This is a genomic window from Streptomyces nogalater (assembly GCF_039532885.1).
GTDB lineage: Bacteria > Actinomycetota > Actinomycetes > Streptomycetales > Streptomycetaceae > Streptomyces > Streptomyces nogalater.
In genome coordinates this window covers 290629-405971 of sequence record NZ_BAAASM010000014.1, presented here as the reverse complement: position 1 = coordinate 405971, position 115343 = coordinate 290629, and the positions used below count along the sequence as shown (strand labels likewise).

Sequence of the window (115343 nt, the reverse complement as noted above, 5' to 3'; positions counted from 1 at the left end):
CGGCGAGCGCTCGCTCCTGCTGCCGGACGTGCCCGACGGCCGCACCGGACCGGACGTGGAGCGGTGGCACGCGGCACGCGCGGGTGCTGACGACCGGCCTGTCGCCGGCCTGCGGGACCGGCCCACCGCCCCGGCGCCCACGCCCGAGGACTGGTGGGCCCTGGAGGCGTCGCACGGCGTCCGGGTGGCGGTCCAGCCGGCCCGCTCCGGCCGGCTCGGTCACTGCGACGTCCTCGTGACGGACGGCACCGTGAACGCCGACTGGCGCCCCGACACCCCGGCGACCCGCCCGGAAGAGCTGCACAACGAGCCGTTCCGGCGCAAGCTCAACCGCGAACTCGCCCAGGAACTGCGCCGTTTCCTCGCCGACCGGCTGCCCGAGTACGCCGTCCCCGCCCACATCGTGGTGATGCGGGGGCTGCCGCTCATGCCCAACGGCAAGCTGGACACCGCCCGGCTGCCGGTACCCCGCACCACCGCCCGCACCGCGCACGTGGCGCCCCGAACCCCCCTGGAGGAGGCCGTCGCCGGCCTGTGGCAGGACGTCCTGGGGGTGCAGCGCATCGGGGTGCTGGACGACTTCTTCGTACTCGGCGGCCACTCGCTGCTGGCCGTGCAGACGGTCTACCGGATCGGCGAGGACCTGGGAGTCACCGTGTCGCTCAAGGAGTTCTTCGATCACCCGACCGTGGCCGAGCTGACCGTCCTGGTGGCCGAGCGCATGCTCGCCGGCCTCGAACCGGCCGACGCGGAGGGAACCGACCTGTGACGACGACCGAACGCGAGGACCGGCCGCTGTCCTGGTCCCAGCGGGCCATGTGGCATGTGTGCCAACTCGCCCCCGACAGCTCCCTGTACCACATCTCCCTGCGCGCCGAGGTCCTCGGAGGACTCCGGGTGCCGGCGCTGCGTCAGGCACTCCAGCAGCTCGTGGACCGGCATCCGGCCATCCGTACCACCGTCTCGCTGCGCGGCGAGGACCGCACGCCCGTGCAGACCGTCCACGAGACGTTCCCGGTCGACTTCGCGGACGCCGGGGCGGCGCCGGGCGACGCGGAACTGGACGCGGCCGTCCTGGCCGAGGCACACCGCCCCTTCGACCTGACCCGTCAGTCCCCCCTGCGGGTGCGGAGGTTCTCGGCGGGCGGACGCCAGGTGCTGCTGTTCGTCTTCCACCACATCGCGTGGGACTTCGAATCGGTCCTGATCGCCTTCGAGGAACTGGCCGAGCTGTACCGGGCGGCCGTGGCGGGCACCGAGGCCGCGCTGCCCCCGCCCGGAGCACCCTTCGCCGAACACGGGCGGTGGGAAGCGGGCTTCCTCGGCAGCCCGGCAGGACTGCGCGGCCTGGAGTTCTGGGAGGCGGAGCTGGCACAGCTGCCGTCCCCCGGCGACCTGCCCGCGCTTCGGACCCGGCCGCCCGCACGTTCCTACCGTGGCGGCGTCCAGCACGTGACGCTGCCCTCCGCGCTCGCCGAGGCCGTCGATCGGGCGGCCCGGGACGCGGGTGTCACCCGGTACGTCGTCCTGCTGGCCGCCTTCGAGGTGTTCCTCGCCCGGATGACCGGCCGCAGCTCGGTCGTGCTCGGTACGGCGGCCACGCAGCGGATGCGCCCCCAGGTGCGCCGCACCGTCGGGAACTTCGTGAACCCGGTGGTCCTGCGCACCGAGCTGACGTGGGAGCGGGGTTTCACACCGCTGCTGAAGCGGGTGAGCAGCACGGTGCTCCGGGCCATGCGCCACGGCAGCGTGCCCTTCCCCGCCCTGGTGGAGCGCCTGCGCCCCGAGTACGACCCGAGCCGCTCCCCGCTCTTCGACACACTCTTCGTGTACGACCGCCCGCAACAGCGCCGGCACGACGGCATCGCCCGGTTCGTCTCCGGCGACGGCACCGTCGACCTGGGCGGACTGGTCCTGCGCGGCACGCCGCTGGAGAGCACGAGCACCGTCTACGACCTGACGCTGTACGCCTTCGACACGACGGACGCGCTCACCCTGCGCTGGGAGTACGACCGGGACCTGTTCGACGCTCGGACGGCGGCCCGGTTCGCCTCGTACTACACCGCCGTGCTGGAGCAGTGCCTCAGCGGTGCCGACCGGCCCCTCGCCGAACTCGACGGCCTCCCGGCCGCCGACCGCCGCACCCTGCTCACGGAGTGGAACGGCCCGACGGACCGGTGGCCGGGCCCCCACCTGCTGCACCAACTGGTCGAGGAGCAGGTGGACCGCACCCCGCAGGCGCTCGCCGTCGTCTTCGAGGACCGCTCGCTGACGTACCGGGAACTGGACCGGCGTGCGGGGCAGCTGGCCGCCCGGCTGCGTCGCGAGGGCGTGGGACCGGAATCCCTCGTCGGAGTATGCCTGCCCCGGTCCCCGGAACTCGTCGTGGCACTGCTGGGGGTCCTCAAGGCCGGCGCCGCCTACGTCCCCATGGACCCGGAGTATCCGCACGAGCGGCTGCGGCACCTCATGACGGACTCCTCGGCCCAGGTCCTGATCACCTCGGCCGAGGGGCCGCCGTCGGTCACCGGCACGGCTTCGGTCCTCCCTCTCGACGAGGGCCTGAGCGTTCTCGACGGCGAGGGCGCCGTACGCGTGGACACCGGGGCGCGGCCCCGGAACCTGGCGTACGTCATCCACACCTCCGGCTCCACGGGGCTGCCCAAGGGGGCCATGAACGAGCACGAGGCCGTGGTCAACCGGCTGCGGTGGATGCAGCAGCGGTACCGGCTCGACGCCTCCGACCGCGTGCTGCAGAAGACCCCGCTGGGATTCGACGTCTCCGTGTGGGAGTTCTTCTGGCCGCTGACCACCGGGGCCCGGCTCGTGCTGGCCCGCCCGGGCGGCCACCGGGACGTGCGGTACCTCGTCGAGCTGTGCCGCCGTGAGGGCGTGACGACCGCCCACTTCGTGCCGTCGATGCTGCAGGCTTTCCTCGACAGCCCCGACCTCGCGCCGCTGCCCGCGCTGCGCCGGGTGCTGTGCAGCGGGGAGGCGCTGACGCCGCGCCTGGCCGCGGCCTTCCACCGCGCTTTCGACTGCGAACTGCACAACCTGTACGGGCCCACGGAGGCGGCCATCGACGTGACCGCACGGCAGTGCCCCGCGGGGGAGGAGACGCGCTCGGTGCCGATCGGGCGGCCGGTGTCCAACACGGCCATCCGTATCCTCGACCCCGAGTTCCGGCCGGTGCCGCCGGGTGTGCCGGGCGAGCTGTACATCTCGGGCGTGCAGGTCGGCCGCGGCTACCTCGGGCGTCCGGACCTGACCGCGGAGCGGTTCCTGCCCGACCCGTTCACCGGCGGCAGGATGTACCGGACCGGCGACACCGCGCGGTGGAACCCGTGCGGGGAGATCGAGTACCTGGGTCGCGAGGACGGGCAGGTGAAGATCCGCGGCTACCGGGTGGAGCCCGAGGAGGTGCGGCACGGTCTGGAGGCCCTGCCGGGCATCGCCGAGGCGGTGGTCTCGGTGGACCGCACCGAGGGAGAGCCCCGGCTGCTCGCCCACGTCGTGCCGGCGGCCTCCGGCACGACGGCGACCACGGCGATCCGGGAGGGGCTGCGCGCCCGGTTCCCCGAGTACATGATCCCGGCGGGCATCGTCGTCGTGGACGCTCTCCCGGTCGGCCCGCACGGCAAGATCGACCGTGCCCGGCTGCCGGCACCGACCCCGCGGGCCTGGGTCCACCGGGCCGAGCACGTACCGCCGCGCACCCCGCTGGAAGAGGAGCTGGCCGCCGTCTGGGCGGAGGTGCTGGGGGTCGAACAGATCGGTGTGTACGACAACTTCTTCGACGTCGGGGGTCACTCGCTGCTGGCCACCCGACTGGTGACAGCCGTCGCCGACGGCTTCGGGGTGCGGATGCCGGTCTCGGACGTCTTCGCCCATCCGACACTCGACGCCTTCACCGAGTGCCTGCTGGCCAGGGTGCTGCAGGACGAGGACGGCACGCGGGGCGGCACGCGGTGACGAACACGAGGAGAGCGCTTATGGACACCACCGACTGGTGGGGTGCCGACCTGCTGAACGGGGGCCGCGCCGACGCCCCCTGGGCGCGGGTCGGCGCCCCGGTGACACGGGGGCGCCTGCGGGAGCAGGTGACCGAGCTGGGCGCCCAACTCGCCGCCGAGGGGGTGCGCCGCGGGGCCTCGGTGGCCCTGCAACTGCCGCCCGGCCTGACCGTACTGCGGGTGATGCTGGCGGTCTGGGCCCACGGGGCACAGGTGATGCTTCTCGACCCGCGGCTGAAGAAGGCGGAGACGGACGCCCTGCTGGCCCGGTGTGCACCGCAGTTCCTCATCACCTCTCCGCAGGCCCGGCAGGTCGCCGCGGGCGTCCTGGAGGAGTGCGAGATCACGGTCACGGCCCGTGCTTCGGGCCGTCCGGCCGACGCCGAGGTGTGCCTGGTCCAGTTCAGCTCGGGCTCCACCGGCGTGCCCAAGGTCATCGGCCGCACCCCGCGGTCGCTGCTCGCCGAACTCGACAGCTACGCGGCCCTCGCCGGAATGCCGGGAGCCGGGGAGCGGATCGTGCTGCTCAACTCGGTGCTGCACACCATGGGCCTGATCGGCGGATTCCTGCACGGGCTGAACTCCGGCGCGGAGATCGTCCTGCCCGGGCGCGCCCAGCCGAACGACATCCTCCGGGCGGCGGCCGACACCCGCGCCGAAGCGGTCTTCGGAGTCCCGGTCCACTTCGACCTGCTCTCCCGCGTGGCACCCCCGCCCCTGCCCGCCCTGCGTCTCGCGGTCTCGGCCGGCGAGGTACTGCCGACCGAGGTGTACGAGCGATTCGCTGCGACGTACGGCATCCCGGTCAGCCCGGTGTACGGATCGACCGAGACCGGCATCATCGCCGCCGACCTGGTCTCGGGGGCCCGGCCGCCGAGCGTGGGGACGCCCGTGTCCGGAGTCCGGGTCCGGCAGGCCGGCGGCGAGCTCCAGGTGGCGCTCGACCGGTCGCCCTACCTGCTGGATGACGGCGTGGACCGGTACGCCGACGGCTGGCTGCGGACCTTCGACCGGTGCGGCCGGGACCCGGTCTCCGGCGCACTGTCGATCCTGGGCCGGGCGGACTCCGTCGCCGTGGTGGGCGGTCTCAAGGTCGACCTCGTCGAGGTGGAGGCCGTACTGCGCGCACACCCGTCCGTCCACGAGGCCGTGGTCCTGGCCGGAGAGGTCATCGAGGCGCACGTGGGCTGCGAACCGCCCGTGGACACCGGCGAACTCCTTCGCTGGTGCCGCGAGCGGCTGAGCGACCACAAGCTGCCCCGGCGCTTCTACACGGGCCCGGCCGTGCCCAGGAACAGCAACGGAAAGATCATCCGCAGCAGGGAGCTCCTCCACGCTGCGTACGCCACCAGCGGGAGCTGACACATGCACGACGAGATCCGCGCCTTCGTGAGCACGGCTCTGGAGGCCATGACGGGAGAGCCCGTCACCATCGAACTGACGGACGACATGCCACTGGGCGCCGGCGGCCTGGAACTGGAGTCGCTGTTCCTGCTCCAGCTCGCCACCCAGCTGGAGCAGGAGTACGGCATCGCGTTCCCGGACGACCTCGGGCCGCTGCCCCGGTACACCATCGGCGAACTCGCCACGCACGTCACCGCGCACATCACCGAGCCCATGGAGGCGAACCACTCGTGATCACCACCTCCGACATCCGCGCGATCCTCGTCGAGAACACCACCATCGGCCTGCCCGCGGATCTGCGGGACGACACCGAAGTGGTCATCGACTCCTTCGCCCTCACCTGGCTCAAGCACGCCCTGGAGACCCAGCACGGACTGGTCATCGACCCGACCGGCGAGGACCTGGCCGGATTCACCTCCGTGCGGGCCATCCACGACTACCTGCGGCACACCCACCCCGAGTCGACGGCGGCGCCGCAGGGCGGCGGCGATGGCCGCTGAGCCCGTCGTCATCACCGGGGCAGGCGTCCACTCCGCGTTCGGCCCCGGTGAACGGCCCTTGCTGGAGGGGGTGTTCACGGGACAGCACGCCTTCGCGCCGGTGACCCGCTTCGACACCTCCCGGACCCGCACCGCCGTGGCCGCCGTCCATGAGGACGGCCGGGGCCAGCCCGGGCAGGCGCGGGTGCTCACGGAGTGCGCCCGCACCGCGCTGCGCACGGCGGGCATCGAGGACGCCTCCGCGCTGCCGGTTCTCCTCGGCACCAAGGGCGACTACCACGCCGTGCACACCTTCTGGCGCGACACCGTGGCCGGCCGGCGGCCGGATGCCGCGGCCACCGCCCAGAGTCTGCCGGGCCAGGTCGTCGAGACGGTCGCCGACGCCCTGGGGCTCGGGCGGCCGCGCACCGCGTTCACCAACGCCTGCGTGGCCGCGGCCGACGCGCTCGTCCACGCCTGCCGGCTGGTTGGGACCGGCCGCGCCGAAACGGTCCTGTGCGGGGGCGCGTACCTCGTCGACCCCGAGGTGTTCGGCAAGTTCGACCAGGCCCGAGCCCTGGCGTCCGACGGTCGGGTGCGTCCCTTCGCCAAGGGGCGCACCGGGCTGCTCCTCGGCGATGGCGCCGCCGTCTTCGTGGTGGAGTCGGCGGCACGCGCGCGCTCCCGCGGCGCCGAACCCCTCGCCGCGGTCTCCGGCTGGGCGCTCAGCGGCGACGCGCACCATGTGGTCCATCCCCATCCCGAGGGAGCGGGCCTGGCCGCCGCGGCGGAGGCGGCGCTGCGCATGGCCGGCGCCGAACCCGGCACTGTCGACTACGTCAACGCCCACGGCACCGGCACCCCGCTGAACGACCGCGCGGAGACCAAGGCACTGCGTCGCGTGTTCGGCGATCACGCCCGCCGTCTCCCGGTCAGCTCGACCAAGAGCATGACGGGGCACGCCCTGGAGGCCGCCGGAGCGCTGGAGGCGATGATCTGCCTCCTCGCCCTGCGCGAAGGCATCGTCCCGCCGACCGCCGGCTTCACCGAGCCCGACCCGGACTGCGATCTGGACGTCGTCTGCGACGGGCCCCGGCGGCTGCCCCTACGACGCGTCCTGTCGCTCAACTCCGCCTTCGGCGGGGTCAACTCGGCACTCGTACTGGAGCTTCCGTGACATCGCACAGCCCCACCGCCCCCGTGCGGGCCTGGGCCGGCCCGGACGCGCCGACCGTCGTCCGCGCCGGCGTGAGCACCTCGGGCCCGCAGGGCGAGGTACCCCCGCTGCCCGGCTTCGTGCGGTCTCCCTTCGCACCCCTCGTCCACGACGCGGTGCGGCGGTGCGTCGGCCCGCCGGACAGCGCGGACAGCCCGGTCGCCGGCCGGGGCGCCCGTACCGCCATCGTGCTGGGGAGCATGGCCTGCGACGCGGTCACCGCCGACATAGCCGGGGAGAAGGTCGCCCGCGGCGGAGTGGCCGAGCCGGTGCTCTTCCACCAGACCGTCACCACCGCCGTCCTCGGTGTGATCGCCCGCGACTACCGCATCACCGGCCCGGTGACCTGCGTCAGCTCCATGACCGACCCGGGGGCCGCGCTGCTCGGGTCGGCGGAGCTGCTGCTCGCCGCGGCGGAGGCGGACCAGGTCCTGGCGATCCTCGTCGAACTCGCTCCCGGCCCGCGCACGTCGGCCGCGCTCACCGCGGCGGCCGAAGAACGCGTGACCGCGCCCGTCCCCGACCGGGACACCGCGGTCGCAGTGCTGCTGCGGCCCTCGGAAGGGGGACCCGGCAGCCCCCTCACCGACTCACCACCGCCCCCCGCGACCGCCACCGCGCGTCTCCTCGCGTACGCGGCCCCCACCGCCTGCAGAGGTGTCCGTTGAGAACCCTGATCATCGACAACTACGACTCCTTCACGCACAACCTCTACCACTACGTGGGCCAGAGCACCGGTACCGAGCCCGTCGTCATCCGCAACGACGACCCCGGCTTCGACCTCGGCACGCTCCGCGAGTTCGACAACGTGGTGATCTCGCCCGGCCCCGGCAGCCCGGACCGTGCGCCGGACTTCGGCTTCTGCGCCTCCGTCATACGCGCGGCCCGCATCCCGGTGCTCGGGGTCTGCCTCGGCCACCAGGGCATCTGCCACGTCTTCGGCGGCCGGGTCGGCGCCGCCCCCGAGGTACGACACGGCCGTACCTCCCGGGTCGAGCACCACGGCGAGGACCTCTTCGAGGGCATCCCCTCCCCGTTCCGGGCCGTGCGGTACCACTCGCTGGCCGCCTCGTCGCTGCCCGACGAGATCGAACCGGTCGCCTTCGCCGACGACGGCGTGCTGATGGCGCTCCGGCACCGCTCGCTGCCCGTCTGGGGCGTGCAGTTCCACCCCGAGTCCATCCGCACCGAGTACGGGCTCCGGCTGATGCGGAACTTCGCCACGGTCACCCGTCGCTGGCAGGAGGCCACGGGCACCCCCTCGGCGGCGCGTCCCGCCGCCCGCCGGGCGGTGGTCGCCGCGCCCGTTCGCCCCTACACCCACCGCGTGCTCTGCCGGACGCTGGACGGCCTCCCGGCGCTCGACCCGGAGGCCGTGTTCGAGGAGCTGTACGGCGACACGGACCACGCCTTCTGGCTCGACAGCAGCCTGACGACGACCGCGCGGGGCGGACGCTTCTCCTTCATGGGAGACGCCCGCGGACCACTGGCCCGGATCGCCACGGCCGACGTCTGGAACCGCACGGTCACCGTCACGGGACCCTCGGGCGTGGAGACCGTCGACAGCCCGTTCCTCGACTGGATCCGCGCCGACCTGGCCGCCCGCCGGGTGGAGGTCCCCGCGCTGCCCTTCGGATTCGCGCTGGGCTGGGTGGGGTACCTCGGCTACGAGCTCAAGGCGGAGACCGGCGGCGACCGCGTCCACCGCGCACCGCACCCCGACGCCGGCGTGATCTTCGCCGACCGGGCCGTCGCGTTCGACCACGCCACCGGCGAGGTCCGGCTGCTCGCCCTGGCCGAGGCCGGCGACCCCGGGCCGGCCGAGCGGTGGCTGCGCCTGACCGAGGAACGGCTGCGCCCGCTGGCCGGCCGCACCCTGCCCCAGGCACCGCCCGTCGCGGGGAACTTCGGCGGCCCGCGGCTGCGCCACAGCAGGGACCGCTACCTGGACCTGATCGCGGCCTGCCAGAAGGAGATCGAGGCCGGAGAGACGTACGAGGTCTGCCTGACCAACATGGCCACCGTCGACGGGACGGTCGACCCGTGGGCGGCCTACCGGGCACTGCGCCACGCCAACCCCGTCCCGTTCGCCGCGCTGCTGCGCCTGGGCGGCCTGTCCGTGCTCAGCTGCTCGCCCGAGCGGTTCCTCAAGGTCACCGAGGAAGGCATCGCCGAATCCAAGCCCATCAAGGGCACCCGGCCCCGGGCCACCGCACCCGACGAGGACGAACTGCTCCGCGAGGACCTGCTCACCAGTGTCAAGGACCGGGCCGAGAACCTGATGATCGTGGACCTGGTCCGCAACGACCTGGGGAGCTGCGCCGAACTGGGCTCGGTGACCGTCGACCCGCTCTTCGCCGTCGAGAGCTTCACCACCGTCCACCAGCTCGTCAGTACGGTCCGCGCCCGCCTGCGGCCGGACCGCACCGCGGTCGACTGCGTACGCGCGGCCTTCCCCGGCGGCTCCATGACCGGCGCTCCCAAGATCCGCACGATGCAGATCATCGACCGGCTGGAGGAGGGCCCGCGCGGCGTCTACTCGGGCGCCATCGGCTACTTCTCCCTCTCCGGGGCCTGCGACCTCAGCATCGTCATCCGCACCCTCGTGTGCCACGACGACCGGATGGAGTTCGGTGTCGGCGGGGCCGTGATCGCGCTGTCCGACGCCGAGGAGGAGTTCGAGGAGACCGCCGTCAAGGCGACCGCCATGCTGAACCTGCTCGGCCTGTCCTTCCCCGGCCAAGACCCCGCGCGGGCCTCCGGTACCAGCCGCGTGGAGGCGGTGCGATGAGCTTCGAACGCGGTGACGCACTGCTCCGCCTCAACCAGACGACGGCGGACCGTCCCTCCTCCTTCCGTCTCCTCGGGCGCGAATGGGATCTGCTGGAAGGCGTGTTCGCCCCCGTCTACTGCTTCTCCACCCGATTGTTCGCCTCCTGGATCGCCTATCCCGAGGGAGGCGGCTTCCTGGAGGTCGGCTCGGGCACCGGTGTCGTGGCCGTCACGGCGGCGCTCGGCGGCTGCGCCCGGGTGACCGCGCTGGACATCAGTCCGGAGGCGGTGGAGAACACCCGCCGCAACGCGGCGCGCCACGGGGTCGCGGACCGGGTGCGCACGCTGCGCAGCGACCTGTTCTCCGCACTGGACGCCGACGACCGCTACGACACCGTCTTCTGGAACTCCAGCTTCATCGACCCGCCCGAGGGCCACGTCCAGGAGACGGATCTGCACCGGGCGATCTTCGATCCGGGATACGAGGCCCACCGGACGTATCTGACCCAGGCCCGCCGGCACCTCAGGCCTGGCGGGCGGCTGCTGCTCGGTTTCAGCAACCTGGGCAACGACGAGCGGCTGCGGTCCCTCGCCGACGAGGCCGGTCTGACCATCCGGCTGCTGAACACCTCGGGCACCAGCCTCGTCCCCGGTGTCGAGTACCGGCTCCTGGAACTTCTGCCCCGCTGAGGAAAGCGAGTCGCCACGTGACCAGCACGTCCCCTCTCATGCCGCCGCACCTGCGGAAACGTATCGCGGCCGACCCGTCGGCCGGCCTGGGCGACGCCCTGCGCACCGCCCTGGAGCACAGCCCCGCCCCCGACGTCCCCTTCCTGACGACGGAACGCCCCGTCACCGACGTCGACGGCACCGAACGGTCCGTGTTCAGCCTCCGCGGCATCGACGCGCTGGTCGACACCTGGTCCTGTCACTACGCCGACCGCGGTGTCGCCCCCCGCGACCGGGTCGCCGTCTGGGTCGACGACTCCTTCGAAGACCAGTTGCACTACTTCGCGCTGGCCCGCATCGGCGCCATCGCGGTGCTGGTCAACGGCGGCCTGGACGCACAGGTCGCCGCCGGTCTGATCGCCGGGACCGGTGCCGTGGGCGTCCACACCGACGAACGCCGTCGGCCCCTGCTCGAACGCGCGCTGGCCGACACGGCGACACGCCCGCGCTGGATCCGTACGGGAGACCTGCCCGCCGGAGCGGGGGCGCGGAACCTCCCGGACTCCCTCCGGCACCGCCACACCGCCACCGACCCGGTGCTGATCTGCCACTCCTCGGGCACGACCGGCGTACCGAAGGCCGTCATCTGGACCCACGGCCAGGCCATGGCCGGCATCCGGCACCATCTGCCCGGCTTCCTGGAGCAGAAGGACGGCCGGCTGCTCTCCGCACTGCCGCAGTCCCACGCCTCCGCGGTCGGCTACACCTGCATCGCCCTGCTGGCCGGCATCCCGATCACCCTGCTGTCGGACCGCGGCGGCGCCCAGGTCGCCCGCGCCGTCGACACGTACCGGCCGACCGCGGTCGTCGCCTTCGCGCACAGTTACGCCGAACTCGCCACCCTCCCCGAGGACCCCGGGCCGCTGGCCTCCGTGCGGACCTGGATCAGCATCGGTGACGCCTCCCACCGGTCCCACATCGCCAGGCTCACCGAGCGGGGCAGCCACGAGCGCGGTGGCGCCCCGCGCCCCGGTTCTATCTTCGTGGACGGCTTCGGCGCCTCCGAACTGGGCTGGGGCGGTGTCCTGTGCCAGGTCAGCGTTCCCGGCATGACCGGGTACAGCCGGTGCGTCGGCACCCCGGAGCCGTACGCCGACGTCGCCGTGCTGCGGGCCGACGGAAGCCGGGCCGCCGACCACGAGATCGGCCTGCTCGGCGTGAAGGGCCCGACGGTCACCCCGGGCTACTGGGGTGACTCCGACACCACCTACCGCTCGCAGCTCGCCGGTTACTGGCTCTCCGGGGACCTGGTCCGCCGGGACGGGCAGGGCCGCTTCCACCACGTGGACCGGGCGGTCGACGCCATCCCCACCCCGCGCGGCACCGGGTACTCGGTCCTCATGGAGGAAGCGCTGCTCGCGGCCCTGCCCGACATCGACGACTGCGCCGTGGCGGCGGCAACCGTGGACGGCCGCCCGGCCGCCGTCGCGCTGGTCCGTCCGCGGGGCGAGCTGCTGCCGGAGGCCCTGGAGCGGGCGAACAAGGCGCTCGTCGCCGTCGGCCAGCCCGAGCTGGCCTGGCTGGCCCCGGCCGAGGAGGCGGGGGGCATTCCGCTCGGGGCGACGGGCAAGGTGCTCAAGCGGCGGCTGAGAGAGCGGTTCGCCGACACCCGTGCCACGCCCGCGGGCTGACCGGCGTGGGACCCGCCGGCCGGACGGGGCACACCGGTGCCCGGCGTCGGACCGGCCGCCGGCATGGACAGCCGGTCGAGGACGGACAACTGGTCGAGGACGGACAGCCGGTCGAGGACGGACAGCCGGTCGAGAGGAGCGAGTGCGAGCGCATGACCGAACTGGATGGAAACCCGGTGGATCCGGCGAGCCTGGAGCGGCTCGCCCTGGTCGGATACGGTCACTTCACGTCGATGCGCGTCGACGACGGCCGGGTCCGGGGCCTGGCGCTCCACCTCCGGCGCCTGGTCCGGGACTGCAGGACCGTCTTCACCGCCGAGCTGGACCCCGAGCTGGTGCGCGAGCGGGTCCGCCGGGCCGTGCGGGGCCGGGCCGGGAGCTTCGTCGTCCGGGTCACAGTCTTCGACCCCGGGCTCGACCTCGCACGCCCCGCCGACAACGGGCGGCCCGGCATCCTCGTCACCACCCGTGGCGTGGGCAGCGCGCCGCCGCCTCCGCTGCGCGTGCGACCGGTGCGGTACGAGCGGGACCTGCCGCTCGTCAAGCACGTCGGCCTGTTCGGCGCGCTCCATGCCCGGCGCCGGGCCCAGCTCGCCGGGGCCGACGACGCGCTCTTCCACGACGCCGCCGGTCTCGTCTCCGAGGGCCCGACCTGGAACGTGGGCTTCATCCTCGACGGCCAGGTCGTCTGGCCCGACGCGGCAGTCCTGCCCGGCGTCACCATGGCCCTGCTGCGCGACAGCGGCCACGACCACGTCACCGCCCCGGTGACGGTCGAGCAGGCCCTCGCGGCCGAGGCCGCCTTCGCCGCCAACACCGCCGTCGGCGCCCGCGCCATCAGCGGCATCGCGGACACCGGCCTGGCCACGGACCACCCGCTGCTCCGGGAACTCCAGCGGAGTTACCTGTCCATCGAAGGGGACGTTCTGTAGTGCCGGGGCGATCCGGCGGATCACGCGCTCCCTTGCGCGGCGGTAGTTTCCAGGAGCTCGACGACGTCGGCCTCGTACGGGTCGGCGAACAGGTGGCGGTCGCTGACGGGGTCCATGCCGATGTCGTCTGCCAGCGTAGCCAGCCACGGCTCGTGTAGCCGAGCTGGCGACTGTGGAGGTAGGCGGCGGGGCCGGGGGTGCCCGGGGTGGACCAGGGCGAGGGAAATCATGTCGGGGACGTGGTCGTCGCCGGGCCGGGGTGTGCGCGCTCGATGAACGGGCCGACGCGTACGGCGATGTCCTGTGCGTGGCCGGGTCGTGCGGACGGTGTCGAGGGCGGCCTGGTCCTCGGGGGTGGGGGCGCCGGGGCGGTGGCCGCAGCGGCGGAAGAAGGAGGGGCGCTTCATCGGGTGGGCTCCTGTTCGCGGGTGGGGCAGGTCCAGAGCGGGGCGAGGTTGTCGTCGGCGCGGCGCGGGCATAGGCAGTGCCGTACCTGCGGGGGGTGCCCCTATGTCTTTGGTCAAGGGAAACGGGGGTGCGTCGGGTTGGTGAGCCGGGGCAGCATGGCGGGGTGGCTGATCTGCTGTGGGATGACGTGAAGTGCTTCTTCGACCCGGACTTGATGGGGTCGTTGCCGGACGTGCGTGTCCCGGACGCCTCGGTGGAGGACTGGCAGGCGGTCCTCGATCTTGTCGTGGAGAAGGGCTGGAAGTGCCGGTACTCCGTAGGGGAGAGGGCGCTTCCGGTGCCTCGGGCGGAGGCCGTGCTGTCCCGTCCGGCGAATGCCGAGTGCCCGGACCTGCGGGTCTGGCCGGCTGCGGATGTGTTGGCGATCTTCCGTTTCCATGCCGATGATGAAGTCGACTTTGATATCGACCTGCGTGAGTTGCAGGGCCAGGAGCGACTTGATGTGTTCTGCGACTTCTTGCGGGAGATCGGGCGGCGGCTGGGCAAGCCGGTGCTGATGGAGCCGGAAGGTGACTGCGGCCATCCGGTGCTCGGCTTCGACGTCGATGCCGATCGAGTTGTTCTCCTCGCAGACCCGCAGGTCAGGTGACTGCGGCCGACGGCTGCGCGCTGGTCCGCGACGAGGACCCACCGAGCTGGGACAGGTCGGTGTCAGCCGCACCCGACTGGGTGAATCGTGCCGGACGCAGGTGAGGGAGCCAGGGCTTGTTGTGGTCGATGTCGCGGCCGCCGACGACGCAACCGCCCTTGCCTTCCAGCAGATGCTCGTCGGCTGGTGGGCGACAGCGACAGCGGAGCGTACGACGCGGGACCCGGCAGAGCCCGGCGTCCGGCTACGCCGCTACCTCGACCTGCGCCAGGGATTCACCGCCCGTAGCTGAGACGGCCACGATCCGAGGCGGTTCATACGGGGTACCGTCCTCGCCGAACAGTGCGCCTGCGCCACGTCGTCGCCACCCTCAAGTCCTGGCGGCTCCTCCGTCAATTCGGCCTCCGTCGTCCCGGCCCGCGGACGAACGTCGAAGGTGTAGCCCTCATCACAGAACACTCCACGACCTGTTTCCAGGCCTGCGGCGGCAGAAGCGGAAACGCCGCTCCTGCGGTGAGGGGCCCGCCTACCAGTAGACGATCCGCTGTACGCCGAGGTGGCCCGGCCGGCCGCACGGCTGCGGTGGTCCGACCGGGCGGACGCCGCGGCCGCTGGCCGGTGGCGCCGTGCCACCCCGTGTCCGGGGTGCGGGAGAACCCCGCCGCCCGTGCCGGGCGTGGCCCCGGTGCCGCTCCGACCTCGCCGGGAACGGTCCGCTTCCCCCGGATCGTCGTCGCTCCGGCCCGGCGATTGACCGGAAACCACCGACGTTGCGCACGTCATGCTGGGGTTTTATGAACGGAGTGTGTCGTAGTGGCCGGAAAGTTGGCCGGAATGACGTGACGGGGGGCGTCCGCGCGCGGGCCGACGGGAACCGCCGGCCGGCCGTACAACGCGTGAAGCGTCCCTTGTAGGGACGGCCGATGCCAGGTCAGGCCCGGTCGGCGGGCGCGATGGTCACGGTGCGTGATCCTGTTGACATCCTCCGAGCGCGCTTGCGATTGTCTTGCTCGCCGCGTCGGCCGAACGAGCGATCGGCGCGGGACGGGGAGGGAAAGTGGACGCAGTGAACGCGGGGGGTCCGGACGAGGACTGTCCGGGGAACACGGACGACGTCTCCACTCTGGTGATCGTCGGCGCCAACCCGACCGTGGCGAGGGCGGCGGCGTCCCTGCCCGGCGAATCGGTCCACGTACAGCTGCCCGGCGCACCTGCCCTCGACCCGGGCACCCGGGTGCTGACGACCGACTTCCGGGACCTGCCCGCCTTCCTGACCTTCACCGACGAGGTGCTGCGTCCCCTGCGGCCCGCCGCCGTCGTCTCGCTCACCGAGTTCGGCCTGGAGCCGGCCGCGCTGGCCGCCCGCCTGCTCGGTGTCACCGGAGTCGACCCGGCCGTGGTGCACGCCACCCGCGACAAACTCGCCATGCGGCGGATCCTGGAGCGCGAGGCACCGCATCTGAACCCGGCCTTCGCCGCCGGCGACGACACGGCGGCGGTGGACCGGCTGTTCGCCGTCCACGGCCGGGTCGTGGCCAAGCCGGTCGACGGGGTCGGCAGTGCCTCCATCGCCCTGGTGGAGAGCGCCGACGCGCTCCCGGCGGACCGCCGTACGGCCGCCACCCTGTTCGAACAGTTCGCCGAGGGTCGGGAGTTCAGTGTCGAGGCCCTCTCCGCGGGCGGGCGGCACACCGTCATCGGCATCGCCGAGAAGGGCACCACGGACGGCTTCGTCGAGGTCAGCCATATGATGCCGCCGCCCTCCCTGGACCCGCGCCGCCAGGAGCTGGTCGCCCGGGCGGTCGGCGAACTGCTCGACGCCCTCGGGCTCACCGACGGTCCCAGCCACACCGAGGTCATGGTCGACGGCGACAAGATCGTCGTGATCGAGACCCACACCCGGCTCGGCGGCGACGGCATCGCGGACCTGGTCCAGCTCACCACCGGGGTCGAGTGGCGGCGCGCCGCCATCGGCTGGGCGATCGGCGACGGGATCCGGCGGGGCCCCGCCGCGGCCGCCGCGGCCGCCACTGTCTTCCTCACCGCCCCGCCCGGACGCGTGACGGCCGTCGCGCCGCCGCCCGCCCTCAGGCAGGGACGGGTGCACGCCTGGGACCTCACCGTCCGGCCAGGGGACGAGGTGCGCCCGCTGCGCTCTTCCGCCGACCGGCTGGGCATGGCCGTCCTGACCGCGGCCGGCACCGACGCCTGCACGGCGGCCGTCGCGGAACTCACCGCCCGCCCGGTGGTCACCACCGCGCCCGAGCCTCATCTATGACGGGGAGCCGCGCCGCGGCTCCCCGCCCCTCCCGGCAACGCCGGTTCCGCCCTTCCTTCCCGTCTCCTTGTCTCCTTCCAGACGACGAACACCGCATCGGGGGCCACATGTCCGTCCAGAACGCGCCGATTTCCTACGATTTCCACGGTGATATCCCGTTCTCCACGCCCTTCAAGGACATCAAGCCCGACGACATCCACATCTACCTCGACCTCGACACCAAGGTCGGCAAGAACACCTGCGGCCAGAAGTGCGCGCACTGCTGGTTCGTCAACTACGAGAAGGTCTACGACAAGTCCTTCGCCATGGAGGAGGGCCCCCGCATCCTGGAGGGCCTGCGGTCGCACGGGTACCACGTCTACCCGCGCTACGTGGACAGCTTCGCCTACGACGGCGAGTTCATGAACCTGTACGGCCCGGCCAACAACCGTGAGTTCCGGCAGGAGTTGGATCACACGCCGACCGCCACCATGGAGAAGGGCGACGCCTGGACCAGCGGCCGCCCGCTGCTCGCCGACAACTGGCGGGAACTCCTCGACCGGGCGGTGGAGAACGGCTACGGCACCATCTCCATCACCTACCACGGCGTGATCGACGACAACCTCCGCGTCAGGAACCACAGGACCTACCCCATCAAGGGCGTCTTCTCGGGCGCGGACACCGAGGAGGTGCTGCGCCGGATCGCCGAGTACAACGAGGGCATCGCCCCCGAGGACGCCTTCCGCGTCAACATCGGTGTCACCATCGGCCGCCACAACCACGGCCGCACCTCGCTGGAGCGCTACGCCCACTACTTCAACAAGCTGGGCGTGGCCACCGTCCGGTTCAACAACTTCACCGACCACGGCAACCGCCACCCCGAACTGCGTCTGAGCCGCGAGGAGGTCGAGCAGGCCTACCGCGACTTCAAGTGGCTGCACGAGACGGTCCCGCTGAACTTCCAGCTGGGCGTCAGCGAGGACTTCGGCACCTTCGGCATCAAGGCCATGGGCTTTCCCGGCCACGTCGGCTGGTGCCGGGCCGGCCGTCAGCTCTTCGCCGCCATTCCCGCCCAGGAGGAGGTGCTTTCGGAGGGGCCGGAGGGCCGCCGCGAGAAGATCGGAGACATCGTCGGCTGCGTCAACACCTTCGAGCCGCACCTCGGCATCCTGACCCGCACCGTCACGGGCGACGTCACCACGTACGACGTGGAGTTCGATCACGACGGGATCGAGGCGTTCACCGCCAAGCGGCTCGCCGGCACGTACAAGGACGGATGCTTCGCCACCGAGCTGTCCGAGGAACTCGGCCTGATCTCCCGGGTCCCGGAGCGGCGCCGGTTGCCGCTCCTCACCGACTCCGCGTCCTGAACCGAGAGAAAGACCCCGCCATGCGCCACATCCTCGTCTTCGCCAAGACGCCCTACGCCAAGACCCCGTACGACCAGTGGCTGGCCGGCTCGGGAATCGTCCCGGTCATCGTGACCGCGCGGGAGTACGCGGAGGACTACTCCCACCTCCCGCACGTGCACGCTTTCGACGCGTACGACACCAACCAGCTGGTCGAGAAGACCGCGCTGCGGCTGGGCCGCGAGTTCGCGGTCGAGGCGGTCTTCGCCCGTGCCGAGGCCGACGTCGTGCGCGCCGCCCAGCTGCGGGAGCTGCTCGGACTGCCGGGCCAGCACACCGCGAGCGCGCTGGCCTTCCGCGACAAGGTCGTGATGAAGGACCACCTCGCGGGCGGCCCCGTCGACGTGCCGGCCTACCGCCGGCTCGACTCGGCCTACACCGCCCTGGGCTTCATTGCCGAGCACGGCTACCCGGTCGTGATCAAGCCGGTGTCCGAGTCGGGCTCGCTGGGCGCGGCGATCATCCGCGACGAGGCGGAACTGGACGCCTACCTGGCCAGCCCGTGGCGGGGGAGCAGTGAGATCGAGGTGTTCGTACCCGGGCAGATGTACCACGTGGACGGGCTGGTGGCCGGCGGCGAGGTCGTCTTCGTCCACCCCTTCCGCTATCTCAACGACTGCCTGTCCTTCCGCAGCAACGACTGGGTGGCCAACCTGCCGCTCACCCGCGAGGACCCGCTGTACGACCGGCTGGTCAAGGCGACACGGGCGGTGCTGGCCGAGCTGCCGACGCCGCCCCGGACCGCCTTCCACGCCGAGTTCTGGATCACGCCGGACGACCGGCTGGTCTTCTGCGAGATCGCCAGCCGTACCGGTGGCGGCATGATCAGCGCGATGGTCCGGCACGCCTTCGGGATCGACCTGGACAAGGAGTGGCTGTACGCCGAGTGCGGTCTGCCCTCGTCGCTGGGCACCCCGGAGTACCGGCCCGCCGGCGCGCTGTGCATCCCGCCGCAGAACGGGGTGCTGGAGCAGCTGCCCACCGCGACGGCCGAGCAGCCCGGGTGTGTCCGCGAGGTGATGTTCACCGGGAGTGTCGGCCAGGAGTTCCACGGCGGGGTGAAGTCCGGCTTGTTCCTGGCCGGTTATGTGGTCGACGGGGACAGCGAGGAGGATGTGGCCGCCAATCTCGAACACGTGGCGGGCTGGTTCTCCGACAACTCCCGGTGGCGGCCCGCCCAGTCCTGCGGAGGTACCGCGTGAGCGCCACAACGCCCCCTGAGCACACCATCGTCGAGCCGGCCGGGCCGCTGGTGGACGCCGACTGGGTGGCCGGGCGGCTCGGGGAGGGCCTGGTCCTCTTCGACGCCTCCGTCGGCGCCCGCCGGGGCGCCGCCGCGCGCATCCCCGGGGCCCGTCCCTTCGACCTGGACGGGGACCTGTCCGACCACACCAGCGCGGTGCCGCACACCATGCCCGGCGCCGCGGAGTTCACCGAGGCGCTGCGCGCGCTCGGCCTGCACGACACCGACACGGTCGTCGTCTACGACGCCCAGGGCGTCTACTCCAGCGCCCGCGCCTGGTGGATGCTGCGCGCCATGGGCTTCGACCGGGTCGCCGTGCTGGACGGCGGACTGCCCGCCTGGACCGCGGCCGGCCACCCGGTCGAGGACGAGCCCGCCGCGTACGACGGCCCGCGCGGCACGTTCACGGCCCGGCCCCGGCCCGGGCTGATCGTGGACGCCGACACCGTCGCCGCCGCCCTCGCCGACCCGCGTGCCGCGGTGCTCGACGCACGCACCCGGGAACGCTACGCGGGCACCGCCCCCGAGCCCCGCCCGGGTCTGCGCGGCGGCCACATGCCCGGCTCCGTCAGCCTGCCCTTCGGTGAACTCCAGCGCGACGGCGGCGTGATGCGTCCGGCGGAGGAGCTGCGTACGGCGTTCAAGGCGGCGGCCGGGGACCGGGAGCAGCTGTACTTCAGCTGCGGCTCCGGAGTCACCGCCTGCGTCCTCGCGCTCGGCGCCACCCTGGCCGGCTACCGCGAACTCGCGGTGTACGACGGCTCGTGGAGCGAGTGGGGCCTGCCCTCGAAGCGTCCGGTGGCCACCGGCGGGAGCGATTCACCGTGAGCGGGGGGCGCGCCGGCGGCGGACTCGCCGCCAAGTACCGGACGTTCACCGCGCTGCCGGCCGCGCTGAAGGCCCTGATCGCCTTGTCGTTCGTCGTCGCGCTGGGCAGTTACATGGTCACCCCGTTCATCGGGGTGCTCATGGTCGAGGCCGTCCACCTGGACGTCCGGATGGCCGGGGTGCTGGTGGCGGTGGCCACGTTCATCCAGTTCGGCGGCAGCATCCTGGGCGGCGCGGTCGTGGACCGGCTCGGGCTCAAGCGGACCATGGTGTTCGCGCTGACCCTGCGCACGGCCGGTCTGGTGCTGCTCGGGGTGGCCGTCCAGGTGCCGTGGGTGGCGTATCCGGCCGTCGTCCTCGTGGCCGGCGGTCCGGCGCTGTACCTCCCGGCGAACAAGGCGTACATCGTCACCAGCGTCTCCAACGAACTGCGCCCGCTGTTCCTCGGGGTGAGCAGTGCCGCGCTCAACGCCGGTATGGGCCTGGGCCCGTTGCTGGCCGCGCTGCTGGTCGACGCAGACCCGATGGCACTGCTCATCGGGCTGGCCGGGCTCTTCGCACTGATCACCGTGGCCCACCAGACCACCCTGAAACCGGTCGAGCGCCGGCCGGCCGCGGCGCCGGGAACGGCCGAGGCGGAGGGGCTCGCCGGGAAGCGGGCGGCGCTGCGGGGGGCATTGCGCCCGGTGCTGTTCACCGCGCTCGCCTACTACCTGTACTTCTTCTTCCAGAGCTTCATCGGCCTGTACGCGGCCGGGGTGTCCGACATCCAGGCGCTGGGCTGGGTGATGCTGCTCAACTGCGCCATGGTGGTGGTGCTCCAGCCGGTGCTGGCCGACCGTATCGCGAGGGCCGACTACCGGCTGCTGATGGCCGGTTCGTTCGCGGTGATGGCGGCCAGCATGGCGGTCATGGCGGTTGGCGGCACCCCGGCCCTGCTGGCCGGCACCGCACTGTTCACCATGGGCGAGATCTTCCTCTTCCTGCGCTGCGACCTGGAACTGGTCGAACTCCTGCCCCGCAACGCGGCGTTCGCCTTCGGTGTGCAGCGGCTCACGGGCGGTGTCGGCGGGCTCCTGGCCGGTGTCGTCGGCGGTTTCGTCTTCGCCCACTACAAGTCAGGCGGCTGGCTGGGCGCGTTCTGGCTGGTGGTAGCGGCGCAGTGCGCGGTCGCGGCACTGCTCGCCCTGACGCTGGGCCACAACCGGCGGACGGCGGTCGCTGAACCGCCGCTGCCCGAACCGGCGGTGGGCCGGTGAACGAGCCCGTCGACGCGCCGGAGACACGATACGTGCACGCCGGCGCGGACCCGCGCCGGCAGGGCGGCTACGTCAACCCGCCCGTGCACCACGCCTCCACGGTCCTCTACCGGGACGTGGCCGAGATGGACGCCTCCCAGGCCGACCCGCTCAAACGGGGCGGCCCCGTCTACGGCCGGTTCGGCACGCCCACCAGCCGCGCCTTCGAGGAGGCGCTGACCGAGCTGGAGGGCGGCCACGCCGCGGTGGTGACCTGCTCCGGCCTCTCCGCGATCACCACGACGATCCTCGCGTACGTCCAGGCAGGCGACCACATCCTGGTCAGCGACTCCGTGTACCTGCCGACCCGGAGGTTCTGCGACTCGCTCGCCGCGCTGGGTGTGGAGACCGAGTACTACCGCCCGACCGCGGACGGTGCCGCCGTCGCCCGGCTGATCCGCCCGCGGACGAGGCTGCTGTACTTCGAGTCCCCGGGTTCCACCACCTTCGAGGTGCAGGACATCCCGGCGATCACCGCCGTCTGCCGGGCGCACGGGGTGGCCACCGTCGCCGACAACACCTGGGCCACACCGGCGTTCCACCGCCCGCTGGCCCTGGGCGCGGGCGTGGACGCGGTGGTGCACTCCGCGACCAAGTACCTGACGGGGCACGCGGACAGCATCCTCGGCGCGGTCGTCTGCACCGAGGAGAGTTACCCGCTCGTCCGGGGCGCGGCGATGCGCCTCGGCCAGTGTGCGGGGGCCGACGACGTCTATCTGGGCCTGCGCGGGCTGCGCACCCTCGACGTGCGTCTGGCCCGCCACCAGGAGCAAGGCCTGGAACTGGCCCGCTGGCTCGCCGGGCAGGAGGGCGTGGCGGCGGTCCTGCACCCGGGGCTGCCCGGGGATCCCGGCCACGATCTGTGGCGCCGGGACTTCACGGGCGCGGCCGGCCTGTTCGGGGTGGAGCTCGACCCGGGCTTCGGCAAACCGGATATCGACGCGATGCTGGACCGGCTGCGCCTGTTCGGTCTCGGCCACAGCTACGGCGGCTACGAGAGCCTGATCGTGCCCGCCGATCCCGTCTCCCACCGGCTGCCCGGCACATGGGCGGGGAGGGGGCCCCTGATCCGGGTGCACGTCGGTTTCGAGGCCCTGGCCGATCTGAAGCAGGACCTGCGGGCGGGCTTCGAGGTGCTGCTGCGGGGACGGGTCGGGCACCGCGTGGCCGCATCAGGCAACGTTCGCCCTGTCGACCACGGCTCGTAGCCGTTGCTCGGCGGCGTGACGGTTTCGCCAGATGATGTAGCGGCGGATCATGCTGCCCTGCTTTGTGTGGCCGGCATGGTCGGTGCCGTCCAGAGCGAAGTAGCGCAGGGCGGTGAACTGGGCTTCGACGCGGTTCAGCCACGAGCTGTTCGTCGGCGTGTAGGTGAGCTCGACGTTGTTGGCCGCGGCCCAGTCGCCGACCCGGGTGTCCTTTTTCGTGGTCAGGTGTGGGAAGTAGTCGTCGAGCACGATCGCGATGCGACCAGGTCTAGAACGGCAGACCGTGCTCGGTCGGCCCGGACTTGGCGATCTTCCTGATCTCGCGCCGCTCGGGCAGGGTGAACGTCCTGGGCCGACCGCCTTTGCACTTCGGGTAGAGGGAGTCGAAGCCGTCGGCGTCGAAGTTGTGGATCACATCCCGGACCCGGCCCGTGCTGGTGAACGTCACTTCGGCGATCTTCGCCACGGGCATGCACTGTGCGGACAGCAACACCACCTGCGCCCGTCGCCAGGTCACCACCGACCCGCCGCCCCGGCGGATGATCCTCGGCAGGCGCAGTCCCTCGCCGTCATCGATCTCGCGGACGCGTACTCGCTCAGCCACCAGCACAGCTTCCCTGCCACGTGCTGCCGACGACGGTCATTCCGTCGGCGTGCCGATCCGCAGCCGGTTGCCGTCAGGGTCGCGCAGCTCGATCTCACACGCCCACGGAGCATCCTTCGTCTGCACACCGAACTCGGAGGCGATGGCCTCGACATCACGAACGCGGAGGTAGACCAGAGTGTCGGGGCGGGCGTCCAACTTGTGTCCCGACAAGAACAACCGCACCCCGCCCCGGGCGACCTCGACGAACGCGGGAAGTCCCGGTTCAAAGCGGTGTTCCCACTGCTTGGCGAAGCCCAGTCGCTCGTACCAGGCGACCGCCGCCGCCGCGTCCTCGACGCGAAGAATGGGAATGACGTCTTCGTCCATGGCGTCATCGTCGCAGACGGCCCAGGGCGAACGTTGCCTCATGCGGGACTAGGACGGGCGTCCGCCGAACTGCCAGTTGTGCACCCCGATGTCGGCGTACCGGTCCGGGGTCAGGATGGTGCGTGCTGTGTCCGGGTCCGGCGCTCGGACCAGCGCCGCGGTGCCCAGCCAGGTGGCGCCGTTGTCGGACAGCAGCGGTCCGTAGGCGATCAGCTCGTTCCGGTCCGACGGCACCGCGAGGTCGGCGGCCTGTCCCGTGCCGAGGCCGAGCACCAGGTACCGGTTGCCGCCGGTCCGGCCGCCGGAGAAGTCCCACATGGTGCGCCCCAGCGTGTTGCTCCACCGTCGTAGCAACACGTCCCGGTAGACGCCGGCCTGGTAGTTGGGCTCGTCGAAGGCGAACCTGCGGGCGGCGGCAGGATCGGGCAGGTCGAGGATGTGCACGCTTCCGGTGGGTGTCTCGCCGTCGTCGGCGAGAGTTGGGCCCCGGGCGATCATCTCCTTCGCGTACTGGTCCATGTAGGACCAATGCTCTTCCTGTAGCTCGTAGCGCAGTGGCAGGGAGGCGGGCCGGTCACGGTGGTAGCAGAAGAACTCCATGCCTAAAGATCTCTCCAAGGAGGTGACCAAGTCGAGCGGGTTTCACGGCGATTGCTGCTCGGCGGCCTGCTTCAGCTCTTCTCGTCGAGGCCGGAGACCTCGGCAAGGTGGAGTGGGTCAGGGCCGTGGACCAGCCTCTTCAAGCTGCCGGTCGACGCGGAGCCGCTCCAGGGCGGCGTCCTGGCTGCGCATCGGCGCGCTGATCCGGTGGTTGCCGGCTCGGCTGGTGGTGTTGGCGGTCTGGTTGTTGATCAGCAGGTGGAGGTTCGCGGTGTCGGGCCACCGGCAGCGCCGGTGGCCCAGCCGGTCCGTCAGGAGTTTCAGGGTGAGGTCGTCAAGAGGCCGGGCGCGTCCGGCGATGGTCAGCCGGCGGTTGCCGAGGTCGACGTCGTCGAGCACGAGGTCGGCGATCTGGGCGACCTGGGCGGCGTGAACCGCCGCGAGCGCAAGGACGAGCCGTGCCGCCGGGGTGGTGGCCGCCGCGACGGAGCTCTCGGCCTGCTCCGGAAGGAACGGTCGGAGCGCGGTGTACTCGTTCTGTCCGACCTTGATGCGGCTGGTGGGTTTGCGGAAGGCCAGCCGGTGCCGTGGCCCAGATGAACAACGAGCGCAGCAGGACGAATTGGTCACGCCGCTGGTGACCGTGCAGTCTCTTGGCGTGGGTGAGGACGCCGTCGCGGGTTACTTCCCGCAGGTGGTGATAGCGGTTCGACCAGTCAGCCCGACGGCGAGGCAGGCGTCCCCAAGGAAGATCCCCTTGTGGCGGGTCCAGGGCGTGGTTGCGGGCAAGTGCAATCGCTGCCGACGAAGGACGCACTCCGCGCTCCAGTGAAGGCGAGAAGGTAGGTACTGGGGGCTTCTTGCATGCCCGTGTAAGGCCCCATACATCCAACGCGCGTCCTGAGTAGCAGGCATCGAGCACAACCAGCGAACGCTTGGCCCGGCTGGAGGCCGCCACCGCCGCGCCATCTTCCCTGGGCCGTCCGATGTATGCCGCCGGTCGTCCCTGAGCAGCCTGGCCTGCCCACCGCGCCCCTCCCCCTCCCACCCAACCCGCCGGAAACCGCCCCTTGACGAGGGACACGCCGGTAAGCTCGACGTTCCACATCTGCCGTGGCCTAGGGGGCGAGGCCTGTGCTGCTGAATAAACTGCACGCACTGACGGTCCGGGCGTGGGCGAAGCTGCGGGGCGAGCCGGTCACCATCAGACGACTGCGCGTGCTGGAGCCCGGCGAGTACGGCCACCCCGTTCGGGACAACTCGGGACCCGCTCACCCGCCGTCATCTGATGGGGCCGAGACGGCGACACATGACGGGGCTCGGCCTGGCGCGGCGGATACTGTTGCCTCCTCAGTTGACGAGCTGCGGCACCTGTCCATTCTGTCCAGGGCTCCGATCGCAGCGCGGTATGACTTCTATCGCCGGGTCTTGGCCGAACACGCCAGCATTCTGTCGAGCATGGGGTACTACACGAGCGAGGCACACTCTGCTTCTGCTCTCGTGGACCTGCTCACTGCGGCGGCCCGAGAGGCAACGAGAAGGCCAGCAGAACGGGACCCGGACGGCGACCGGTTCAACGACGCCGAGGCTTACTACGCAGACCTGCCACCAGAGCAGCGACGGCACCTTGCTGCGGAGACGGCTGAGACGATCAACAACACCCTGGCTCGGCTGTTCGTGCGACTCGGCCCCCCACCGGAGGGCCTCGAACACGACTCCAGCCCGGCGACAAGCGGTGACGGGGGAGCAAACCGGTGACGACGGACGAACTGCCCGCCGAACCCAGGCCGGAGAATGACCCGGTCATTTCCGCAGCGCTGCAAGTGGCCATGCAGTGGAAAGAATTGGACGCTGCCCACCTCGCGGCAGCCATGGCGGCGATGGAGCCGTCACTACGCCGCGAGCACCGTGAGCAGATGGTCCGTCTGGAGATGCAACGCGAGGCAGCGCAGCAGAAGCAGGTAGAACGGCAGCAGCAGCGCGCGCACCGTCGGCACGTGACAGAACTCGTCGTCGGTGCGGTGGTCGCTTTGGCGATGCTCGGGAGCGGCGTGTACGTGGCTCCGGAGTCCTGGTGGCTGTCCACCCTCCTCTGCGGCCCGAGCCTGCTCGCCCTGGTCAAAATCTTCGTTCTACGGCGTAGCGATCCTGGCGACATGGCGGCTGTCGCAGGAGCGACCCGGAGTTCGACGAACGCCGCAGGCCAGGCCCAGACACCGCTACCGCCCCCTGTGGTCTGACGGCGCAGGGCGTACACGCCCTGCGCAGCGACGCCCCACGTCTCCTCGCCGTAGCAATACGAGCGGCTGGTCAGGTGCCAGGTCCGGAAGCGGGTCAGGGTCTGGTGCCAGGGCACCTTCTTGCGGCGGTAGGCGTCGAAGGCGGTGCTGCGCAAGGAGTGCCGGAGCGACCACCGGCGAGGTGCCGAGGGAGGCGTTCGGGCTTCACATGTCGTCCTAGCGGGGTGGGTGCCTGGGGGAGAGGTGCCGGGGGCCGCGACCGTGCCGCGGGGACGGCCCCCGTGTGCGGTGGCCCCGGGAGCTACCCGGCGATGCCCTCCAGGTCGCCGACCGCCTGCTCGACGTCCGGCAGCGTCAGCATCGCCAGCTGGGCGGCCCGCATCCGCGCCCTGGGCGCCGGATCGGCGAGCAGCGTCCGGCACATGTCGGCGATGCCTCGCGCGCCCCGGTCGGTGATGTGACCGCCCAGGCCCAGCTCCGCCACCCGCTCGGCGTTGGTGTACTGGTCCCCGAAGTGCGGCAGCACCGCCAGCGGTGTGCCGGTGCGCAGGGCCTCGCGGACACTGTTGAAGCCGCCGTGGGTGACGAACAGGTCCACCGACTCCAGCAGCAGCGGCTGCGGCACCCGCTCGGCCACGTGGACGTGCCCGGGCAGCCCCTCGGTGTCCACCGGCACCCCCGAGGTCGACACGACCACCGTGCAGTCGTCCAGCTCGGCCGCCGCCTCCAGGATCGCGGCCAGGCTCTCGGCGACTTCGGGCAACTTCACCGGCAACGGGCCGGCCCCGCCCCCCATGTGCTCGCGCATCGTCGGCAGGGCGGTGCCGATCGCGGCGTACACCAGGGGCCGGTCGGTGGGCAGTTCGGCGGCCCACCCGGGCAGCACCTGGCGCCGCTCGACGTCCACCGTCTGCCGGTACGACAGCGTCGGCGGCAGGTGCCGGGAGAAGGACAAGGCGGGCGGTACGTAGTCGACGCGGCCGTGTGCTACGAAGGACAGCGGATCGTCCCGCTCGGGCAGCCCGAGCTCCCGGCGCCGGTCGTTGAGCCCGGGCAGCACCTCCGCGGGCTCGATGATGTTGGAGAACCCCGAGGGCGTCGGCAGCTGCGGCACGCCCAGCTGCTCGGCGGTGAGCACCGCGCCCATGTCCATGCCGTCCCGCAGGATCAGATCGGGGCGGAAGTCCCGGGCCAGCGGGGCGAGAACGTCCAGGTGCGGCTTGACGCCCGGCCCGGCCAGGGCCCGCATCAGCAGTCGCATCAGCACCGGCGAGGACAGGGACAGGTCGGCGCCGTCCTGGAGTTCGCCCAGGTGCGGGCCGAGCATGGCGACCGGGTCGAACTGCGTGAAGACGGCGCGGACTTCGACGTCGTCGTCGCGGAACACGGGGGCGAGGGCCTCGGTGGTGACCACCAGGACCTGATGTCCGGCTTTGGCGAGGGCGCGCAGCAGGGGCAGTTGAGCTCGCCCGTGCGAGGGACTGCCGAGCGTGGTGCACAGGACTCGCATGGGGTGTGGGCCTTTCTCTCGTGGAGTTTCGGCGGTGGCAGGCGAAGGGGGGGCAGGGTCGGCCGGAGCACGAAGGGGACCCGGCCCGGACGGACAGACCCGGCCCGGACCGGATGGGCAGGCGCGGGTACGCTGCCCCGCACCCGTCCGGGATACGCGGAGACGTGCCGCGTGTGAGTGCGACGTGAGCCGTGCGTCGTGGGGCGTGTGTCGTGGGGCGTGCGTCGCGGCGCGCTCGGCGCGGCGGCGACGGTGGTGGTCGGCGCGTCAGACGTCGACGGTCGCGGCGCCGGTCATCCGCTCCCGCCTCATGCCACCCGCGCCGGTGCGCTCGCGCGTCCGATGCCCTGCCAGCTCAGTCCGGCCCGGGCGAGCCGGTCGGGGTCCAGCAGGTTCCGGAAGTCGTGGACCTCGCGACCGGACATGCGCGCCGCGATCGCCGCCCAGTCGAGGTCGCGCAACTGAGGCCACTCGGTGAGGACGACACAGGCCGCGGCTCCCTCCGCCGCCCGCACCGGGTCGTCGGCGAGCTCGGCCAGATCGCTCAGGTCGGGCTGCTCTACGCACAACGCCGGGTCGTACGCCGTGAGTTCGGCACCCCGTTCGCGCAGCAGCCGGGCGACGGCGAGCGCGGGGGAGTCGCGTAGGTCGGAGGTGCCGGCCTTGAACGTCAGCCCGTACAGGGCGAGCCGTACGCCGTGCAGCGAGCCGTCCGGGCCGCGCCCGCAGGCGGAGGCGACACGTTCGACGAGCCCGCGCTGATGGGTGACGTTGGTGTCGATGGTGGCACGCAGCAGCGGGAAGTCGACCCCGGCCCGCTCGCACAGGGTGAGCAGGGCGTGGGTGTCCTTCGGCAGGCAGGAGCCGCCCCAGCCGGGGCCGGGCAGCAGGAAGGAGGAGCCGATGCGCGGATCGCGCCCGATGCCCTCGGTGACATCGCCGATGTCGGCGCCGAACCGCTCGCAGGCGGTGGCGAGGTTGTTGGCGAAGGACAGCTTCATCGCGAGGAAGAAGTTCGCCGCGTACTTGGTCAGTTCGGCGCTCGCCGGGTCGGTGAGCACCAACGGCGCGTCCAGCGCGGCGTACAGGTCGGCCACCCGCCGGGCGGCATCCCGTTCGGCGGCGCCGATCACGATCCGGTCGGGGTGCAGGAAGTCGTGGACGGCGCGGCCCTCGCGCAGGAACTCGGGGTTGCTCACGACGGCCACGTCCGCGCGCCCGAGCAGTGCGGCGACGCGCTCGCTGGTACCCACGGGCACGGTCGACTTGTTGACGACGACACAGCCGGCCGGCAGTACGTCGCGTATCTGCTCCGCGACGGCCTCCACGGCGGCTAGATCGGCCGCGCCGCCCGCGCCCATGGGCGTGGGCAGGCACAGGAAGACCACCTCGGCCGCCGCGACGGCCGCCGCGGTGTCGCCGGTGAACTCCAGCCGGCCCGCCTCCAGGGCGTCCCGGACGGTCTCGGGCAGGCCGGGTTCCAGGATGTCCACCCGGGCCTCGCGCAGCCGTTCCACCTTGCGAGGGTCGGCGTCCGCGCACACCACCGTGTGGCCGAGAGAGGCGAGACAGGCACCAGTGGTCAGTCCGACGTAACCGGTGCCGACCACGGCGACGCGTTGAGCAGGCACAGAAGATCACCATTTCCGGTCGATGGGGCCCGCGTGACGGCCTCGGAGGCGCGCGGGGAGGGCGCGCCGCCGATGCCGTGCGGGTGACCTGGAACGGGCCGACTCCGTCGTACGGCCCTGGGACAGAGAGAAGTGAAGTCATCAATCGTTGACCCGTTCCAGGTATGGCACGTGGAGTGAACGCAAGTCAACGATTGATGACAACGATCGGTGACTTTGAGCCAGCCGCCGCAGGCTGGAACATGGGCCGTTGGCGGGCGGGCCGCCTGATGAGGGAGGTTGGGTGACGTGACGGGAGTACAGAACGGCGAGGCGTCGAAAGCGGTGGCCGACGGGCCCGCCCGGAGGCGCTCGGCCACGGCCACGCGCGCGGCGCTCAGGACCGCCGCGGCCTTCCGGTTCGGCAAGTACGGGTACGAGGGCACCAGTGTGCGCGACATCGCGGGCGACGTGGGTGTGGACGCGGCTCTCGTCTACCGCTACTTCGGCTCGAAGGAGGCGCTGTTCAACGATGTGACGGGCGCCGGCAAGATATTCGAGCCGCTGCTTCAGGAGCCGGTGGAGGCGATACCCGACTGGCTCTGCGCCATGCTCCTGGGGGCGCCGAAGGACGGGGACTTCACGCACCCGGTGCTCTCGGTGCTGCGGTCCTCCGGGCGGGACGAGGCGGTCGCGCGGCTGCGGGCCGATTTCAGCGAGGTGTTCTCCACGCGCCTGGCGGCCCGTCTCGGTGGCCCCGACGCCGACCTGAGGGCGGAACTCCTGGCCGCCTGGATGCTCGGCACCAGCCTCGTCCTCACGGAGATCCGCCCCCCGGCGCTCCGGTCGGCACCGGACGACAAGCTGGAGAAGTACCTCCGCTCGGTCATCGAAACCCTCCTCGGGCCGACGGCGTGCGATGGAGTGACGCCCCAAGTGGGGGAAGTCGATTGAAGTAAGCGTACGATCGTACGCGAGCTGCAATGGGTCCTCGCCGGTTACCGGTTGAGCTGCGCGGTCGTCCTGATCACCGGAGGCCGGCTCGCCGATCTCTACGGGCGCAAGCGTGTCTTCGTCATCGGGACGGCGGTCTTCACGCTCTCCTCCCTCGCCTGTGCCGTGGCCGGCGAACCGGGCGTGCTCATCGGTGCCCGCATCGTCCAGGGCCTCGGCGCGGCCCTGATGGTGCCGCAGGTCTTCGCGGTCATCACGCTGACCGTCCCGGCCCGCGACCGGCACCGTGTCTACGGCGTCCTCGGGGTCGTCATGGGGATGGCCCCGGTCGGCGGCCAGCTGGTCGGCGGCCTCCTGATCGGCGCTGACCTGCTCGGCTCCGGCTGGCGGTCGGTGTTCTGGTGAACATCCCCATCGGCATCGCCACCATCGTGCTGGCCCTCGCACACGTACCGGAGTCGCGGGCGGAGCGCACCCGCAAGCTCGACGTGCCCGGTGTGCTGGTCCTCAGCGCGGCCCTGCTGCTGCTCACCTACCCGCTCATCCAGGGCCGGGAGGCGGGCCGGCCCTGGTGGACGTGGGCCTGTTTCGCGGCCGGCGCCGTGGCGTTCACGCTCTTCGTCGCACTGGAGCGAGCGGTCGACCGGCGCGGTGGTGAGCCGCTGGTGAAGCTGTCACTGTTCGCGCAGCGCTCGTTCTCGCTCGGCATCGTCCTGGTGATCGCCGTGTACGCGCTGCTGACCTCGTACTATCTGGCGCTGTCCGTCTCGATGCAGGACGGGCTGGGCATGTCGGCGCTCGGGGCGGGGCTGGTCTACGCGCCGGCGGCGGTGACCTTCTTCGTGTGCGGTCTGCTCGCCGGTCGGCTCGTGCCCAAGTACGGCCGCCGCGTACTGGAGATCGGCGCGGTCGTCCTCACGGCCGGCTATCTGACGACCGCCGTGGTCCTGCTGTCCGGGCCGCGTCTGACGCCCCTGCTGGTCATCCCGACCCTGATGCTGCAGAGCGTGGGGGGCGGACTGCTGATCACCCCGCTGCTCAACACGGTCCTGGCGCGGGTCGATCCGCGGTCCGCGGGGATGGCCTCCGGAGCGCTGTCCACCGCTCAGCAGGTCGGTGCCGCGCTGGGGGTGGCGGTCGTCGGAGCGGTGTTCTTCCACGCCTTTCGGACGGGTGCCGCCTCGGGGGACAAGGTGCACGCGGCGGGACACGCGTTCGCGCTGACATCCCTGACGGCCTGCGCCGTCGCCGCGCTCGCGGCCCTGCTGGTCTTCCTCCTGCCGAAGACACCGCCGACGAAGGAGTGAGGGCGCGGGGCGGCCGGGCCGGCGCCTTCGGGGAGCGAGTCACCGAAGGCGCCGGCCCCGTTGCCGCCTATGGTCCGGTGCGAGGAGGGCTCAGGCCGCCTTCAGGAGATCGTCCACGGTGCGGCGGACCTTGGCGACGACATCCTCATCCCCCAGCCGCAGCGCCGTGTTGGCCGCGCAGAGCACGGAATCGATCTGGAAGACCGCGAGGTCGATGTCGAGTTCCGCGATCTCGTGGGACCCGACGGCGCCGCGCAGTTCCTTCCCGATGGTGTCGAGCCATTCCCGCTGGTGGCGCAAGAGGGCGTCGCGGATGGGGCCCGGCCTGCTGTCGAAACGGGCCATGTTGGCGACGCGGAAGCAACCGCCCTCGAACAGCGGTGTGCTCGCGTACGCGATCCAGTGCTCGATCAGCGAGCGCAGCCGGGCGGCTCCGGGGGCGGCGTCCCGCGCCGGGCGGATGACCGCGTCGATGAACATCTCGCGCGCGTACTCGATGGTGGCGAGCTGGAGCACTTCCTTGGACCTGAAGAGGGTCTGGATGCCCGCCTTGCTCATGCCCGTATCGGTCGCGAGACGGCCGAAGCTCACGTCGTCCAGTCCGTCGAGAGAGGCGATGTCGACCGCGCGACGCAGCGCGGTCTCACGCGTTCGCGCTCCTTTGAGGAGGCGTTTGTCGGTGATCGACACCGTGTCGGCTCGCGTGACGAACGCACGTGCTCCAGTGTCCATACGGTCGATCGTACCCCTGGTGGGGCACGCGGCGTGGACGGGCCGGCGTTCAGGGGGTGCGGTGGGCCAGGGTGGCGGCCAGCGCCCGGACCATCTCGCTCGCCATGACGGCCTGGCCCGACGTGGAGAAGTGGACGCGGTCCGCGCTCAGCAGGTTCTCCCGGGAGTTGACGGGGTGATCCCACATGTCGACGACGACGGCGCCGTACTCGTCGGCAAGGGTGCGGGTGAGGTCGTTGAGGGTGCGCACGCGCTCGGTCCAGTCGGGGAAGACCGGTACGACGTAGGAGCGCCCCAGGGTGAAGGTCGTCAGCCGGGCGCCGGTGGCGGCCGCCAGGTCGTACATGGTGCGCAGGTTCCGCTCGATCTCCCCGAAATCCGGTGAGCGGCGCAGGAGATCGTTGGCGCCGCAGGGGAGGTGCAGCAGGTCCGGGGCGAACCGGCGCATCCTGTCGGCCTGGTGGGCGAGGGTGTCCACCGTCGTGGCGCCGTCCACCGCCGTGTTCAGGTAGGCCAGGCCGGGTCTCACCTGCCGCAGGATGTGCGCGACGCGATCGGACCAGCCCTGGTCGCCGTAGCCGGCGCTCTTGTCTCCCGTTCCCGCGGAAAGGCTGTCCCCGATCACGGCGTAGCGCCGCCAGGGAGCATCGAACAGCAGCGCCGCCGCGTCGAGCGCCGCGAGGCAGAACGGATCGGTCTCCTCGGTGAAGGTCGTAACCATACCTAAAGAGTGCGGTCGACCGTATGTATTGTCAACGCTCGTCGTTGGCTTGGCGGGCGCGGTCCGCCGCGGCGGTCAGGGACCGCACGGCGGCGCCGGCGTCGGCCAGGCCCGCGCCGCGGTCGGCGCCGCAGCCGGCGATCGGGCGGGCGGTCGCCTTGATGACGTGCTCCCGGCGGGGCTCAGTGGAACTGTGTCGTGTAGAGCCGGGCCTTGTAGATCTGGGCGCCGGGGCGGGTGCGGTCGCCGCCCGCGGAGAAGTGGACGGTGGGGCCGCCCCACACGGAGTCCTCCGCGTTGGGGTCGGTGGTCCACATGGCCTGACCGTTCGCGTGGCGTACGTAGGACTTGGGATGGGGCAGTGCGGCGACGGTGGTCAGGGCGCGGGTCGTCTTGTTGAGCGAGTAGACGTGGCGGCTGTCGGCGACCAGCAGGGTGCCGGGCCGGCTGTAGTCCGGCTGGAGGTCGTGGCCGTTGCCGGCGATCTTGATGTCCGGTCCGTGCTTGACCAGCCGGGAGTCCCGCATCGACCCGGCCACCCGGTAGCTGCGGACGACGGTGCCGCCGGTCACCCACAGCAGCTTGTTCTGGTCGTCCCACAGAACGGCGTGGGCCTTGGTGAACTCAAGGGTCTGCACCTCCTTCAGGGTCGCCGGGTCGCTGCTGGACGGCCCGAAGACGTGCAGCCGGTCCCGTGACCCCGCGACCACGACCGTGCCGGCATCGGGCACGCGCTCGATGCAGTGCGGGTAGCTGGTGATGCGCGCCGACCACAGCAGGTCGGCCCGGGTCAGATGCGCCTTCGAGGTGACGTTGACGATCGCGGCCCGGCCCTCGCCGGGGCGGCCGAACGTCATCAGCGCGATCATGCCGTAGCGCCGGGTGTCCCGGAACCGGATCTCGAAGGGATGATCCCAGCCGGGGGCGTTGCCCGTGCTGAAGCTCCAGCGGACGTTGGCGTCGGTCCACTGGGCGGTGCGGTCGAAGAGGAGGATCCGGCCGGTGCGCTGTTCGGTGATCGCCACCTTGTAGGTCGCCGCCGCGGCCGTACCGGAGGTGTCCTGGGGGGTGCTCATCTGCGGTTCTCCTGGTCCGTGAGGTCCGTGAGGGGAGAGGTGGGGCGGGGACGGACGGAAGGGGACGGGCCTGCGCCCGTCCCCACCGCGCGGACCGGAAAACCGCCCCCCGTGACGGTCACCCGGTCCACGTGCCGACCGGTCAGAACGAACCGGCGTTCAAAGCCTTCTGCAGGGCGCGGTTGGTCGCCGCGTCCCACTCGCCGTTGGCCGGCGTGGCCAGGTGGTTCTGCAGGGCGGCGACCGTCTTGGGCCCGACGATGCCGTCCGCGGTGACCTTCAGGTAGCGCTGGAGCGCGGTGATGGTGAGCGGACCGAACGCCCCGTCGACCTCCAGCCCGGCCTTGTCACGGCTGTTGAGGGCGCGCTGGAGCGCCGCGCAGGTCGCCGGACCGAAGATCCCGTCCACCTCCAGCACCGCGGGAGCGGCGACGAGGGCCTTCGGACGGATCGGCGCCTTCTTCCCGGCCAGCGCGGCCTTCATCATCGCCGCCGTCTGCGGGCCGTACTCGCCGTCCGCCTTCAGGCGGTGGTTGGTCTGGAAGGTCTTCACCGCCTTCTGGGTGGCCGGCCCGAACTCGCCGTCCACCTTGAGCCCGGCCTTCTGTACGGTGTTCAGGTTCTTCTGCAGGGTCTTGACGGCCTGGCCCTTCGAGCCCAGCCGCAGGATGCCGTCCCCGGACGGCAGCGGCGCGCTGCCCCCCTTGTAGGCGGGGCGGCCGTAGCCCACTATGCAGGCGGAGCTGCGCCGCCTGCGGCGGAAGGCGTTGGAGGTGTTGCCCTCCAAGGTGGTGATGGTGCGGTTGGAGTGCACCGCCTCGACGATGCCGACATGGTCGATGGCACCGATGGAGCGGGAGCCGGACCAGTCGAAGAACACGATGTCGCCCGGGCGGATCCCGCCGATGCCGTAGTGCCAGCGGCCCTTCTTCTGGAAGGCGCGGGCGTGGGCGGTGGTGAGGGCGAACTTGCCGCCGACCGCCTGGAGGTTGTCGGAGTGGGCGGCGGCGTAGCTGACGGCCATGTCGCACCACGGGCCGGTGAAGCCGTACCACTTGGTGATCAGGTTGCGATTGGAACCGGGCGGGTGCTCGGTGGTGCCCAGCAGCTTGCGGGCGGCGGCGAGCATGCCTTGAACGTTGCCCATGTCAGAACTCCACGTCTTCGGGAAGGGCCTGGATGTCTCCGGTCACCGCGTCGTCGGGGTTCTGGCTGACGCCGGCCTGGTCGGGGTCGACGTCGAAGATCCCCGCACCGCCCACCGGATAGGGCGGCGTCTCCACGGGCTCGGTCATGAGCGCTCCTTGATGTGCGAGGTATGCGGATGGATGGCAGCGCGGTCGGTCCGGGATCCGGCCGGCCGGCGCTGTGCGGCGTGCCGTGGCGGTGCCGCCGGAAACGAGTTCAACCGCCGCGGAGTTGGTTAGCAGCCCCTGTTCGTGCAGGTAATCAATGTGCGGCGCGCCGCCGCGCCGCCTGGCCGCCGCACGGGCCGGGTCCTACCGTGGGAACGCGGCGCAAGGGGACGGCGCCGATGCGGTCAAAGGGGGCAGGGGGATGGGGCGTCCGGAGAACCCGATCGATCCGGCGGCGGGTCCGGTCCAGCGGTTCGCGGTGGAGTTACGGGCCCTGCGGGCGCGGGCCGGCGGACCGACGTACCGCTCGATGGCACAGCGCACCCCGTATTCGGCGGCGGCGCTGTCCCAGGCGGCGGCGGGCGAGCGGCTGCCGTCGGCGGAGGTGACACGGGCGTACGTCACGGCGTGCGGCGGGGATCCGGACGAGTGGGAGAAACGCCGGCAGGCCCTCGCCGACGAGCTGGCCGCCCTACCCCACGAGGAACAGGACGCCCAGGACTCCCCGTACCGGGGACTGGCCCGGTTCGAGCCCGGCGACACGGCGGTCTTCTTCGGCCGCGACCAGCTGGTGGCGGACCTGACGGAGCTGGTGCGCGGGCACCGGTGCGCGGTGGTGCTCGGGCCGTCGGGCAGCGGCAAGTCCTCCTTGCTGCGCGCCGGGCTGATACCCCGGCTGCGCCGGACGGCCGACGCCGACGCGCCCCTCGCCGCCATCCGGATCCTCACCCCCGGACCGCACCCGGCGCGCTCGCACGCGGACAAGCTGCGGCCCGCCGGGAAAACCGGCGACACCCTCGTTTTGGTCGACCAGTTCGAAGAGGTCTTCACGCTGTGCCCGGACCCGCCGGAACGCGCCCGCTTCATCGAGGCGCTGCTCGCGGCCCGGGAGCCGGGCAGCCGGCTGCGGGTGGTACTGGGCGTACGTGCCGACTTCTACGGCCGCTGCCTCGAACACCCCGAACTGGCCCGCGTGTTGCGGGACGCGGCGGTGCCGGTGCCGGCCATGGGCCGCGAGGAGCTGCGCGAGGCCGTCGTCAAACCGGCCATGGCACGCGGCCTCACCGTCGAACGGGCGCTGACCGCGCAGCTGGTGGAGGAGGTGGCCGGCGAGCCGGGCGGCCTGCCCCTGCTGTCGCACGCGCTGCTGGAAACGTGGCGGCGCCGCTCCGGCCGCACCCTGACCCTGCGCGCCTACGAGGCGGCCGGCGGAGTGCGCGGCGCCATCGCCCAGACGGCGGAAGACCTGTACGCCGAACTCTCCGACAGCCAGGCCCACCTCGTACGACGGGTGCTGCTGCGCCTGATCGCGCCCGGCGAGGGCACCGCCGACACCTGCCGGCCGGTGCGGCGCGCCGAACTGCGCACCGCCGACCCGCACTCGGCCGGCACCGTCGACACGGTCCTGGAACGCCTGGCCCGCGCCCGGCTCATCACCCTGGACGGAGACACCGTCCACCTCGCCCACGAGGCCCTCATCACCGCCTGGCCGCGGCTGTGGGGCTGGATCGAGGACGACCGGCACCGGCTGCGGGTACTGCGCCGGCTCACCGAGGCCGCCGAATCATGGCGGGAACTGGGCCGGGACCCGGGCGCGTTGTACCGGGGCACCCGGCTGGCGGAGGCCGTCGAGGCCTTCGACCCGGCCGACCGGGACCGTGAACTGAGCGCCACCGAAAGGGACTTCCTCGCAGCCAGCTCGGCCACGCACTTTCGTGAACGCAGACGGCTGCGCGGGCTGACCGGGTCGGTGACCGTGCTGCTGGTGCTCGCCCTGGTGGCCGGCGCCGTGGCCTGGCAGCAGCACCGTACGAGCGAACGTCAGCACCTGGCCGCCACCGCCCGCCGTGCGGCCACCGCCGCCGCCGGTCTGCGCACCACCGACCCGGGGACGGCGCTGCGGCTCGGGGTCACGGCCTGGCGGCTCAGCCGGACCCCGGAGACCCGGTCCGCCCTCATCGGCGCGCTGGCCCAGCGCGACCTGCCCACGTTCACCCTGTCCAACCCCGCGGAAACCCAGATGCTCGGCCCGGACGGGCGGACCCTCTTCGGCCTGGGCGACGGCAGGTTCGTCCGCCGGGACCTGGTGACGCACCGGGTGATCGACAGCAGAAGGCTGCCCGCTGACATGGACGACCTCGTCATGGGCGACGTGAGCCCCGACGGGCGCTATGTGTCCATGCCGAGCGGGGGGATCGACCTGCGCATCCGGCTGTGGGACACCCGCACCGGCCGGTACCACGGACCGGTCCTGGGGTCTTCCGGCGACGGGTCCGGCACGCCCGGGCAGCCGCTGCCGGACGAGCCCGGGGGCGGCGAAGGGGGCGGGGGCACGCCGGCCACCGCCGCGGGCGGCGGGAGGTCGGTGTTCGGTTTCAGCTCCAGCGGGCACGCCTACCTCTTCCTCACCGGCAGTCGCCTTGAGGTGTGGGACACCGGCAGCGGGCGCCGCCTGTTCACCCACACCGCCAAGGCGCTGGAGACGTCCGACGGCGGCGACATCAGCCCGGACAACCGACTGGTCGCGGTGTGCGTACAGGGAGGCGTCAGTGTCTGGGACATCCCGGCCCGGCGCCGTATCGACACGGGCTGGCGCACACGGTTCGCCTGCGGGCCGGAAGCCCGTCTCCGGTTCTCGCCCGACAGCCGTACCCTGACGACGGCGGACACGACGGGGATACGACGGGTCACGGTCCGGACCGGAACCCAACCACCCCGGCTCGCCCAGGTGGCGCCCCGGAACTACGTGTTCAGCGCGGACGGCACACTGCTGGCCGGGGTGGGCGGCAACGACCTCCTGCTGTGGCGACTGGACAGCCCCGAAGCGCCCGTGGTCCGGCACCCGCTGACCGACATCCGGCCGGACGGCATCAGCATCGACACCACCGCCCGCGTCCTGCGCTACACCGCCGTCGGGTCGGACGGAGTGACCCTCGTCCACGGCCTCGACATCGCCGGCGCGCTGACACCGCACTGGAGCACGCGTGCCGCCGCGGCGGCGGCCCTCAGCGCCGACGGCTCGGTGCTGGCCGTCCTGGACAGCGGCGGAAAGGGCCCCGCCCGGCTGCGGATCCACGACGGGCGGACCGGTCGGCAAAGGTACACGATCACCGCCGCCGGGCTGCCCACGGACTTCGACGACATCAGCGCCAGCGGCCAGGCGGTGATGTCCCTCAGCGCCGACGGCCGGCGCCTCGCCTTCGGTTCGGGGCCGGCCGACCCGATGCTGCCGACACGCGTCACCGTGTGGGACACCGTGCGCAACCGGAAGGTCACCGAGCTGCAGCCCTACGGTGACGAGACGTTCCTGGCCGGCTGGGCGCTCGGCCCGGACGGCCGGGAACTGCTGACCACCAGCTCGGACGAGGCGCTGGTGACCGTGTGGAACGCCGGCAGCGGCCGGAAGATCAGGGAGATCCGCTTCCAGGACCCGGAGCAGGGGCGGGGCGGAGCCGGTGCGGACGGGGGCGCCGACGGCGGCCAGGGTGTGGAGGACGACGGGGGCGCCGGCGTCGGGGACTCCATCAACTCCCTCTCCGCGGACGGCAGTGTCCTTCTGACGAGCAGCGGAACCCTGCTGCCGGCCGACGGCCACGGCCGGCGGCAGGAGACGATGGACTGCGCGTGCGCGAGTGTCCTGAGCCCCGACGGCAAGCGCGTCGCCTTCGCGGACACCGACGGCGGCATCACGGTGTGGGACGTGGAGCGGGCCACCTCGCTGGGCACGCTGCCCGGCGGCTACTTCAGAGGTACGACAGGCGAACAGGAGGAGACGACCGCGCTGGCGTTCTCCCCGGACGGCGGCGTGCTGGCCGCGGCCGGAGCGCAGGGCACCGTACGGCTGTGGGACGTCGACTCCCGCCGGCAACTGGGCACCGACCTGCCCACGGCCGGCGATCACGTCCTCGCCCTGGCCTTCACCGGCGACGGTGGCAGCCTGTACGTGGCGGGCAGACACGTGCCGCTCCAGCGCGTCGTCCTGGAGCCGGAGCGCGTGGCCGAGACGGTGTGCCGCCGTGCCGGGGGCGGGCTGTCCCGCGCGGAATGGCGGGTGTACGTGGCGGACGTTCCTTACCGGAAGGTCTGTTGACGGACGCGAGGCAGGCGGGAGTTCGACGGCGGGGACTAGGTGTCGGCGGGGCGGGCGCCGCGGGTGGCGCCCGCCGACGCGGCCACCACGCACAGCACCGCGATCCACTGCGTCCAGTGCAGCGATTCCTGGAGGACGACCAGCCCGATGAGTGCCGCCATCGCCGGCTCCAGGCTCATCAGGATCCCGAACACGTGCGGGGGGATTTTGCGCAGTGCTTCCAGGTCGAGCGAGTACGGGATCACCGACGACAGCAGGGCCACACCGAGCCCCGCGACCAGGATCCAGGGCCGCGTCAGCGCCGCTCCGCTGTCGGCCACGCCGAACGGCACGGCCACCAGGGCCGCGACGGCCATCCCCAGCGCCAGCCCGTTGCCCTCCGTGGTGTGGCGGCCCAGCGCCGCGCCGACCAGGATGTACAGACCCCAGCACGCTCCCGCGGCGAGGGCGAACAGCAGACCGACGAGGTCGAGGTCGCCGCCTCCCTCCATCAGCAGGATCACACCGCCTGCCGCGAGCAGGGCCCACAGGGCGTCCAGCCAGCGCCTGGAGCCGGCCAGGGCCACCGTCAGCGGCCCGAGGAACTCGGTGGTGACCGCGATCCCCAGGGGAATCCGGGCCAGCGCCAGGTAGAAGCACAGGTTCATCAGGCCGAGCGTCACGCCGTAGCCGAGCACCACCGCCCAGGTGCGGCGCGGCAGGCGCAGCGACGGCCGCCACAGGAGCATCAGCACCGCCGCGGCGAAGAACAGGCGCAGCGCGACCGTCCCGAAGCTGCCCACCGCCTCGAACAGGTGCTTGGCCAGGGCCGAACCCACCTGGACGCTGACAATGCCCAGCAGTACCAGGGCCGTTGGCGGGATCGCGTCGAAGCCGCGTCCGGCCGACGCGGTCAGGGAGGACCGGAGGGACGGGCCGCGTTCGGTCCTGGCGACGTTCATGGTGGCCACGCGTGGATTATCGGCGACCGGGCTCCGCGCGGCACGTCATTTTTCCGGCACCAGGGTGCTCCTGGTCCCCGGGCTCCGCGAACGAGAGGAACTTCGCGGATTTCTCGGCGAGTACGGCGGTGAAGAACGCGGGAGCCTCCTCGCCGAGCATCCGGTACAGCGCCACCAAGCTGGTGATCGCGGTGTCGGCGACCTCCTCCTGTACGTGCCGCCATGTGTGGCTCCGGCCTTTTCTGGGGTTGGTGCCCCAGGCGCCGATCACCGCCTGCGCGGTCTCGCCGGCCTCCTCGGAGATCTTGAGCGTTTGCAGCGTCCACTGCTGCTCCGGGGACATGCCGCGTTCGGTGTCGAGCCGGGTGAAGAGCGCGGCGAGGCGGCCGATGTCGTCCCACGGCCGTGCGTCCGAGGGGATGGGTCCGTCGGGGATGTTCACAGGGGCCGTACTCCTTGGAGTCCTGGGAGTCCTGCCGGCTCGGGGCGGCCGGTCCGCGTTCATGATTGCGGGCGGCGTCACGCTCGGGCACCGGTTCGCCCGACTGTCCCCCGCACGGGGGCCCGGCGACGCTTGGTGATCAAGGTCGGTCAGCGGACGCGGCGCAGAGCCTCCGGGGTGAGGTCGGCGAGGGTGGGATAGCCGTCGACGGCCATGAGGAGGTCGGTCTCGGCGAGCAAGGCGCGCAGGACGTGGACGATGCCGTCGGTGCCGCCGAGGGCCGCGCCGTAGGCGCAGGGACGGCCGATGCCGACGGCCGTGGCGCCCAGGGCGACGGCCTTGACGACGTCGGCTCCGGTACGCACCCCGGAGTCGAACAGCACGGGCAGGCCGTCGGCGGCCTCGACCACGGCAGGCAGGGCGTCGAGCGCGGGCAGACCGCCGTTGGCCTGCCGGCCGCCGTGGTTGGAGCAGTAGACGCCGTCCACACCGCCGTCCTTGGCGCGGCGGACGTCGTCGGGATGGCAGATGCCCTTCAGGATCAGCGGCAGCTCGGTCATCGACCGCAGCCAAGGCAGGTCGTTCCAGGTGAGCGGAGCGCCGAAGATCTGCACCCAGTGCATCACGGCGGCTGCCGGATCGTCCTCGGGGAGCTTGGCGAGCCGGGAGCGGAACACCGGGTCGGAGAAGTAGTTGGCCAGGCAGTGACCGCGCAGCTGGGGGAAGTTGGCGGCCGTCAGATCGCGGGGTCGCCAGCCGGGGATCCAGGTGTCCAGGGTGACCACGATGCCCTTGAACCCGGCGGCCTCCGCCCGGTGCACCAGGCTCTCGGCCACCTCCCGGTCTGCGGGGGTGTAGAGCTGGAAGAAGCCTGGCGTGTCGCCGTAGGCGGGGACCACCTCCTCCATCGGATCGACGGTGAGGGTGGAGGCGACCATGGGCACGCCGGTGCGGGCGGCGGCCCGCGCGGCGGCCAGATCGCCGTGGCCGTCCTGGGCGCACAGCCCGATCACCCCGACCGGCGCCATGAACAGCGGCGTGGCCAACCGCATGCCGAACAGGTCCACCGACAGGTCGCGTCGGGTCGGGCTGACCATCATCCGCGGGATCAGTCCCCATCCCTCGAACGCGCTGACGTTCGCCCGCTGGGTGTACTCGTCGCCGGCACCGCCGGCCACATACGAGCGCACCGACGGCGACATCGCCGCCTGCGCCTGTGCTTCGAGGTCCGCGTAGGCCATCGGCAGGCTGGGCACCACTCCGCGCAGCCCGTCGAGGTAGATCTCGTACTGGTAGTCGGCGTAGGACATGGTCCGGCTCCCCGGTGCGTCGCTGTTTCCGGTACGGCCCGTCGGCTGACGGGCGCCGAGCACTACAGTGGAAGCAGCACCCCCCGCAGACCCACGGAACGCAGGATTCTCGCCACACACATGCCCCGGACGCAGGAATCGGCGAAGCCGCTGAGCGAGGACGACCTGGCGCTGATCCACGCGCTCCAGCTGCGGCCCAGGGCGTCCTGGACCGAGCTCGGCCGGGCCCTGGGGGTGGACCCGGTCACCGTCGCCCGCCGCTTCCGGCGTCTGGCCGAACACGGTGCGGCCTGGGTGGGGCTCTCGCCCGGGCCCCGCCTGCTCGACCGACTGTGCCTGGCCTACGTCGAAATCGACTGCGCCCCGGGAGCCACCGCCCGGACGGCCGCCACGCTCGGCCGGCACCCGCACATGCTCACCCTCGAACGTGCCGCCGCGGACCACGACATCCTCGCGACCGTCGCCACCGCGGACCTGCCCGCCCTGTCGCGCTACACCCTCGACCTGCTCCCGCGGATCCCCGGCGTCACCGCGGTGCGTGCCAGGATCGTCACCCATCTGTTCACCGAGGGCGGCCGCTGGCGTATCGCCGCCCTGGACCCGGGCCAACGCACCCGGCTGACCGCACCGCCCGCCGCCCGGCCGCCCCGCCGCGGACACCGCGAGATCACCGCGTTCGACCGGGCCGTGCTGAGCCGTCTGGCGCACGACGGCCGTGCCTCCTACCAGAGCCTGGCCACCGGCCTGGGCGTCAGCCTGTCCACCGTCAGGCGGCGCATCGAACAACTGGTCCGCCTCGATCTGCTGCGCTTCCGCTGCGACTTCGCCCGCCCCCTCGGCGGCTGGCCCGTCGCCGTCACCTTCCGGGCCGGCGTTCCGCCGACCGACCTCCCCGAGGTCGGCCACGCCCTCGTCCGCCGGCCCGAGACCCGCAACTGCGCCGCGATCACCGGGCCTTGCAACCTCGTCCTCCAGGCCGGCCTCCACTCCGTGGCCGACGTGCCGCGCCTGGAGACCCGACTGGCCGACGCCCACCCGAGCCTGGACATCGTCGACCGCGTCATCACCCTGCGCCACGACAAGCTCCTCGGCCACCTCCTCGACCCCTACGGCCGCTCCACCGGAGTCGTCCCGCCCGACGTCTGGGCCGAGCCGGGCGTCTGAAAGCGCGGCACGTCGAGGGGAGTTCGGCTTGGCACCTGATAGAGGGCTTCCATTGCGGCGCTCTCCAACCCGGGGATAGATTCCTTGCTCGCTAAGTTATTTCGGGTCGAGTGCCGGGTCCGGCCGTGGCGCGATCGGGCCGATTCCGGCGGTGGCGAGGAGGGGGCACGTGAGCGGACAGCACGATGAAGGCCACACGGTGGCGGGTTGGACCGGTTGCGCCGTGGCGACCATGGGCACCGCGGTGATCGGTGCCGGCATCTGCGGCTGGCGTCCGGGGATCTGGCTGGGGCCGGCCCTCACGGTGGCGGCGGTGGTCGTCACGTGGGTGCTCCACCTCGCCGGCTGGGGCAAGCCGCCCGGGGTGCGGCCGGCCGACCAGCACCCCCTGGGCGTGCGGGACCGGTCCGCCCGGCAGGGCCACGCGGGCTGTGTCGCCTGCCGGCTCGCCGGGCGACGGGCGGCCTGGGTCCCCGCGCAGGCGGCGCCCGCGCCCGCCCCCGAGACGGCGGCTGCTGAGACGGCGGGCGCGAGGACGGCCGGCGCCGGGGCGGATGTGCCGGCCTGACCCTCCGGTGAGCACCTCTGCCCGGCCCGGACCGCCGCCGCGGGAAGCGGCTGCCCCGGGCCCGGCGTCTTGTACGCACGCATCTTTCAGCGCGCGCACCCGGCCCGCGCCCGCACCTCGCTTGAGCGTGTACGCGGCCGGAACCGTGCCCCACTCACGTGCGCGCATCGCCTGAGCCCCCGCCCCGCCGGCACGCGTACGACGCCCGGCGCGCGGCCTGCCGCGGGGTACGGCTGTGCGGTACGGCTGGGGGGCCTACTCGCCCACCACGGCATCCAACGCGGGCGCGATGACCGCGAAGCACCCGTCGGTCAGTGCGGCGGGATCCTCGGTGCCGTCGCTCTCGCTCCACCGTTGCAGCACCGTGTGGAAGGCGGTCAGCGCCATCCCGGCGGCCAGCCGCGGGTACAGCTCCGTCGCCGGATCGAGGCCGAGGCGCCCGGCCACCTCGGCCGCCAGCTCCTCGCGCCACTGGGCCTGGCGTTCGAGGAAGCGGGCGAGCAGCGCGGGCGTTCCGAGGATCAACTGTACGACGCGCAAGGTCCGTTCGGTCTGACCCGCGCAGGCGTCGATGGAACGCCACACCGTGTGCCGCAGGGCGGTGGACGGCGGTTCCGGCGCCGGACGGCTCGTCAGTTCCTCCCGCATGGCCGTGCCCAGCCCGGTCAGGAACTGGACGACCACGTCCTCCTTCGAGGCGAAGTACCGGAAGAACGTCCGCTTGGACACCCCCGCGGCGGCGGCGATCTCGTCCACCGTGACCGCGTCGAACCCGCCGCGCGCCAGCAGGCCCAGTGCCGCCTGGGTCAACTCGTCCGCGACGAGCTGCCGCTTGCGCTGGGCCAGGGTTCCTGTGGGGCGGGAAGTCATCCATCCATCGTATCCGCCGTGCCTCGTCTGCCTCTAAGCGTCATCCTTGACACTTGGTGACACGTAGGGCACGGTGAGCCGTATGACGAGTCAGAAGCGCTGGACCGCCGATCGGATTCCGGACCAGGAGGGGCGGGTGTTCGTCGTCACGGGCGCCAACAGCGGCCTCGGTCTGGCGACCACCCGGGCACTCGCGCGCAAGGGCGCCCAGGTGATCCTCGCCGTCCGTGACGAGGACAAGGGGCAGCGAGTGGTCGCGCGGGCGACGGCCGACGGATTCGGAGCCCGGCTGGAAGTGCGGAGGCTGGACCTGTCCGACCCGGACTCGGTCCGCGCGTTCGCCGACCGGCTGCGTTCCGACGGCGTGCGCCCCGACGTACTCGTCAACAACGCCGGTGTGATGGCGCCGCCCAGGACGCTCACCGCGCGGGGGCAGGAAATCCAGTTCGCCGTCAACCACCTCGGTCACTTCGCCCTCACCGGCCTGCTGCTCGACCAGCTGGCCCAGGGCGACGACCCCCGCGTGGTCACGGTGACCTCCACCAACCACCGTCAGGGCAAGATCTTCTTCGACGATCCGACCGGTGAGCGCACGTACTCGCCCATGGCGTACTACAACCAGTCCAAGCTCGCCAACGCCGTGTTCGGCCAGGAGCTGCACCGGCGGCTGAGCGCGGCAGGCAGCCCGGTCCGCAGCGTGCTCGCCCACCCCGGCTATACGGCCACCAACCTGCAGACGGCCGCCCCCGCCGGCCTGGTGAAGTTCCTCTTCGGCCGCCTGCTGCTGCCGCTCGCCCAGAGCCCGGACCAGGGCGCCCTGCCCCAGCTGTACGCGGCCACCGCCGAGGACGCGGGCGGCGGCGAGCTGTTCGGACCGGACGGCATGGCTGAACTGCGGGGTGCGCCCCAGCGGGTCCGGCTGGCGGCGCGGGCCGCCGACCCGGCGACCGCCGGCCGGCTGTGGGAGCTGTCGGAGGAACTGACCGGCGTCCGCTACACCCTCCCGGCCGCGGCCTGATCCGGGCACACCGGTCTTCCTGGTCTGGGCGCTGATGGCGATCGCGACGCCGGCACTCGGCTTCGGGTTGCGGGCCACGGCCTGGGCCGCCGGGAACGGAGCGCTGGTGTCGGCAGTGGCGTTGGGCGTGCTGCTGGTGGCCTGCTGTGGGCGGCGGGCAGCCGGGCGGCCCTGTGTCTGGTCCACGGCGGGCTGCAGGTGACGGCGTCGGTACGGGCCGCCGACGCCTTCCCCGGTCATCACCTCCGGGGGCAGCCGAAAGCGGCCGTCACGCCTGCCCCGAACGGGCCGGACGGTACGGCGGACCGCCGCCAGGTGTCATCCGTGCCGTCGTCTCCAGCAAGGACACCGTGAACGGATGCTCCGGTGAGGTGAGGACCCGCTGCGCGGGGCCTTCCTCCACGATCTCGCCGCCGTCCAGTACGGCGATACGGGTCGCCAGGGCGGCGGCGGTGCCGAGGTCGTGGGTGATCAGGACCAGCGACAGATCCCGCCGGTCGCGCAGCAGGCCGGCGAGTGTGCCGAGGATGCCCCGGCGGGTCACCGCGTCGAGCCCGGAGGTGATCTCGTCGCAGATCAGCACCCGGGGCCGGGCGAGCAGGGCCCGGGCGAGAGCGGCCCGCTGGAGTTCGCCTCCGGACAGCCGCGCCGGCTCGCGCCGTACTTGCTCCTCGCTGAGGCCGAGGCCGGTGACGGTGGCCACCGCCTCGGCCAGGGCGTCCGCCTCCGTCGCCCCCCGCAGCCGTACCGCCGTGCGTGCCACCTGTGCCAGGACCGGGCGGTGCTCGTCGAAGGCGGCCCTGGCGTCCTGGAAGACGTACTGCACGGCACCCAGTTGGGCGCGCGTTCGGTCCCGCAGGCTGCGCGGGAGCGGTGCGCCGTCGAGGAGCAGTTCCCCGTCGTGGCCCCGGTGCAGGCCCGCCAGACAGCGCCCCAGGGTGGTCTTGCCGCTGCCCGAGCGGCCGACCACGGCCAGGCACTCGCCGGTGCGGAGGGAGAGCGCCGGGGTGCGCAGCACCGTGCTCCGGCCGTGCCGGGCGGTCAAGCGGCCCACCCGCAGCACCTCCTTTCCGGCGGCCGGGAGGCCGGCGCGGTCCGCCGGGCCGTCCGCCGCGAGCAGCTCGGCCGTCCAGGGGTGCCGCGGCGCCGCCCACAGGCGTTCCACCGGTCCGGACTCCACCACACGTCCCTCGCGCAGGACGAGGACCTCGTCGGCCAGTGCCCGTACCACGTCCAGGTCGTGGCTGAGCAGGACGACGGCGATGCCCTGGCGGGCGACGGCCGCGAGCCGGTCCACGATGCGCCGCTTCGTCAGCGCGTCCTGGCCGGTGGTCGGCTCGTCGGCCACCACCACCCTGGCACCGAGCAGCAGCGCCTGGGCCAGGACGACACGCTGCTGCTGGCCGCCCGACAGCTGATGCGGGTAGCGCCGCAGCACCGCCTCGGCGTCCGGGAGCTGGGCCGACGCCAGGGCCCGCAGGACACGCTGGTGGGCGGCGGCCCGGCGCTCCGGCCGGGGCAGCTCGCGCACCCGGGTACGGGCGATGTCCCGCAGCAGCGCGCCGACGCGGCGCGCCGGGTTGAGGACGGCGCCCGGATGCTGGGGCACATAACCGACCAGCCCCCCGGGGACCCGTACGTCACCGGTGACGCGGGCGCCGGCCGGGTACTCGCCCAGCAGCGCCAGGCCCGTGGTCGTCTTGCCGCTCCCGGAGGTACCCACCAGGGCGGTGACCTTTCCGGCCGCGACCCGCAGGCTCACCGCGTCGACGATCGCCCGGCCGTCGATCTCGACGCGCAGGTCCCTGATCTCGGCGACCGCGCTCATGTGCGTCTCCTCTTCTTCCCCAGCGCCGCGTCGGCGAGCAGGTTGCCGCCCATGGTGAGGGCGACGATCAGCAGGGCGGGCACCACCACGGCCCAGGGCTGGACGAACAGCCCGGTACGGTTGCGGTCCACCATCACCGCCCAGTCGGCGGCGTCCGGTTCGACGCCCACGCCGAGGAACGCGGCGGTGGCCACGAGATAGAGCACCCCGGTGAGCCGTACTCCGGCGTCGGCGGCGAGCGTCCGCCCGACCGACCTGCCGACGTAGCCGACGGCCGTACGCCACCAGCTCTCGCCCTGCATGCGCAGCGCTTCCACCGCGGGACGGGACGCCACCTCCGCCGCGGCGGCCCGCACGATCCGGGCGGCGTCCGGGATGTTGACCAGGGCCACCAGCAGCGCCAGACCCGTCGCCCCCGGGGTGAGGACGGCGGCGACGAGCAGGATCATCAGCAGCGACGGCACGGCGAGCAGCACGTCCAGGGGCCGCATCAGCAGCTCTTCCAGCCAGGAGCGGTGGGTGAGCGCGGCGATCAGCCCGAGGGGCAGGGCGGCCAGGTACGCCAGCGCGGTCGCCGAGAGCGAGACGAGCACCACGGACCGGCCGCCGAGCAGCACCTGCCGCCACACGTCCCGGCCGACGAAGTCGGTGCCCAGCCAGTGCCCGCCGCCTAGCGTGAAGGACGCGGCACGCGGCCCCGGATCCCCCGCGCACAGCGGCCCGAGCAGGGCCAGGAGCAGCGGTACGCCGACGACGAGCCCCCCGGCGACGAAACGCGACCTCATGCCGCCACCTCCGAACGCGGCGCGAAGCGGCGGGCGACCAGGTCGGCGCCCAGGTTCAGCACGACGGTCGTCACGCCGAAGACGACGGCGAGGCCCTGCACCACCGGGACGTCGCGTTCGGCCACGGCGTTCATCAGGACGGTGCCCAGCCCGGGGATCACATACAGCGCCTCCACGACGATGACCCCGCACAGCAGCCAGTCGATGGTCCGGGCGAGCTGCTGCGCGGCCGGTGTGACCGCGTTCGGCAGGGCGTGCCCGTACCGGATGCGGGCGCCCGGGATGCCGTGACGCCGGGCCTGCGCGACGTACGGCGAGGCGAGCGCGTCGATCATCCCGGCCCGTACCAGGCGGGCCAGGGAGCACACCGGCCGGGACAGCAGCACCAGCACGGGCAGGACCAGGGCGGCGGGGTGGGCCAGGAGGTCGGTGCCGTATCCGACGGCGGTCGGCGGCAGCCAGCCCAGGCGCAGGGCGAACACCGTGGTCAGCAGCACACCGAAGGCGAACTCCGGGACCGCGTAGGCGCCCAATGTCACCGAGCTGACGAACCGGTCCACGAACCGCCCCTCGTGGCGGGCCGCGAGCACGCCCAGACCCACGCCGGCCGGCACCAGCAGCACCACCGTGAGGGTGGCGAGCAGCAGTGTCGGACCGAAACCGTCGGTGATGTACGTACTGACGGGCCGCCCCGAGGCCAGCGACGTGCCGAAGTCGCCGCGCGGCAGCCCGCCCGCCCACTCCAGCAGCCGTTCGTGTGCGGGCCGGTCGAGGTCCAGGGCCTCCCGGATGGCCGCGATCCGCTCCGGGTCGGGCTGGTCGCCGGCGAGGGCCACGGCGGCGTCGCCCGGCAGTGCCTCGGTGAGCGCGAAGACCAGCAGCACGACGGCCGCCGTCTGCGCGGCGCCGAGCAGCAGCCGCCGGGCGATCCAGGACGGCAGTCCGGTCACGCGAGCCACACCTTGTCGAAGCGCGCCCAGTCCAGGGAGTTGGCGGGCGCCTTGGCCTCGACCCCCCGGACGGTGCGGGCCGTGCCGATGATCCAGTCGGCGAACCCCCACACCAGGAAGCCGCCCTCGGCGTACAGGCGGCGCTGCATGCGCTCGTAGACGGCGGCGCGCTCCTGCTTGTCCCTGGTGGACTGGGCCTGCTGGTACAGGGCGTCGAAGTCCTTGTGGTGCCACTTGGTGGCGTTCGTGGTGGAACCGGTCAGCAGACGCTGGGAGATGTGCGCCTCGATGGGCATGGCGCCGGAGCGGTAGGAGCAGAGGGTGCCGGAGTCGAGGATGTCCTTCCAGTAGCTGTCCTTGCTGCCGGTCCTGATCCCGACGGTGACGCCGGCCCTGGCGGCCTGGTCCCGGAAGATCGCGGCGGCCTCGGTGAACCCGGCGGCGACGGGCGAGGTGTCGAGGGTGACGTTCAGCTTCTCCGCGCCGGCCCGCTTCAGCAGCGCCTTGGCCCGGTCGAGGTCCTGCTCGCGCTGCGGAAGGTTCGCGGCGTAGTACTCGTAGCCCTTGCCGAACAGGTCGTTGCCGATCTCGCCCGTGCCGGACAGGGCACCGTCGACCAGTTCCCTGCGGTCGGCCATCAGGAAGAACGCCTCGCGCACCCGCTTGTCGTCGAACGGCGGGCGGTCGGTCTTCATCGCGAAGGACTGCATGACGCTGTTGCGCAGCCGCACGATCTCGATCCGGCCCTTGCCCTCGTGGGCGCGGGCGGTCGCGGGGTTCAGTTCGTGGGCGTACTCGACCTGGCCGCCGAGGAGGGCGTTGATCCGCGCCGACTCCTCGTTGGCGACGACGAACTCCACCTCGTCCAGGTACGGGGCGCCGTCCCAGTAGTCCTCGTTGCGTCGGAAGACGGCCGACTTGCCGGGGGCGAAGGAGACGAACCGGAACGGGCCGCTGCCGACCGGCTCCCTGTCGAAGTCCTGCTCGCCCCCCGGCACGATGTACGCGCCGAACGCGGCCAGCACGTTGGGGAATTCGGCGGTGGGCCGCTTGAGGACGAACTCGACGGTGCGCTGGTCCAGGGCCCGGCTCGCCTCCAGGTCGATGGGCTCCAGGGACGCCTTGGCGCGGAACGCCTTCTTCGGGTCGGCGATGCGGCGGTAGCTGTACAGGACGTCCTGGGCGGTGACGGGCTTGCCGTTGTGGAAGGCGGCCTCGCGCAGGGTGACTCTCCAGCGGTCCAGGCCCGCGTCGGGTTCCCACGCGGAGGCGAGGCGCGGCCGGGCGGACAGGTCGGCGCCGTAGTCCGCGAGCTTGTCGAAGAGGGCCTTGGCGCGGGCGACGTCGGCGAACAGGTTGGCCAGATGCGGGTCGAGGGTCTCGGACGCGCCGCCGCCGGCGAACGCGGCCCGCAGCCGTCCGCCGCGCCGGGGCCTGCCGTCGCCCTTGCCGGCCGTGTCGGCGGGGCCGGGACCGGCGCAACCGGTGGCGGTGAGCGCGCCGAGGCCGGCCATGCCCCCGGCCACGGCGAGGAAGCCCCGGCGGTGCAGGCCGGGGAAGCGGGGATCGTCGAGCGGTACCTGCTGGGTGTTCATGGCGGTGTCCTTGCTGTGCCGTGCGAGCGGATGTCGGCGTGGGGGGGGCGGGGCTTCAGGGGTGTGGTGCCAGGCGGGCGACGAGGTGCAGCCGGTCGGCGTCGGCCGTCTCGCCGGGCGGATCGCCCTCGCGCCACACGGGCTCGGTGCGCGGGCCCGGCCCGTCGTACAGGGCCAGCACCTCGAAACCGTGGGCGGCCAGGAGCCGGCGCAGCTCCTGCGGGAAGAGCAGCCGCCACGCGGAGCGCTGCTCGACGGGCGGGGAGCCGTCGTCGGCGATCCACACACGGGTGCGGCGCAACAGCTGCGCGGTGCGGTCGACGTACAGGCGGGTGGTGGAGCGGTAGGTGACCCCCTGCCACTCGAAGCCGTTGACCGCCGGGGCGTCCAGCAGCTCCGTACGGCCGAGGAAGAACGCGCCGTTGCGCATCTCCGCGACGAGCAGGCCGCCGGGCACCAGGGCGTGGCGGCACGAGGCCAGGAAGCCGTCGAGCTCGTCGTTGGTGTGGCAGTACAGCAGGGCGCTGTCCAGGCACACCACCGCGTCGAAGGCGTCCGCCCCGAGGTCGAAACCGCGCAGGTCGGCCCGGACGTAGGCGGGCCCGGGATGGTGCTCGCGGGCGTACTCCAGCATCGCCCGCGACAGATCGGCGCCCGTGACCGTACGGCCGGACGCGTGCAGGTGGGCGGCGTCCCGGCCGGTGCCGCAGCCCAGGTCCAGCACGCGCGGGCCGGGGGCCGCGTACCGCCGCAGGCAGTCCTCGGTCCAGCGCCCGGCGAGCCGCCCCGGATCGGGGAAACGCGCCTCGTACAGCGCCGGGTTGTCGGTGAGCAGGTTCCTCATGAGCAGGTCGTCCACGGATGTTCTCCTCAGGCCGGCGCCGGTACGGGCGCGGCGACGGCGGGCAGGACGCGGCGGCGGTGCAGCCAGGCGACGCCGGCGGCGGAGGCGAGCCCGAAGGCCAGGCAGCACGCCCAGGGAAGCCAGGGCGCGCCCGTGCGCCCGGCGGTGTCCATGGCCCAGCCGACCACGGTGTTGCCGACGGCGGCGGCGATGCCCGACACCACGTAGAACAGGCCGAAGTACGTGCCGGTCAGCTCCGCGCGGCCGAAGCCGGGGATCAGCTCCATCACGAACGGCTGGGCCGTCATCACGCCCAGGTACAGCAGCAGGGCGCCGGCCAGCACGGGCACGGAGCGCAGCACCGCGTCCGTGAGGCCGTCGGGAGCCGTCCCGTACCCCGTGACCAGCATCGGCGGTACGAAGGACAGCGCCATCAGCGCGAGCCCGGCGCCGATCCAGCGGCCCCTGCTGCCCCGCGCCTTCAGCGCGCGGGTGATGCGCAGCTGGAGCCCGAGGTTGGTGAGGGTGCCGACGAGGAACACCAGGCCCGCCGCGCCGTCCCAGCCGGTCGCCTTCCGCGCGCCGTCCGGCAGCAGCAGGTAGAGCTGGTTCTCCATGGTGAACATGCCGACCATCGCCAGGGCGAACAGGAGGAAGCGGCGGTTGCCGGCCACCTCGCGCCAGTCCCCGAGAAGGCTGCCGCGGGCCGGCGCCACCGCGCGGGCCGGCAGGACGAGTGCCTGCGCGACGGTGAGGACGGCGAAGATCCCGGCCGCGGTGAGCGCACTGACCCGGAAGTCGGCCAGCAGCAGCGCGCTGCCGAGCAGCGGCCCGATCAACGCGCCCGCGGTCGCGAACACGTTGAACAGGGCGAACGCCTCCGCCTTGCGGTCTCCGGCCGCCAGCGCGAGGTAGGCGCGCACCGCCGGGTTGAACAGTGCCCCGGCCAGCCCGCTGAGCACCGAGGCGGCGAGCAGCACCGCGAGCCCGTCGCCGAGCGCGAAGAGCCCGAAACCGACGGTACGCAGCGCGCACCCGGCGATGATGACCCCCCGTGCGCCCAGCCGGTCCGAGGCCGATCCGCCGATCAGGAACAGGCCCTGCTGGCTGAGGTTGCGCACGCCGAGCACGATGCCGACGACCGCCGCCGACATCCCCAGGTCCTCGCTCAGGTGGAGAGCGAGGTAGGGGACGAGCAGGTAGAAGCCGGTGTTGACGCCGAGCTGGTTGACCAGCAGCAGCCGGATCGCGAGCGGGAAGCGGCGGATCTCGTGCCACGTCCTCATGCCGCCGCCCCCTCGGTGCGACGGGTGCGGGGCCGCACTCCGAGGCCGGGGTTCCGGCTCGCCCGTACGGTGCCGTCGTGGCCGCCGATGCCGGTCCAGGGGTCGTCGGCGAGGAGCAGGTGTCCGTCGAGATCGATCCAGCGGGCGCGGTCGGCCAGGTGCACGGCGGGGGCGATGCCGAGGGTGCTGGCGGTCAGGCAGCCGAGCATCAGCTCGGTGCCGGTGCCCTCGATCAGCTCGGCGATCCGCAGGGCCGCGTGCACGCCGCCGCATTTGGCGAGCTTGACGTTGACGCCCGCCACCCGACCCGCGAGACGGCGGGCGTCCTCGACGCCGACCGCGTCCTCGTCGGCGATGACCGGCAGCGGCGACCGCTCGGCGAACCGCGCGAGCGCCTCGGGGTCACCCGGCGTCAGGGGCTGTTCGACGGCCTCGACGCCCAGGTCGGCGAAGAGCGGCAGCAGACGCCGCGCGGTGTCCGCGTCCCAGGCCCCGTTGGGGTCCAGCAGCAGCCGCGCGTGCGGAGCGGCGGTGCGTACGGCCCGTACCCGCTCCACGTCCTCGGCGGGGTCCCGGGCGCCGGCCTTGACCTTGAGGACGGAGAAGCCGTCCCGTACGAGACGGGCGGCCTGCGCTTCGGCCCGGCCGGCCGGGATGACGCCGATGGTGCGGGCGGTCGGGGCGGCCGGAGCCGTGGGGGCCCCGAGAAGTCCGTGCACCGGGACCCCGGCGCACTTGCCCACGAGGTCGAGCAGCGCGGACTCCACGGCCGCCAGCACGGCGGGCGGAGCGCCGTGGCGGTCGCCGCTTCGCAGTGCCTCCAGGGCGCTTGCGGGTTCGGCGAAGCGGGCGAGCCACCGCGTCTCCACGTGCAGCAGCCGGGTCAGGGTCGCGATGTCGAGGTCGTAGTAGACGCTGGTGACGGCTTCGCCGTGGCCGTGCAGTCCTTCGTGTTCCACGGTCAGCCAGACGGCCTCACGGGCCGCCATCGTGGAGCGTGAGATGCGCAGCGGCTCGGTGAGACGCAGGTGTGCGGTGCGCTGACTGGCCTTCACGGGTGTTCTCTTCCGTAGGGGTGTCGAGGGGGTCGCAGATGGTCCGGCACCGTGCCCAGCCGGTCGCCTCCACGGCCCTGGGGTGGGGGATCTCGACGGGGCGGGTGGCGGCGCCGGCCGGGTCGAGCCCGTGGGCGGCGGCGAAGTCGTCGTCGTACACGCTGCCGAGGTAGCGGTGCGGCCCGTCGGGGAAGACGGTGGCGACCACGGCGCCGGGGTGTACCCGGGCGGCCCAGGCGGCGACCAGGGCCACGGCTCCGGTACTCCAGCCCCCGCTGACGAAGTTCCCGGCGGCCAGCCGCCGGCAGGCGTCCGCGGCCTCGGCGGGGCCGACCCAGTGCACCTCGTCGAAGGCGTCGTAGGCGACGTTGCGCGGGTGGATGCTGCTGCCCAGGCCGCGCATGAGCCGGGGCCGGGCCGGCTGGCCGAAGATGGTGGAGCCGGTGGCGTCCACGCCGATCAGCCGCAGCTTTGGCCAGTGCCGACGCAGCGGGCCGACGATGCCGGCGCTGTGGCCGCCGGTTCCGACGCTGCACACGAGCACGTCCAGGTGGTCGAGCTGGGTGGCCAGCTCGGCCGCCAGGGTGGCGTAACCGGCGCTGTTGTCGGGGTTGTTGTACTGGTCGGGCCAGTAGGCGCCGGGCAGCCGCGCCAGCAGTTCGCGCAGCCGGGCGAGCCGGGCGGCCTGCCAGCCGCCCTCGGCGGCCGGGCGGTCCACCAGCTCCAGCCGGACGCCGTACGAACGCAGCAACTGCCGCATCGACGGCTCCAGTTCGATGTCGCCGACCAGCACGATGGGATGGCCGAGGGCCTGTCCGGCGAAGGCCAGGCCGACGCCGAGCGTTCCCGAGGTGGACTCCACCACCGGTGCGCCCGGCCGGAGTTCACCGCGCTCCCGGGCGCCGAGCAGCATGGAGACGGCCGCGCGGGCCTTCATGCCGCCGACGCCGAGCGCCTCCAGCTTCGCCCAGAAACCGGGCTGCGGACACGGCAGGTCGACGGTGATGCGGGCGAGCGGTGTACGGCCGAGCAGGCCGAGAAGCTCCCGGTTGCCCGCCGGGCTCAGGACGGCCGTGGTCACAGGGCTGCTCCGTAGCGGTGGATGGTCCCGGGGCCGCCGTCCAGCCAGAAGAAGGGGTAGGGCTCCGCGCACACCGCGCTGACCCCGGCGCCGATGAGATGCGGCAGGACGGCGCTGCCGGTCTGGGCGAACATCACCAGTTCCTTGCCGTGCCGCAGGGCGTGCTCCCGCAGCGGCTCGAAGCTGCCGTTGCCGAGCGTCATGCCGGAGGCGAGGACGGCGTCACAGCGCTCCAGCTCCGCCGCCGCGTCGGTCCGCACCGGCTCGCCCCACTCGGTCGTGCCGCCCTTGAGGTCGCACGGCACGTACGCCAGCCCGCGCCGCCGCAGCGCCTCCAGCAGCGAGTTGACGACGCCGACCACCAGCACCGTGCTCCCGGGCGGGGCGTCGAGCAGCTCCACGACCGCGCGGGATCGGGCCCGTGACTTCTGCAGCGACGTGCCCGCCGGCAACGGGAAGGGCCGTGCCCCGTGGGCGGGGAGGTGCGGCCGGACGTGCATCAGGTACGCGTCGAGGGCGGCCACGCGCACCGGCGCCAGCTCGTGCCCGAGGAGGCGCGCGATGTCGGCGCCGACACAGTCCTCCACGGCACCGTCCGGCAGCGCGCCGGGCTCGACCGCGCACGAGCCGACGGCTTCGGCCAGGCGCAGGCTCAGCACCTCGTTGCGGTAACCGCCGTTGCGCCCGTCGTGGCGGACCGCCTGCCGGGTGGTGAACGCCATGGCGACGCGCTGGGTGGACGGGTCCGGTCCGAGGCGGCCGTCGAGAACGCCCTGGACGAGGTCGTCGTACGAGGACGCCGTGGCCCGTATGCCGGTGGGGGAGGTCATCGGCCCACCACCCGGGGCTTGAGTCCGCCGAGCAGGGCCTCGACGCGCTCGCGTGCGCCGAGTCCGTCGGCGTCACCGGCCATGATGTGGCCGAGGTACTCGTTGTTGCTGGCCGCCGCCTTGACCGTGGTGCCGGGCTCGGGGAGCCGGACTTCCAGCAGGCCGGCCGCGGCACGCACCTCGTCGGCGCCGTCGACCGCCTCCAGTACGCCGTCCCCGTCCGGTACGAGGAACCCGATGGCGGCGCTCTTCAGGCCGGTGTCCGTGCGCCGCAGGTCCGGCGCGCGGCCGAGGGCCACCGCCACGCAGGCGGCGGCCAGGTCGATGCCGGTCACATGGCGTATCAGCTCGGTGATGCGGTTGCCGGCGGGACGCGGATTCACCTCCACCAGGCGGGGCCCGGCGGGCGTCAGCTTGATCTCGGTGTGGGCCACGCCCTGGTCGAGCCCGAGGGCCTTCAGCGCGTCCAGCGCCGTCCGCACGGCCGCCTCGGTGTCGGCGGGCGGGAGCGCGGCGGGGAACATGTGGCCGGTCTCGATGAAGGCGGGTGCGCCGCCGACACTCTTGTCGGTGACGCCCACCACGTGCGCGGTACCGCCGTGGGCCACGGTCTCGACGCTGACCTCGGGCCCTTCGAGGAGTTCTTCGAGGAGGACGACGGGGGAGCGGCGCTGGCCGCGGGCGTTGACGGGGAAGCCGGCCAGCGCCCGGTACGCGTGCGCCAGGGCGGGCTCGTCGTCCACGCGCCGTACGAACATCCCGGCGCACAGGTCCACCGGCTTGAGCACCAGCGGATAGCCGATGTCCCGTGCCGCGGCGGCCGTCTCGGCCCAGTCGCGACAGACCGCGAAGCGGGGGCCGGGCACACCGGCCTCGGCCAGGATCCGGCGGGTGGTGTCCTTGCGGCACGCGTTCTCCACCGCCTCGGGAGCGGGGCCGGGCAGCCCGAGCCGCCCGGCGATCCGCGCGGCGGCCGGGAGGTAGTAGTCGCAGGAGGTGATGACCCCGTCGAACCTCAGTGCCTCATGGGCCCGTTGGACGAAGGGCAGCAGCGCCTCGTCGTCGTTCGTGTCGGCGGTCAGCACATTGCGGGCGGCGAGCAGGGGGTGTGCGGTGCCCTCGGGGGCGGAGCGCAGGTAGTGGTGGAGGTCGCGGGTGAGGAAGGTGAACTCGTGCCCCTCCTCGCGGATCGCCCGTGGCAGCAGTCTGCTCATCGATCCGACCCAGCTCTCGACCATCAGCAGATGAGCCACGGCTTCCCCTTTTCACGGCGTGGTTGAAGGACTGCTGTCGCGCCGACGGCGTGTCGCACAGACGTCGGCTTGACCGAGGGGGACCTTATCGATATTCGTTTTCATTGTCATCTGATCCCACGTCGGTTCTCTGAATGCGAGACTCGTGCTCCCTGTCGCGCGCCTCCTGAGCGCTGTGTGCGCCCTCGTGGCCACCACCACCGCACTGCCCCCCACCGCCTCCGCCGCCACCGCTCCCGCCCATGACGCCGCCGCCCGGCTGCGATTCGGCGCCTGTCCGCGGTCCGTACCGTCCCCGCCGCCGCCCGACCGGGTGGAATGCGGATGGCTCGACGTCCCGCTGGACTGGGAGAACCCCGGCGGCCGGCGGATACGCGTCGCCGTCTCCCGGGTGCCCGCCGCCGGCACCCCCGGCGAGCGGCGCGGCGTCCTCCTGGTGAACCCCGGCGGGCCGGGCGGCCCGGGGCTGTCGTACGCCGTCACGAAGCGGGCGAAACTCCCCGGGAGCGTCCGCCGCGCCTACGACGTCATAGGCTTCGACCCGCGCGGCACCGGACAGAGCGCGCCGGCCGACTGCGGCCCGATGGGCGGCCTCTTCGACAGCCCGGCCCCCGACCCCGTCCCCGCCGGCCCCGCGGCGGAGCGGGCGTATCTCGACTCCTTGCGGCGCATGGCGGACGACTGCGCCGCCGGCGCCGGCGACGCGCTGCCCTGGCTGTCGACCGCCCAGACCGCCCGCGACATGGACGCACTCCGCGCGGCCCTCGGCGAGGAGCGGATCGCCTTCCTCGGCGTCTCCTACGGCAGCTACCTCGGCGCCGCCTACGCCGCCCTGTTCCCCCGGCGGGCCGGCCGCATGGTGCTCGACAGCGTGGTGGGCCCGTGGAGCTGGTACGACTTCGATGTGCGCCAGAGCCGGGCCCTCCTGCGCGGGCGCGAGGTGTTCTTCGCCTGGGCGGCCCGGCACCACGGCCGCTTCGGTCTCGGCGGTCGCGCCGACGAGGTGCGCCAGGCCTACGAGCGCGTACGCGACGGGCTCGCGGCCCACCCCGTGGACGGCTTCGGCCCCGCGGAGTTCGACCGTGCCGTCTACCGCGCCCTCGGCCGCACCGAACGCTGGACCGGCCTCGCGGACGGCATCCGCGGGTACGTCCGTGACGGCGGCGTCGGCGCGCTCCGCCCCGGGACGCCGTTCGGCGACGCCGCCTCCCGTACGTACGAGTCCGCCAACCGCGTCGTCAAGTGCGCCGACGGGCCCGGCCCTTCACCCGCCCGCGTCCTGGCCGACCTGCGGCGCATACGACGCATCGATCCGCGGCCCGTGCTCACCGGGATGGAGGCCTCCGTCTGCTCCTTCTGGCACCACCGGCCCGAACGGCGCACCCGGCTCGGGGGCCCCGACGTCCCGCCCGTGCTGCTGGTGGCCTCCGAGCACGACCCCGTCACCCCGGTCGAGGGAGCCCGGCAACTGGCCCACCGTCTCCCCGGCTCACGCCTCGTCACCCTGCACGACGACTACTCCCACGGGATGTTCGCCAGCCGGGGCAACCCGTGCGTGGACGGGACGGTCGCCGCCTACCTGGTAGACGGGACCGTACCTGCGGCACACGTGCACTGCGCCGGACCCGGCCTGCCGACCCCCTGACCCCTTTCCGCACCCCAGGAGACCGTGATGAGCCACCCCCCGCACCCGCCGTACACCGTCCGCCCCGCCACCACGGCCGACGTGGAAGGCGCGCGGCGACTGATGCTGGACACCTTCTACCGGGACTTCGGCTACGGCTACGTCCCCGAATGGCACCGCGACGTCATCGACATCGAGGCCACGTACCTGGACCATCCCCGCCACCTCCTGCTCGTCGCCCGCCACGGCGACGAGGTGGTGGCCACGACCGGTGTGCGGTCGGCGGGGCCGGCCCACCCGCCGCACCCCCGTTGGCTCGCCGAACGCTACCCGTCGGGCACCACCGCCCAGCTCGTCCGCGTCTACGTACGCCCTGGGCACCGCCGTCACGGACTGGCGCGGACGCTGGTGCGGCGGGCGTGCGACTTCGTCGCCGGGACCCCCGGTTACGACAGCATCTATCTCCACACCAACGTCAACGCCGAGGGGGCGGAGGCCTTCTGGCGCGGCATCGGCAAGGAGGTGTTCGACGCGCGCACCACGGGGGAGCACGGCCCGGGCGTCGGCACCGTGCACTTCGAGATTCCCCTGCCGTAGCGCTTGCGGGACCGCGGGGAGGGCGGGAGAGGCCGGGAGAGGGCGGGAGAGGATGGGAAAACGGGAATCGTTTTCATGTAGAGTGGTCGAGTCCCGTTCCCGAGCTGGAGTTCTCATGGCTGTCCCGAAGCGCAAGATGTCCCGCAGCAACACGCGTCACCGCCGTGCGCAGTGGAAGGCGAACACGCCCCGGCTGGTGCCCGTCACGGTCGACGGCAGGTCGTACCTGGTGCCGCAGAGGCTGGCCAAGGCCTATGAGCGCGGCCTGCTGCGCCCGGAGGGGTGACACATGAGCGAGGACCGCCTGCCGGTCACCGTCCTGTCGGGCTTTCTCGGTGCCGGCAAGACGACGCTGCTCAATCATGTGCTCGGCAACCGCGCCGGCCTCCGTGTCGCGGTGATCGTCAACGACATGAGCGAGATCAACATCGACGCCGCCCTGGTGCGCGGCGGTGAAGCCGCCCTGTCGCGCACCGAGGAACGCCTGGTCGAGATGACCAACGGGTGTATCTGCTGCACCCTGCGGGACGATCTGCTGGAAGAGGTCGGCCGACTGGCCCGGGAAGGGCGCTTCGACTACCTGCTGATCGAGTCCAGCGGCATCTCCGAGCCGATGCCGGTCGCCGCCACCTTCGCCTTCCCCCGCGAAGACGGCGCGACCCTCGGGGACCTGGCCCGGCTGGACACCATGGTCACCGTCGTGGACGCGGCCAACTTCCTCCCCGAGCTGGCCAGGGGCGACGAACTCGCCGAACGAGGGCTCGACCAGTACGAGGACGACGAACGCACCGTCAGCGACCTGCTGATGGACCAGATCGAGTTCGCCGACGTCATCGTCCTCAACAAGCTCGACCTCGTCGGGGAACAGGAGGCGGTCCGGCTCCGTGCCACGCTGACCCGGCTGAACCCGGCGGCACGGATCCTCACCGCGACCCACGGGCGCGTCGCCCCCGCGGACATCCTCGGCACGGGGCTGTTCGACCTGGAGCGTGCCCAGCAGGCACCGGGCTGGGTGAGGGAACTCAACGGCGACCACGTCCCGGAGACCGAGGAGTACGGCATCTCCTCCACGGTCTACCGCGCCGGCCGGCCGTTCCATCCGGGCAGGCTGTGGGAGTTCGTCACCGAAGGGATCGACAGCGGGGCCTTCGGACAGGTCCTGCGCTCCAAGGGGTTCTTCTGGCTGGCCAGCCGTCCCCGGGTGACCGGCCTGTGGTCCCAGGCCGGGTCGGTGGCCCGCTTCGAGCCCTCCGGTGCCCGTGACCCGGAACCGGGCCCGGGCCAGGAGCTGGTGTTCATCGGCACCCGGCTCGACGCCCCCGCGCTGCGCGCCGCCCTCGACGCATGCCTCATGGCCGATGGCGAAGCGGGCCCGCACGACGATCCCTTCCCCGCCTGGGAGACCTTCGGGACCGAGGACGCCTGCGCGCACGCGCACCCCGTGGCGGCGGGGGTGTGAGACCCCGGGGCAGGGCGGAGAGGCCGGCCTCGCGCAAGGCCGGTGTGATCTCCGGCAGCCCTGCCGGGGGGCGGTCCGGCGGTGGCCGGGTCCGCTCACTGGAGGTACAGATGGGCGGGTATGGTCTCGCCCTCCTGGTAGCCGTACGCGGCGTGGGCCGTCGTGAACAGCGCGTCGTGGACGGCCCTCGCGGTACCGACGAGTTCGTTGAACAAGTCCTTCATCTGGTTCTCGGTGGTCGTGTACCAGGTGTCGAACTCGGTCCGGTCACGGGAGTTGCCCAGGTCGGTGTTCCGCTTCACCTGCCGGGCCACCTGGTCGGTGATGGTCGCGACGAGGTTCTCCCGGAGGGCCACGAGAGCCGCTCCGTTGTTCCAGTCCGGCGTACCGCAGTCGCGCAGCGCCTGCCGCACCTGTGCGACGAAGGCGCCGTAGCGGACGGAATTGGGGTCGTCGCCCCGCGCGTCCGTCGGCTCACCGCTCGACGCGGACCGGAAGCGCTCGTGGTCCCGCAGTCTCGCCGCCAGCGCCGCCGCCGTATCCAGACTGTCCTTGTGTACCTGGTAATTCCAGGTAACGGTCGCCTTGCGCACGTTCTGCTCGTGGGAGAGCTCCTGACCGTTCAGCAGGTCGACGCGGGCCGTGATCCGGTCGCTCAGCGTCGTACCGGCTTCCTTGGCCAGCGCGTCGAGGGCGTTGAAGATGTGCTCGCCCTGCGCGTGACCGACTGAGGAGGGCTTGGCCCGCTGGACGGTCACGCCCGTGCCCCGGTCCGTGGCGGTGGCCGCGCGCTGCACGGGTGCCTCCCGGGCGGGGGCCGGTGCGGCGAGGACGCGCGTGGCGTTGGCCTCGGCCTCCCGCTCGAAGCGGTCCGACGGGTCGGAGACGCGCAGCCCCGCGCCGTTGTCGGTGGCGGAGACCGGGCCCTGGCGCTGCTGGATGACGTGGGTGAGTTCGTGGGCGAGGGTGTGCCGGTCCGCGCCGCCGTCGCCGATGACGACGTGGTTGCCGCTGGTGTAGGCGCGCGCGCCCACCTCGGCGGCGGAGGCGCGGGCGGCGCCGCCCGTGTGGATGCGGACGTCGGAGAAGTCCGCGCCGAGCCGCGCCTCCATGTCGGAGCGGACGGAGTCGTCCAGCGGCCGCCCGGCCGAGCGCAGCACCTCGTGCACGGTGGACCGCTGCACGGCCGGGACGTCATCGTGGCCGGTGCGGCGCTGCACGGCCGCCGCGTGCCCGTGGCCGGTGCCGCGCCGCTCCTCGATCATCCGTGCCACGGCCGCGTTGCCGGCGGCGCGTTGCAGGGACACCGCCGCCTCCGGGGACAGGGCCCCGGCCACGGGCCACGGCACCGCCGCCCGGTGTGTCGGGTTCACCGGACGCCGTTGACCCGCGTCCTTCTCCGGCTGTTCCTTGGCGTGCATGTCGGACGGCCCCTCTCGGATTCTGATCGTCCTCCACCCCTACACAGCCGGAAGCCTCCCGGGGAAGGTACGGACGGGCAGCACCGGGTGCACGAAGGGCCGTCCCGAAGTGCCGGTGACCGGCCGCACCGGCGGTTCGTCACCGTACGATGCGCCACCGGTTGTCGGCCGTGCCGTCGTCCGGGGCCTGCACCGCGAAGGCGCCCATCGCGGTGGAGTTGTTCTCGATGCCGAGCAGTTTCCCGCTGTGCACATTGCGGATCTTGACGGTTCCGTCGCCCTGGTCGATCAGGGTCCAACGGTGGTCGGCGGTGCCGTTGTCCGCCCACTGGAGCACGGCGGCACCGTCGGCCGTGGACATGTCCCGCACGCCGAGCACCTTGCCGCTGTGCACATTGCGGAAGCGGACGGCGGTGCCGTCGGGCACCATCTCCCAGTCGTGGTCGGCGGTGCCCGAGTCGCTCCACTGCAGGGCACGGCCGCCGTCGGCGGTGGACATGTCCTGGATGCCCAGTACCAGGCCGCCGGCCGCGTTGGCCAGACGGACGGACGCCGCACCCCCGGTGTTCCAGTAGACGGTGTAGTTGTGGCCGTGTGCGTCGTGGAACGGGCCCAGGCCGACGGGGGAGCCGTTCGCCGTGGCCGTGAAGGCGAGCGCGGTCGAGCTGGTCCGCCTGATCGAGGAGACGTCCAGGACGGGGAGGGAACCGAGCGCGGTGTTGCCGTAGTTGCCCGACAGGACGACCGGTCCGTAGGTGACCGCGGCGACGCCCGGGTTGTCGTTGGCCGGCCGCACGACCGTGCGCATGGGCAGGCGGACGGTGACGGTGTCGCCGGAGGTCCAGGCGCGGGTCAGGGCCGCGTAGCCGCCGGGGGTCGTGGCGATGTCCTGCGCGACGCCGTTGACGCTGACGGTGGCCCCGGAGGTCCAGCCGGGGATGCGGACGCGCATCGTCCAGGTTCCGCCGGCGTTGCCGGTGACACGCAGGGTCGTGGTGTCGCTCGCCGGGTACGACGTCGTCTGGGTGACGGTGATGCCCCGCTGGGTCCAGGTGAGTACCGAGGGGACGAAGAGGTTCACGGTCAGCGTGGTGCCGGCGTGGAAGTACACGGAGTCCATCAGCCGGGTGTGCATCTCCAGGCCCGTGCCCTGGCAGCACCAGAAGGTGGTGTAGTCGGTGCTCCAGGTGCCGCCGCCCCAGGCCGGGCCCACGCCCCGCCGGCCGCCGGGGTTGAGCGGGGTGAAGTAGGTGACGTGACCGTGCGGGTCGGCCGGGTTCTGCTGGCCGATCATCTGGTTCAGCCACGCCTGCTCGTAGAAGTCGAACAGCTCGGCCCGGTCCGGCGTCAGCGCGAACAACTCCCGGGTGAGCGTGAGCATGTTGACGGTGTTGCAGCTCTCGCAGGTGTCCTGCCGCAGGTAGGCGGCGATGGCGTCCGGGGCCCGGAAGTGCTCGGCCTGGCTGTTGCCGCCGATGGCGTAGGTGTGGGCGTGGACGCAGAAGTTCCAGGCGTTGGTGGCGATGTCGCGGTAACGGGTGGTGCCCGTGGCCTTGTACGCGCGGACGGCCCCGATCCACTTGGGCACCTGGGTGTTGGCGTGCAGCCCGGCCAGCCGGTCCTGGCCGGCCGCCAGCGGGTCGAACACCGCGGCGTGGTCGAACCGTTGGGCGACGGACAGCCACCGTGCGTCGCCGGTCTGCTGGTACAGGTCGGTCAGGACGGCGTTCATGCCGCCGAACTCCGTGCCCAGCATGGCCTGGAGCTGCGCGGTGCTCAGCCGGCCGGTGCGCCGGTCGACCCAGCCCGCCAGGGCCAGCAGCACGTCACGGGCCTGCGTGCTGCCGATGTACCGCCACACGTCCAGCAGCCCGGTCAGCGTCTTGTGGACGGTGTAGTACGGCACGTTCCCGTTGGACAGGGTGCGCGCCTCCAGGGCGGTGAAGTCGGACTCGGGATAACCGGAAAGGTATCCCGCGCCGAACCCGGCGGCGCCGTTGTTGGCCTGGCACTTGGCCAGCTCCGCGACCATGTACAGGGCCTTGTCCCGGCAGACGCCGTCCCCGGTCACCGCGTACGACTGCGCCCAGGCGGTGAGGAAATGACCCTGGACATGGCTGCGGAAGGGGAAGTCGGGGGCCTCCCAGCCGCCGGTCGCGGCCGCGCCGTTGGTGGACAGGCGGTGGTTGGCGCGGAAGTTGTACAGCAGCCGGTCGACGTCGACGAACCGCAGGTAGTTCAGGGTCCGGTTCTGGTTGTCCAGCCACCTGCTCGCGGTCAGCCGGACCTGGCCGAGCTCGAAGGGGAAGGCCTGGGCTCCGATGTCGGGCCGGGCGGGGGGTAGGGCCGCGTGGGCGGCGGAGCCGCCGAGGACGGGACCAGCGGCGGACGCCACGGCGGTGACCCCGGCGAGCTGGAGGAGACGTCGTCTGCTGACGGAGGAGGACATGGACACACCCTTTCGGTGAGAGCCCGTGCTGGTGGGGACGAGCGGTGCGCAGGCCTGCCGGAGTCCGGGTCGACCGAGGGGGTGGACGGTGTACGGGCGGGCATGCGCATCTCCTCGGTGCGGGGACCGGCACCTCCAATGTTCGACCTGCCGAACGACGTTCGTGAAATCGACGTGAACATAATTGGACGACCAACGGGCCGTCAATGACATCGACAGCGGCAATCGCCCCGGGCGCCATGGCAGTTGCCGTGCCGAAGCGGAGTGCGAGCCCCATGCCGAACCGAAGGGCGGCCCCCCAAGGCGTCGTCGACGCGGCGCGCCGCAGGGGGTCGTTCGCGAAGGGGCGCACGCCGCGCCGCCCGGGTCCGCTCCGGTGCGCCCCGTCCCTCCGCGCACCCGAAGGCGTGTTTCCCGCCGGACGGGCACCCCCTCGTGCCACTGTGGCCTCGCCGTAGGGCACCGGCGGTGTGCCGGGCAGGGCATGCCGCTTGGCGTGGAGGAGGCGTGGGAAGTGGAACTGCGGAAGGACGCGCAGGTGGGCATCACGGGGACGGACGACGACGCCTATCGAGTGGCTTTGGATACGTTCCTCGCCGGGAGTGACGAGAAGGGCATCACCCACGCGTACCTGCGCCAGGTGGTGGACCGACTGCCCGCTCGGCGCCTGCTCCTGGACGTCGGTGCCGCCCAGGGCACGACGACGCGGTATCTCGCCCCGTACTTCGAGCGCACCGTGTGCATCGAACCGAGCGAGCCCATGCGGCGCGAGCTGGCGCGGACCTGCCCGCAGGCGGAGGTGGTGGCCCAGCCGGTCGGCGAGGCCCGACTGGACGTGCAGGCCGATCTGGCCCTGCTGTCCCACGTGCTGTACTACATCCCCCGTACGCGGTGGGCGGAGACGACGGCCCGCATCATGGAGTGGGTGGCGCCGGGCGGTGTCCTGCTCGTGCTGCTGCAGAGCCCCGACAACGCCTGCATGCGCATGGTGCACCATTTCACCGGCCGCCATTTCGACGTGCGGGAACTCGTCGGCGAACTGGCCGCCCTCCGGCCCGGCCTGGTCGGCCACACCGAACTGGACGTCGTACCCGCCCGCTACCGCGGCCGGAACCTGGAGGAGACCGTCATGGTCGCCGACTTCCTCCTCAGCGTCCCCGACGCCCCTTCCGCGACCCGCGAGGCGGTCGAGGCATACGTACGGCGGCACTTCGACAACGATGACGGCACCTACACCTTCCGCCACGACCAGCACGTCCTGCGCATCGAGCGCCCGGCACCATAAGCGCACAGGCCGGCGAGTCGCTGCCGGTGGCGTCGGGTTGTCCCGTGCACTACGGTGTCGGGAATGACTACCGGGACGGCATCGCGCCACGCACGGACAGGTGACCCGGTGCTCTCCTGAGCGCCGTGCGGGCCGGTGAGGGCCCGCCGTTCGGACGAGGGACTCGCGCCGCCGCGCGTGCTCCGCCTCCGTCGTGTTGATCGCAGGTTCGACACATCAACCACGACAGGAGAGTCCATGCCCACCAAGACGCTGCAGATTCCCACCGCCGACGGGCAGGCCGACGCCTTCGCCGCCTTTCCCGACCACGGTGGGCGCCACCCGGCGGTGCTGATGTACCCGGACGGTTTCGGTATCCGGCCCGCGCTGCGGGAGATGGCCCGTGAACTGGCCGGGCACGGCTACTACGTGCTCGTCCCCAACCTCTTCTACCGGCACGGCCCGGCACCGGTGATCGAACTTCCCGCGCACATCGGGGAAGAGGCCCGGCCCCAGGTCTTCGCCCGGCTGATGCCTTTGATCGAGGCGCACACCGCCGAACGTGCCCTGCGCGACGCCGGATCCTACCTCGCGTTCCTCACCAGCCGGCCGGAGGTCCGCGGCGGGCCGGTCGCGGTGACCGGTTACTGCATCGGCGGCCTCCAGGCGGTGCGCACCGCCGCGGCCCACCCCGGCCAGGTGGCCGCCGTCGCCGCGTTCCACGGCCCCGTGGGCGCCGACGGTCCAGTCCTCCTCTCCAGGCTCACCGCCCAGGTCCACTTCGGCCACGCCGAAGGAGACATGACCCCCGAGGCCCTCGGCGAGCTCAACCAGGTCCTGGACGCCGCAGGGGCCGACCACACCTCCGAGATCTACCCCGGCACCGTCCACGGCTTCACCATGTCCGACACCGACGCGTTCAGCCCCTCCGGGCTACGGCGCCACTGGGACCGCCTGCTCCCCCTGCTGGACCGCGCACTGGCCGACCGCTGAGACTCCGGCCCACCGCATGCCGCGGCCGACGCTCTCCCTCAGCCGCAGAACCGAGCCGGAGCCGGGGGGGCACCGGCTACACCCCGACTCCCGCGTGGACGACCTCCGCGCTGCTCTTCCTCAGCGTGCTGATCGCACTCTGTAAGCCTCGCCTGCGTGGTGGTGGCGGCCTCCGCGGTCTCGCCGGCCCGCCGTGCACACACCGTCCCGCTCCGGCCGAGGGCCGTGTCAGCAGCCGACGTGGTGTGCATGCGAGTCGGCCGGGACCGGCGAGAGCCGGTAGGTGTTCTCCCGGGTGACGACGCGGCCGGCGGTGGGGGGCGCGAAGTGGGTGCCGAGGACGAGGGTGTCGGTGTCGGCGAGCGCACCGAGCACCGAGCGGCGCGTGGCTTCGGACAGTTCGGGGTCGATGTCGACGCAGGCGCCGATGGCGGGGTGGGCGAGCTGGACCGGGTGGTGGACGCAGTCGCCGGTGATCAGGGCCTTCCGGCCGCGGCTGGTGAGTTCGACGGCGAGATGACCGGGGGTGTGCCCGGGGGTGGACAACAGGCGCAGGCCAGGGACGACCCGGGCACCCTCGGCGGGCACGTCGACGAGGTCGAGCAGCCCCGCCGTCTCCACCGGGATCACGGAGTCGCGGAACATCTGCCTGCGCGGCTCCTCCATGTCGTACCCGGCCCAGAACTCCCGCTCGGTGCGGGAGGCGAGGTAGCGGGCGTTGGGGAACGTGGGAACCCACTCGCCGTTCACCTTGCGCGTGTTCCAGCCGACGTGGTCGGCGTGCAGATGGGTCAGGATCACCAGGTCGACCGAGTCCGGGGGGAATCCGGCGGCGGTGAGGCGTGCGAGGTAGTCGGTGTTCAGGTCGTGCCAGGCGGGATTGGCCCGCTCCTTGCCGTTGCCGATGCCGGTGTCCACCAGGACGCGCCGTCCGCCGGCGGTCAGCGCGAAGCTGTGGCTGTCGAGGCGCAGGGTCCCCTCGTCGTCCGCGAAGTGCGGACGCAGCCAGCCCTGCCCGGCGACGAGATCCGGGGTGGCACCGGGCAGCAGCCACCGTCCGGTCGCGGGCGGCAGGAGAACTTCGTCGACACGGTGGACGACGATGTCGCCCACGGTCCAGGAGGGGACGGCGGCCGGGGGAGTGCTCATGATCAGTCGTCTTCCTTCGGGGGGACGGCGTGCGGAGGAGCCGGGTCCGGTGCCTGGCTCCGGACTTCCTCCGCCTCTAAACGCAATCTGTTTGCGTTAAGTCACCGTAGGACCTAGAGTCCGACTAACGCAAACAGTTAGCTTTTGGGGGCGGGTCTGCTCCGCGCCCCTGCCGTTCGAGCCCACTCCGGACCACTTCAGCTCCGAGGGAGAACCTCCATGTCCGCCGCCGAACTCACCCCACCGGAGGCGGCCCGCTGGGCCGCCCGCGCCGGGCTCCCGCTGCCCGCGGACCGTCATGCCGTGGTGGCGGCCACCGCCAATCACATCCACTCCGTCGTCGCGGTCCTGCGGGAACTGGACTTCGGGGACACACCGCCCGCCCTCGCCTACCGCGCGGAACACGTGGAACACGGAGAACAGGCGGAACAGGAGACGCACGATGCAGCCGTATGAACTGTCGCTGACCGCCGCGGCCGAAGCCATCCGGGCTCGGCAGCTGTCCCCCGTCGAACTGGCGGACTCCGTCCTTACGCGCGTCGAGCAGGTGGAGCCGCACCTCCAGGCCTACGTCACCGTCGACGCCGAACACACCCGCCGGGCCGCGCGCGAAGCCGAGAGCGAGATCGCGGCCGGACGCCACCGTGGCCCGCTGCACGGCGTTCCGATGGCGCTCAAGGACCTGATCGACGTCGCCGGCGCGCCCACCTCGGCCAGTTCCCGGGTCAGGGACGGGCACAGGGCGCAGACCGACAGCACGGTCGCCGCCCGGCTGTCGGCGGCCGGCGCGCTCCTGGTCGGCAAGACCCACACCCACGAATTCGCCTACGGCCTGACCACCCCGCAGACCGGCAACGCGTGGAACACCGGCCGGGTCGCCGGCGGATCCAGCGGCGGATCCGCCGTGGCCGTCGCCGCGGGCACCGCCACCTTCAGCCTGGGCACCGACACCGGCGGGTCGATCCGGGTGCCCGCCGCGCTGAACGGAGTGGTCGGGCTGAAGCCGACGTACGGCCTCGTCCCCCGTCACGGCATCACCTCGCTGTCCTGGTCCCTGGACCACGTCGGCCCGATCACCCGCACCGTCGAGGACGCGGCGCTCGTCCTCACCGCCCTCGCCGGGCACGATCCCCGCGACCCCGGCTCCCTGGCCACCCCCGCCACGGACTACCGGCCGACCCCGGGCACGGACCTCACGGGGCTGCGCGTCGGCGTGCCCCGCAACCACTACTTCGAGCACGTGGACCCGGAGGTGGAAGCCGCCGTCCGGTACGCGATCGACCAGCTCGCGGCCCTCGGCGCCCGCCTCGTGGACGTCGAGATCCCCATGACCCGCTACCTCCACGCCACCCAGTGGGGCCTGATGGTGCCCGAAGCCACCGCCTACCACGCACGCACCCTGCGCACGGTTCCCGAGCTGTACCAGGCCGACGTCCGCGTCCTGCTCGAGGCAGGCGAACTGATGCCCGCGGGGGACTACCTGCGGGCCCAGCGTTCCCGCGCCCTCATGCGGCGGGAATGGGCGCGCATGCTGCGGGAGGTCGACCTGATCGCCGCCCCCGCCGTCCCGGCGACCGCCGTCGAAGCCGGCCAGGAGAAGATCACCTGGGCCGACGGCACCGTCGAGAACGTCTCCGACGCCTACGTACGCCTGTCCTCCCCGGCCAACATCACCGGAGTGCCCTCCCTGTCCGTACCGGTCGGCCTCGACGCGGCGGGACTGCCGGTCGGCATGCAACTGCTCGGGCGACCGCTCGGGGAACGCGTGCTCCTGAGGGCCGGCCACGCCTACCAGCAGACCCGGCCCGCCCCCGCCCTCGCACCGGCGGTCTGAACACCCCTTCGGCCGGCCGGGCTCCTCCGGCCGGGCCGAGGGCGCCGCTGGTCGCACCCGGGACGGCTGCCCACGGAGACGGGCCACCCCCGGCCCAGGCCAGAGGCAACGAATCAGCTTTAAGCTGGTTTCCATGAGCAGGCAGATGGTGCGCCCCGGCGGGCGCAGCGCCCGGGTCCAGGCGTCCGTGCACGCCGCCGTGCGCGAACTCGCGTCGGAACTGGGCCGGGACGCCCTGACGGTTCCGCTGGTCGCCCAGCGCGCAGGAGTGACGCCGTCGACCATCTACCGCCGCTGGGGGGACCTGCAGGAACTGCTGTCGGACGTCGCGGTGGAGCGGCTGCGGCCCGACACCGAGCCCGAGGACCACGGCACCCTGTCGTCCGACCTGACCGCCTGGGCCGAGCGGTTCCTCGACGACATGGCCGCCCCCGCCGGCCGCGCCTACATCCGTGACGCCCTGCTCGGCGACCCGGACGGCGGCAACGCCGGCCGGTGCTCCGACTACGCCGCCGCACAGATCGACGTCATCCTCACCAGGGCCGCCGAACGCGGCGAGCACACCCCCGGGACCGAGACGGTCATCGACCACGTCGTGGCCCCCCTGATGTACCGCATCCTCTTCCGGCCGGACGGACTCGACGCCTCGTACGCCCGGCGGCTCGTGGCGGGGGTGCTCGCCGCGGACCGCCGGTGATCCAGTGCGCCGCCCGATGTCAGTGGCGGATGGAAGACTGCCCGGCATGGTCGAATCGAATCCGAAAGCGGATCTCCTCCGATACCTGCGTGAGGCGCGGGACGCGCTGGTGTGGAAGCTCGACGGACTCTCGGAGTACGACATCCGCCGTCCGCTGACCCCCACCGGAACCAACCTGCTGGGGCTGGTCAAACATGTCGCCGGCGTGGAACTGGCGTACTTCGGCGACACCTTCGGGCGCCCGTTCTTCGAGGAGGAGCCGCCGTCCTGGTGGTACACGGAAGAGGCGGAACCCAACGCGGACATGTGGGCGACCGCGGAGGAGTCACGCGCGGAGATCGTGGGGCTGTACCGACAGGCGTGGGAGCACTCGGACAGCACGATCGCGACGCTGTCACTCGACGAGATCGGTCACGTCCCCTGGTGGCCGCGGGAGCGGCGGGAGGTGACCCTCCATCACGCCCTGGTGCGCGTCATCTGCGATACCCAGCGCCATGCCGGCCACGCCGACATCGTGCGCGAACTCATCGACGGGGCCGTGGGCTACGCGCGCGGCAACGACAGCCTGCCGACAGCGGATCAGGCACGGTGGGAGAGCCACCACCGCCGGCTGGAGCGCGTGGCCCGGGCCGCCGGCGAGAACTGACCGCGCCTGGTGGCGCCGCCCCGTGGACGACGAAGCCTCCGTGGAGTTCCGTCCAGGTCACGGGACGGCGGCCTCACGAACAGGGCGGGTCGTACGGTTCTCCGGGGACGTACACCTTCCACTCCTCCTCGGTGATGACATCGCCGATGCTCTCGCAGAGGATGTAGGCCAGGTCCGAGGCGGCGGTGGACCAGACGTTCACGGTGCGGCCGTCGGCGGCCAGCAGGGGCTTGCCCCGGGGGCTGTAGGAGAGGTTGTCGAAGGAAGCGAGGATGCCTTCGGTGTAGGCGAACGAAGCGTCGTAGCGCGGCGAGCGCCAGTCGCTCAGGTCCCACAGCTCGATGTGGCTGTCGACCCGTGCGCGGGGGTTGTGCAGATCGCCTCTGCTGCCCCACGCAAGGGTCCGGCCGTCAGGGCTGAAGGTGATCCCTGTTCCCGAGCCGACCGTGCGCATCACGACCGGGGCCTCGCCGCCCTGGATCCGGCCGTTCTCGACCGGCCACAGGCGGGTCGTGTCCTGGGTGTCGGTGACGGCGAGCAGTTTGCCGTCGGGGCGGAAGGCCGACCGGGACACCGTCGCGCCCGGGGTGAGCGAGTGCGTCGGCAGGGACACCGGACGGCGTGCGTCCGTCATGTCCCAGGAGAGCAGGTGGTCGTCCGCGTTGCCGACCAGGAGACGGCCCTTGGGCGCGAAGGCGAGAGAGAAGACCTTCGCTTCCAGGGACGCGGTCTGCCGGGGGCGCGAGACGTCGGTGACGTCGAAGACCCGGACCAGGGGCGGCCCGCCCAGCGCGGCGGTGTTGTCGTTGTAGTCGGCGACGGCCAGCAGGCGTCCGTCCGCGCTGAAGGAGAGGTCCTCGACGCCGTTGGCGATGCCGGTGATGGTGGCGCGGGCCGGAGCACCGGCCCGAGTGGTGTCCCGCAGGCGGACGACGTGTTCGGAGCCGTCCGCTTCGCTGAGCGCGAGGATCTTCCCGTCCGGACTGAAGGCGGCTCCCTCCGCACCGATGTCCTCGCTGCCCGGCAACCGGGCCAGGCTCTTGTGCAGCGTGGCGGAAGCGGACAGGTCCCACAGCGCGCCGCCGTTGGCGCCGTGGATGACGAGGAGCCGCCGGACGCCACCGCTGAACCGCGTGGTCGTCTGGAAGCCGGCCGGGGTCTGCCCGAAGCTGGCGGCGGCCGTGGGCTGCTGGGGGTTCTCCACGTACCACAGCAGGACGCCCCACTTGGAGGCGCGCAGCACCTTGCGGCCATGCGGCGTGAAGACGGCCGGGCCGGGCATCCCGGCGGCGTCTTCGGCACCCGGCAGCTCGCCGGTCTTACGCGGTTTGGACGGTGACCGGACGTCCCAGAGCACGGTGGCGGTGTCACAGGCACCGACGAGGCTCTTGCCATCCGGGTCGAACGCGAGGGAAGCCAGATTGTCCTGGCAGACGGTCGCCCATTCGTCCGTCACCCGACCGGCGGCCGCAAGCCGTCCCCCGTCCGGCACCCGCCACAGCCGGACCTGGGTGGTCTTTCCGTCTCCCGGCCCCGCCAGCAGCCGTCCGTCCGGGCTGAACGCCACCCGGTGCAGCGGCCTGTTCCCCCGGGAGTGCGAGTCCCTCGCGCGGTCTTCGAGCCGGAGGCCGGGCACGGTCGCCCGCGCCGCGGCGCCGCCCCGGCCGGAGGGGTCCCAGAGCCGTACCGTGCCGTCCGAGCCCGCGCTGGCCAGCAGCCGCCCGGAGGGGGCGAAGGCCAGCGAGTCGACACTGCCCGTGTGACCTGCCAGAGTCCGCGACGGGCGGGGGGCGGCGCGATCGGAGATGTCCCACAACTCGATGCGGCCGTCCACCCGGCCGAGAGCGAGCATGCGGCCGTCGCCGCTGACCGCCAGCGACAGCGTCCTGGCCTTCTGCGGGCCGGGGACGGTGACGGGGCGCGGCCTGCCCGGATCGGAGACGTCCCACAGCCCCACGGAACCGCTCGCCGTGGTTCCCGCCCTGACGGCCGCCAGCAACCGCCCGTCGGGGCTCAACGCCACGGCTCCGGTGTTCATCCGGCCCAAGTCCCCCAGTCGGCCCCGGCCTTGGGTCACGTCCCACAGGGTGACGCCGGTGCCGGTGGAGATGGCCAGTCGGGTGCCGTCGGCGTCGAGCGAGATGTCCCCGGCGGGGATACCCGCCTGCAGGACGCCCGGCAGTTCCATGGCGGCGATCATGGGCGCCGCACCGCCGTCCGGATTCAGCCGGTTCGCGACCATGCTGAGCTGCTTCGCCAGTCCGGGGCGGGTCCGCTGCAGCGTCTCCGCCTCCGCCGCGACCAACTGGGAGACCGCGGTCCGGCGCTGCTCGGCCTCCCGCCGGCTCGACATCCAGGCCAGCGCCCCGCCGGTCACGGCCAGCAGGGCCAGCACGCACACGCAGGCGACGACGGCCGTGCGGACGCGGCCGGCCCGGCGTTCCTGACGCCAGGACTGGTCCAGGAACTGCGCCAGCCGGGGCTCCAGTTCACCGGCGTACCCCTCGCCGTCCGAGCCGGCCAGGCCCGCGACCTCCAGGCGCTGCCGGGTGGCGATCAGCCGGGGACCGCGGTACAGCAGCGACGGATGTCTGCCCGCCTGCCACCAGGCGTCGGCGTCGACGGCCACCTGCTGACGGATGCGCAGCCAGTCACGGTCGGCGTCGATCCACTGCCGCAGCAACGGCCAGGCGTGCAGCAGGGCGTTGTGACTGATGCGCACCGTCCGCTCGTCCAGGACCAGCAGCCGGGCCGCGGCCAGCCGGTGCAGGGCGCGCTCGGCGGCCTCCGGATCGGGCAGGCCGTCCAGCAGCGCGGTGCGGTCCACGGGGCGGCTGGTGTCCAGGGTCTCGTCGTCGATGTGGACCAGGCGCGGCAGCATCCGGCGTACGGCGGCCCGGCCGTCGTCGTCCAGGCCGGCGTAGGTGTCGTCGGCGGTCTGTCTGATGGCGTCGTCGATGCCGCCGCTGCGGCGGTAGCCGGCGACGGTCAGCCGTCGGCCGCTGCGGTACCGCCAGGTGGCCCACAGCGCGTGGGAGAGCAGCGGCAGCGTGCCGGCCTGGGACCGGGCCAGCCGGGCGGCCCCCAGTTCATGGATGAGCAGGTCGGCCAGGCCCTCGTCGAGTTCCAGGCCGACGGCCCGCGCCGGGCGCTCGATCGCGGCCCGGAGTTCCTCGTTCCGCATGGGGCCGACGAGCACCTGGTTGTCCCGCAGCACCGAGGCCAGTGCGGGCATCCCCTGCGCGTTGCCGTAGAAGTCGGCCCGCAGGGCGGCGACCACGAGGGTTTCGGCCTCGGCCAGGGCGGTCAGCGCGGCGACGAACGCCGTCCGCTCCGACCCGCTGCGGCAGACGGTGAACAACTCCTCCAGCTGGTCGACCAGCAGCACCAGCCGCCGGGGTTCGGGAACGAGTTCGCGGGCCCAGGCGACGGCCCGTGCCGGGTCCTCCGCCAGTGCGGCCGCCTCGCCCGCGCCCTCGGGGTGGAGCGCGGCGGCCAGCGCGCGGGCGGGATGCTCCCCGGGGGTGAGGACGACGCACGGCCAGGCGGCCGAGCCCGGCAGCAGCGGGGTGCCGGCCCGCAGGGCGGCGAGGAGACCGGCGTGCAACAGGGAGGTCTTGCCCGCGCCGGACGGCCCGACGACGGCGAGCGGCCTGCTCCGCTCGGCGGCCCGGACACAACCCCGCAGCAACTCCTCGACGAGTTCCTCCCGGCCGTGGAAGAACCCGGCCTCGTCCACGGTGAACGGTTCCAGGCCCGGATAGGGGCAGGGAACCGGCGCCGGTTCCTCGGCAGCGGTGCCGTCCTGCTCCCCGGTCGCGGGCGCGGCCGGGTTGACGGCGAGGACGAGCCCGCCGGAGCGGTCGCCGGCCTGCCGGCGCGGCAGCGGCCCGCCGCGCGCCCGCAGCGCACGGAAGAGGTGGTCGTAGACGTCGTCCAGGGTGAGCAGTCGCGGCGCACGCGGATCGCCCTCCCGCAGCAGCCGGATCAACTCACCGGTGAGCGCGGTGTGTTCGGCGTCCTCCGGGGCCAGGGCCAGTTGCTCGGCGGAACCCATGAGGTACATGCCGTGCCCGGCGGGCAGGGTGAAGGCCGCCGGCCGGGGGGCGTCGCCGCCGAGCCGGGCCCGACCGGAGAAACAGCAGTCCAGTACGACGATCACGGATCCCGCGCCGCACATCGTCACCGCTTCCCGCAGCGCCGAGAACGGCAGCGCCTGGTGGGCGGCGAGCCCCGGCGTCAGCCGGTCGGTGGTGCGGGCGGCGAGGTACAGCTCGTCCCCGGGGCCGATGAGCCCGTGCCCGACGTAGTAGACGAGCAGGGTGCTCTCCGCCTGCTGTGCCGCCTCGGCGATCGCCAGCGCCATCACCCGGGCGTCGGCCGGGTCGACGAGGGTGCGCAGCCGGTCGGGGTCCACTCCACAGCGTTCGACCAGGGTGGCGGCCAGGGCCTCGACACCGCGGCGGGCCGCCGGTACGGAGGTGAGCGTGGGGCCGTCGTGGGTGGCGGTGCCGATGAGCAGCACCCGGACACCGTCGGACGCCAGCGCACCGCCGGGCACGGGGGTCGCGGCCGGTACGGCCGGTGGTTCGGCCGGCCGGGTCATAAGTCGCTGCCTCCGGGTGCCTGACCGCCGTCGAGGATCCGGGAGGTGTCGGCGACGAAGGTCTTCAGCTCCTGCGGGGACATGGGGCCGACGAGTTTCGCGGAGATCTCCACGCAGGCGCCGTCGGTCCGGGTCGCCTTGACCGTGACGGCACCCCGCCGGCTGCGGATCCAGGCCACCAGGGACGTGGCGAGCCCGGTGGCCGCCCCGCCGGAGCCGAGCGCGACGAGGAGTCCGTCCAGCGCCGGCCCGAGGGTGCCGGGCACCGGAGGGCTCTCCTGCGGGGTGACCCTGCCCCGCAGTCCGCCCTCCTCGGTGAGCCACGTGAGCAGGGAGCGCGTCTCGTCGGCGGCGGCGATGTCACCGGCACCGTCCGCGGTCCCGACAACGATGTGTACGTCCACAGGTTCCCCCGATCCCGTATCCGTCTCGGTGGTACGTCCAACCCCATGGTAGGGGGCCGGAGTTGTGTCCTGCCCGGAAGTCGCCGACCGCACTCGCGGCCGGCTCGCGCATCCGTCCCGCCGTCAGGAGACCACGCGCAGGTGGGTCGGCCATCCGATGCGGTTCAGGAGGCGGAACATCTCCTTGATGTCCGCCGGACGCAGCTTCACGCAGCCGTTGGACGCGTAGTCCCCGTCCCCGTCCCAGCGGCGGCTCTCGGTGCTCCCCTGGCCGCCGTCGCGGTTCATCTCGGAGTGGATGAACATCTCCGTGCGGGTGAGGGTGCCCTTGGAGCACTTCATGTCCTGCAGATGGACGGCGTACCCCTTGATGAGCCGGCCGTCGTAGAAGGGGTCCTTGAGCCTGATTCTCCATCTCCCGTCGGGCATCCAGCCTTTGTCGCGGGCGCAGTCGTCCTCGACGCCGGTGCCCGAGCCGGCGCGGTAGGCGGCCCGGAGTCTGCCCCCCTCGTAGACGGACAGCTTCGAGTGGGTGGGGGAGTCCGGGTTCTTGTCGAACACCAGGGTGGTCGCCGGCCCCGCCGCGGGCACGGCCCCGGCGGGAACGTGGGCGGCGGCGGCCGGGGCGAGGGCCGGGACCGCGGTCAGGGCGACCGCGACCGCCACGGCGGCCGTGGTGCCGTGTACGCGCCTTCCGGTGCTGCTGCTCATGTACGTACCTCGTTCTTTCCGCACGGCCTCGTCCGGCCGTGCACCTGCGGGTGCGTGGGGTGCGGGGGCGGGCGCCAGGGCCCGCCCCCCCCGGCTACCGGGTCAGGCGATGGCCAGCCGGACCTGCGCCGACTTGGTCCCGGCGAAGGTGTAGGAGAACTGTTCCCGGACCCCGGAGCCACAGGCGGACTTCGTCTTGTAGGCGCCGTTGCCGGCGTTGACGCGGACCACGGCGCACTTCGTGTCCGCGCGGGTGTCCTCCACCCAGCCGGCCACCGTCACCTTGTTGCCCGAGCAGCGCAGGGACCAGGCGGCCTTCGCCCCGTCGACGACCGGGGCGGACGACGAGGGGCACGTGGCCGCGCTCGCCGGACCGGCGGCGGCCACGGCCAGACCTCCGGCCAGGACGGCGGCCGACAGGACGGACGTGATGATCTCGCGGACAGCGGACATGGGGTTGCTCCTCCAGCTGGGAGTGGTCACGGAAGCCGGACCGGAACGCCTTTCGGCACGTCGCCGCCGACGGGGGCGGGGCCTGCCGGAGCGCCGGTCGCGGCAGCAGCATGGCCGCGGGGAGCCACGGAGCGGAAGCCGCCGCCGGCCGCGTGCCCAGGCACATCCATGCCGCGCCCGGGCACCGGCTCAGGGACCGCCGATGACATGGTGTTATGCCTGCCGGAAGGCGGGCCGGCGCGCCATGCGGGGCAGTCCTGTGCCGCGCTCCTCACGCGGACGCGGACGGAGGCATGCCCGTGGACCTCTGGTACGCCGGGGCGCCGGCCGGAGGACGCTGCCGCACCAGCAGGGCCAGCCAGGTCTCGGGGTCCACCCGGCCGGTCACGGGCAGGTGGTGGGTGCGCTGGAAGAACCTCAGGTCGTCGGCGGTCACCGCGGTGTACCGCCCCGACACCACCGTGCCGCCCTGGCCCACGTTGTCCAGGAGTTCCTGCACGGCCAGGACCATGTGCCCCGAGGAGCCGGGCCCGACCGTCTTCACCAGCTCCGGCCAGGTGTCGCGGCCCACCTTGCCGTCGGACACCAGATGGTGCTTCGTCTGGAAGTCCATGACGGCGTCCCGGGTCTCCGCGCCGAAGAAACCGTCCGTCCTCACCTCGTAGCCGTACGCGTTGAGCAGGTGCTGCAACGCGCGGGCACGGGTGTACTGGTCCTCCTTCCTCATCCGCAGCAACGGCCACTCGTACGGCGACTCGCTCACACGGAACGTTCCGGGCACCCCGTCGGCCGGGACTCCGCGGAGCGGGGTGATCAGTGCGTGTACGGCGATCCCGGCGGCGAAGGACAGCACGACGGCCGACGCCAGCAGCGCCGGCAGCGGCCACCGGGAGCGGCGCCGGCCCGACGTGCCGTTCCGGCCCGCCGGTACCGCGTCACCGGCACCGGCGGGGGCGGCATCGCCCGTGGAGGCGTCGGCTGCCGGGGTGGCCGGGGTGCCGGCCGCCGGCTCTCCGGTGCCGGGCTCCGCTGCGAGGCCGGTCGCGGTCCGCTGCCTGCCGCCGGCCAGCCGTTGGCGGCTGCTCTCCTCCAGCGCGGCCCGGCACAGCGCCCTGGCCCGTTCCAGCTCCGCCGCCGGCGCGCGCAGGTAGGCGTGCAGGGCCTGGACCACCCTCGGCGGAGCGTTCAAGGGGTGTGTCGGATTGAGGTAGCGCGACAGCGTGGTCTGATCGATGCCCAGTCTCGCGGCCAGCGCCTGCTGCGTCGGCCGGGTACCGCCGGGCGCCCTCCCGGCCTCTTCCCACCAGCGGCGCAGCAGCAGCGCCAGCCGCGCTCCCGGTGCCCGGTCCGGCTCCCGGCCCTCTTGCTCCCGCATGTCCGTGTCCCCCAGTAGTCGTCAGGTGGATCAGCCGGGCATCCGCACCGGTGCATGGACGGCATACCGGCAGACCGGCCGGGCATGCCTCGGCATGCATGGACGCATCGGCGTACAGCGGCGCAGATCGTAGCGACACGGACGCCGCCTTCCGGCGGGCCGGCCGCGAAGCCGTCGGAGGCTCCTCGCGACCACGGGCACTGCGCGGCCGGGCGCGGACACGGGCCCTCGCCCGCCGCAGGACTGGGCGGAGAGCTGGTGCGACCAGGCGCGCGTTCATCCGCACGAGTGCGCGGTACGGCGCCGGCCTGACGCGCGTCGGTCACTCACAGGGAGGACACGATCCGGGGCAGCCGTCTGCCGGGGTTCAGTCCGTCGCGGCCTTCTCCCGGCCGGGGTCGAAGTGTGCCGGGATGTGACGGAAGAAGAAGTTGTGGATCAGCCGGGCGGTGGCCTTGCTGTCGCCGAAGTAGCCCTGGGCCTGGTGGAACTGGCCGGGGTCGAAGAGCACGAGCCGGTTCGGCACCATCGTCAGGGAGAGCAACTCCTGCCAGCGGGTGATGTCACCACCGTCGGCGAGGATCTCCTGGGCGTCCGGACGGCCGCGCAACTCGGCGAAGTGACGCACCCCGGTGCGGCGGTGGGCGTAGAGGGAGGTGCCGCCGCGGCACTGCTCTGCGGTGTTCAGGTAGAGCACGCCCGCCCAGCGGGCCTCGTCGATGTGGATACGGGCGCCGCGGTGCAGGTTGACCTTCCAGTCCGTCGCCGTGGACATGTGCAGGTGGTTGGCGATCAGTTCGGCCCGGCTGCCGGGTCCCAGCACCTCGCAGATCCGGCCGATGGCCTCCTCCTCCATCCAGCGGGGCGCCGGCGCGGTGCGGTAGGCGAAAGCGCTGTCCGTGCGCGGGGTGAACGGGCGCGACAGCGCGGCGGCCCGGGCGCGTGCGAAGTCCGTGTAGACGCCGTCGACGACGATGAGGGAGGCGTGGTCGATGCCGGTGACGGTCATGGCGAGGCTCCTTCGGGATCACGGGCGACGGCGGCACGGTCGCGGGTGACGGAGGCGCAGTCGCGGGCGACGCAGACGCCGTCACGAACGGAGGCCCCCTCATGCACGGAGGCGCTCTCACGCACGGAGGCACCGTCACGCCGGGTGTCGTCGCGGCCGCAGGTGTCCTCCCGCACCGAGGAGTCGTCGCGGCCGGAAGTGCCGTCGCGCACGATGGCGTCGTCCCGCTCGGAGGCGGCGCGGTCGTGGCCGGAGGCGGACCGGTCCAGGATGAAGGCCGTCACCTCGGCCACGGCACGGCGCGAGGCGGCCTGGCAGAACCGTTCCACATGGCCGACCGGATAGCCGCTGAGGGTGACCGACGCCCGGTCGCGCAGCCGCTCGGCGAGGCGCCGGCCGTGCCGGGCATCGGCCCGGGTGTCATGGGTGCCGGTCTGGATCAGCACCGGCGGCAGTGGGCCGGCGGGCAGCGGCAGGTGGAGCGGCGACAGCGCGGCGAGTGCATCGCGCTGCTCGGGACGGGACGGGTCGCCGAGCAGCGCCGTCCAGTACCGGCCGATGCCGAGCGCGGGGAAGCCGACCAGATCGGTGACGGGGAAGCGCAGGATCCAGCCGTCGAACAGACCGGGTTCCAGCAGGACCGCGCGTGCGGCGCCGACCGCGCCCATGCTGTGCCCCAGGACCAGCAGCGGCCGCTCGGCCCCGATGCGCCCGCGCAGGTGCCGGGCCGCGTGCAGCAGGTCGTTGTACCCGCGCTCGCCGGACGGCACCCGATGGGCGGGCACCAGCGACCGGGTCACCGCCCGGGCCAGGGTGAGCCGCCCCGCGCGGGCGAGGTCCTCCAGCGCGCGTTCCAGCGGGGCGTTGGCCAGGGCGGTGAGCCCGCCGTGCTCAAGCAGCAGCACGGGTCCCCCGGTGCCGGACACCTGCACCGGCAGCCGGTGGCCGTCGCCCGCCGCGCAGAACCGGGTGGTGCGGGGCGCGGACGCGGGCCAGGGAAGCTCGCGGAGGACGCGTGGGGCCGGCGTACCGTCCAGGAGTTGTTCGACGTGGCCGGTGGTGCCGCCGTCGGGCCGGCGGCCGACCCGCAGCCACAGGGCGCAGTCGGCGTCGGGTGCGGCGGTGACCTCCGGGAACGACTCCCCGGGCCCGCCTCCGGCGACCAGCCGCGGTTCCGGGCTGTCGCCGTCGATCCGGTACAAGGCTTCCGCCCCGCCCGCCACCACGGCCCGGACGACCACCCCCTGCCGTGTGCCCCAGAACCAGGCCGGTGCCGTCCCGTCCGGGAAGGCGACCGGTTGCCCGGCGGACGGCTCCGTCTCGCCGGGCGGGAGGGCGTACAGCACGGCGCGGGGCGTGCCCAGCGCCTCGCCGCGCCACCAGCGGTGCGCGCCGAGCACCAGACGGGTGCGTGGTGAGAGCGCCGCCGGCAGTTCGGTGACGGCGGGGCGGCCGGACCCGGCGGTGAGGCGCAGCAGCCGGTGGGCCGTCACACCGCGCGCCGTCGACTTCACGAGTACGGCGTCCGGGTCGGCCGTCGGCTCCACGGTGACCAGGGCGCCCGGGGCGTCGCCGAGCGGCACCGGCCGGTCGTGCGCGAAGGGCTCACCGGTGCGGTGCACCGCGATCCTGATCCCCTCCACCGGGGGATCCTCCAGCCGGGCGTCCGGCGGGAAGCCGGTGTAGACGAAGCCCGGCCGGGCCGGGCCGCCGGTCGCCGACGGCACGCGGGGCAGGCGGACCAGGGCGGGGCGGCGGACGAGCACGCGGTCCGGTGCGCCGGCCTCGGTGAGATAGCCGTAGTCGCCGCCGGGACGGCCGTACACGACGGCGGCGGGCCCGGTGCCGGCCGGATGGACGGCGAGGGCCGTGAGGCCGTCGGGCCCCTCGGGCGGGCCGGTCTCGCCTACCCCCGATGCGTCCCCGCACAGCAGCCGCGCCCCGCTCTCCGTGTCCTGCCACCAGTAGCCGGCCGCGCCGACGACCAGCAGCCCGTGCACCGCCACCGGCTCCGGCACGCCGCCCGGACGACGCTCCCCGCGCGCGTACATCCCGCGTCAGCCCTGCTCGTTGGAGGCGAGTTCGTGCCGCCCGGCGGCCAGGTACAGGCCGCCCAGGACCAGCAGCACGGCGGCGAGGCACCCCGCGACCGCCTGGGTGGGGAAGCTGTCCGCGGCGGGGGAGCGGACCAGCAGCACGCAGTACGTGAACGGGTTCGCCGCGGCCAGTACCCGCATGAACGGCGGGAGCCCGTCCAGGGAGTAGAACAGCGGGGCCGTCATGACCAGCGGCAGGCTGAACAGGGACGTCATCAGGTCCCGCTTGCCGTAGCTGTCGATCCCGAACCCCAGCGCGCACCCGGTCAGCACGGTCAGCAGACACACCAGCACCGCGAGCCCCGCCATTCTCAGGTCCTGACCCGCACTGCCACGCCCCAGCAGCTGTTTGAGGACGCAGATGGCCGCGATCTGCACGGTCGCGACCACGGTGTTCGCCGCCAGGATCGAGCCGACGTACTGCGGGAAGGACACGTCCGTCGTCCGGGCGATGGCGTACACACCCCACTTGCGGTCGTTGGCGACGTCGCCCATGCACCAGAACAGGGCCCGTACGGCGATCACCACGAGGACGCCCGCGTAGGCGAAGTCGTCGTAGGCCATGCCGTCGACCCGGGCACCGGCGACCAGCGTGTCCAGGCCGGTGACCATGAAGAGGAAGTAGGCGGGGGCCTCGATGACCCGGCTGAGATGGCTGGTCCGCCAGTTCCACACGCTGAGCAGGTGGAAGCGGGCCAGCGTCAGGGAGGTCTTCACTGCTGCACCGTCACAGTCTCGGTCTCGGGGGCGGGCGCGCGGTCGGCGTAGCGGGCGAGGTAGACATCGCGCAGGGACTGCTTCTCCGCGCTGAGGTCCCGCACCCGCGGCTCGGGCGGCAGCCAGGCGAGGACCGGGCGCAGCCCCGTGGCCAGCGGCACCTGCACCGACAGCCCCGCGCGGTCCGCCGCCGTCGTCAGGACCCACCCCGCCGGCAGCGCGGCGGCGAGCCGGTCCGGCATGGTGGCCGGCATCGGCTCGGCGAACGCGACGCTCACCTTCATCGTGGCGCCGGCCCGGCGGACGAACTCCGCCACGGGCAGGTGGGCGCGCAGCCTGCCCTCGTCCAGCAGGACCAGGTCCGAGGCGGTCCGCTCGACGGCGTCCAGGTCGTGCGAGGAGACCAGCACCGTGCTGCCCGCCGCGGCACGGGCGCGCAGGTGCTCCATCACCAGTTCACCGGCCGCCGGATCGAGTCCGGCCGTCGGCTCGTCCAGTACGTACACGGCCGCGTCGGCCACCAGCGCCCGCCCGATCTGCACCCGCTGCAACTGCCCGCCCGAGATGTACTCGGCCTGCCGGGAGCGGACCTTGTCCAGGTCCAGCAGCTCCAGGACCCGGTCCACGGCGGCGACCGGCGTCCCGGTCAGCCGCGCCACCAGCTCGATGTTCTGACGGACCGTCAACGACCAGTCCACCATGGTCCGCTGGGGTGCCCACAGGACGCGGCCGCGCCCGATGTCCGTGGCGACCGTGCCGGAGGTGGGACGGATCAGCCCCGAGACGATGTTCAGCAGCGTCGATTTCCCGGCGCCGTTGTGGCCCACCACGGCCAGCAGGGTGCCGGGCTCCACGGCGAAGGAGACGTCGGTGAGGGCCTCCGTCCCCGTGCGGTAACGCTTGGTGACGTGATCGACGGTCAGACTAGGCACCGAAGTACTCCTCCACAAGGTCCGCGCCCGCCTCCTCGCCGCCCTCGGCGGGCAGCGTCAGCAGGCTTCGTGCTCGGTCGGTCGCGAGCGTGCCGCCCAGCCACGACCAGGCCCCGGCCGGCCACACACGCGGCACCGGCCCGCCCGGCTCCAGCGTCGGCGGGGCGAGCGCGCCGGCGCGCCGTACGGCGACCAGGCGCACCGGCCGCAGCCGCCGCCCGACGGGCACGACCGCGCCCAGGCTCTCCGGCCGGGCGAGCACCACCTCACCGCTCACCGTGCAGAAGGAGCGGCGCTGTTCCAGCCCGGCCAGGGCGCCCTCGCGCATCGCGGCCAGCGTACGGCCGCGCACCCCGGCCGGCGTGAGATACGGCCGGGCCGCGCCGGTGGCGCGCTCGACCACCAGCAGCTGGTCCGAGGCCAGGGCCCAGCCGCGCGCGAGCAGCGCCAGGCCCAGACTGGTCTTGCCGCTGTGCGGCGCGCCGAAGAAGGCCACGCAGCGGCCCGCGCGCACGAGCACCGTGGCCTGCGCCGCGGCGACCGTGTCCCGCAGCGCCCGGAACGGCGGCAGCGGCGACGGCACCGAGGACCAGCGGGTGAAGCGGCGCTCCTCGATGAGGCCGCCGCCCGGCTCCGCGCACAGCCGGAAGGACTTCGGCACGTCGTCCTTGGCCAGCAGCGAGCGCAGGAACCCGCCCTCACCGGCGGACAGTTCCACCCGGTACCGGGGCCGCGCCCCGGCCCCGGCCCGGTGCGGCCCGAAGAAGAAGTCCAGGTCCACGGCGTCCGCGGGCGCGCACCGCACCCGGACCACGGTGCCGAAGAAGTCGAGGACGCGCTCGGCGCCCGGGTCACCCGGCATGGCGGCCCCCTTTTCCGGTCAGCCGTTCGCAGGCCTCCAGCAGGGACGCCAGGTGCCGGTACGGGTCCCAGGCGACACGCGTGGTGGGCCCGTCGGCGCGCGCGGTGAAGCGGTCGCCGCGGGCCAGATCGAGGCGCCAGGACAGTCGGTACGGCTGGTCGGAGGGGGCACAGCGGCCGAGCCGCTGCGGGCGCACCATCCAGGTGCCGCCCCAGCGGGTGGGCACACACGGCGCGCCGGCCAGGAGCGAGGCGTCCAGCCACGGCAGCAGCGGCAGGCTGCGCGCGCGGACACCGACCGGCCGCCCGTAGTAGTACAGCCGTCCCCTGGTACGGCGGTCCAGCACCAGCAGATCGTCGGAGACGAACCGCCAGCCCTGGCGCAGGAGATGGAGGACGACGACCGACTTCCCGGTGCCGCTGGCCCCGGTGACCGCCAGCGCCCGGCCCTCGCCGTCCGGGGCGGCCAGGGCGGCACCGTGCCGCAGTCGCACCCGGTCGCGCAGCGGCGGCAGGCCGAAGGGCGGTACCGGCGAGGGCAGCCGGGCCTGGACGCCCCACTCCTCGTACAGCAGCCAGGGCCCGCCCGGCGCGCGCCACCACACGCGTTTGGGTGTCGCCGTGCCGAGGGCGGCGGTGAGGCAGCCGTCCCCGTCCGCCTCCAGCCGCACGCTCACCTGGGTGTCGTCGCGGGCCCGTTCCGGCAGGAGGTGGTCGTCGAGGTAGTAGCGCAGGTGGTCGGCGTCGCGGGGGTGCGCGCAGTGGAAGTCCACGGTCGTACCGAGGAAGCGGGCCCGGACGGCCGTACGCGTACGGTCAGGCATCGAGACCCGCCTCCATGCCCTGCTCGCGCCGCCAGGCGGTGAGTTCCTCGCTGATGGCCCGCCGGTCGGCCCGGTAGCCGGGCTCCTCGGAGGGCATGCCCCGCACCCGGCTCGGGACCAGGGAGCAGGCGTGTTCCTGCGGGCTGAGGAGGCTGTCGAACATCCGCCACGGAAACTCCACCGTCAGCCCGAGCGCGGCCCGTTCGCCCCACAGCCCGCTGCCGGGACGCAGCTCGCACTCGGTCAGGTACTTGGGTGCCGGCAGACCGGCCCGGCGGTGCGCGCGGATCTCCGCGAGCAGGCGCCGGCGGTGGTCCGGCGTCTCCTTGGGATGGCCGATCATCACGCCCCACACGCTGCGCATGCCCAGCGAGCGGGCCGCGTGGAGCATCCGGACGCCCTCCTCGACGGTCTGGCGCTTGTCCATCAGCGCGAGATGGTCCTCCAGCAGGGTCTCGATACCGAGCTGTACGGTCACCCGGCCCAGCCCGGCCAGCTGCCGCAGCCGGTCCCGGCCGAAGTCGGGCCGTACCTCGCAGAAGACGCGGTAGTCGTGCCGTTCCCCGGAGTCGGCGAGCGCCCGGGTCAGGCGCGGGGGCAGCGCGGTGTCGAGGAACTGGAAGCGGCGCTGCCCGTACGTCCGCGCCAGATGGGCCATCTCGGCCAGTACCCGGGCCGGGTCGTGCATCTTGAACCGGGCGTCGTAGGCGTCGTTGAAGTTGCAGAAGTCGCACCGGTCCCAGTAACAGCCCCGTGACAGCTCCAGGCTCACCACCAGCCGGTCGCGCAGCCAGGGCCGGCGCGTGCCCGCCGCGACCAGGGCGGACTGCTCGGCGTACCCCTCCTTGAAGGTGTGCGCCCGGCCGGCCACGAGCCGGCGCCGCCCCGCCAGGGCGTGGTGCACGGCGTCACCGAGGACGTCCTCGGCCTCCCCGTACACCACCACGTCCACCTCCTCGTGCCGGGCGAGGACGTCCCGGGCGACCTGCGGGGAGCCGAAGTAGCCCCCGAACACCACGCGCGGCCGGGGCACCCCCCTGTTCCGGGCCGCGCGGGCCACCCGGCGGGCCAGCAGCAGGCTGGGCAGCAACTGGAAGTGGGTGCTGGTCAGGCACAGCACCTCGGTGTCCGCGAGACGTTCGGCCAGCCGGTCCAGATAGGCGTCGAACAGTTCCCGCAGCCGCGCCTCGTCCGCGGTGCCGGCGAGGATCTCGGTGCGGGCCAGCTCGGCGCGTTCGGCCCGGTGGGCGGAGGCCGGCGGCGACCACAGGGGCAGCAGGGCGACGTCGGAGGCGAAGTGCCGGTTGGTGAACAGCTTGTACGCGCTCTCCGGCAGGCCCCGGCCGCGCGCGAAGGCGTAGAACTCCATGTGCGCCGGCAGGAACCGGGCCCGGCAGCCGAGCTGCCGCAGCCGCCGGGTGATGAGCACGGCCGGGTAGCAGGTCGCGAAGGGCGTGAAGAAGGGCAGCGAGACCACGGCGACGGTGGCCGCGGGCGCGGTCCGGACGACCGCCGCCGGAGCCAGGGGTGCGGGGCTTCGCGTCATCGGGGTGGGTCCCTCCGTGCGATCCGGCGGTGCGAGGTGACGGGGCGGGGGCGGTGCGCGATGATGACGGGGTGGCGGCGCGGGTCCGGTGCACCGGCTTGGCCCCGGTGCACCGGACCCGGCCCGTGCGGGCGGATCAGTCCACGACGAACTGCTTGTGCAGGCCGGAGGCCATGATGGCCTCCTCGATCGTGGGCTCGAAGAAACCGTCGTCCTCGAACTCGACCTCCGCCGCGGCGGTGTCCGTCTGCTCCTCTGCCATGGGTTCACCTCCTTTCCGCGACTCGGTCCGCTGACCTGTCCGGGGTCTCCACGGACAGGAACCGGGCGATCAGCAGCCGCCACACGAAGGCGCGCAGCCGCGGTACGGATCCCGGGGCGCAGCGCGCGGCCAGCTCGGCCCACCGCAGGCCGACGCCGTCACCGTCGCCGTCGCGGTCGGCGGCTCCGCCCGTGCCGGCGAGGAGGCGGGCGGCGGCGGCTCCGGAGGCGGACAGGCGCAGACGCTGCCCGGTGATCCAGGAGGCCAGGAAGGCGTCGGTGCCCTCGTGGACGAGCCGTGTGCCCGGTCCGAGACGCACCAGCAGGTCGCCGGTCAGCTGGGCCGCCGAGGTCAGCGGCTCAGGGCCCGGGCCGGCGGGTTCCAGGCACCGGTGGTGCAGCGCGGCACGCAGCAGCGCGCGTTCGGTCCGGTCCCGGCACACGTCGACGGCGCGCCCGGGCAACGCGTCCAGCAGTCTGCCGGGCAGGCTGAGGAGCGCTCCCTCGCGGGGTTCGTAGAGAACGGTCCGATCGCCGTTGCGCAGCCGGACGACCCAGCCGCCGGCGGGGCGCAGCACCATGCGGTCCCAGTGGGGTCCCGGACAGGGCACCCGCGGCGGGGCCGCCCCGTGACCTCCTCGGCGGGAGTCCGCCCGCAGGAAGACGACCTCCTCGGCGGGGCGGTCCGCCGAGTCGGGGGAGCCACCGAGGATCCGGTCCGCCCGGGCGGCGAGGTCCCGGTCCTCCGCGCCGCGCGGCTGCGGAAGGGGGCCGACGTAGTCGTAGCGCAGCGCCATCTGGAGGTCCTCGCCCTGGGCCGGGTGCTCCAGGCGCACTTGGTACTTCTCCGGAGCGGCGGCCACCGGGGACAGCGCGTCCAGGACGAACGGGCCGATGCCGAAGGTGCTGTCCGGGACGCCGTACCGCTCCCGCGACCGGGCGAGGGTCGCGGCCGCGAACTCCACGGTGCGGGCCGTCTGCCAGCGCGCCTCGCCGGGGAACCCGGCGATCCCGAAGAGGTGGACGCTGATGCCGGACCCGAGCAGCGCGTCCAGGTTGGGCGCGATCCAGGACGCCTTGATGTCCTTGCGCATGCGGTCGAGGACGTCCTGGTTGTACGACTCCAGGCCCAGGTCGAGCCGGCGGCACCCGGCGGTGTACAGCGCGTCGGTCAGGCGGCGGTCGATGGTGGGGGAGAAGCGGGTCTCGCCGTACCAGCGGTAGTCGCGGTCGGCCAGCCCCCGCGCCAGCCCGCGCATGCTGCGGACGGTCAGGATCTCGTCCACGAACTGGAAGTGCCGGATGCCGTGGCGCCGGTGCAGCTCGTCCAGCTCCGCGACGACCGCCTCGGGGGCGCGCATCCGGAAGGCGTCGGAGGCGAAGGGGATCGCGCAGAACGCGCACTTCCAGGCGCAGCTGCGTGAGGCGATGACCGGCAGGACGGGTCCGGGCGCGAGGTAGCCGTCGGCCAGGGGGTGGTCGGTGAAGTCGGGCACGGGCAGCTCGCCGAGCGAGGCGGTGGCGGGCGGGCAGCGGTGCAGGGCGTCACCGTCGGGTACGACGATGCCGGGCACGCCGTGCGGGGTCCGGCCCGTGAGCAGCCGGTCCACGAGGGCCACGACCGACTCTTCGCCCTCGTAGCACACGAGGGAGTCCACCAGGGTGAAGAAAGGGTGCCCCGGTCGCAGTCGGTCGGCGATCCGGGTGACGAAGTTGCCGCCGAGGGTGATGTGCGCGGTCGGCCTCTCGCGCCGTACGAGCCGGGCGGCCGTGAGGGCGGCGATGAGCTGGGAGTCGGCGGACACCGACAGTCCGACCACTTCGAGGTCCGGCAGCGCGCGCAGCCGGGGCACCAGCACGCGTTCGAAGACGTGCGGGTACGGGTTGTGTACGGGGTCGGTGACCGCGGCCATCACCTGCTCGGTGGAGACGGGGCGGTGGCGCAGGTCGAAGCGGTCGAAGCCGAGCCGGGCGCCCGGGGTGAGCGCGGCCAGGCCGTCGAGGACGGCATGGCACACGGCGGTGGCGGCCCGATGGCCGTCGACGTCCTCCACGGAGGCGGGCGAGCGCAGGAACGCCGTCGCGCGGTCCACCGCGGACCGGGCCGCCTCGAACCGGTCGCGGGCCCGGCCGGTCATGGTCTTCGGCCGGTGGGCCGCGTAGTCGTCGGCTCCGTTCCGGCTCAGCAGGTGGCGCATCGTCTCGGCGGACAGATCGAGCGCGGAGGCGGCCACACCGTGGCGCCGCAGCACGGCCAGCAGGAGGGGTACGGCCAGATGAGGGGCGTACGGGTTCCACAGAGGTGGGTTGATCAGCAGGACGCGGGGCGTGGGGCGGGTGGCGGTGGGGCCGGAGGCGTTGGTGGCGATGGGGACGGTGGGGACGGTGGTGGCGCCGGAGATGGTGGTGTCGGAGGTGGGGGGCGGGGGTGCGGGATTGCGCGGGTGCATGGGCTCACCTCGTCCCGTTCCGGGAAATGGTCCGGCCTTCGCGCCGTCACGCCTTCACGGCGAAGACACGGAGGAGCGGTCGGTATAGGTTCCCTCGCCGTCCCAGCGGCCGATGCGTCCGGGGACGAAGGTGTGCCGCACCGCGTCCGCGTGCGGGGTCCAGGGCCGCCCGAGAAGACGGCGGGTCAATTCTTCGAGCGGGCTTTTCCGCTCCGGGCCGTCGGCAAGATTCATCGGCGCTTCGAGTGCCACGACCGGGTTGGAGATGAACCGGGGCCGCCCCCGGGGATTGGGGGCCGACTGATGAGCGGTCAGCGGGTGCAGGATCCAGGCGTCACCCGCTTTTCCGGTCAAGGCGAGATGCCGGTCCGGGGCACCGATGAAATCCCGGGCGGGAATACGCGCGCTGGTCAGCCCGGCCGGATGGCGGGCCAGGTGACGGAGGATGCCCGCGGTGGCCGAGGGCGCCGCCAGGGTGGCACCCTCGCCCTCCGCCACGTCGGTCCACAGCACGAACAGCAGCAGCGCCTGTTCGGGACTGTCCGGATGGTGCACGAAGAAGTCACCGTCCACATGCCAGCTCTCGGCCAGCCCGGTGGTGCGGAAATTGCAGATCAGAGCGTTGCCGAGACGGGCCGGCCGTCTGATTTGGCCGGCTCCGCCGAGCAGGGCGCACACGGCCGTCCAGAGTGCGGGCGCCACCTCGGCGAGGTCGGCGACGCGGGTCGGAGGCAGCGAGGTCACGCCGGGCGGCACCCTGAGCCGCCCGTCCACGGTGAGACCCTCCCGGCGGAGCGTGGTCTCGAAAAACACCTGGAGACGCGATCCGGGGCTGAGATCGAGCGCATTTCTCACACGAACGTATCCATGCCGGAGAAAAGAGGAAACGAGAGAGGAATTAGCCAACGGAGCCCCCGGTACTTCGTTTGACTGAACCCTGGAAGGAATGCGATGGAGAATGAGAGGTCGAGGGAGGGAGAGGGTGGTCAATCCTCGGCGACCATCGATGAATCGGGAATCGATGGAATACCGACTCATCGATGCGGTGGGATGCTAGCAGCGCCCGCTTCACGACGTCCATCGGTGGGACGATGTCCGTACTGATCTTCAGAGCCCCGCAAAGCGGACACCGCGCTTCTCAAACATGGGATTTCCCCGCCCCGGCGGAAAGGTGTGATCGATCTCGACGCCACTTCTTTCGACAGGTCGCCGAAGGGAATGACGGACCGGCCCGCCGCCGGGAATGTACACCGCGCTCTGCGCTGTACATCGGCACCCGCGCATGCCCGGCGACCCCCGAACATCACCCGCACGGGTGACGACTGCCGCGCGTGGAGGACAGCACGTCCAAAGCGATCGGTGCCCGGCGCGGCCCGCGCCGTCGGTGCCTCGTCCGGCGTACCGCCGACACTCTTACGGTGCCTGGTGCCCGATGACGGGTGAGTGGTGCCTGGCGCCCGGTGTCCGCGGCCGGGAATGGCCGGGTGCACTGCGGGGAAAGGAGTCATGCGCGCGTCGGCAATCCTGTGCATCGCGGGCGCCTTAGCGTCGGCCATCGGCAAAATCAGCAACACAAGCCAGGAGATCGACATGCCCGAAGCCGTAGAGCCCGTGCGGCCCGTTCTGGAGCCCGCGGCTGCCGCGTTCGCGGAGGCGACCGCCAACCCGCCCTACCTGTTCGACCTGCCTCCGGCCGAGGGCCGCAAGGCGGTGGACGACGTGCAGTCCGGCGAGATCACCAAGCCGGCCGTCGACGAGGAGTGGGTGACCGTTCCCGGCGGGCCCACCGGCAGCGTCCGCGCACGGATCGTCCGGCCCGCCGGCACCACCGGCACCCTGCCGGTGATCCTCTACATCCACGGCGCGGGCTGGGTCTTCGGCAACGCCCACACCCACGACCGCCTGGTGCGCGAACTCGCCGTGGGCGCCCGGGCCGCCATCGTCTTCCCCGAGTACGACCTCTCGCCCGAGGCCCGCTACCCCGTCGCCATCGAGCAGAACTACACCGTCGCCCAGTGGATCGCCGACCATGGCGCCACCAAGGACCTCGACGGCACCCGCCTCGCCGTCGCCGGGGACTCGGTCGGCGGCAACATGAGCGCCGCCCTGACCCTGATGGCCAAGCAGCGCGGCGGCCCCACCCTGCTGCACCAGGTCCTGTTCTACCCGGTCACCGACGCCGCCTTCGACACCCCGTCCTACCACCAGTTCGCCACCGGCTACTTCCTGCGCCGTGACGGCATGCAGTGGTTCTGGGACCAGTACACCACCGACGAAGCCGAACGCGCCCAGATCACGGCCTCCCCCCTGCGCGCCACCACCGAGCAGCTCACCGGCCTGCCCCCGGCCCTGATCATCACGGCCGAAGCCGACGTACTGCGCGACGAGGGCGAGGCCTACGCCAACAAACTCCGCGAAGCCGCCGTCCCCGTCACCGCCGTCCGCATCCAGGGCATCATCCACGACTTCGTCATGCTCAACGCCCTGCGCGAGACCCACGCCGCCGAGACCGCCATCAACCTGGCCACCCAGACCCTCCACAACGCCCTCCACAACGCCTGACGCCTCCCACGGCACCCACCACCCGACGAGCTTCAGGGCTGTTCCCCGGCCGGCCTCCTGGGCGCCACCGCGCCCGAGGCGGTCGCCGGTCCGTTCCTCCAGACGGTCCGCGCGACCGACCGACCCATGGGCCCCGAACGGCCGCGCAGGCGATTCATCCCCGTCCGCGCGGCCGTTCGGCATGCCTTCCCGCGTCGCGGTGAGGCCCGGCCCGGTGCTGCGCTGACGCGCACACGACCATGCACTTTCGGACAAGGCGGCAAGGCGTCCGGCGGCTAGCGTCGCCGGTGCACACCGCGCACGAACCGCAGGAAGGCGGACCATGACCACCGAGATCTCGCACACCGGCAGCCAGCCCCGGCTGCACCAGAAGGGCCGCATCATCCAGGAGTTCGGCACTGTCAAGCAGTTCCCGCTGGCCCTGTCGTACGAGGCCCGCATGTACTCCTGCCAGCGGGTCAACAAGGTCCTCGCGGACACCCAGATCCTTTACGGCCTGTACAAGAAGCACCACTGGCTGATGCGCGGCGCGACCTTCTACCAGTTGCATCTCGTACTGGATCAGCACGCGACGCAGCAGCTCGCCCTCGTGGACGCGCTCGCCGAGCGTGTCCAGACGCTGGGCGGCGTGGCCGTGGGGGACCCCCGGCATGTCGCCGAACTCACCTCGGTCCCGCGCCCGCCGGACGGTGTCGAGGAGGTGCCCGCGATGCTGTCCCGCCTCATCGAGGCGCACGAGACCATCCTGACCGAGGCGCACGACGCGGCGGCCCGTGTCGCGGAGCTGGGCGACGACGGCACCAACGACCTGCTGGTCTCCCAGGTGATCCGCACCGGGGAACTCCAGACGTGGTTCCTCGCCGAGCACCTGGTCGACACGCCCCTGGTGCGCGCGTGACCCGGCACTGACCGCGTCCACCGTCACCGCGGTGCCCGGCCGCTCGCCGTCACCGCCGCTCCTCGTTCGTGATCTTCCCCGGAGCGGCGGGGCGAAGCCGCCGGGGTCGCCGGCCGGCAGGCCGTACGGTCCGGCGTCCCGCGCTCAGTGGGGAGGCGCCGGGCGCACCGGGTGCTTGCTCATGACGGAGACCCGGTTGAAGGCGTTGATGGTGATCGCGACCCAGATCACGGCGGAGATCTCGTCGTCCGAGAGGACGGGGCGGGCGAGGGCGTAGGCGGCGCTCTGCGCGTCGGCGTCCGCCGGGTGGGTGGTGGCCTCGGCCAGGGCCAGCGCCGCGCGCTCGCGTGGTGAGAACAGCTCGGTGTCGCGCCAGGCGGGCAGCACGCCCAGCCGCTGTGCCGTCTCCCCGGCGCGCAGGGCGGCCCGGGTGTGCAGGTTGAGGCAGTAGGCGCAGGCGTTGAGCTGGGACACGCGGATGTTGACCAGTTCGACGAGGAGGCGGTCCAGCCCGGCGCCGACGGCGACCGCGCGTACCGCTTCGGCGGTGGCCGTCATCGCGCGATAGGCGTCCGGGCTCTGCTTGTCGACGAACACCCGCCCACCGGTGGTCGCCGTCACCGTCTCAGCCACGTGATCTCCTTGGTCGTGCGATGCTCCGGCGTACGTCCTATCATCAACGAGTGAATGTTGAAAAGCGAACTTTCCTTTTCCGGGAGGAGTAAGCCGGTGAGCAACACGGAAGCGGTGCCCGTCACCCCCGTCCACAGCGGCGGGGCCGGCGTACCGGCGCCCGCCGGCATCGAGGTCCTGACCCCGCGCGACGTGCCCCTGGGCGGCCCCCGGGCCATGCGGGTACGGCGCACGCTGCCGCAGCGATCCCGGACCCTGATCGGCGCCTGGTGCTTCGCCGACCACTACGGGCCGGACGACGTGGCGTCCAGCGGCGGCATGGACGTCGCCCCGCACCCCCACATCGGTCTGCAGACCGTCAGCTGGCTCTTCAGCGGCGAGATCGAACACCGGGACAGCCTAGGCATCCACGCCTACGTCCGGCCCGGCGAGCTGAACCTCATGACGAGCGGCCACGGCATCTGCCACTCCGAGGTGTCCACCCCCGCGACCACCATCCTGCACGGCGTGCAGCTCTGGGTCGCCCTGCCCGGGGAACACCGCGACACCGCGCGGGACTTCCAGCACTACGCGCCCGCGCCCGTGCCGCTGGACGGCGGCGAGGTCCGGGTCTTCCTCGGCACCCTGGCCGGGGACACCTCCCCGGTGCGCACCTTCACCCCGCTGCTGGGCGCCGAACTGCACCTGGCCCCCGATGCCACCCTCACCCTCGACGTCGCCTCCGACTTCGAGCACGGCGTCCTGGTCGACGCCGGGGACGTCCTCCTCGACGGGACCGCCCTGAAGCCGGCCGAACTCGGCTACGCGGCACCGGGCCGCACCACCCTCACCCTGACGAACCGCGCGGCCGACCCGGCCCGGCTGATCCTCCTGGGCGGCCCGCCGTTCGGGGAGGAGATCGTCATGTGGTGGAACTTCATCGGCCGCTCCCACGAAGAGGTCGTCCAGGCCCGCGACGCGTGGATGTCGGGAGACCGGTTCGGCTCGGTCGAGGGCTACGACGGTGACCCGCTCCCTGCGCCCAAGCTTCCCACGGTGCCGCTGAAACCGCGGCGAAACCCTCGTTGACCTGCTGGAACATAGTGATCCGCTGAGGGCGGGGAAGGAAGCCTGAAGGGTCTGGCGTATGGAAGGCCCGAGCCTGAGAGGCGCTGCTCTTCAGGCTACGGCGGGTTGGCGCGTGACAGGCCGGGTCCAAAGTGTGGGTGCCTCTGGCAGGCTTTGGCTGGCCTTTTGCTGACCCAATGCTGACTTTACTGACGCGTCATCAGCCGTGGCTTGCGGTGATTGCCGCAGATCGGCGCAGCGGCCTGGCCTCCCTGACCGGTCTCACCACCCCCGGGCACCCCGGCGTACGCCTATCCGGGCGTCGCCTGCCCGGCCTCGAAGGCCGCGGTCAACATGGTCACGGTCCAGTACGCGAAGGCCTTCCCGGACATCCGCGTCAACGCTGTGGAGCCGGGTTACACCCGCGACCGACCTAAACGGTCACACCGGCCTCCCGACCGTGGAGCGGGGCGCGGAGATCATCGTCCGGATGGCGGTGGTGGGCCCGGACGGGCCGACCGGGGGCTACTTCGCCGCCCCGTGACGGACGGCCGCGCGGTCCGGCCCGGGGCGCGCCAGGAGGCGTCCCCGGGCCGGCCGGGTCAGGAGTACGCGGCCAGCTCCGCGGGCGTCTGGTCCCGGTAGCCCTGGCTGACCTCCACCACCACCCCGTCGGGGTCGGTGACCCAGATCGTCTTCCAGCCGGGGATGACGGAGTCGAACGCCAGCGGCCCGAGCGAGAGCGTCAGTTCGCCCTCGGCCTCCCGCCAGAACGCGTCCACGTCGTCGACCTGGAAGGCGAGGTGGCGGGCGATGCCGGGGTGGTCGGGTCCGTCGTCGCCCGAGGTGAGCAGCGGGGGGTTCGCCGACCTGAACAGCTCCAGGTAGACGTCGCCGCTGCGCAGGAAGACCACGCGGACGTCGTCGTCCTCGATGACCCGGGCGCGGCGGAAGCCGAACCAGCGGGTGTAGAACTCCTCGGTCGCGTCCTGGTCGGCGCAGTTCAGCCCCACGTGGGACCAGCGGGCGGTAACCGGTGCGGTCATGGCGGTCTCCCTCACTTCCCGGTGACGGGGGCGAACGGCACGGTGTCGTGGACGTTCGTCATGTAGACGATGTGACCGTCGGCGACCTGGAAGTAGTTGCACACGTCGGCCTCGACGGCCACGCCGCTGTGCGTACGCGCCGAGATGTGCGACACGACCGCCGCCTGGTCGCCCTGGACCACGGTGTGGACGGGCCGGTTGGCGAACTCGGCGTACATGTCCGGGAAGCCCTTCATCATCTCGCGCAGCGTCTCGCGCCCCTCGACGTGGCCCGCGAGCTGCTCGTCCATGGTCTGGTCCTCGGCGAACAGATCGCACCAGGGGTCCCAGTCGCCGGCGTTGGCGAGGGCGTAGTAGCGCTCCACGATCTCCGTGGTGTTCATGTTGTGCTCTCCTTCTGCTGGTGGGAGGGTGCTGCTCCGTGCCTGCGGCGGGGCCGGTGCCGGGCGGGCGCGGCGGGCGCCGCCGCCGGGTGTCCGCCCGGCACCGGGCGGCCGGTCACTCGGGGAGGGGTACGCCGGTCTGGTACATCAGGCCCGTGGTGTCGGCCTGCACCCAGCGCTCGGCGACCTTGCCGTTCTCCAGGCGGTAGACCTCGATGCTGGTCCAGCTGACGGCCTTGCCGGTCGGCTCCTGGCCGAAGAACGGGGCGATGTGCCGGCCGTTGAAGGTGATGTGCATGACGACCTTGTCGCCGTCGGCGGCGTAGAGCCGGTCGGTGGTGACGTGGAAGTCCAGGGCCTCGTGGGCGGCGCGGATGATGCCCTTCAGCTCTTCCAGGCTGGCCACGTCCCAGGCGGGGTTGCGGTCGACGAAGGTCGGGGCGAACAGGTCGTCGAGGTCGTCGTAGCGCCTGCTGTTGACGGCGTCGCTCACCTTCTGGACGACGGCGATGTTGGCGGCGTCGGAGGACAGCTGCTCGCGCAGGCCGAGGAGGTCGTCCTGGGCCCAGCGCTCGACGAGCACGCCCTGGGAAACCCGCCATATCTCGGTGGTGCTCCAGGTGACGTCACGGTCGGTGGCCGGGAACCCGAAGGCGGTGCCGACGTGCTTGCCGGTCAGCCGCACCCGGGTGACGATCCGGTCGCCGGCCTCCAGGATCTCCTCCAGCTCGCCCCGCAGGCGCAGAGACTCCCTGGCGTCGCGGAGGGCGGCCTGGTAGGAGTCGATGCCCTTGATGTCGAAGCCGGGGTGGTGGTCCACGAAGTCGGGCGCTATCACCTCGGCGATCGTCCTGTGGTCGCCGCTGTTGAGCGCGGTCAGGAAGCGCCGGTAGACAGCGGTGGGGGAAAGGGTGTTCATGCCGTTTCTCCTGTCGGGAGTGGGTGTGTCCTGGATCGGAGAATCAGATCGGCGGCCTTTTCGCCGATCATGATGCTGGGGGCGTTGGTGTTGCCGGCCACGATGTCCGGCATGACGGAGGCGTCCGCCACCCGGAGCCCGGTGACGCCGTGCACGCGCAGCTCGGCGTCGACGACGGCCGCGTCGTCGGTGCCCATGCGGCAGGTGCCCACGGGGTGCCACAGGGTGGTGGCGTTGGCCCGGATGAACGCGCGCAGCTCCGCGTCGGTGGTGACCTGGGGCCCCGGCGCCAGCTCCGCGCCGCGCACCGCGTCGAAGGCGCTCGTGGCGGCCAGTTCGCGGGCGAGTCCCACCCCGTGCAGCAGCACGTCGAGGTCGGCCTCGTCCGCGAGGTAGTTCGCCTCGACCCGGGCCTGGTCCCAGGCGTCGGCGCTCTGGAGCGTGACCCGGCCGCGGCTGCGGGGGAGCAGCGCGATGGGGGCGAAGGTGAACCCGGGGCCCTGCCACTGCCCGGCCGGAGCCGTGGGCGGCAGGAACTTCACCGGCCCGAAGGTGAACTGGAGGTCGGGCGGGCCGTCCGGGCCCGCGGCCGGGGTCCTGGTGAACAGCCCGGCCTCGGACAGCAGCGCGCCGGGCGGGTGTTCGCCGCGTGCCTGGTAGCAGACGGGTACGAAGACGTGGTCCTGGAGGTTGGCCCCGACCCCCGGCAGGTCCGCAAGGGCGCGGATGCCGTAGCGGCCGAGGTGCGCGGCCGGTCCGATGCCGGAGAGCATCAGCAGCTTCGGGCTCTCGAAGGCGCCCGCGCTGAGGATCACCTCCTGGGTGGCCGCCACGGTGTGGGTGCGGCCGTCCTTGACGTACTCGACCCCGGCGGCGCGGCGCCCGTCGAAGAGGACCTGGGTGACGCGGGCCTCCACCTGCACGTCGAGGTTGGAGCGGTCCAGGGCCGGGCGCAGGTAGGCGGTCGCCGCGCTGCTGCGGCGTCCGGCGGCGGTGCGGGTGGTCTGGTAGTAGAACCCGCCGCCCTCCTGGCGGACGCCGTTGTAGTCGAGGCCGGTGCCGGTGTGGCCGAGTTCCCGGGTGGCGGCCACGAAGGCGCGGGCGACGGGGCTGGGGCGTTCCAGGTCCCTGACCTGTACGGGGCCGCCCCGGCCGCGGAGCGGGGAGCCCGGCCCGGCGTAGTCCTCGGACCGTTTGAAGTAGGGCAGGACGTCCTCGTAGGACCAGCCGGGGTTGCCCCGCGCGCTCCACCGGTCGTAGTCGGCGCGGCTGCCGCGCACCCACATCAGGGCGTTGACGGAGCTGCTGCCGCCGACCACCTTCCCGCGGGCCACGGGGATGCTGCGGCCGTCGAGCCGCTTCTCGGGGGCGGTGCGGTAGCCCCAGTCGATCGTGGGGCTCCACGGCGAGGTCAGCAGGGAGAGCACGGAGTCCGCGTCGGTGCCGTGGATCTCGGGCCGGTCGTCCCAGTCGCCGGCCTCCAGCAGCAGGACCGAGTGCCGGGGGTCGGCGCTGAGCCGGGCCGCGAGGGCCGATCCCGCCGACCCGGCGCCGACGACGATGTAGTCGACTGCCCGGCCCCCGCTCATCTCGGGCTCCTGGGCGGGCGGGTGCCGGCCGCCGGCCGGCGGGTGGGACGGCCGGCGGGGCGGCCGCGGTCGGGTGAACCAGTCATGGCGTCTCCTGGGATCGGTGCGGGGCGTCGGGGCCGGTCAGCCGAGGCCGGGGCCGGGCACGGGCGTCATGTCGCCCACGCGGTACCAGGAGATGCGCAGCCGGGAGCCGGGGTCACGGCGCAGCCGCCACTCCTGGTTCACGCGGAACGCGGACCTCTTGCCGTCCTCGGTGGTGGTCGCCGTCCAGACCACGGTCAGCGCGACGTCGACCGTGTCGCCGCGGGTCTCGTAGTCGAGCTTCTCGACCACGTGGCTCTGGTCCTCGAACGCCTTGCCGACCACGCCGTACCAGTCGGCGAAGTCGGCATGACTGCGCAGTGTGCGCTCGGGGAACGCCATTTCCAGGTTGGTATCGATGATTTTGGGGAGCAAACGCTCGACGGGCTCATGGCGGCTGAGTTCGTCGAACCATTCCTGCACGAAATCCTCTACGTTCTTCTGCTGCACGGGGAATCATCCTCGGGATTCTGGAAAGGGATGGGGCGGGACATCGCGGGTGACTTCGAACGGAGTCCTGAGGGGACATCCTGATAAACGTCGAAGGTGCGGGGGAATCCGGTTGCGGACAGCTCTTCCCGCGCTTTCCGGATTCCGTGTTCGGTGTGTCCAGTATGGAGCGGACAGGGCGCCCGCCGCGTTCTTCGCCGATGGCGGGGAACTACTTTTGCAGGTCGATTCGGAGGGACCCGGCGCAAAGGCGGGACCGGGTGCGGGCGCGCCGTCCGCCGTCTTCGCCGGGGCGCGCGGGAGGGTGTGCGGCGGCGGGAGCCGGCCGCTCGGAAGTGCGTGGGCGGCCTCGGGTGCCGGCCGCGCGGGAGTGTGTGCGGCGGCCGCCGGAGCCGGCCGCGCGGTGCCTGCCGGGCTCTCGGCGCCGGCGGCGGGTCATGCGCTGAGGTCGCGGTGGGCGCCGGCCGCGGCCAGCGGGCCCGGGTGCGCCGCGGCCTCGCGCAGCGCGCTGTAGGCGGCGGCGGTCGACACCATCGTCATGTGGTGGTGCCAGCCGCGGAAGGAGCGCCCCTCGAAGTCGCGCAGCCCGAAGTGCGTCTCCAGGCGCTGCATCCCGGCCCGGCTGCGGGCGGACAGCGAGACCAGGGGCATGACCTCCTCCAAGAGGCCGCCGGTGACATTGGTGAGCCAGAAGCGCGTCGGTTCCTGCGCCGCGGTGATCTCGCCGATCAGCCTGACGGGCTGCTGCGGCGGCGATTTGACGAGCCGGGCGGCCGTCGGGACGCGGACGTACTGGGAGATGAGCCGGCCTCTTCGCGCCCTGGTGAGGGAGAGGGCCCCGGCGCCGCGCTGCGCCCCGCTGCCGGTGGCGTCGCGCAGCACGTCACGGGCGTTGGTGACCGGGCGCGCCGGGTACGCCGCGGCGTCGCCCTTGGTGACGGGGAAGGAGGCATCGACCTCGACGGCGTAGTCGATGCCCCTGGCCGTCAGCCAGTTGACCAGGCGCGCGGCGTCGGGCAGGTGCCGCAGGTTGCCGATCACCGGGGCCGGCGAGAGGTGCCAGCGGGTGCCCATCTCCTCCAGCATGTCGGTGATCTCGGCCCACTCGGGCTTTCCGTACACGTTCTCCGGGATGTAGGCGGACCGCCGGAAGGCCGCCTCCTCCCGCCACTTTCCGTGGAGGGCGATGCGCCAGTCGACCGGCACGCTCATGGTGTCGGAGGTGAGCACGACACCGAGGCCGAGCTGGCTGTTGACGGTGCGTCCGAGTTCGGGGACGAATCGCTTCTGGACCCCGACGGAACGCTCGCCGCGCTTGGGAATGACGACGCGTTCGACCGACCACGCCTGGGGGCGGCGGCTCGCCTCCGCGTGCCGGGCCAGCAGGGCGCGTACCGGTTCCCAGTCCCAGGGGCTCTGGTTGATGAATTGCTGGAGTGATTGCTTCGCCTGGAAGATGGGGAGACTTTCGGCGATACGACGGACGGATTTTTTACCGTCCACCATTAAGAGTCCGCGCAGGTACACCTCCGCCCACCTGCGTTGATCCATACGCGGCATCGGGCTGAAGATTTCACTGGCGAATGCGGAAACGTTGTCACATGCGAGGGGTGAGATATCAGCGTTCAGTGTTGACATTCCTGTCCTCATTCCCGGGGGAGGGGCACGGCAACGGCACCGATACTCCCCACAGGCGTCTCGCGACGGGCAAGTGCGACTTAACGTAGTCGTGGACGATCGGTTTACCCGTCGGTTTCACTGTCATGGGCGCGGCGAAAGGGTGCCTGCGCATGCCGGAAAAATGCCTGGCGGATGCCGGGCATTCGCAGAGGTGATGTCGCTTTTCAGCTGTATCAGCCGGGCGGGTGCCCGAGGGGGCCGTCGCCGGGGAGCGCGTTGACGCGGTGCCGCCGACGACGGCCGGGTCCGGAATGAACCGAACGGTAACTTTTTGCCGCCGGCCCGCCGGCGGCGCCCGGGGTGTGCCCCGGCGAGCGGCCGGGGCCGGTCCGGTGCCCGCGCGTGACCTGTAACGACGCCGAGTGTGCGATCACGTTTCCCCCCGTGCTCCTCGGTTCCGTCCCGTGGCGCGCGAGGCACTTACGAGACGCTCCGGACACTAACCTACTCAACACTCGGTATGTCCATGCGGCGCCTGAGAGCGTTGACCAAGGCTTTACTGACCGGAATCGGTACCGAGGAGCCGGCCGATGGCGCGGAGCGGATTCCAGGCCCAGTCGGGGCGGTTGCGGGTCTCGTACAGCACCTCGTAGACGGCCTTGTCCAACTGGTACGCGGCCAGCAGCGGGGCGCGGGCACGGGAGCGCGGGTCCACGCGGGACGCGGCCGCGTAGCCGTCGCAGAAGGCCCCCTGCATACGCCGCGCCCACGCCTCCGCGACGGCCCCGGCGGGGCCCGGGACGCGATCCGCGGCGCCCAGCACGTGGTACGCCGCATAACTGAAGGACCGCAGCATGCCGGCGACGTCCCGCACCGGTGACGCCATGGCGCGGCGCTCCGTGAGGGGCCGTGCGGGCTCCCCCTCGAAGTCGATCAGCAGCCATCCGTCCGGGGCGCGGAGCACCTGTCCCAGGTGGAGGTCGCCGTGCACGCGCTGCACCCGGCCGGCGGCCTCCGGCTCCATGCCGGCCACCGCCGCGAACGCCTCGCGCAGCGCCTTCTCGTACGGAGCGAGCCGCGGTACCGCCTCCAGCGCCAGGTCGAGACGGTTCGTCATGGCGCCCGCCAGGCGGGCCAGTCCGGGCCGGCCGAGCGGCCTGCTGCCGCCGACGGCCGCCAGCTCACGGTGGACGGCCGCCACCGCCTCACCGAGCCGCCACGCCTCACCGACGCCCGCAGCCTCCGCGGTGCTCGCAGCCTCCGCCGCGCTCGCCGCCGTGCCGCCCCGGGTCCCGCCGGTCGCGCCGGCACCGTCCGTCCGGCCACCGGACCCGCCGGCACCGCCCGCCGGCGCGGCCGCCCGGCCGGGGAGCGGCAGGCGGCGCAGGTCGCGCAGGGCCAGGTCCCAGCCGCTCGGCGCGTCCTCGGCGTACTCCTGGAGCGTGGCGTACGTGGGGCCGTCCGCCGCCGGGCCCTCGATCGAACCCAGCAGCCGCGGCACGTGGGCGGAGCCCGCCACGTGCAGCATGCGGTGCAGCTCCAGGTCGGGGTTGCGGCCGGGGCCGAGCCTGCGGAAGACCTTCAGCAGGTAGCGGCCGTCCACCACCACCGAGCTGTTGCTCTGCTCGACCCCGAGCGGCCGGCTCGACGGGACGGGGTGCGGCGGGCGCATCCCGGGGCTCTCCGCGCGGAAGCGCAGCCCGTCGGTGCGGGTGCCGCGGGCGATCAGGCCCACGAGACACGAGGTCAGCTCCGGATCGGCCAGGGCGTCGTAGACGACGGTGTCCCGGTCGCGGGCGACGACGGCCGGGGTGCCGGCCGCCGCCGGGAGACGGGAGGACACCCCGAGCGGCACCTGGTAGTCCTCCGGCGGCCCCCCGTCCGCGAAGTGGGCGCGGGCCACCACGATCACGCCCTCGGGGCCGCCCGGCGGCCGTGCCTCACGGAAGGGCAGACAGTGCTCCACACCGACGTGGCGCAGCGGCCGCCCCTTGCCCGCGAACCAGCGCTGCGTCGGCAGCCACACGGTCAGCGAGGCCGCGAGCCGCGCGCTCCAGGTGACACGGGCGGGCGCGGTCATGACGTCTCCTTCGCGTCCGTCAGGGAGAACCACAGGAACCCGTGTCCGCCCAGGGTGAGCCGGTAGGGGGCGCCGGTGACGCGGGGGAACGTGACGTCCCCGGTCAGCTCGGTCGGTACGGCGCCGGCCTCCGCGCCGAGGTGGAGGGTGGCCGGCTGCGGGGAGGCGGAGAAGTTGTGCACGCAGACCAGGACGTCCTCGTCGCCCTCCGGTCCGGTGAGCCGCCTGATGTAGGCGAGGACGGCCTCGTTCTCCGTCTCCAGCTCCTCGAAGGTGCCGAGCCCGAAGGCCGGGTGGCGGCGGCGCACGTCGAGCATGCGGCGGGTCCAGTGCAGCAGGGACGACTGCTCGGCCGCCTGCCGTTCGACGTTGACGACCGCGTAGTCGTAGGCCGGGTCCATGATGACCGGCAGACCGAGGCGGCCCGGGTTCGCCGTGGAGAAACCGGCGTTGCGGTCGGAGGACCACTGCATGGGGGTGCGGACCGCGTCACGGTCGGGCAGCCAGATGTTGTCGCCCATGCCGATCTCGTCGCCGTAGTACAGGATCGGCGAGCCGGGCAGGGAGAGCAGCAGCGCGGTGAGCAGCTGGATCTGGTTGCGGTCGTTGTCGAGCAGCGGCGCGAGCCGTCTGCGGATACCGAGGTTGGCGCGCATCCGCGGATCCTTGGCGTACTCCGCGTACATGTAGTCACGTTCCTCGTCGGTCACCATTTCGAGGGTCAGCTCGTCGTGGTTGCGCAGGAAGATGCCCCACTGGCTGCCGGACGGGATCGGCGGTGTCTGGGCCAGCACCTCGGACACCGGCAGCCGGCTCTCGCGGCGCAGCGCCATGAAGATGCGCGGCATGAGGGGGAAGTGGAAGGCCATGTGCGCCTCGTCGCCGCCGGAGGGCGCGTCCCCGAAGTACTGCACGGCGTCGATGGGCCACTGGTTGGCCTCGGCCAGCAGCACACGGCCGGGGTACTCGTCGTCGACGATCTTGCGTACGAGCTTCAGGAAGTCGTGCGTCCGGGGCAGGTTCTCGCCGTTGGTGCCCTCCTCGACGAAGAGGTAGGGCACCGCGTCCATGCGGAAGCCGTCGATGCCGAGGTCGAGCCAGAACCGCACGACGTCGAGCATGGCGTCCTGGACGCGGGGGTTCTCGTAGTTGAGGTCCGGCTGGTGGCTGAAGAAGCGGTGCCAGTAGAACTGGCCGCGCACCGGGTCGTGGTTCCAGTTGGACTCCTCCGTGTCCACGAAGATGACACGGGCGTCCGGGTAGCCGCTGTCGTCGTCGGCCCAGACGTAGAAGTCGCCGTAGGGCCCCTCCGGGTCGCGGCGGGAGGCCTGGAACCACGGGTGCTGGTCGGAGGTGTGGTTCATCACCAGGTCGGTGATGACGCGCATGCCTCGGTCGTGCGCGGCGTCCAGCAGCTCCACGAAGTCGGAGATGGTGCCGAACTCCGGCAGCACCGCCCGGTAGTCGCTGATGTCGTAGCCCCCGTCGCGCAGCGGAGAGGCGAAGAAGGGCGGCAGCCAGAGGCAGTCGACGCCCAGCCACTGGAGGTAGTCCAGCTTCTCGGTGAGCCCGCGCAGGTCGCCGGTGCCGTCGGCGTTGCTGTCGTAGAAGGAGCGGACGAGCACTTCGTAGAAGACCGCGCGCTTGTACCAGTCGGCGTCGACGGGCAGGGCCCGGGCGCTGTGGTAGTCCTCCGCGCGCACCTCGGGCAGGTGTCCCGCCCGTGTGCCGTCGCCGGGTCGGTCACTCATGACGGCTCCAGGTGATGATGCGGGCGACGGAGTCGGCGGGGTCGATCTTGACGTGGCTGCTGGTGCCCCAGACCACGTCGGCGCCGGTGAGCTCCTCGCGCGCGGCGAAACGCGCCCCGGCCGTCAGGCCGAGCGGTGCGGGGTCGAGGGTGACGGTCCCCTCCTGCGTCCGGTACGGATCGAGGGTGACGACGCACAGCACGGTGTCGCCGCCGGCCGGATCGGTCTTGGAAAAGGCGAGGAGCTGGTCGTTGTCCACCTCGTGGAAGCGGAGGTGGCGCAGCCGGCGCAGCGCTGGGTGCGCGCGGCGGACCCGGTTCAGCGCCGCGATCAGCGGCTCCAGGCTGCGCCCGGCCGCTCGCGCCACCTCCCAGTCGCGGGGCCGCAGCTCGTACTTCTCGGAGTCCAGGTACTCCTCGCCGCCCTCGGCACCGGCCAGCGCGCGGTGTTCGAGGATCTCGAAGCCCGAGTAGACGCCCCAGCTGGGGGAGAGCAGCGCGGCGAGCACGGCGCGCAGCGCGAAGGCCGCGGGGTGACCGTCCTGGAGGTGTCCGGGGAGGATGTCGGGGGTGTTGACGAAGAAGTTGGGGCGCAGGAAGTCGGCCGTGTCCACCAGTTCGGTGAGGTAGTCGGTCAGCTCCTGCTTCGTGGTGCGCCAGGTGAAGTAGGTGTACGACTGGGTGAAGCCGGCCTTCGCCAGCCCCTGGAGGACGGCGGGCCGGGTGAAGGCCTCGGCGAGGAAGACGACGTCCGGGTGGCTCTCCTTCACCTCCCGGATGAGCCGGTTCCAGAAGACGGCCGGCTTGGTGTGGGGGTTGTCGACGCGGAACACCGTCACCCCGTGGTCGATCCAGTGCGTGACAATCCGGAGCAGCTCGGCGTAGAGCCCGTCGGGGTCGTTGTCGAAGTTCAGCGGATAGATGTCCTGGTAGGCCTTGGGCGGGTTCTCCGCGTAGGCGATGGTGCCGTCGGGGCGTGTGGTGAACCATTCCGGGTGGCTGCGCACCCAGGGGTGGTCGGGGGAGCACTGGAAGGCCAAGTCCAGGGCGACTTCCAGGCCGAGGGCGCCCGCCGACGCGACGAAACCGTCGAAGTCGTCGAGGGTGCCCAGCTGTGGGTGGACGGCGTCGTGGCCGCCGTCCGCCGAGCCGATCGCCCAGGGGGACCCGACGTCGTCCGGGCGGCTGGTCAGGGAGTTGTTGCGGCCCTTGCGGTGGGTGTGGCCGATGGGGTGGACGGGTGGCAGGTAGACCACGTCGAAGCCCATCCGGGCGATGCGGGGCAGCTCCTTCGCGGCGGTGGCGAAGGTGCCGTGGACGGGCTTCCCGTCCAGGTCACGGCCCCCCGTCGACCGGGGGAAGAACTCGTACCAGGCGCCGGCCAGCGCCAGCTCGCGGTCGACCCACACCTGGCGGCTCGGTCCCCGGGTGAGCAGTTCGCGCAGGGGGTGCAGTGCGACGGCCGCGGCCACGCCGGGGGCGAGGGCGGCGGCGGTGCGCTCAGCGGGCGGGAGCCGCCAGTCGCGCAGCCGTTCGGCGGCGGCGACGAGCAGCCCGCGGTCACCGTCGTCCGCCCGGCGGGCGTGCCGCTCCAGCAGCCGGGCGCCGGTCTCCAGGTCGTTGGCCAGCTCATCGGCGTCCTGTCCGGCCGCGAGCTTGGCGCGCACGGCGGCGCACCAGGTGGTCCACGGGTCGCCCCAGGCGTCGACCCGGTAGGTCCACATGCCCGGGCGGTCCGGTACCACCGTCGCCGACCAGCGGTCCAGGCCCTCGTCGAGCAGGGTCATGGGGACACCGGCGGCTTCCGGCCGGTCCGGTCCCGGGCCGCGCCACAGCACCGAGGCGGCCAGCGCCTCGTGTCCCTCGCGCCAGATCGTCGCCTCTATGGGGACGTGCTCGCCGACCACCGCTTTGGCGGGGAACGCCCCGCCCTCCACGGTCGGCGTTACATCGCCTATGGATATGCGTCCACTCATTCGTGAAAGCCCTCTCTTTCCGCGTTTTCTCCACCCTCGGGGCGGCGGGATGTTGAGGGAAGCATTCCGGCCGTATCGCGGTGCACTTCGCGGACTTGGCCAAGTGGCAGCGTAAGTGTGAGAGGCGGGAATTCCGGTGCGGAGCCGGGGGCGAATGCTGCTGGCCGGGTCCGTTGCGGGTTTGCTCAACCGCAGGTCAGTGATGGTGCGGGTAGGCGGGTGTCCACTCTGGCACAGTCTCGGGTGCCCGGACGGCGACTGCCCGGGCTGGTGCGCAACTGCGTCAACTTCCCATAGTTGTAGTCATGTCCGAGCCGTTCGTTGCGGCATGTATCAATTCCCGTATCTACTCGGTCCTGTTCGGCGGAGGTCATTCTCCGCCGGCTGCGGGGACCGACCCGCGTAACTCGTGATTCACACGGAGGAAAAAGTGTCGCAACGAATTCTCGTGGTGCTTTCGGAATACGGCTATTGGGGTGAGGAACTCGTCGGCCCGCTGGAGGCGTTCGACGCCCGCGGGTACCGCGTCACCTTCGCCACGCCCACCGGCAAGCGGGCCCGCGCGCTGCCGCCGAGCCTCGACCCCGACTACATCGACCCGCCGCTGGGCCGCTCCGTCACCAGCCACGACATGGCCCGCAAGGCCCGGGCGCTCGACGAGTCCTCCCGCCTCGACAACCCGCTGAGCCTGGCGGACCTGATTCCGGAGCGCCCGTACTACAGCGCCCTCAACCACCTGCGGGAGCTGGAGGACTACAACCGCCGGCTCCAGTCCGCCACGTCCGACCTGGTGGCAGGGTTCGACGCGCTCGTCATCGTGGGCGGCAGCGGCCCGATCGTGGACCTCGCCAACAACGAGCGGCTGCACGAGGTCGTCCTGGCCTTCGCCGCCGCCAACAAGCCGATCCTCGCCGAGTGCTACGGCGTGGCCGTGCTGGCCTTCGCCCGGGACCTGGAGACGCGGGAGAGCCTGCTCCGGGGCAAGCACGTGACCGGGCACCCCAAGGAGTACGACTACAAGGACGGCACCGGCTTCATCGGCGTGGACTTCAACATGGGCCCGCCGCCGTACCCGCTGGAGTACATCCTCCGCGACGCCACCGGGCCCGAGGGCGGCTTCCACGGCAACGTCGGCAAGGAGACGTCCGTCATCGTCGACTACCCCTTCGTCACCGGCCGGTCCACCCCGGACTCCGTCCTCTCCGGCGAGCTGCTGGTGCAGACGCTGGAGAACGGCCTGCGCCGGTACGGCTGGTAGGGCTCCGCACCACATCCCCGATCAGAGGAAGGACAGCACCATGCGAGCCAGACCAGGGAAGACCGCTGTTTTCGAGCAGTTCGCGGCCGACGGCATCACCTACATGTTCGGGAACCCGGGCACCGTCGAACAGGGCTTCCTGGACGAGGTGCGACGGTCCGGCGTCTCGTACCTGCTGGGGCTCCACGAGGGCGTCGCGGTGGGCATGGCGGACGGCTACGCCCGCGCCGCCCAGCGGCCCGCCCTGGTCCAGCTCCACAGCGGGGTCGGCCTGGGCAACGGCATCGGCATGCTCTACCAGGCCAAGCGGGGCGGTTCACCGCTGGTGGTCCTGGTGGGCGAGGCCGGTGTGCGCTACGACGCGATGGACGGGCAGATGGCGGCCGACCTCGTGTCCATGGCGAAACCCGTGACCAAGTACGCGACCCGCGTACTGGACCCGGCGTCGACCCTGCGGGTGCTGCGGCGCGCCGTCAAGATCGCCATGACGCCGCCCCGCGGCCCCGTCGTGGTGGTACTTCCGGCCGACGTGCTCGACCAGATCACCACCGAACCCGCCGTCCCCACGCCCCTGCTCGACACGAGCGCCGCGCCGGCCCCCGCCACCGTGTCGCGCGCCGCCGACATCCTGCTCGGCGCGCGGCGCCCGCTCGTCCTGATGGGCGACGGGGTGGCGGTCAGCGGGGCGCAGGAGGAACTCACCCGGGTCGCCGAGCGGCTGGGCGCCCCGGTGTGGGGGGTCAACTCCTCCGAGACCAACTTCGACACCACGCACGCGCTGTACGGCGGGCAGCTCGGCCACATGTTCGGCGCGGACAGCGCCCGGGTGGTCCGTGACGCCGACGGCGTCCTGATCGTGGGCACCTATGTCTTCCCCGAGGTCTTCCCCTCGCTTGAGAGCCCCTTCCGGGACGACGCCCGCATCGTCCACATCGACCTGGACGCGTACGAGATCGCGAAGAACTTCCCCGTGGAGCTGGGCGTGGTCGCCGACCCCCGGGCGGCGCTCGGGGCACTCGCCGGCGAGCTCGAACGGCGGGGCCCGCTCACGCCGCGGGCACCGGCAGCCGCCCGCCCGCCCGTCCCGGCCGCCACCGACGGGGACTCCCTGATGGAGCGCTTCGTGCGGGAGCTGTCCGCGCAGGCCCCCGCCGACCTGGCCGTCTTCGACGAGGCGCTGACCGCGTCGGGCCCGATCGCCGCCCACCTGCCGGCGCGGCGCCCCGGGGACTTCTTCCAGACCCGCGGCGGCTCCCTGGGCGTCGGCATCCCCGGCGCGCTCGGCGTCAAGCTGGCCCGCCCCGAGCTGCCCGTCGTGGGCTTCACCGGCGACGGCGGCAGCATGTACACCATCCAGGCGCTGTGGACCGCGGCCCGCTACGGCATCGACGCCAAGCTGGTGATCTGCAACAACCGCCGGTACCGGCTCCTGGACCTGAACATCGAGCAGTACTGGCGCGAGCTGGGCATCCCGCCGCACGCCGGGCCGGACGCCTTCGACCTGTCCGATCCGGAACTCCGCTTCAGCGCCCTGGCCGAGTCCATGGGCGTGCCCGCCCAGCGGGTGGAGCGGCCGGACCAGGTGGAGCAGGCGGTGCGCACCATGCTCGCCCACCAGGGCCCCTACCTCATCGACCTGGCCACCGACTGAGGGCGCTCGAGCGCGCACCCGAAAGGACATCACCATGACATCTGCCCCCTCCCGGTCCGTACTCTCCGTGGACGCCGTCCACCGGCTCGTCGACCAGTGGCGCGCGGCGCTCGCCCGGCGGGCACCGGTGGAGGAGCTGCTGCCCCACCTGGCCAACGGCCTGCTGGTGGAGCTGCCGGGCCGCATCGTGCGGGGCGCCCAGGACTTCAGGCACTGGTACGGGGAGAGCGGCGGCCAGGCCGCGCTCTGCGACGACCGCCCCGGCGCGGACGAGGTCCGCGTCCGGGTGGTCTCCCCGGTCCACGCCCAGGTCACCCTCCAGGACCCCGGCTCGTCGCCCGACGCCCCGGCCCCGCTCGCCCGCCAGACGTGGTGGGTCGTCCTCCAGGACGGCGTACCGCGCATCCGCACCATGGCGTTCCACCAGCCGGCTCCGCAGCCAGCCTGAGCCGGCACCGCCCCCGGCGGCCCGGGGCCTGCACATCACCGCCCCGGGCCGCCCCCTTCGTTTCTCCGTGCCGGACCGGCCCGCCGCCTTCGTACCGGAGCCCGGACCGGCCCGCCGCCTTCGTACCGCACCGACCCGCTCCGACCGACGAACGGAAGAGGACCGACCGATATGACCACCGCGACACCGTCCACGATCCTGCCTCCCGGGCGCCTGTCCGGCCGCCGGATAGGCATCCTGATGGAGAGCGACTTCGTCGAGGACGAGATCGCCTACTACCAGCACCGGTTCCTGGAGGAGGGCGCCGAGGTCGTCCTGCTGACCCGGCTGTGGGGCCGCCCCTCGCTCACCTTCCGCGGGCACGACTACCGCGCCGAGGTGACCGTCCACAACGACCTGGAGAGCCTCGACTACGGGGAACTCTCCCAGTACTCCGCCCTGATCGTGCCCTCCGGCATGGTCGCCGACCGCCTGCGCTACAGCGAGGACGTGACCCGGCAGGCGCCCGCCGTCGACCTCCTGCGCCGCGCCTTCCGCCTCCCGCACCTCATCAAGGCCTTCTCCTGCCACGGCCTGCTGCTCATGTCGGCCGCCCGCGACAGCATGCGCGACCGGCGGGTCACCGCCCACAACAACCTGGTCGGCGACGTCCGCAACATGGGCGCCGTCTACACCAACCAGGACCTGGTCGTCGACGGCGACCTGGTGACCTCGCGCACCGTGGACGAGCGCCACCTGCTCGCCCGCGCGGTCATCGAACTCCTCGCGGCGGCGAAGCAGGACCCGGCGGTGGCGCGGTGAACGCCGGCCCGACCGCCGCGGTCCCCTTCACCTTCTCCGACCGCACGGCCGGTTACGTCGTGGGGCGCCGCGGCCGCGAGGTCGAACTGCGCACCCTCGACGGGCGCCTCGTCACCGTGCACCTGACGGACGTCACCTACGCCCACCGGATGCGCAACCTGGGCGAGCCCTACCAGGACGCCACCGGCAGCATGGACGAGCACCTGCGCCCCGGCGCCTTCCTCTTCAGCTACGGGCCGGTGTACCCGGAGGGCGGGGAACTGCACTACCAGGCGACCGAGCTGATCTTCGTCACCGAGGCCGGCGGCACGCCGCCGTACGAGAGGGCGGGCTGGTGGACCTCCCAGCTGGGCCGGCTCGCGTCCTTCTACCGCACCTCGCAGTTCGGCACCGGCCCGGTCGACTTCGCCGACTACCGGACCGAGATCCGGGCGGGCGGCGCGAAGACCGGGCGCCACGTCCAGGAGACCGACACGATCTCCCGCATGGTCTACGGCATGGCCACCGCCTACATGCTCACCGGCGAGGAGGACTTCCTGGACGTGGCCGAGAGAGGTTCGAGGTACCTGCACGACCACATGCGCTTCAGCGACCCGGCCGAGGACGTCGTCTACTGGTACCACGGCATCGATGTGCGGGGGCCGCGCGAGAGCAAGCTGTTCGCCTCCGAGTTCGGCGACGACTACCGGGCCATCCCCGCCTACGAGCAGATCTACGCGCTGGTGGGCCTCACCCAGACGTACCGCCTGACCGGCGACCCGGTCATCCGCGCCGACATCGAGGGCACGGTGCGGCTCTTCGAACGCTACTTCGCGGACCGCAAACTCGGCGGCTACTTCTCCCACATCGACCCGGTGACGCTCAGCCCGCACAGCGACGCCCTCGGACCCAACCGCTCCCGGAAGAACTGGAACTCGGTGGGCGACCACGCCCCGGCCTACCTCTTCAACCTGTTCCTCGCCACCGGGGAGGAGCGCTACCGCCGCATACTCGAACATACATTTGACATGATTGTCACCCATATGCCGGACAGGAACAGCCCCTTCGTCAACGAACGCTTCCATGCCGACTGGACACCCGACACCACCTGGGGATGGCAGCAGGACCGCGCCGTCGTCGGGCACAACCTGAAGATCGCCTGGAACCTCATGCGGATGAACGCCACCATGCCCAAGCGCGAGTACCTGGCGCTCGCGGAGCGGATCGGCGCGACCATGCCCGACGTCGGCCGGGACCCGCAGCGCGGCGGCTGGTACGACATGGTCCAGCGGCTGCCGGAGCGCGGCCGGCACCCCTTCGTCTGGCACGACCGCAAGACCTGGTGGCAGCAGGAGCAGGCGATCCTCGCCTACCTGGTGCTGGCCGGGCACACCGGTGACCAGGACGCGCTGCTGCACGCCCGCGAGGCGTCGGCCTTCTACAACTCCTTCTTCCTCGACCACGACGAGGGCGGCGTGCACTTCACGGTCCTGGCCGACGGACTGCCCTACCTGGTGGGCGACGAACGCCTCAAGGGCAGCCACGCGATGAGCATGTACCACAAGGCCGAACTCGCCTACCTGGCCGAGGTCTACACCCGTCTCCTGGTCCACCGCGAACCGCTCGACCTGTGGTTCCGGCCCGGCGCCGGCGCGGACTTCCCGCAGCGGCTCCTGCGCGTCGCGCCCGACGTGCTGCCGCCGGGGCGCGTGGAGCTGGAGTCGGTGCGTGTCGACGGCGCTCCGCACACCGACTTCGACGCCCGGTCGATGACGGTGTCGCTGCCGGACACCGGCGACAGGAGCACCGTCCGGGTCCGGCTGCGCCCCGTCCGGTCGTGACCATGGGCCGCACGTCCGCGCCGCACGACGGCCGGCTACCGGAGCCCGGCCTCGGCACCCGCCCGGGCCGGCCGGCGCCCCTGGGGGCCACCGTGGTCCCCACGGGCGTCAACTTCGCCGTGTGCGCACCCGGCGCCCGGGCGCTGTGGCTGGTGCTGATGGCGCCGGAGAGCGGCGATGTCGTCGCCGAACTGCCGTTCCCCGAGGACGGCAGGACGGGCGACGTCTTCGCCGTCACCGTCTCCGGGCCCGGCGTCGAACAGCTCCACTACGGCTACCGCGTCGGCACCGGGGCGGGCACCGCCGCCGCCCCGGTGCTCCTCGACCCCCGCGCGCGCGGGCTCGCGGGCGGGGGCGCCTGGGGCGAGCGGCCCCGCTACCGCTCACAGATCGGCGAGGACACCTTCGACTGGGGCGGTACGCGGCGGCCGCGCACCGCCCCGGAGGACCTCGTCGTCTACGAGCTGCACGTCCGCGGCTTCACCCGCGACCCCAGCTCCCAGGTGGCGCGCCCGGGCACCTACGCCGGCCTGCGCGAGAAGATCCCGTACCTGCTCGGCCTCGGCGTCAACTGCGTCGAGCTGCTGCCCGTCTTCGAGTTCGACGAGACGGACAACACGTACACCTCTCCGGAGACCGGCGCCCCGCTGCTCAACTACTGGGGCTACAACCCCGTCGGCTTCTTCGCGCCCAAGGCCGCCTACGCGGCGACGCCCACCCCGGACGCGGCGGCGAGGGAACTCAAGGAACTGGTCAGGGCGCTGCACGAGGCGGGGATCGCGGTCGTCCTCGACGTGGTCTTCAACCACACCGCCGAAGGCGACCACCGCGGACCGACCCAGTCCCTGCGGGGTCTCGACGGGCCGGCGTCGTACCTGATGACCCCGGACGGCGGCTACCGCAACCTCACCGCCACCGGCAACACCGTCAACGCCAACCACCCCAGGACCCGGGCCCTGATCCTGGACTCCCTGCGCCACTGGGCGACCGAGTACCGCGTCGACGGCTTCCGGTTCGACATGGCGTGCATCCTGGCGCGCGGGCAGGACGGCGAACTCCTCGACAACCCGCCGCTGCTGGAGGACATCGCGCACGACCCCGTGCTGGCCGACCGGCTCCTCGTCGCCGAGGCCACCGACGCCACCGGGCTCGACCTGACCGGCGGCTTCCCCTCCTACGGGCGGTGGAGCGAGTGGAACGCCCGCTACCGGGACGACATCCGCCGCTTCCTCCTCGGCCGCCCGGGCAGCGCCGCCGCCTTCGCACCGCGCCTGCTCGGCTCGCCCGACCTCTACGGCGGACGGACCGCTACCGCCTCCGTCAACTACATCACCTGCCACGACGGGATGACGCTCGCGGACCTCACCTCCTACGACGAGCGGCACAACCACGCCAACGGCGAGGGCGGCGCGGACGGCATCCCCGACGAGGACAGCTGGAACTGCGGCCACGAGGGCCCCACCGGTGACCCGGCCGTCCTCCTGACCCGGGACCGGCAGCGGCGCACCGCGCTGGCGCTGCTGTTCCTCAGCCAGGGGGTGCCGATGCTGCTCGCCGGTGACGAGTTCGGCCGCACCCAGCAGGGCAACAACAACGCCTACAGCCAGGACAACCCGATCAGCTGGCTGGACTGGACGGGCACCCGTACCCACGCGGACCTCCTCCGCTTCACCCGGCGGTGCGTCGCCTTCCGGCGCGCGCACCCGGTCCTCCGGCGCGTCCGGCACCCCGACGGCGTCACGCCCGAGGGCTGGAAGCTGCCGCCGGTGAGCTGGCACGGGGAACGGCCGGGGGAGCCGGACTGGAGTGACGGTTCGACCCTGCTGGCCGTCCTGCTGCACCAGGAGCCTCCCGAGGGCGTCCGGGACACCGTGTTCATCGCGGTCAACACCGGCCGCGCCGACCGCGCCGTCGAACCGCCGGCGCCCCCGTCCGGTACGCACTGGCGCCTGTCCCTGGACACCGGCGCGGCCACGGAGCCGGAGGCCCCGGTGCCGCCCGGGCGCGTCCACGGACCGGCCGCCCTCCGGCTGGCCCCCCACACGGCGGTCGCCCTGACCGCACACCCGGACGGCTCCTGAACGGGGCCGTCCTGCCACTCGCCCGACGAAAGGACATGACCATGGCTTTCGACGCCTACCTGGGCTTCGCCGGAACCACCGCGAGCATTCACCTCGCCGGCGACCTCTCGGAACACGATGTGCCCCGGCTGCGCTCGCTGATCGACCAGGCCGCGCGGCAGCCGGTGCGCCGGCTGGTGCTGGACGCGGCGGAGCTGACGTCGATGGACGCCGGCGGCGCCCGCTGCCTGGCCTTCGCCCAGCAACAGCTCCCCGCGGGCGCGGAGATCGTCGTGGACGGCGCCGGTGACGCCGTCCTGGAGGCCCTGCGCTTCAGCGGCCTCGACCGTTCGGTCACGGTGGTCGCGGCCCGGGTGCCCGTGGCGTAAGCACCACACGCGGTACGACAGCGGCGGCCGGCCCCGA

At 72.6% G+C, this 115343-nt stretch carries 100 protein-coding genes and 2 pseudogenes (1 of these 102 running past the window's edge); 49 read left to right on the top strand and 53 right to left on the bottom strand.

What is annotated here, in order from left to right; all coding sequences use genetic code 11:
* From ABD350_RS13715 to metC, 19 genes are all read left to right on the top strand, one after another.
* Positions 1-769, top strand: the 3' portion of a protein-coding gene (locus tag ABD350_RS13715; RefSeq protein ID WP_344348249.1) for an amino acid adenylation domain-containing protein. The gene continues 3497 nt to the left of window position 1, outside the view; 769 of the gene's 4266 nt are visible here — the last part of the coding sequence; the start codon falls outside the window, past its left edge; the stop codon is at positions 767-769.
* The gene (locus tag ABD350_RS13710; protein ID WP_344348248.1) at positions 766-3972 is read left to right on the top strand and encodes a non-ribosomal peptide synthetase; all 3207 of its coding nucleotides are present in this window, start codon (positions 766-768) and stop codon (positions 3970-3972) included. Before ABD350_RS13715 ends, ABD350_RS13710 begins: the two co-directional genes overlap by 4 nt.
* Before the next feature lie 20 nt (positions 3973-3992).
* Positions 3993-5375: a class I adenylate-forming enzyme family protein gene (locus ABD350_RS13705; protein ID WP_344348247.1), complete on the top strand. Its 1383-nt coding sequence runs from the start codon at positions 3993-3995 to the stop codon at positions 5373-5375.
* 3 nt (positions 5376-5378) lie between these two features.
* The gene (locus tag ABD350_RS13700; protein WP_344348246.1) at positions 5379-5651 is read left to right on the top strand and encodes an acyl carrier protein; all 273 of its coding nucleotides are present in this window, start codon (positions 5379-5381) and stop codon (positions 5649-5651) included.
* Positions 5648-5917, top strand: a complete 270-nt coding sequence (locus tag ABD350_RS13695) for an acyl carrier protein (RefSeq protein WP_344348245.1) — start codon at positions 5648-5650, stop codon at positions 5915-5917. The genes ABD350_RS13700 and ABD350_RS13695 overlap by 4 nt, the downstream gene beginning before the upstream one ends.
* Positions 5907-7073, top strand: a complete 1167-nt coding sequence (locus tag ABD350_RS13690; RefSeq protein ID WP_344348244.1) for a beta-ketoacyl-[acyl-carrier-protein] synthase family protein — start codon at positions 5907-5909, stop codon at positions 7071-7073. Before ABD350_RS13695 ends, ABD350_RS13690 begins: the two co-directional genes overlap by 11 nt.
* Positions 7070-7780: a ketosynthase gene (locus ABD350_RS13685; protein WP_344348243.1), complete on the top strand. Its 711-nt coding sequence runs from the start codon at positions 7070-7072 to the stop codon at positions 7778-7780. Before ABD350_RS13690 ends, ABD350_RS13685 begins: the two co-directional genes overlap by 4 nt.
* Positions 7777-9903, top strand: coding sequence for an aminodeoxychorismate synthase component I (gene pabB, locus ABD350_RS13680; protein ID WP_344348242.1), 2127 nt, complete (start codon positions 7777-7779; stop codon positions 9901-9903). The genes ABD350_RS13685 and pabB overlap by 4 nt, the downstream gene beginning before the upstream one ends.
* Positions 9900-10574 (top strand): methyltransferase domain-containing protein, encoded by a 675-nt coding sequence (locus ABD350_RS13675; protein ID WP_344348241.1) that lies wholly within the window; start codon positions 9900-9902, stop codon positions 10572-10574. Before pabB ends, ABD350_RS13675 begins: the two co-directional genes overlap by 4 nt.
* A 17-nt stretch (positions 10575-10591) precedes the next feature.
* Positions 10592-12244: a class I adenylate-forming enzyme family protein gene (locus tag ABD350_RS13670; protein ID WP_344348240.1), complete on the top strand. Its 1653-nt coding sequence runs from the start codon at positions 10592-10594 to the stop codon at positions 12242-12244.
* A 152-nt stretch (positions 12245-12396) separates the two neighbouring features.
* Positions 12397-13176, top strand: a complete 780-nt coding sequence (locus tag ABD350_RS13665) for an aminotransferase class IV (RefSeq protein ID WP_344348239.1) — start codon at positions 12397-12399, stop codon at positions 13174-13176.
* A gap of 571 nt (positions 13177-13747) precedes the next feature.
* Positions 13748-14233 (top strand): hypothetical protein, encoded by a 486-nt coding sequence (locus ABD350_RS13660; RefSeq protein WP_344348238.1) that lies wholly within the window; start codon positions 13748-13750, stop codon positions 14231-14233.
* Positions 14190-14525, top strand: a complete 336-nt coding sequence (locus ABD350_RS13655) for a DUF6207 family protein (protein WP_344348237.1) — start codon at positions 14190-14192, stop codon at positions 14523-14525. The genes ABD350_RS13660 and ABD350_RS13655 overlap by 44 nt, the downstream gene beginning before the upstream one ends.
* 765 nt (positions 14526-15290) lie before the next feature.
* Positions 15291-16511: an ATP-grasp domain-containing protein gene (locus ABD350_RS13650; protein ID WP_344348236.1), complete on the top strand. Its 1221-nt coding sequence runs from the start codon at positions 15291-15293 to the stop codon at positions 16509-16511.
* 107 nt (positions 16512-16618) lie between these two features.
* Complete coding sequence (locus tag ABD350_RS13645) at positions 16619-17860, top strand: radical SAM protein (protein ID WP_344348235.1); 1242 nt, start codon at positions 16619-16621, stop codon at positions 17858-17860.
* A 20-nt stretch (positions 17861-17880) separates the two neighbouring features.
* Positions 17881-19101, top strand: coding sequence for an ATP-grasp domain-containing protein (locus tag ABD350_RS13640; protein WP_344348234.1), 1221 nt, complete (start codon positions 17881-17883; stop codon positions 19099-19101).
* Positions 19098-19970 (top strand): sulfurtransferase, encoded by an 873-nt coding sequence (locus ABD350_RS13635; RefSeq protein WP_344348233.1) that lies wholly within the window; start codon positions 19098-19100, stop codon positions 19968-19970. The genes ABD350_RS13640 and ABD350_RS13635 overlap by 4 nt, the downstream gene beginning before the upstream one ends.
* On the top strand, positions 19967-21229 hold the full coding sequence (locus ABD350_RS13630; protein ID WP_344348232.1) for an MFS transporter: 1263 nt from the start codon (positions 19967-19969) through the stop codon (positions 21227-21229). Before ABD350_RS13635 ends, ABD350_RS13630 begins: the two co-directional genes overlap by 4 nt.
* Positions 21226-22476, top strand: coding sequence for a cystathionine beta-lyase (metC, locus tag ABD350_RS13625; RefSeq protein ID WP_344348231.1), 1251 nt, complete (start codon positions 21226-21228; stop codon positions 22474-22476). Before ABD350_RS13630 ends, metC begins: the two co-directional genes overlap by 4 nt.
* Here metC and ABD350_RS13620 read toward each other — a convergent pair.
* The 4 genes and pseudogenes from ABD350_RS13620 to ABD350_RS13605 form a co-directional block, all read right to left on the bottom strand.
* Positions 22441-23080 (bottom strand): annotated as a pseudogene (locus ABD350_RS13620) (helix-turn-helix domain-containing protein). The gene metC and the pseudogene ABD350_RS13620 overlap by 36 nt on opposite strands.
* Positions 23081-23116: 36 nt before the next feature.
* A complete protein-coding gene (locus tag ABD350_RS13615) occupies positions 23117-23449 on the bottom strand; it encodes a glyoxalase superfamily protein (RefSeq protein ID WP_344348230.1) in 333 nt (110 codons plus the stop codon).
* A 48-nt stretch (positions 23450-23497) separates the two neighbouring features.
* The gene (locus ABD350_RS13610; protein ID WP_344348279.1) at positions 23498-24049 is read right to left on the bottom strand and encodes a YciI family protein; all 552 of its coding nucleotides are present in this window, start codon (positions 24047-24049) and stop codon (positions 23498-23500) included.
* 117 nt (positions 24050-24166) lie between these two features.
* Positions 24167-24679, bottom strand: a complete 513-nt coding sequence (locus ABD350_RS13605) for a hypothetical protein (protein WP_344348229.1) — start codon at positions 24677-24679, stop codon at positions 24167-24169.
* Between the two features lie 798 nt (positions 24680-25477).
* Between ABD350_RS13605 and ABD350_RS13600 the strand changes: the two genes are divergently transcribed.
* Positions 25478-25807 (top strand): hypothetical protein, encoded by a 330-nt coding sequence (locus ABD350_RS13600; protein ID WP_344348228.1) that lies wholly within the window; start codon positions 25478-25480, stop codon positions 25805-25807.
* Complete coding sequence (locus ABD350_RS13595; RefSeq protein WP_344348227.1) at positions 25804-26289, top strand: hypothetical protein; 486 nt, start codon at positions 25804-25806, stop codon at positions 26287-26289. Before ABD350_RS13600 ends, ABD350_RS13595 begins: the two co-directional genes overlap by 4 nt.
* A gap of 301 nt (positions 26290-26590) precedes the next feature.
* On the opposite strand, the gene ABD350_RS13590 is transcribed toward ABD350_RS13595, so the two are convergent.
* On the bottom strand, positions 26591-27799 hold the full coding sequence (locus ABD350_RS13590; protein ID WP_344348226.1) for a glycosyltransferase: 1209 nt from the start codon (positions 27797-27799) through the stop codon (positions 26591-26593).
* Positions 27800-28107: 308 nt separating this feature from the next.
* Entirely contained in the window at positions 28108-29430 is a 1323-nt protein-coding gene (locus tag ABD350_RS13585; protein ID WP_344348225.1) for a UDP-glucose dehydrogenase family protein, read from the bottom strand.
* Between the two features lie 288 nt (positions 29431-29718).
* Between ABD350_RS13585 and ABD350_RS13580 the strand changes: the two genes are divergently transcribed.
* From ABD350_RS13580 to ABD350_RS13570, 3 genes are read left to right on the top strand one after another with little or no spacing between them, the layout of a single operon-like run.
* Positions 29719-30363: a TetR/AcrR family transcriptional regulator gene (locus ABD350_RS13580; protein WP_344348224.1), complete on the top strand. Its 645-nt coding sequence runs from the start codon at positions 29719-29721 to the stop codon at positions 30361-30363.
* A 51-nt stretch (positions 30364-30414) separates the two neighbouring features.
* Entirely contained in the window at positions 30415-30768 is a 354-nt protein-coding gene (locus ABD350_RS13575; RefSeq protein ID WP_344348223.1) for an MFS transporter, read from the top strand.
* Entirely contained in the window at positions 30765-31670 is a 906-nt protein-coding gene (locus ABD350_RS13570; protein ID WP_344348222.1) for an MFS transporter, read from the top strand. Before ABD350_RS13575 ends, ABD350_RS13570 begins: the two co-directional genes overlap by 4 nt.
* A 90-nt stretch (positions 31671-31760) precedes the next feature.
* Here the strand turns inward: ABD350_RS13570 and ABD350_RS13565 are convergent, their stop codons facing one another.
* The 5 genes from ABD350_RS13565 to ABD350_RS13545 all read right to left on the bottom strand — a co-directional run bounded on the left by ABD350_RS13565 (position 31761) and on the right by ABD350_RS13545 (position 35494).
* Positions 31761-32402 carry a TetR/AcrR family transcriptional regulator gene (locus ABD350_RS13565; RefSeq protein ID WP_344348221.1) on the bottom strand — a complete coding sequence of 214 codons (642 nt, stop codon included), beginning with the start codon at positions 32400-32402 and terminating at the stop codon, positions 31761-31763.
* A 49-nt stretch (positions 32403-32451) separates the two neighbouring features.
* A complete protein-coding gene (locus tag ABD350_RS13560) occupies positions 32452-33123 on the bottom strand; it encodes an SGNH/GDSL hydrolase family protein (protein ID WP_344348220.1) in 672 nt (223 codons plus the stop codon).
* A gap of 182 nt (positions 33124-33305) precedes the next feature.
* Positions 33306-34199, bottom strand: a complete 894-nt coding sequence (locus ABD350_RS13555) for a DUF6528 family protein (protein ID WP_344348219.1) — start codon at positions 34197-34199, stop codon at positions 33306-33308.
* A 142-nt stretch (positions 34200-34341) separates the two neighbouring features.
* Positions 34342-35346 (bottom strand): peptidoglycan-binding protein, encoded by a 1005-nt coding sequence (locus ABD350_RS13550; RefSeq protein WP_344348218.1) that lies wholly within the window; start codon positions 35344-35346, stop codon positions 34342-34344.
* A 1-nt stretch (position 35347) separates the two neighbouring features.
* A complete protein-coding gene (locus ABD350_RS13545) occupies positions 35348-35494 on the bottom strand; it encodes a hypothetical protein (protein ID WP_344348217.1) in 147 nt (48 codons plus the stop codon).
* 262 nt (positions 35495-35756) lie between these two features.
* Here ABD350_RS13545 and ABD350_RS13540 point away from each other — a divergent pair, with 262 nt between their 5' ends.
* Positions 35757-39644: an nSTAND1 domain-containing NTPase gene (locus ABD350_RS13540; protein WP_344348216.1), complete on the top strand. Its 3888-nt coding sequence runs from the start codon at positions 35757-35759 to the stop codon at positions 39642-39644.
* A gap of 35 nt (positions 39645-39679) precedes the next feature.
* Here ABD350_RS13540 and ABD350_RS13535 read toward each other — a convergent pair whose 3' ends face one another.
* The 3 genes from ABD350_RS13535 to ABD350_RS13525 all read right to left on the bottom strand — a co-directional run bounded on the left by ABD350_RS13535 (position 39680) and on the right by ABD350_RS13525 (position 42337).
* A complete protein-coding gene (locus ABD350_RS13535) occupies positions 39680-40585 on the bottom strand; it encodes an EamA family transporter (protein WP_344348278.1) in 906 nt (301 codons plus the stop codon).
* 16 nt (positions 40586-40601) lie between these two features.
* Complete coding sequence (locus ABD350_RS13530) at positions 40602-41027, bottom strand: MazG-like family protein (protein WP_382466684.1); 426 nt, start codon at positions 41025-41027, stop codon at positions 40602-40604.
* Between the two features lie 149 nt (positions 41028-41176).
* Positions 41177-42337, bottom strand: a complete 1161-nt coding sequence (locus ABD350_RS13525; protein ID WP_344348215.1) for an alpha-hydroxy-acid oxidizing protein — start codon at positions 42335-42337, stop codon at positions 41177-41179.
* A gap of 120 nt (positions 42338-42457) precedes the next feature.
* Here ABD350_RS13525 and ABD350_RS13520 point away from each other — a divergent pair, with 120 nt between their 5' ends.
* Complete coding sequence (locus ABD350_RS13520) at positions 42458-43501, top strand: Lrp/AsnC family transcriptional regulator (protein ID WP_344348214.1); 1044 nt, start codon at positions 42458-42460, stop codon at positions 43499-43501.
* Positions 43502-43670: 169 nt separating this feature from the next.
* A complete protein-coding gene (locus ABD350_RS13515) occupies positions 43671-44069 on the top strand; it encodes an HGxxPAAW family protein (RefSeq protein WP_344348213.1) in 399 nt (132 codons plus the stop codon).
* A 255-nt stretch (positions 44070-44324) separates the two neighbouring features.
* On the opposite strand, the gene ABD350_RS13510 is transcribed toward ABD350_RS13515, so the two are convergent.
* Entirely contained in the window at positions 44325-44939 is a 615-nt protein-coding gene (locus tag ABD350_RS13510; RefSeq protein WP_344348212.1) for an acyl-CoA-like ligand-binding transcription factor, read from the bottom strand.
* An 82-nt stretch (positions 44940-45021) separates the two neighbouring features.
* Between ABD350_RS13510 and ABD350_RS13505 the strand changes: the two genes are divergently transcribed.
* A complete protein-coding gene (locus tag ABD350_RS13505; RefSeq protein WP_344348211.1) occupies positions 45022-45957 on the top strand; it encodes an oxidoreductase in 936 nt (311 codons plus the stop codon).
* Positions 45958-46225: 268 nt separating this feature from the next.
* Here ABD350_RS13505 and ABD350_RS13500 read toward each other — a convergent pair whose 3' ends face one another.
* Genes ABD350_RS13500 through ABD350_RS13455 form a run of 10 tightly spaced genes read right to left on the bottom strand, consistent with a single transcriptional unit; the run spans position 46226 to position 57464 of the window.
* Entirely contained in the window at positions 46226-47785 is a 1560-nt protein-coding gene (locus ABD350_RS13500; RefSeq protein WP_344348210.1) for an ABC transporter ATP-binding protein, read from the bottom strand.
* Positions 47782-48570: an ABC transporter permease gene (locus ABD350_RS13495; RefSeq protein ID WP_344348209.1), complete on the bottom strand. Its 789-nt coding sequence runs from the start codon at positions 48568-48570 to the stop codon at positions 47782-47784. The genes ABD350_RS13500 and ABD350_RS13495 overlap by 4 nt, the downstream gene beginning before the upstream one ends.
* Positions 48567-49520, bottom strand: coding sequence for an ABC transporter permease (locus tag ABD350_RS13490; RefSeq protein ID WP_344348208.1), 954 nt, complete (start codon positions 49518-49520; stop codon positions 48567-48569). Before ABD350_RS13490 ends, ABD350_RS13495 begins: the two co-directional genes overlap by 4 nt.
* A complete protein-coding gene (locus ABD350_RS13485; protein ID WP_344348207.1) occupies positions 49517-51115 on the bottom strand; it encodes an ABC transporter substrate-binding protein in 1599 nt (532 codons plus the stop codon). The genes ABD350_RS13490 and ABD350_RS13485 overlap by 4 nt, the downstream gene beginning before the upstream one ends.
* Positions 51116-51170: 55 nt before the next feature.
* The gene (locus tag ABD350_RS13480; RefSeq protein WP_344348276.1) at positions 51171-51959 is read right to left on the bottom strand and encodes a class I SAM-dependent DNA methyltransferase; all 789 of its coding nucleotides are present in this window, start codon (positions 51957-51959) and stop codon (positions 51171-51173) included.
* A gap of 26 nt (positions 51960-51985) precedes the next feature.
* Positions 51986-53245: an MFS transporter gene (locus ABD350_RS13475; RefSeq protein ID WP_344348206.1), complete on the bottom strand. Its 1260-nt coding sequence runs from the start codon at positions 53243-53245 to the stop codon at positions 51986-51988.
* Positions 53242-54300: a dipeptide epimerase gene (locus tag ABD350_RS13470; protein WP_344348205.1), complete on the bottom strand. Its 1059-nt coding sequence runs from the start codon at positions 54298-54300 to the stop codon at positions 53242-53244. Before ABD350_RS13470 ends, ABD350_RS13475 begins: the two co-directional genes overlap by 4 nt.
* Entirely contained in the window at positions 54221-55381 is a 1161-nt protein-coding gene (locus ABD350_RS13465; protein WP_344348204.1) for a PLP-dependent cysteine synthase family protein, read from the bottom strand. Before ABD350_RS13465 ends, ABD350_RS13470 begins: the two co-directional genes overlap by 80 nt.
* Positions 55378-56211: a Rossmann-like domain-containing protein gene (locus ABD350_RS13460; RefSeq protein ID WP_344348203.1), complete on the bottom strand. Its 834-nt coding sequence runs from the start codon at positions 56209-56211 to the stop codon at positions 55378-55380. The genes ABD350_RS13465 and ABD350_RS13460 overlap by 4 nt, the downstream gene beginning before the upstream one ends.
* Entirely contained in the window at positions 56208-57464 is a 1257-nt protein-coding gene (locus ABD350_RS13455; RefSeq protein WP_344348202.1) for an ATP-grasp domain-containing protein, read from the bottom strand. The genes ABD350_RS13460 and ABD350_RS13455 overlap by 4 nt, the downstream gene beginning before the upstream one ends.
* 187 nt (positions 57465-57651) lie before the next feature.
* On the opposite strand from ABD350_RS13455, the gene ABD350_RS13450 reads away from it, so the two are divergent.
* The 4 genes from ABD350_RS13450 to ABD350_RS13435 all read left to right on the top strand — a co-directional run bounded on the left by ABD350_RS13450 (position 57652) and on the right by ABD350_RS13435 (position 61144).
* Complete coding sequence (locus ABD350_RS13450; RefSeq protein WP_344348201.1) at positions 57652-59109, top strand: alpha/beta hydrolase; 1458 nt, start codon at positions 57652-57654, stop codon at positions 59107-59109.
* Positions 59110-59136: 27 nt separating this feature from the next.
* Positions 59137-59685 (top strand): GNAT family N-acetyltransferase, encoded by a 549-nt coding sequence (locus ABD350_RS13445; protein WP_344348199.1) that lies wholly within the window; start codon positions 59137-59139, stop codon positions 59683-59685.
* A gap of 115 nt (positions 59686-59800) precedes the next feature.
* Entirely contained in the window at positions 59801-59971 is a 171-nt protein-coding gene (rpmF, locus tag ABD350_RS13440; RefSeq protein ID WP_344348197.1) for a 50S ribosomal protein L32, read from the top strand.
* Between the two features lie 3 nt (positions 59972-59974).
* A complete protein-coding gene (locus ABD350_RS13435) occupies positions 59975-61144 on the top strand; it encodes a GTP-binding protein (protein ID WP_344348196.1) in 1170 nt (389 codons plus the stop codon).
* 95 nt (positions 61145-61239) lie between these two features.
* On the opposite strand, the gene ABD350_RS13430 is transcribed toward ABD350_RS13435, so the two are convergent.
* Together ABD350_RS13430 and ABD350_RS13425 are read right to left on the bottom strand one after the other, a co-directional pair.
* Positions 61240-62565: an eCIS core domain-containing protein gene (locus ABD350_RS13430; RefSeq protein ID WP_344348195.1), complete on the bottom strand. Its 1326-nt coding sequence runs from the start codon at positions 62563-62565 to the stop codon at positions 61240-61242.
* A 139-nt stretch (positions 62566-62704) separates the two neighbouring features.
* Positions 62705-65014 (bottom strand): beta-L-arabinofuranosidase domain-containing protein, encoded by a 2310-nt coding sequence (locus tag ABD350_RS13425; RefSeq protein ID WP_344348193.1) that lies wholly within the window; start codon positions 65012-65014, stop codon positions 62705-62707.
* A gap of 514 nt (positions 65015-65528) precedes the next feature.
* Here ABD350_RS13425 and ABD350_RS13420 point away from each other — a divergent pair.
* Together ABD350_RS13420 and ABD350_RS13415 are read left to right on the top strand one after the other, a co-directional pair.
* Positions 65529-66299, top strand: a complete 771-nt coding sequence (locus ABD350_RS13420) for a class I SAM-dependent methyltransferase (RefSeq protein WP_344348192.1) — start codon at positions 65529-65531, stop codon at positions 66297-66299.
* A gap of 237 nt (positions 66300-66536) precedes the next feature.
* Positions 66537-67271 (top strand): dienelactone hydrolase family protein, encoded by a 735-nt coding sequence (locus tag ABD350_RS13415; RefSeq protein WP_344348191.1) that lies wholly within the window; start codon positions 66537-66539, stop codon positions 67269-67271.
* Between the two features lie 228 nt (positions 67272-67499).
* Here ABD350_RS13415 and ABD350_RS13410 read toward each other — a convergent pair whose 3' ends face one another.
* Positions 67500-68420 (bottom strand): MBL fold metallo-hydrolase, encoded by a 921-nt coding sequence (locus ABD350_RS13410; protein WP_344348190.1) that lies wholly within the window; start codon positions 68418-68420, stop codon positions 67500-67502.
* A 219-nt stretch (positions 68421-68639) separates the two neighbouring features.
* Between ABD350_RS13410 and ABD350_RS13405 the strand changes: the two genes are divergently transcribed.
* The 4 genes from ABD350_RS13405 (at position 68640) to ABD350_RS13390 (ending at position 71597) form a co-directional block, all read left to right on the top strand.
* Positions 68640-68876 (top strand): hypothetical protein, encoded by a 237-nt coding sequence (locus ABD350_RS13405; RefSeq protein ID WP_344348189.1) that lies wholly within the window; start codon positions 68640-68642, stop codon positions 68874-68876.
* Positions 68863-70254, top strand: a complete 1392-nt coding sequence (locus ABD350_RS13400; RefSeq protein ID WP_344348187.1) for an amidase — start codon at positions 68863-68865, stop codon at positions 70252-70254. Before ABD350_RS13405 ends, ABD350_RS13400 begins: the two co-directional genes overlap by 14 nt.
* A gap of 133 nt (positions 70255-70387) precedes the next feature.
* Positions 70388-70951 (top strand): TetR/AcrR family transcriptional regulator, encoded by a 564-nt coding sequence (locus tag ABD350_RS13395; protein ID WP_344348186.1) that lies wholly within the window; start codon positions 70388-70390, stop codon positions 70949-70951.
* Positions 70952-70997: 46 nt separating this feature from the next.
* A complete protein-coding gene (locus ABD350_RS13390; protein ID WP_344348185.1) occupies positions 70998-71597 on the top strand; it encodes a DinB family protein in 600 nt (199 codons plus the stop codon).
* 73 nt (positions 71598-71670) lie between these two features.
* On the opposite strand, the gene ABD350_RS13385 is transcribed toward ABD350_RS13390, so the two are convergent.
* The 15 genes from ABD350_RS13385 to ABD350_RS13315 all read right to left on the bottom strand — a co-directional run bounded on the left by ABD350_RS13385 (position 71671) and on the right by ABD350_RS13315 (position 90880).
* Positions 71671-76203 (bottom strand): caspase, EACC1-associated type, encoded by a 4533-nt coding sequence (locus ABD350_RS13385; RefSeq protein WP_344348184.1) that lies wholly within the window; start codon positions 76201-76203, stop codon positions 71671-71673.
* Positions 76200-76607: an effector-associated constant component EACC1 gene (locus ABD350_RS13380; RefSeq protein ID WP_344348183.1), complete on the bottom strand. Its 408-nt coding sequence runs from the start codon at positions 76605-76607 to the stop codon at positions 76200-76202. The genes ABD350_RS13385 and ABD350_RS13380 overlap by 4 nt, the downstream gene beginning before the upstream one ends.
* Before the next feature lie 123 nt (positions 76608-76730).
* A complete protein-coding gene (locus ABD350_RS13375) occupies positions 76731-77318 on the bottom strand; it encodes a L,D-transpeptidase family protein (protein WP_344348182.1) in 588 nt (195 codons plus the stop codon).
* 102 nt (positions 77319-77420) lie between these two features.
* Positions 77421-77771: a hypothetical protein gene (locus tag ABD350_RS13370; protein ID WP_344348181.1), complete on the bottom strand. Its 351-nt coding sequence runs from the start codon at positions 77769-77771 to the stop codon at positions 77421-77423.
* A 271-nt stretch (positions 77772-78042) separates the two neighbouring features.
* Complete coding sequence (locus tag ABD350_RS13365; protein ID WP_344348180.1) at positions 78043-79146, bottom strand: peptidoglycan-binding protein; 1104 nt, start codon at positions 79144-79146, stop codon at positions 78043-78045.
* 367 nt (positions 79147-79513) lie between these two features.
* Positions 79514-80155, bottom strand: a complete 642-nt coding sequence (locus tag ABD350_RS13360; protein ID WP_344348178.1) for a DUF6445 family protein — start codon at positions 80153-80155, stop codon at positions 79514-79516.
* Positions 80152-82206: an alpha/beta hydrolase family protein gene (locus ABD350_RS13355; protein WP_344348177.1), complete on the bottom strand. Its 2055-nt coding sequence runs from the start codon at positions 82204-82206 to the stop codon at positions 80152-80154. Before ABD350_RS13355 ends, ABD350_RS13360 begins: the two co-directional genes overlap by 4 nt.
* Positions 82207-82212: 6 nt before the next feature.
* The gene (locus tag ABD350_RS13350; RefSeq protein ID WP_344348176.1) at positions 82213-82968 is read right to left on the bottom strand and encodes an ABC transporter permease; all 756 of its coding nucleotides are present in this window, start codon (positions 82966-82968) and stop codon (positions 82213-82215) included.
* Positions 82965-83900, bottom strand: a complete 936-nt coding sequence (locus ABD350_RS13345) for an ABC transporter ATP-binding protein (RefSeq protein ID WP_344348175.1) — start codon at positions 83898-83900, stop codon at positions 82965-82967. The genes ABD350_RS13350 and ABD350_RS13345 overlap by 4 nt, the downstream gene beginning before the upstream one ends.
* Positions 83893-84762, bottom strand: a complete 870-nt coding sequence (locus ABD350_RS13340) for a hypothetical protein (protein ID WP_344348174.1) — start codon at positions 84760-84762, stop codon at positions 83893-83895. The genes ABD350_RS13345 and ABD350_RS13340 overlap by 8 nt, the downstream gene beginning before the upstream one ends.
* On the bottom strand, positions 84752-85585 hold the full coding sequence (locus tag ABD350_RS13335) for a phosphoenolpyruvate carboxykinase (ATP) (RefSeq protein WP_344348173.1): 834 nt from the start codon (positions 85583-85585) through the stop codon (positions 84752-84754). The genes ABD350_RS13340 and ABD350_RS13335 overlap by 11 nt, the downstream gene beginning before the upstream one ends.
* A complete protein-coding gene (locus ABD350_RS13330) occupies positions 85578-87131 on the bottom strand; it encodes a B12-binding domain-containing radical SAM protein (RefSeq protein WP_344348172.1) in 1554 nt (517 codons plus the stop codon). Before ABD350_RS13330 ends, ABD350_RS13335 begins: the two co-directional genes overlap by 8 nt.
* 136 nt (positions 87132-87267) lie before the next feature.
* The gene (locus tag ABD350_RS13325; protein ID WP_267925859.1) at positions 87268-87393 is read right to left on the bottom strand and encodes a hypothetical protein; all 126 of its coding nucleotides are present in this window, start codon (positions 87391-87393) and stop codon (positions 87268-87270) included.
* Positions 87394-87397: 4 nt separating this feature from the next.
* Positions 87398-89842 (bottom strand): B12-binding domain-containing radical SAM protein, encoded by a 2445-nt coding sequence (locus tag ABD350_RS13320; RefSeq protein WP_344348170.1) that lies wholly within the window; start codon positions 89840-89842, stop codon positions 87398-87400.
* Positions 89843-89896: 54 nt separating this feature from the next.
* Positions 89897-90880 carry a phytanoyl-CoA dioxygenase family protein gene (locus ABD350_RS13315; protein ID WP_344348169.1) on the bottom strand — a complete coding sequence of 328 codons (984 nt, stop codon included), beginning with the start codon at positions 90878-90880 and terminating at the stop codon, positions 89897-89899.
* Positions 90881-91432: 552 nt separating this feature from the next.
* Between ABD350_RS13315 and ABD350_RS13310 the strand changes: the two genes are divergently transcribed.
* The gene (locus ABD350_RS13310) at positions 91433-92404 is read left to right on the top strand and encodes an alpha/beta hydrolase (RefSeq protein ID WP_344348168.1); all 972 of its coding nucleotides are present in this window, start codon (positions 91433-91435) and stop codon (positions 92402-92404) included.
* A 322-nt stretch (positions 92405-92726) separates the two neighbouring features.
* Complete coding sequence (locus ABD350_RS13305; protein WP_344348166.1) at positions 92727-93302, top strand: Dps family protein; 576 nt, start codon at positions 92727-92729, stop codon at positions 93300-93302.
* Positions 93303-93446: 144 nt separating this feature from the next.
* Here ABD350_RS13305 and ABD350_RS13300 read toward each other — a convergent pair whose 3' ends face one another.
* Positions 93447-93935 carry a carboxymuconolactone decarboxylase family protein gene (locus ABD350_RS13300; RefSeq protein WP_344348165.1) on the bottom strand — a complete coding sequence of 163 codons (489 nt, stop codon included), beginning with the start codon at positions 93933-93935 and terminating at the stop codon, positions 93447-93449.
* Positions 93936-94031: 96 nt separating this feature from the next.
* Between ABD350_RS13300 and ABD350_RS13295 the strand changes: the two genes are divergently transcribed.
* Positions 94032-95003 carry a pirin family protein gene (locus tag ABD350_RS13295; RefSeq protein ID WP_382466686.1) on the top strand — a complete coding sequence of 324 codons (972 nt, stop codon included), beginning with the start codon at positions 94032-94034 and terminating at the stop codon, positions 95001-95003.
* Positions 95004-95236: 233 nt separating this feature from the next.
* Positions 95237-95526 (top strand): annotated as a pseudogene (locus tag ABD350_RS13290) (short-chain dehydrogenase); the annotation flags it as partial.
* A 58-nt stretch (positions 95527-95584) separates the two neighbouring features.
* On the opposite strand, the gene ABD350_RS13285 reads toward ABD350_RS13290, so the two are convergent.
* The 9 genes from ABD350_RS13285 to ABD350_RS13245 all read right to left on the bottom strand — a co-directional run bounded on the left by ABD350_RS13285 (position 95585) and on the right by ABD350_RS13245 (position 106879).
* Positions 95585-96028 (bottom strand): VOC family protein, encoded by a 444-nt coding sequence (locus ABD350_RS13285; protein WP_189997685.1) that lies wholly within the window; start codon positions 96026-96028, stop codon positions 95585-95587.
* 11 nt (positions 96029-96039) lie between these two features.
* Positions 96040-96411 (bottom strand): nuclear transport factor 2 family protein, encoded by a 372-nt coding sequence (locus ABD350_RS13280; protein ID WP_189997684.1) that lies wholly within the window; start codon positions 96409-96411, stop codon positions 96040-96042.
* A gap of 115 nt (positions 96412-96526) precedes the next feature.
* Positions 96527-97330, bottom strand: a complete 804-nt coding sequence (locus ABD350_RS13275; RefSeq protein WP_189997683.1) for an ester cyclase — start codon at positions 97328-97330, stop codon at positions 96527-96529.
* Positions 97327-98919, bottom strand: a complete 1593-nt coding sequence (locus ABD350_RS13270; RefSeq protein ID WP_344348164.1) for a GMC family oxidoreductase — start codon at positions 98917-98919, stop codon at positions 97327-97329. Before ABD350_RS13270 ends, ABD350_RS13275 begins: the two co-directional genes overlap by 4 nt.
* Before the next feature lie 123 nt (positions 98920-99042).
* The gene (locus ABD350_RS13265) at positions 99043-99453 is read right to left on the bottom strand and encodes a nuclear transport factor 2-like protein (RefSeq protein ID WP_189997681.1); all 411 of its coding nucleotides are present in this window, start codon (positions 99451-99453) and stop codon (positions 99043-99045) included.
* 435 nt (positions 99454-99888) lie between these two features.
* Positions 99889-101091 carry an IS701 family transposase gene (locus tag ABD350_RS13260; protein ID WP_425584188.1) on the bottom strand — a complete coding sequence of 401 codons (1203 nt, stop codon included), beginning with the start codon at positions 101089-101091 and terminating at the stop codon, positions 99889-99891.
* Between the two features lie 538 nt (positions 101092-101629).
* The gene (locus ABD350_RS13255) at positions 101630-103153 is read right to left on the bottom strand and encodes a maltokinase N-terminal cap-like domain-containing protein (protein ID WP_344348163.1); all 1524 of its coding nucleotides are present in this window, start codon (positions 103151-103153) and stop codon (positions 101630-101632) included.
* Positions 103150-104904 carry a maltose alpha-D-glucosyltransferase gene (gene treS / locus ABD350_RS13250; RefSeq protein ID WP_344348162.1) on the bottom strand — a complete coding sequence of 585 codons (1755 nt, stop codon included), beginning with the start codon at positions 104902-104904 and terminating at the stop codon, positions 103150-103152. Before treS ends, ABD350_RS13255 begins: the two co-directional genes overlap by 4 nt.
* Entirely contained in the window at positions 104897-106879 is a 1983-nt protein-coding gene (locus ABD350_RS13245) for an alpha-1,4-glucan--maltose-1-phosphate maltosyltransferase (protein ID WP_344348161.1), read from the bottom strand. The genes treS and ABD350_RS13245 overlap by 8 nt, the downstream gene beginning before the upstream one ends.
* Positions 106880-107309: 430 nt before the next feature.
* Here ABD350_RS13245 and ABD350_RS13240 point away from each other — a divergent pair, with 430 nt between their 5' ends.
* From ABD350_RS13240 to ABD350_RS13210, 7 genes are all read left to right on the top strand, one after another.
* The gene (locus ABD350_RS13240) at positions 107310-108137 is read left to right on the top strand and encodes a type 1 glutamine amidotransferase domain-containing protein (protein WP_189997676.1); all 828 of its coding nucleotides are present in this window, start codon (positions 107310-107312) and stop codon (positions 108135-108137) included.
* Positions 108138-108177: 40 nt separating this feature from the next.
* The gene (locus tag ABD350_RS13235; RefSeq protein WP_344348160.1) at positions 108178-109788 is read left to right on the top strand and encodes a thiamine pyrophosphate-binding protein; all 1611 of its coding nucleotides are present in this window, start codon (positions 108178-108180) and stop codon (positions 109786-109788) included.
* A 34-nt stretch (positions 109789-109822) separates the two neighbouring features.
* Positions 109823-110236 (top strand): hypothetical protein, encoded by a 414-nt coding sequence (locus ABD350_RS13230; protein WP_189997674.1) that lies wholly within the window; start codon positions 109823-109825, stop codon positions 110234-110236.
* A 171-nt stretch (positions 110237-110407) separates the two neighbouring features.
* Positions 110408-111037: a DJ-1/PfpI family protein gene (locus ABD350_RS13225; RefSeq protein WP_189997673.1), complete on the top strand. Its 630-nt coding sequence runs from the start codon at positions 110408-110410 to the stop codon at positions 111035-111037.
* Positions 111034-112857, top strand: coding sequence for an AGE family epimerase/isomerase (locus tag ABD350_RS13220; RefSeq protein WP_189997672.1), 1824 nt, complete (start codon positions 111034-111036; stop codon positions 112855-112857). Before ABD350_RS13225 ends, ABD350_RS13220 begins: the two co-directional genes overlap by 4 nt.
* Positions 112858-112859: 2 nt before the next feature.
* Entirely contained in the window at positions 112860-114938 is a 2079-nt protein-coding gene (locus ABD350_RS13215) for a glycogen debranching protein (RefSeq protein WP_344348159.1), read from the top strand.
* A 41-nt stretch (positions 114939-114979) separates the two neighbouring features.
* A complete protein-coding gene (locus ABD350_RS13210; protein ID WP_189997670.1) occupies positions 114980-115306 on the top strand; it encodes an STAS domain-containing protein in 327 nt (108 codons plus the stop codon).
* Positions 115307-115343: the final 37 nt, after the last annotated feature.

Excerpts from the sequence above, each read along its gene's own strand:
- ABD350_RS13445 (WP_344348199.1), top strand. The coding sequence starts at position 59,137 with ATGAGCCACCCCCCGCACCCGCCGTACACCGTCCGCCCCGCCACCACG.
- ABD350_RS13590 (WP_344348226.1), bottom strand. The coding sequence starts at position 27,799 with ATGCGAGTCCTGTGCACCACGCTCGGCAGTCCCTCGCACGGGCGAGCT.
- ABD350_RS13360 (WP_344348178.1), bottom strand. The coding sequence starts at position 80,155 with ATGACCGTCACCGGCATCGACCACGCCTCCCTCATCGTCGTCGACGGC.
- ABD350_RS13280 (WP_189997684.1), bottom strand. The coding sequence starts at position 96,411 with ATGAACACCACGGAGATCGTGGAGCGCTACTACGCCCTCGCCAACGCC.
- ABD350_RS13705 (WP_344348247.1), top strand. The coding sequence starts at position 3,993 with ATGGACACCACCGACTGGTGGGGTGCCGACCTGCTGAACGGGGGCCGC.
- ABD350_RS13505 (WP_344348211.1), top strand. The coding sequence starts at position 45,022 with ATGACGAGTCAGAAGCGCTGGACCGCCGATCGGATTCCGGACCAGGAG.
- ABD350_RS13335 (WP_344348173.1), bottom strand. The coding sequence starts at position 85,585 with ATGCCTGACCGTACGCGTACGGCCGTCCGGGCCCGCTTCCTCGGTACG.
- treS (WP_344348162.1), bottom strand. The coding sequence starts at position 104,904 with ATGAGTGACCGACCCGGCGACGGCACACGGGCGGGACACCTGCCCGAG.
- ABD350_RS13500 (WP_344348210.1), bottom strand. The coding sequence starts at position 47,785 with ATGAGCGCGGTCGCCGAGATCAGGGACCTGCGCGTCGAGATCGACGGC.
- ABD350_RS13275 (WP_189997683.1), bottom strand. The coding sequence starts at position 97,330 with ATGAACACCCTTTCCCCCACCGCTGTCTACCGGCGCTTCCTGACCGCG.
- ABD350_RS13640 (WP_344348234.1), top strand. The coding sequence starts at position 17,881 with ATGCGCCACATCCTCGTCTTCGCCAAGACGCCCTACGCCAAGACCCCG.
- ABD350_RS13315 (WP_344348169.1), bottom strand. The coding sequence starts at position 90,880 with ATGAGTCGGTATTCCATCGATTCCCGATTCATCGATGGTCGCCGAGGA.
- ABD350_RS13510 (WP_344348212.1), bottom strand. The coding sequence starts at position 44,939 with ATGACTTCCCGCCCCACAGGAACCCTGGCCCAGCGCAAGCGGCAGCTC.
- ABD350_RS13320 (WP_344348170.1), bottom strand. The coding sequence starts at position 89,842 with ATGCACCCGCGCAATCCCGCACCCCCGCCCCCCACCTCCGACACCACC.
- ABD350_RS13370 (WP_344348181.1), bottom strand. The coding sequence starts at position 77,771 with ATGTCCGCTGTCCGCGAGATCATCACGTCCGTCCTGTCGGCCGCCGTC.
- ABD350_RS13325 (WP_267925859.1), bottom strand. The coding sequence starts at position 87,393 with ATGGCAGAGGAGCAGACGGACACCGCCGCGGCGGAGGTCGAGTTCGAG.
- ABD350_RS13475 (WP_344348206.1), bottom strand. The coding sequence starts at position 53,245 with ATGAGGACGTGGCACGAGATCCGCCGCTTCCCGCTCGCGATCCGGCTG.
- ABD350_RS13340 (WP_344348174.1), bottom strand. The coding sequence starts at position 84,762 with ATGCCGGGTGACCCGGGCGCCGAGCGCGTCCTCGACTTCTTCGGCACC.
- ABD350_RS13610 (WP_344348279.1), bottom strand. The coding sequence starts at position 24,049 with ATGGAGTTCTTCTGCTACCACCGTGACCGGCCCGCCTCCCTGCCACTG.
- ABD350_RS13330 (WP_344348172.1), bottom strand. The coding sequence starts at position 87,131 with ATGACGCGAAGCCCCGCACCCCTGGCTCCGGCGGCGGTCGTCCGGACC.
- ABD350_RS13690 (WP_344348244.1), top strand. The coding sequence starts at position 5,907 with ATGGCCGCTGAGCCCGTCGTCATCACCGGGGCAGGCGTCCACTCCGCG.
- ABD350_RS13675 (WP_344348241.1), top strand. The coding sequence starts at position 9,900 with ATGAGCTTCGAACGCGGTGACGCACTGCTCCGCCTCAACCAGACGACG.
- ABD350_RS13260 (WP_425584188.1), bottom strand. The coding sequence starts at position 101,091 with ATGTCAACACTGAACGCTGATATCTCACCCCTCGCATGTGACAACGTT.
- ABD350_RS13480 (WP_344348276.1), bottom strand. The coding sequence starts at position 51,959 with ATGAGGAACCTGCTCACCGACAACCCGGCGCTGTACGAGGCGCGTTTC.
- ABD350_RS13375 (WP_344348182.1), bottom strand. The coding sequence starts at position 77,318 with ATGAGCAGCAGCACCGGAAGGCGCGTACACGGCACCACGGCCGCCGTG.
- ABD350_RS13425 (WP_344348193.1), bottom strand. The coding sequence starts at position 65,014 with ATGTCCTCCTCCGTCAGCAGACGACGTCTCCTCCAGCTCGCCGGGGTC.
- ABD350_RS13285 (WP_189997685.1), bottom strand. The coding sequence starts at position 96,028 with ATGACCGCACCGGTTACCGCCCGCTGGTCCCACGTGGGGCTGAACTGC.
- ABD350_RS13485 (WP_344348207.1), bottom strand. The coding sequence starts at position 51,115 with ATGAACACCCAGCAGGTACCGCTCGACGATCCCCGCTTCCCCGGCCTG.
- ABD350_RS13415 (WP_344348191.1), top strand. The coding sequence starts at position 66,537 with ATGCCCACCAAGACGCTGCAGATTCCCACCGCCGACGGGCAGGCCGAC.
- ABD350_RS13305 (WP_344348166.1), top strand. The coding sequence starts at position 92,727 with ATGACCACCGAGATCTCGCACACCGGCAGCCAGCCCCGGCTGCACCAG.
- ABD350_RS13310 (WP_344348168.1), top strand. The coding sequence starts at position 91,433 with ATGCCCGAAGCCGTAGAGCCCGTGCGGCCCGTTCTGGAGCCCGCGGCT.
- ABD350_RS13365 (WP_344348180.1), bottom strand. The coding sequence starts at position 79,146 with ATGCGGGAGCAAGAGGGCCGGGAGCCGGACCGGGCACCGGGAGCGCGG.
- ABD350_RS13665 (WP_344348239.1), top strand. The coding sequence starts at position 12,397 with ATGACCGAACTGGATGGAAACCCGGTGGATCCGGCGAGCCTGGAGCGG.
- rpmF (WP_344348197.1), top strand. The coding sequence starts at position 59,801 with ATGGCTGTCCCGAAGCGCAAGATGTCCCGCAGCAACACGCGTCACCGC.
- ABD350_RS13390 (WP_344348185.1), top strand. The coding sequence starts at position 70,998 with ATGGTCGAATCGAATCCGAAAGCGGATCTCCTCCGATACCTGCGTGAG.
- ABD350_RS13395 (WP_344348186.1), top strand. The coding sequence starts at position 70,388 with ATGAGCAGGCAGATGGTGCGCCCCGGCGGGCGCAGCGCCCGGGTCCAG.
- ABD350_RS13245 (WP_344348161.1), bottom strand. The coding sequence starts at position 106,879 with ATGAGTGGACGCATATCCATAGGCGATGTAACGCCGACCGTGGAGGGC.
- ABD350_RS13215 (WP_344348159.1), top strand. The coding sequence starts at position 112,860 with ATGGGCCGCACGTCCGCGCCGCACGACGGCCGGCTACCGGAGCCCGGC.
- ABD350_RS13615 (WP_344348230.1), bottom strand. The coding sequence starts at position 23,449 with ATGGACGAAGACGTCATTCCCATTCTTCGCGTCGAGGACGCGGCGGCG.
- ABD350_RS13520 (WP_344348214.1), top strand. The coding sequence starts at position 42,458 with ATGCCCCGGACGCAGGAATCGGCGAAGCCGCTGAGCGAGGACGACCTG.
- ABD350_RS13270 (WP_344348164.1), bottom strand. The coding sequence starts at position 98,919 with ATGAGCGGGGGCCGGGCAGTCGACTACATCGTCGTCGGCGCCGGGTCG.
- ABD350_RS13410 (WP_344348190.1), bottom strand. The coding sequence starts at position 68,420 with ATGAGCACTCCCCCGGCCGCCGTCCCCTCCTGGACCGTGGGCGACATC.
- ABD350_RS13560 (WP_344348220.1), bottom strand. The coding sequence starts at position 33,123 with ATGGTTACGACCTTCACCGAGGAGACCGATCCGTTCTGCCTCGCGGCG.
- ABD350_RS13655 (WP_344348237.1), top strand. The coding sequence starts at position 14,190 with ATGCCGATCGAGTTGTTCTCCTCGCAGACCCGCAGGTCAGGTGACTGC.
- ABD350_RS13225 (WP_189997673.1), top strand. The coding sequence starts at position 110,408 with ATGACCACCGCGACACCGTCCACGATCCTGCCTCCCGGGCGCCTGTCC.
- ABD350_RS13385 (WP_344348184.1), bottom strand. The coding sequence starts at position 76,203 with ATGACCCGGCCGGCCGAACCACCGGCCGTACCGGCCGCGACCCCCGTG.
- ABD350_RS13495 (WP_344348209.1), bottom strand. The coding sequence starts at position 48,570 with ATGAGGTCGCGTTTCGTCGCCGGGGGGCTCGTCGTCGGCGTACCGCTG.
- ABD350_RS13525 (WP_344348215.1), bottom strand. The coding sequence starts at position 42,337 with ATGTCCTACGCCGACTACCAGTACGAGATCTACCTCGACGGGCTGCGC.
- ABD350_RS13460 (WP_344348203.1), bottom strand. The coding sequence starts at position 56,211 with ATGACCTCCCCCACCGGCATACGGGCCACGGCGTCCTCGTACGACGAC.
- ABD350_RS13405 (WP_344348189.1), top strand. The coding sequence starts at position 68,640 with ATGTCCGCCGCCGAACTCACCCCACCGGAGGCGGCCCGCTGGGCCGCC.
- ABD350_RS13230 (WP_189997674.1), top strand. The coding sequence starts at position 109,823 with ATGACATCTGCCCCCTCCCGGTCCGTACTCTCCGTGGACGCCGTCCAC.
- ABD350_RS13645 (WP_344348235.1), top strand. The coding sequence starts at position 16,619 with ATGTCCGTCCAGAACGCGCCGATTTCCTACGATTTCCACGGTGATATC.
- ABD350_RS13540 (WP_344348216.1), top strand. The coding sequence starts at position 35,757 with ATGGGGCGTCCGGAGAACCCGATCGATCCGGCGGCGGGTCCGGTCCAG.
- ABD350_RS13700 (WP_344348246.1), top strand. The coding sequence starts at position 5,379 with ATGCACGACGAGATCCGCGCCTTCGTGAGCACGGCTCTGGAGGCCATG.
- ABD350_RS13255 (WP_344348163.1), bottom strand. The coding sequence starts at position 103,153 with ATGACCGCGCCCGCCCGTGTCACCTGGAGCGCGCGGCTCGCGGCCTCG.
- ABD350_RS13430 (WP_344348195.1), bottom strand. The coding sequence starts at position 62,565 with ATGCACGCCAAGGAACAGCCGGAGAAGGACGCGGGTCAACGGCGTCCG.
- ABD350_RS13535 (WP_344348278.1), bottom strand. The coding sequence starts at position 40,585 with ATGAACGTCGCCAGGACCGAACGCGGCCCGTCCCTCCGGTCCTCCCTG.
- ABD350_RS13550 (WP_344348218.1), bottom strand. The coding sequence starts at position 35,346 with ATGGGCAACGTTCAAGGCATGCTCGCCGCCGCCCGCAAGCTGCTGGGC.
- ABD350_RS13400 (WP_344348187.1), top strand. The coding sequence starts at position 68,863 with ATGCAGCCGTATGAACTGTCGCTGACCGCCGCGGCCGAAGCCATCCGG.
- ABD350_RS13555 (WP_344348219.1), bottom strand. The coding sequence starts at position 34,199 with ATGAGCACCCCCCAGGACACCTCCGGTACGGCCGCGGCGGCGACCTAC.
- ABD350_RS13210 (WP_189997670.1), top strand. The coding sequence starts at position 114,980 with ATGGCTTTCGACGCCTACCTGGGCTTCGCCGGAACCACCGCGAGCATT.
- ABD350_RS13565 (WP_344348221.1), bottom strand. The coding sequence starts at position 32,402 with ATGGACACTGGAGCACGTGCGTTCGTCACGCGAGCCGACACGGTGTCG.
- ABD350_RS13545 (WP_344348217.1), bottom strand. The coding sequence starts at position 35,494 with ATGACCGAGCCCGTGGAGACGCCGCCCTATCCGGTGGGCGGTGCGGGG.
- ABD350_RS13355 (WP_344348177.1), bottom strand. The coding sequence starts at position 82,206 with ATGTACGCGCGCGGGGAGCGTCGTCCGGGCGGCGTGCCGGAGCCGGTG.
- ABD350_RS13235 (WP_344348160.1), top strand. The coding sequence starts at position 108,178 with ATGCGAGCCAGACCAGGGAAGACCGCTGTTTTCGAGCAGTTCGCGGCC.
- ABD350_RS13435 (WP_344348196.1), top strand. The coding sequence starts at position 59,975 with ATGAGCGAGGACCGCCTGCCGGTCACCGTCCTGTCGGGCTTTCTCGGT.